The 115,343-nt window shown below is 46.1% G+C and carries 110 protein-coding genes and 2 pseudogenes (2 of these 112 cut by a window edge); 87 read left to right on the forward strand and 25 right to left on the reverse strand.

Annotated elements, in window-relative coordinates:
* The 5 genes from pknB to spoVM form a co-directional block, all read left to right on the forward strand.
* A protein-coding gene (pknB, locus tag PPA03S_RS15755; protein WP_062324262.1) for a Stk1 family PASTA domain-containing Ser/Thr kinase crosses the window boundary here: on the forward strand, positions 1–656 show its end. 1,555 nt of this gene lie to the left of the window's left edge; only the last 656 of its 2,211 coding nucleotides appear in the window; its start codon lies off the left edge, out of view; the stop codon is at positions 654–656.
* A 62-nt stretch (positions 657–718) separates the two neighbouring features.
* Positions 719–1,636, forward strand: coding sequence for a ribosome small subunit-dependent GTPase A (rsgA, locus tag PPA03S_RS15760; protein ID WP_062324263.1), 918 nt, complete (start codon positions 719–721; stop codon positions 1,634–1,636).
* Between the two features lies 1 nt (position 1,637).
* Positions 1,638–2,297, forward strand: coding sequence for a ribulose-phosphate 3-epimerase (gene rpe / locus PPA03S_RS15765; protein WP_062324264.1), 660 nt, complete (start codon positions 1,638–1,640; stop codon positions 2,295–2,297).
* Between the two features lie 2 nt (positions 2,298–2,299).
* Positions 2,300–2,551: a hypothetical protein gene (locus tag PPA03S_RS15770; RefSeq protein ID WP_062324265.1), complete on the forward strand. Its 252-nt coding sequence runs from the start codon at positions 2,300–2,302 to the stop codon at positions 2,549–2,551.
* Positions 2,552–2,718: 167 nt separating this feature from the next.
* Positions 2,719–2,799 (forward strand): stage V sporulation protein SpoVM, encoded by an 81-nt coding sequence (spoVM, locus tag PPA03S_RS15775; protein WP_019424875.1) that lies wholly within the window; start codon positions 2,719–2,721, stop codon positions 2,797–2,799.
* 193 nt (positions 2,800–2,992) lie between these two features.
* Here the strand turns inward: spoVM and rpmB are convergent, their stop codons facing one another.
* A complete protein-coding gene (gene rpmB, locus PPA03S_RS15785) occupies positions 2,993–3,181 on the reverse strand; it encodes a 50S ribosomal protein L28 (RefSeq protein ID WP_024631107.1) in 189 nt (62 codons plus the stop codon).
* A 640-nt stretch (positions 3,182–3,821) separates the two neighbouring features.
* On the opposite strand from rpmB, the gene PPA03S_RS15790 reads away from it, so the two are divergent.
* The 9 genes from PPA03S_RS15790 to glsA all read left to right on the forward strand — a co-directional run bounded on the left by PPA03S_RS15790 (position 3,822) and on the right by glsA (position 15,655).
* Entirely contained in the window at positions 3,822–5,630 is a 1,809-nt protein-coding gene (locus tag PPA03S_RS15790) for a DAK2 domain-containing protein (protein ID WP_062324267.1), read from the forward strand.
* 77 nt (positions 5,631–5,707) lie between these two features.
* A complete protein-coding gene (locus PPA03S_RS15795) occupies positions 5,708–6,571 on the forward strand; it encodes a DegV family protein (RefSeq protein ID WP_062324268.1) in 864 nt (287 codons plus the stop codon).
* A gap of 10 nt (positions 6,572–6,581) precedes the next feature.
* Entirely contained in the window at positions 6,582–8,627 is a 2,046-nt protein-coding gene (gene recG / locus PPA03S_RS15800; RefSeq protein WP_062324269.1) for an ATP-dependent DNA helicase RecG, read from the forward strand.
* Between the two features lie 114 nt (positions 8,628–8,741).
* Positions 8,742–9,029, forward strand: a complete 288-nt coding sequence (locus PPA03S_RS15805; RefSeq protein ID WP_062324270.1) for a stage VI sporulation protein F — start codon at positions 8,742–8,744, stop codon at positions 9,027–9,029.
* A gap of 988 nt (positions 9,030–10,017) precedes the next feature.
* On the forward strand, positions 10,018–11,670 hold the full coding sequence (locus PPA03S_RS15810) for a sensor histidine kinase (RefSeq protein ID WP_062324424.1): 1,653 nt from the start codon (positions 10,018–10,020) through the stop codon (positions 11,668–11,670).
* A gap of 10 nt (positions 11,671–11,680) precedes the next feature.
* Positions 11,681–12,493, forward strand: a complete 813-nt coding sequence (locus tag PPA03S_RS15815) for a LytR/AlgR family response regulator transcription factor (RefSeq protein ID WP_062324271.1) — start codon at positions 11,681–11,683, stop codon at positions 12,491–12,493.
* Between the two features lie 174 nt (positions 12,494–12,667).
* Positions 12,668–13,912 (forward strand): L-lactate MFS transporter, encoded by a 1,245-nt coding sequence (locus PPA03S_RS15820; RefSeq protein ID WP_062324425.1) that lies wholly within the window; start codon positions 12,668–12,670, stop codon positions 13,910–13,912.
* 207 nt (positions 13,913–14,119) lie between these two features.
* Positions 14,120–14,602, forward strand: a complete 483-nt coding sequence (locus tag PPA03S_RS15825; RefSeq protein WP_062324272.1) for a GNAT family N-acetyltransferase — start codon at positions 14,120–14,122, stop codon at positions 14,600–14,602.
* 111 nt (positions 14,603–14,713) lie between these two features.
* Positions 14,714–15,655, forward strand: coding sequence for a glutaminase A (glsA, locus tag PPA03S_RS15830; protein ID WP_062324273.1), 942 nt, complete (start codon positions 14,714–14,716; stop codon positions 15,653–15,655).
* A gap of 344 nt (positions 15,656–15,999) precedes the next feature.
* Here glsA and PPA03S_RS15835 read toward each other — a convergent pair whose 3' ends face one another.
* A complete protein-coding gene (locus PPA03S_RS15835; RefSeq protein WP_062324274.1) occupies positions 16,000–16,341 on the reverse strand; it encodes a YolD-like family protein in 342 nt (113 codons plus the stop codon).
* Positions 16,338–17,582, reverse strand: a complete 1,245-nt coding sequence (locus PPA03S_RS15840; RefSeq protein WP_062324275.1) for a DNA polymerase IV — start codon at positions 17,580–17,582, stop codon at positions 16,338–16,340. The genes PPA03S_RS15835 and PPA03S_RS15840 overlap by 4 nt, the downstream gene beginning before the upstream one ends.
* 859 nt (positions 17,583–18,441) lie before the next feature.
* Here PPA03S_RS15840 and PPA03S_RS15845 point away from each other — a divergent pair.
* The 6 genes from PPA03S_RS15845 (at position 18,442) to PPA03S_RS15870 (ending at position 26,830) form a co-directional block, all read left to right on the forward strand.
* Positions 18,442–20,667, forward strand: a complete 2,226-nt coding sequence (locus PPA03S_RS15845; protein WP_062324276.1) for a hypothetical protein — start codon at positions 18,442–18,444, stop codon at positions 20,665–20,667.
* Positions 20,668–20,693: 26 nt separating this feature from the next.
* Entirely contained in the window at positions 20,694–21,905 is a 1,212-nt protein-coding gene (locus PPA03S_RS15850; protein ID WP_062324277.1) for a HEAT repeat domain-containing protein, read from the forward strand.
* A gap of 22 nt (positions 21,906–21,927) precedes the next feature.
* Positions 21,928–23,325 (forward strand): glycosyltransferase family 2 protein, encoded by a 1,398-nt coding sequence (locus PPA03S_RS15855; protein WP_174532138.1) that lies wholly within the window; start codon positions 21,928–21,930, stop codon positions 23,323–23,325.
* A 257-nt stretch (positions 23,326–23,582) separates the two neighbouring features.
* On the forward strand, positions 23,583–24,386 hold the full coding sequence (locus PPA03S_RS15860) for a response regulator transcription factor (RefSeq protein ID WP_062324278.1): 804 nt from the start codon (positions 23,583–23,585) through the stop codon (positions 24,384–24,386).
* A gap of 141 nt (positions 24,387–24,527) precedes the next feature.
* Positions 24,528–25,895, forward strand: a complete 1,368-nt coding sequence (locus PPA03S_RS15865) for a nucleotide sugar dehydrogenase (protein WP_062324279.1) — start codon at positions 24,528–24,530, stop codon at positions 25,893–25,895.
* Positions 25,896–25,948: 53 nt separating this feature from the next.
* Positions 25,949–26,830: a hypothetical protein gene (locus PPA03S_RS15870; RefSeq protein WP_245683635.1), complete on the forward strand. Its 882-nt coding sequence runs from the start codon at positions 25,949–25,951 to the stop codon at positions 26,828–26,830.
* A 112-nt stretch (positions 26,831–26,942) separates the two neighbouring features.
* On the opposite strand, the gene PPA03S_RS15875 is transcribed toward PPA03S_RS15870, so the two are convergent.
* Entirely contained in the window at positions 26,943–27,815 is an 873-nt protein-coding gene (locus PPA03S_RS15875; protein WP_062324281.1) for a helix-turn-helix transcriptional regulator, read from the reverse strand.
* 465 nt (positions 27,816–28,280) lie between these two features.
* On the opposite strand from PPA03S_RS15875, the gene PPA03S_RS15880 reads away from it, so the two are divergent.
* The 9 genes and pseudogenes from PPA03S_RS15880 to PPA03S_RS34505 form a co-directional block, all read left to right on the forward strand.
* On the forward strand, positions 28,281–29,489 hold the full coding sequence (locus PPA03S_RS15880) for an LLM class flavin-dependent oxidoreductase (RefSeq protein ID WP_062324427.1): 1,209 nt from the start codon (positions 28,281–28,283) through the stop codon (positions 29,487–29,489).
* Positions 29,490–29,697: 208 nt separating this feature from the next.
* Positions 29,698–30,972 (forward strand): ABC transporter substrate-binding protein, encoded by a 1,275-nt coding sequence (locus tag PPA03S_RS15885; RefSeq protein ID WP_062324282.1) that lies wholly within the window; start codon positions 29,698–29,700, stop codon positions 30,970–30,972.
* A gap of 3 nt (positions 30,973–30,975) precedes the next feature.
* Complete coding sequence (locus PPA03S_RS15890; RefSeq protein WP_174532139.1) at positions 30,976–31,848, forward strand: carbohydrate ABC transporter permease; 873 nt, start codon at positions 30,976–30,978, stop codon at positions 31,846–31,848.
* A 63-nt stretch (positions 31,849–31,911) separates the two neighbouring features.
* Entirely contained in the window at positions 31,912–32,727 is an 816-nt protein-coding gene (locus PPA03S_RS15895; protein ID WP_062324283.1) for a carbohydrate ABC transporter permease, read from the forward strand.
* 114 nt (positions 32,728–32,841) lie between these two features.
* On the forward strand, positions 32,842–34,059 hold the full coding sequence (locus PPA03S_RS15900) for an MFS transporter (protein ID WP_062324284.1): 1,218 nt from the start codon (positions 32,842–32,844) through the stop codon (positions 34,057–34,059).
* A gap of 277 nt (positions 34,060–34,336) precedes the next feature.
* Entirely contained in the window at positions 34,337–35,413 is a 1,077-nt protein-coding gene (locus PPA03S_RS15905; protein ID WP_245683636.1) for a cell wall hydrolase, read from the forward strand.
* A gap of 342 nt (positions 35,414–35,755) precedes the next feature.
* Positions 35,756–36,517 (forward strand): DUF2935 domain-containing protein, encoded by a 762-nt coding sequence (locus PPA03S_RS15910; protein ID WP_062324430.1) that lies wholly within the window; start codon positions 35,756–35,758, stop codon positions 36,515–36,517.
* 14 nt (positions 36,518–36,531) lie between these two features.
* Positions 36,532–36,918, forward strand: coding sequence for a YmaF family protein (locus PPA03S_RS15915; protein ID WP_062324285.1), 387 nt, complete (start codon positions 36,532–36,534; stop codon positions 36,916–36,918).
* A gap of 740 nt (positions 36,919–37,658) precedes the next feature.
* Positions 37,659–37,736 (forward strand): annotated as a pseudogene (locus PPA03S_RS34505) (IS200/IS605 family transposase); the annotation flags it as partial.
* 88 nt (positions 37,737–37,824) lie between these two features.
* Here the strand turns inward: PPA03S_RS34505 and PPA03S_RS15925 are convergent.
* From PPA03S_RS15925 to PPA03S_RS15945, 5 genes are all read right to left on the reverse strand, one after another.
* Positions 37,825–40,101, reverse strand: a complete 2,277-nt coding sequence (locus tag PPA03S_RS15925; protein WP_062324287.1) for a preprotein translocase subunit SecA — start codon at positions 40,099–40,101, stop codon at positions 37,825–37,827.
* Positions 40,102–40,146: 45 nt separating this feature from the next.
* The gene (locus tag PPA03S_RS15930) at positions 40,147–40,857 is read right to left on the reverse strand and encodes an ABC transporter permease (protein WP_062324288.1); all 711 of its coding nucleotides are present in this window, start codon (positions 40,855–40,857) and stop codon (positions 40,147–40,149) included.
* The gene (locus PPA03S_RS15935; protein ID WP_062324289.1) at positions 40,854–41,699 is read right to left on the reverse strand and encodes an ABC transporter ATP-binding protein; all 846 of its coding nucleotides are present in this window, start codon (positions 41,697–41,699) and stop codon (positions 40,854–40,856) included. The genes PPA03S_RS15930 and PPA03S_RS15935 overlap by 4 nt, the downstream gene beginning before the upstream one ends.
* Before the next feature lie 137 nt (positions 41,700–41,836).
* A complete protein-coding gene (locus PPA03S_RS15940; protein ID WP_062324290.1) occupies positions 41,837–42,772 on the reverse strand; it encodes a LytTR family transcriptional regulator DNA-binding domain-containing protein in 936 nt (311 codons plus the stop codon).
* A gap of 269 nt (positions 42,773–43,041) precedes the next feature.
* Entirely contained in the window at positions 43,042–43,812 is a 771-nt protein-coding gene (locus PPA03S_RS15945; RefSeq protein ID WP_062324291.1) for a helix-turn-helix domain-containing protein, read from the reverse strand.
* Between the two features lie 393 nt (positions 43,813–44,205).
* Here PPA03S_RS15945 and PPA03S_RS15950 point away from each other — a divergent pair, with 393 nt between their 5' ends.
* The 15 genes and pseudogenes from PPA03S_RS15950 (at position 44,206) to PPA03S_RS16010 (ending at position 52,815) form a co-directional block, all read left to right on the forward strand.
* Positions 44,206–44,577 (forward strand): DUF3139 domain-containing protein, encoded by a 372-nt coding sequence (locus PPA03S_RS15950; protein WP_062324292.1) that lies wholly within the window; start codon positions 44,206–44,208, stop codon positions 44,575–44,577.
* Positions 44,578–44,591: 14 nt separating this feature from the next.
* Positions 44,592–45,257 carry a tetratricopeptide repeat protein gene (locus tag PPA03S_RS15955; RefSeq protein ID WP_062324293.1) on the forward strand — a complete coding sequence of 222 codons (666 nt, stop codon included), beginning with the start codon at positions 44,592–44,594 and terminating at the stop codon, positions 45,255–45,257.
* 219 nt (positions 45,258–45,476) lie between these two features.
* On the forward strand, positions 45,477–46,229 hold the full coding sequence (gene yaaA, locus PPA03S_RS15960; protein ID WP_062324294.1) for a peroxide stress protein YaaA: 753 nt from the start codon (positions 45,477–45,479) through the stop codon (positions 46,227–46,229).
* 212 nt (positions 46,230–46,441) lie between these two features.
* Positions 46,442–46,873, forward strand: a complete 432-nt coding sequence (locus PPA03S_RS15965) for a hypothetical protein (protein ID WP_062324295.1) — start codon at positions 46,442–46,444, stop codon at positions 46,871–46,873.
* 304 nt (positions 46,874–47,177) lie between these two features.
* A pseudogene (locus PPA03S_RS15970) lies at positions 47,178–47,354 on the forward strand (transposase); the annotation flags it as partial.
* Between the two features lie 134 nt (positions 47,355–47,488).
* Positions 47,489–47,872 carry a DUF4279 domain-containing protein gene (locus PPA03S_RS15975; RefSeq protein ID WP_062324296.1) on the forward strand — a complete coding sequence of 128 codons (384 nt, stop codon included), beginning with the start codon at positions 47,489–47,491 and terminating at the stop codon, positions 47,870–47,872.
* Positions 47,873–48,195: 323 nt separating this feature from the next.
* Positions 48,196–48,675: a HEAT repeat domain-containing protein gene (locus PPA03S_RS15980; protein ID WP_062324297.1), complete on the forward strand. Its 480-nt coding sequence runs from the start codon at positions 48,196–48,198 to the stop codon at positions 48,673–48,675.
* A gap of 256 nt (positions 48,676–48,931) precedes the next feature.
* Positions 48,932–49,303, forward strand: a complete 372-nt coding sequence (locus PPA03S_RS15985) for a DUF7674 family protein (protein WP_062324298.1) — start codon at positions 48,932–48,934, stop codon at positions 49,301–49,303.
* Between the two features lie 101 nt (positions 49,304–49,404).
* Positions 49,405–49,536 (forward strand): hypothetical protein, encoded by a 132-nt coding sequence (locus tag PPA03S_RS34265; RefSeq protein ID WP_281189061.1) that lies wholly within the window; start codon positions 49,405–49,407, stop codon positions 49,534–49,536.
* A gap of 420 nt (positions 49,537–49,956) precedes the next feature.
* The gene (locus PPA03S_RS34550; RefSeq protein ID WP_501193428.1) at positions 49,957–50,055 is read left to right on the forward strand and encodes a hypothetical protein; all 99 of its coding nucleotides are present in this window, start codon (positions 49,957–49,959) and stop codon (positions 50,053–50,055) included.
* The gene (locus tag PPA03S_RS15990) at positions 50,033–50,890 is read left to right on the forward strand and encodes a prohibitin family protein (protein ID WP_062324299.1); all 858 of its coding nucleotides are present in this window, start codon (positions 50,033–50,035) and stop codon (positions 50,888–50,890) included. Before PPA03S_RS34550 ends, PPA03S_RS15990 begins: the two co-directional genes overlap by 23 nt.
* Positions 50,891–51,036: 146 nt before the next feature.
* Positions 51,037–51,534 (forward strand): hypothetical protein, encoded by a 498-nt coding sequence (locus PPA03S_RS15995; RefSeq protein ID WP_167666050.1) that lies wholly within the window; start codon positions 51,037–51,039, stop codon positions 51,532–51,534.
* A 161-nt stretch (positions 51,535–51,695) separates the two neighbouring features.
* Positions 51,696–52,112 carry a hypothetical protein gene (locus tag PPA03S_RS16000; RefSeq protein ID WP_062324301.1) on the forward strand — a complete coding sequence of 139 codons (417 nt, stop codon included), beginning with the start codon at positions 51,696–51,698 and terminating at the stop codon, positions 52,110–52,112.
* 139 nt (positions 52,113–52,251) lie between these two features.
* Entirely contained in the window at positions 52,252–52,503 is a 252-nt protein-coding gene (locus tag PPA03S_RS16005; RefSeq protein ID WP_062324302.1) for a hypothetical protein, read from the forward strand.
* Between the two features lie 99 nt (positions 52,504–52,602).
* On the forward strand, positions 52,603–52,815 hold the full coding sequence (locus tag PPA03S_RS16010; RefSeq protein WP_167666051.1) for a hypothetical protein: 213 nt from the start codon (positions 52,603–52,605) through the stop codon (positions 52,813–52,815).
* A 128-nt stretch (positions 52,816–52,943) separates the two neighbouring features.
* Here PPA03S_RS16010 and PPA03S_RS16015 read toward each other — a convergent pair whose 3' ends face one another.
* Positions 52,944–53,291, reverse strand: coding sequence for a DUF3221 domain-containing protein (locus PPA03S_RS16015; RefSeq protein WP_062324304.1), 348 nt, complete (start codon positions 53,289–53,291; stop codon positions 52,944–52,946).
* Positions 53,292–53,392: 101 nt separating this feature from the next.
* On the opposite strand from PPA03S_RS16015, the gene PPA03S_RS16020 reads away from it, so the two are divergent.
* From PPA03S_RS16020 to PPA03S_RS33955, 4 genes are all read left to right on the forward strand, one after another.
* Positions 53,393–53,848 carry a hypothetical protein gene (locus PPA03S_RS16020; RefSeq protein WP_062324305.1) on the forward strand — a complete coding sequence of 152 codons (456 nt, stop codon included), beginning with the start codon at positions 53,393–53,395 and terminating at the stop codon, positions 53,846–53,848.
* 181 nt (positions 53,849–54,029) lie between these two features.
* On the forward strand, positions 54,030–54,506 hold the full coding sequence (locus PPA03S_RS16025) for a pentapeptide repeat-containing protein (RefSeq protein ID WP_062324306.1): 477 nt from the start codon (positions 54,030–54,032) through the stop codon (positions 54,504–54,506).
* A 72-nt stretch (positions 54,507–54,578) separates the two neighbouring features.
* Positions 54,579–54,788, forward strand: a complete 210-nt coding sequence (locus PPA03S_RS16030; protein WP_062324307.1) for a hypothetical protein — start codon at positions 54,579–54,581, stop codon at positions 54,786–54,788.
* Between the two features lie 411 nt (positions 54,789–55,199).
* Complete coding sequence (locus PPA03S_RS33955; protein ID WP_245683637.1) at positions 55,200–55,454, forward strand: ArpU family phage packaging/lysis transcriptional regulator; 255 nt, start codon at positions 55,200–55,202, stop codon at positions 55,452–55,454.
* Between the two features lie 128 nt (positions 55,455–55,582).
* On the opposite strand, the gene PPA03S_RS32915 is transcribed toward PPA03S_RS33955, so the two are convergent.
* Entirely contained in the window at positions 55,583–55,759 is a 177-nt protein-coding gene (locus PPA03S_RS32915; protein WP_157284192.1) for a hypothetical protein, read from the reverse strand.
* Positions 55,760–55,786: 27 nt separating this feature from the next.
* The gene (locus PPA03S_RS16040; protein ID WP_062324308.1) at positions 55,787–56,350 is read right to left on the reverse strand and encodes a hypothetical protein; all 564 of its coding nucleotides are present in this window, start codon (positions 56,348–56,350) and stop codon (positions 55,787–55,789) included.
* Positions 56,351–56,706: 356 nt separating this feature from the next.
* On the opposite strand from PPA03S_RS16040, the gene PPA03S_RS16045 reads away from it, so the two are divergent.
* The 6 genes from PPA03S_RS16045 (at position 56,707) to PPA03S_RS16070 (ending at position 60,348) form a co-directional block, all read left to right on the forward strand.
* Positions 56,707–56,967, forward strand: a complete 261-nt coding sequence (locus PPA03S_RS16045; protein WP_062324309.1) for a hypothetical protein — start codon at positions 56,707–56,709, stop codon at positions 56,965–56,967.
* 450 nt (positions 56,968–57,417) lie between these two features.
* Positions 57,418–57,672: a hypothetical protein gene (locus PPA03S_RS16050; protein WP_062324310.1), complete on the forward strand. Its 255-nt coding sequence runs from the start codon at positions 57,418–57,420 to the stop codon at positions 57,670–57,672.
* A gap of 213 nt (positions 57,673–57,885) precedes the next feature.
* Positions 57,886–58,383 carry a hypothetical protein gene (locus PPA03S_RS16055; RefSeq protein ID WP_062324311.1) on the forward strand — a complete coding sequence of 166 codons (498 nt, stop codon included), beginning with the start codon at positions 57,886–57,888 and terminating at the stop codon, positions 58,381–58,383.
* A 940-nt stretch (positions 58,384–59,323) separates the two neighbouring features.
* Complete coding sequence (locus tag PPA03S_RS33570) at positions 59,324–59,677, forward strand: hypothetical protein (protein WP_174532140.1); 354 nt, start codon at positions 59,324–59,326, stop codon at positions 59,675–59,677.
* Positions 59,678–59,740: 63 nt separating this feature from the next.
* On the forward strand, positions 59,741–59,872 hold the full coding sequence (locus PPA03S_RS34270) for a hypothetical protein (RefSeq protein ID WP_281189062.1): 132 nt from the start codon (positions 59,741–59,743) through the stop codon (positions 59,870–59,872).
* A 194-nt stretch (positions 59,873–60,066) separates the two neighbouring features.
* Positions 60,067–60,348, forward strand: coding sequence for a DUF6809 family protein (locus PPA03S_RS16070; protein ID WP_062324314.1), 282 nt, complete (start codon positions 60,067–60,069; stop codon positions 60,346–60,348).
* A gap of 137 nt (positions 60,349–60,485) precedes the next feature.
* Here PPA03S_RS16070 and PPA03S_RS16075 read toward each other — a convergent pair whose 3' ends face one another.
* Positions 60,486–61,865: a right-handed parallel beta-helix repeat-containing protein gene (locus PPA03S_RS16075; protein WP_157284196.1), complete on the reverse strand. Its 1,380-nt coding sequence runs from the start codon at positions 61,863–61,865 to the stop codon at positions 60,486–60,488.
* Positions 61,866–62,383: 518 nt separating this feature from the next.
* On the opposite strand from PPA03S_RS16075, the gene PPA03S_RS16080 reads away from it, so the two are divergent.
* Complete coding sequence (locus tag PPA03S_RS16080; protein ID WP_062324315.1) at positions 62,384–64,366, forward strand: ATP-dependent DNA helicase; 1,983 nt, start codon at positions 62,384–62,386, stop codon at positions 64,364–64,366.
* 135 nt (positions 64,367–64,501) lie between these two features.
* Here the strand turns inward: PPA03S_RS16080 and cysK are convergent, their stop codons facing one another.
* The 4 genes from cysK to PPA03S_RS16100 all read right to left on the reverse strand — a co-directional run bounded on the left by cysK (position 64,502) and on the right by PPA03S_RS16100 (position 68,015).
* A complete protein-coding gene (gene cysK / locus PPA03S_RS16085) occupies positions 64,502–65,506 on the reverse strand; it encodes a cysteine synthase A (protein WP_245683638.1) in 1,005 nt (334 codons plus the stop codon).
* A gap of 402 nt (positions 65,507–65,908) precedes the next feature.
* Entirely contained in the window at positions 65,909–66,292 is a 384-nt protein-coding gene (locus PPA03S_RS16090) for a YhjD family protein (protein WP_062324316.1), read from the reverse strand.
* 455 nt (positions 66,293–66,747) lie between these two features.
* Complete coding sequence (locus tag PPA03S_RS16095; protein ID WP_062324317.1) at positions 66,748–66,981, reverse strand: hypothetical protein; 234 nt, start codon at positions 66,979–66,981, stop codon at positions 66,748–66,750.
* Positions 66,978–68,015: a nucleotide-binding protein gene (locus tag PPA03S_RS16100; RefSeq protein ID WP_062324318.1), complete on the reverse strand. Its 1,038-nt coding sequence runs from the start codon at positions 68,013–68,015 to the stop codon at positions 66,978–66,980. Before PPA03S_RS16100 ends, PPA03S_RS16095 begins: the two co-directional genes overlap by 4 nt.
* Before the next feature lie 961 nt (positions 68,016–68,976).
* Here PPA03S_RS16100 and PPA03S_RS16110 point away from each other — a divergent pair.
* Positions 68,977–69,699: a YitT family protein gene (locus PPA03S_RS16110; RefSeq protein ID WP_053784366.1), complete on the forward strand. Its 723-nt coding sequence runs from the start codon at positions 68,977–68,979 to the stop codon at positions 69,697–69,699.
* 187 nt (positions 69,700–69,886) lie between these two features.
* On the opposite strand, the gene PPA03S_RS16115 is transcribed toward PPA03S_RS16110, so the two are convergent.
* The gene (locus PPA03S_RS16115) at positions 69,887–70,360 is read right to left on the reverse strand and encodes a DUF2188 domain-containing protein (protein WP_062324320.1); all 474 of its coding nucleotides are present in this window, start codon (positions 70,358–70,360) and stop codon (positions 69,887–69,889) included.
* 223 nt (positions 70,361–70,583) lie between these two features.
* Here PPA03S_RS16115 and PPA03S_RS16120 point away from each other — a divergent pair, with 223 nt between their 5' ends.
* Positions 70,584–71,384, forward strand: coding sequence for a lipid II flippase Amj family protein (locus PPA03S_RS16120; RefSeq protein ID WP_062324321.1), 801 nt, complete (start codon positions 70,584–70,586; stop codon positions 71,382–71,384).
* 222 nt (positions 71,385–71,606) lie between these two features.
* On the opposite strand, the gene msrA is transcribed toward PPA03S_RS16120, so the two are convergent.
* A complete protein-coding gene (msrA, locus tag PPA03S_RS16125; protein ID WP_062324322.1) occupies positions 71,607–72,569 on the reverse strand; it encodes a peptide-methionine (S)-S-oxide reductase MsrA in 963 nt (320 codons plus the stop codon).
* Positions 72,570–72,812: 243 nt separating this feature from the next.
* On the reverse strand, positions 72,813–73,424 hold the full coding sequence (locus PPA03S_RS16130) for a TVP38/TMEM64 family protein (protein WP_062324433.1): 612 nt from the start codon (positions 73,422–73,424) through the stop codon (positions 72,813–72,815).
* A 201-nt stretch (positions 73,425–73,625) separates the two neighbouring features.
* Here PPA03S_RS16130 and PPA03S_RS16135 point away from each other — a divergent pair, with 201 nt between their 5' ends.
* Together PPA03S_RS16135 and yxiS are read left to right on the forward strand one after the other, a co-directional pair.
* Positions 73,626–74,564 carry a Gfo/Idh/MocA family protein gene (locus tag PPA03S_RS16135; RefSeq protein ID WP_062324323.1) on the forward strand — a complete coding sequence of 313 codons (939 nt, stop codon included), beginning with the start codon at positions 73,626–73,628 and terminating at the stop codon, positions 74,562–74,564.
* A 78-nt stretch (positions 74,565–74,642) separates the two neighbouring features.
* The gene (gene yxiS, locus PPA03S_RS16140) at positions 74,643–74,957 is read left to right on the forward strand and encodes a protein YxiS (protein ID WP_062324324.1); all 315 of its coding nucleotides are present in this window, start codon (positions 74,643–74,645) and stop codon (positions 74,955–74,957) included.
* 35 nt (positions 74,958–74,992) lie between these two features.
* Here the strand turns inward: yxiS and PPA03S_RS16145 are convergent, their stop codons facing one another.
* Positions 74,993–75,811, reverse strand: coding sequence for an AraC family transcriptional regulator (locus PPA03S_RS16145; RefSeq protein ID WP_062324325.1), 819 nt, complete (start codon positions 75,809–75,811; stop codon positions 74,993–74,995).
* A 199-nt stretch (positions 75,812–76,010) separates the two neighbouring features.
* Between PPA03S_RS16145 and PPA03S_RS16150 the strand changes: the two genes are divergently transcribed.
* From PPA03S_RS16150 to PPA03S_RS16185, 7 genes are all read left to right on the forward strand, one after another.
* Positions 76,011–77,123: a Gfo/Idh/MocA family protein gene (locus tag PPA03S_RS16150; RefSeq protein WP_062324326.1), complete on the forward strand. Its 1,113-nt coding sequence runs from the start codon at positions 76,011–76,013 to the stop codon at positions 77,121–77,123.
* Between the two features lie 170 nt (positions 77,124–77,293).
* Entirely contained in the window at positions 77,294–78,376 is a 1,083-nt protein-coding gene (locus tag PPA03S_RS16160; protein WP_062324328.1) for a Gfo/Idh/MocA family protein, read from the forward strand.
* A gap of 177 nt (positions 78,377–78,553) precedes the next feature.
* Positions 78,554–79,522: a sugar phosphate isomerase/epimerase family protein gene (locus tag PPA03S_RS16165; RefSeq protein ID WP_062324329.1), complete on the forward strand. Its 969-nt coding sequence runs from the start codon at positions 78,554–78,556 to the stop codon at positions 79,520–79,522.
* A 24-nt stretch (positions 79,523–79,546) separates the two neighbouring features.
* Positions 79,547–80,275, forward strand: coding sequence for a ThuA domain-containing protein (locus PPA03S_RS16170; RefSeq protein WP_062324330.1), 729 nt, complete (start codon positions 79,547–79,549; stop codon positions 80,273–80,275).
* A 323-nt stretch (positions 80,276–80,598) separates the two neighbouring features.
* The gene (locus PPA03S_RS16175; protein ID WP_148565210.1) at positions 80,599–80,895 is read left to right on the forward strand and encodes a winged helix-turn-helix transcriptional regulator; all 297 of its coding nucleotides are present in this window, start codon (positions 80,599–80,601) and stop codon (positions 80,893–80,895) included.
* A 169-nt stretch (positions 80,896–81,064) separates the two neighbouring features.
* Positions 81,065–81,796: a hypothetical protein gene (locus PPA03S_RS16180; protein ID WP_062324331.1), complete on the forward strand. Its 732-nt coding sequence runs from the start codon at positions 81,065–81,067 to the stop codon at positions 81,794–81,796.
* A 196-nt stretch (positions 81,797–81,992) separates the two neighbouring features.
* The gene (locus tag PPA03S_RS16185; protein WP_062324332.1) at positions 81,993–82,706 is read left to right on the forward strand and encodes a hypothetical protein; all 714 of its coding nucleotides are present in this window, start codon (positions 81,993–81,995) and stop codon (positions 82,704–82,706) included.
* 82 nt (positions 82,707–82,788) lie between these two features.
* Here PPA03S_RS16185 and PPA03S_RS16190 read toward each other — a convergent pair whose 3' ends face one another.
* Positions 82,789–83,505 (reverse strand): Crp/Fnr family transcriptional regulator, encoded by a 717-nt coding sequence (locus PPA03S_RS16190; RefSeq protein WP_062324333.1) that lies wholly within the window; start codon positions 83,503–83,505, stop codon positions 82,789–82,791.
* Positions 83,506–83,934: 429 nt separating this feature from the next.
* Here PPA03S_RS16190 and adhE point away from each other — a divergent pair, with 429 nt between their 5' ends.
* The 17 genes from adhE to PPA03S_RS16275 all read left to right on the forward strand — a co-directional run bounded on the left by adhE (position 83,935) and on the right by PPA03S_RS16275 (position 108,960).
* Positions 83,935–86,547 carry a bifunctional acetaldehyde-CoA/alcohol dehydrogenase gene (gene adhE, locus PPA03S_RS16195; RefSeq protein WP_062324334.1) on the forward strand — a complete coding sequence of 871 codons (2,613 nt, stop codon included), beginning with the start codon at positions 83,935–83,937 and terminating at the stop codon, positions 86,545–86,547.
* A 746-nt stretch (positions 86,548–87,293) separates the two neighbouring features.
* Complete coding sequence (pflB, locus tag PPA03S_RS16200; protein WP_062324335.1) at positions 87,294–89,552, forward strand: formate C-acetyltransferase; 2,259 nt, start codon at positions 87,294–87,296, stop codon at positions 89,550–89,552.
* A gap of 102 nt (positions 89,553–89,654) precedes the next feature.
* A complete protein-coding gene (gene pflA, locus PPA03S_RS16205) occupies positions 89,655–90,404 on the forward strand; it encodes a pyruvate formate-lyase-activating protein (RefSeq protein ID WP_062324336.1) in 750 nt (249 codons plus the stop codon).
* 262 nt (positions 90,405–90,666) lie between these two features.
* Positions 90,667–92,031 carry an extracellular solute-binding protein gene (locus tag PPA03S_RS16210; protein WP_062324337.1) on the forward strand — a complete coding sequence of 455 codons (1,365 nt, stop codon included), beginning with the start codon at positions 90,667–90,669 and terminating at the stop codon, positions 92,029–92,031.
* A gap of 174 nt (positions 92,032–92,205) precedes the next feature.
* Positions 92,206–93,090, forward strand: a complete 885-nt coding sequence (locus tag PPA03S_RS16215; protein ID WP_062324338.1) for a carbohydrate ABC transporter permease — start codon at positions 92,206–92,208, stop codon at positions 93,088–93,090.
* Positions 93,090–93,920, forward strand: a complete 831-nt coding sequence (locus PPA03S_RS16220; protein WP_062324339.1) for a carbohydrate ABC transporter permease — start codon at positions 93,090–93,092, stop codon at positions 93,918–93,920. The genes PPA03S_RS16215 and PPA03S_RS16220 overlap by 1 nt, the downstream gene beginning before the upstream one ends.
* A 31-nt stretch (positions 93,921–93,951) precedes the next feature.
* Positions 93,952–95,793, forward strand: coding sequence for a cache domain-containing sensor histidine kinase (locus PPA03S_RS16225; RefSeq protein ID WP_062324340.1), 1,842 nt, complete (start codon positions 93,952–93,954; stop codon positions 95,791–95,793).
* Positions 95,790–97,427: a response regulator transcription factor gene (locus PPA03S_RS16230; protein WP_062324341.1), complete on the forward strand. Its 1,638-nt coding sequence runs from the start codon at positions 95,790–95,792 to the stop codon at positions 97,425–97,427. The genes PPA03S_RS16225 and PPA03S_RS16230 overlap by 4 nt, the downstream gene beginning before the upstream one ends.
* A gap of 13 nt (positions 97,428–97,440) precedes the next feature.
* Positions 97,441–99,111 carry a beta-N-acetylhexosaminidase gene (nagZ, locus tag PPA03S_RS16235; protein ID WP_157284200.1) on the forward strand — a complete coding sequence of 557 codons (1,671 nt, stop codon included), beginning with the start codon at positions 97,441–97,443 and terminating at the stop codon, positions 99,109–99,111.
* Positions 99,112–99,389: 278 nt separating this feature from the next.
* A complete protein-coding gene (locus tag PPA03S_RS16240) occupies positions 99,390–101,663 on the forward strand; it encodes a stalk domain-containing protein (protein ID WP_062324342.1) in 2,274 nt (757 codons plus the stop codon).
* Positions 101,664–102,047: 384 nt separating this feature from the next.
* Positions 102,048–102,512 carry a Fur family transcriptional regulator gene (locus tag PPA03S_RS16245; RefSeq protein WP_062324343.1) on the forward strand — a complete coding sequence of 155 codons (465 nt, stop codon included), beginning with the start codon at positions 102,048–102,050 and terminating at the stop codon, positions 102,510–102,512.
* A 2-nt stretch (positions 102,513–102,514) separates the two neighbouring features.
* On the forward strand, positions 102,515–102,766 hold the full coding sequence (gene yidD, locus PPA03S_RS16250; protein WP_024631022.1) for a membrane protein insertion efficiency factor YidD: 252 nt from the start codon (positions 102,515–102,517) through the stop codon (positions 102,764–102,766).
* A gap of 433 nt (positions 102,767–103,199) precedes the next feature.
* Entirely contained in the window at positions 103,200–105,227 is a 2,028-nt protein-coding gene (gene metG / locus PPA03S_RS16255; protein WP_062324344.1) for a methionine--tRNA ligase, read from the forward strand.
* A 313-nt stretch (positions 105,228–105,540) separates the two neighbouring features.
* The gene (locus tag PPA03S_RS16260; RefSeq protein WP_062324345.1) at positions 105,541–106,530 is read left to right on the forward strand and encodes a metal ABC transporter solute-binding protein, Zn/Mn family; all 990 of its coding nucleotides are present in this window, start codon (positions 105,541–105,543) and stop codon (positions 106,528–106,530) included.
* A 38-nt stretch (positions 106,531–106,568) separates the two neighbouring features.
* Positions 106,569–107,345, forward strand: coding sequence for a metal ABC transporter ATP-binding protein (locus tag PPA03S_RS16265; protein WP_245683639.1), 777 nt, complete (start codon positions 106,569–106,571; stop codon positions 107,343–107,345).
* Positions 107,346–107,395: 50 nt separating this feature from the next.
* Entirely contained in the window at positions 107,396–108,199 is an 804-nt protein-coding gene (locus PPA03S_RS16270; protein ID WP_024631018.1) for a metal ABC transporter permease, read from the forward strand.
* Between the two features lie 47 nt (positions 108,200–108,246).
* Positions 108,247–108,960: a cytochrome c biogenesis CcdA family protein gene (locus PPA03S_RS16275; protein ID WP_062324346.1), complete on the forward strand. Its 714-nt coding sequence runs from the start codon at positions 108,247–108,249 to the stop codon at positions 108,958–108,960.
* A gap of 130 nt (positions 108,961–109,090) precedes the next feature.
* Here PPA03S_RS16275 and splB read toward each other — a convergent pair whose 3' ends face one another.
* The gene (gene splB / locus PPA03S_RS16280; RefSeq protein ID WP_062324347.1) at positions 109,091–110,161 is read right to left on the reverse strand and encodes a spore photoproduct lyase; all 1,071 of its coding nucleotides are present in this window, start codon (positions 110,159–110,161) and stop codon (positions 109,091–109,093) included.
* A gap of 229 nt (positions 110,162–110,390) precedes the next feature.
* On the opposite strand from splB, the gene mntR reads away from it, so the two are divergent.
* From mntR to PPA03S_RS16295, 3 genes are all read left to right on the forward strand, one after another.
* Positions 110,391–110,819, forward strand: a complete 429-nt coding sequence (mntR, locus tag PPA03S_RS16285) for a transcriptional regulator MntR (protein ID WP_062324348.1) — start codon at positions 110,391–110,393, stop codon at positions 110,817–110,819.
* A 209-nt stretch (positions 110,820–111,028) separates the two neighbouring features.
* Entirely contained in the window at positions 111,029–112,627 is a 1,599-nt protein-coding gene (locus PPA03S_RS16290) for a family 10 glycosylhydrolase (RefSeq protein WP_062324349.1), read from the forward strand.
* Between the two features lie 84 nt (positions 112,628–112,711).
* Complete coding sequence (locus tag PPA03S_RS16295; RefSeq protein WP_062324436.1) at positions 112,712–113,713, forward strand: patatin-like phospholipase family protein; 1,002 nt, start codon at positions 112,712–112,714, stop codon at positions 113,711–113,713.
* A 70-nt stretch (positions 113,714–113,783) separates the two neighbouring features.
* Here PPA03S_RS16295 and PPA03S_RS16300 read toward each other — a convergent pair whose 3' ends face one another.
* Together PPA03S_RS16300 and PPA03S_RS16305 are read right to left on the reverse strand one after the other, a co-directional pair.
* Positions 113,784–114,116 carry a hypothetical protein gene (locus PPA03S_RS16300; RefSeq protein WP_062324350.1) on the reverse strand — a complete coding sequence of 111 codons (333 nt, stop codon included), beginning with the start codon at positions 114,114–114,116 and terminating at the stop codon, positions 113,784–113,786.
* Between the two features lie 5 nt (positions 114,117–114,121).
* Positions 114,122–115,114, reverse strand: coding sequence for a DUF1385 domain-containing protein (locus tag PPA03S_RS16305; RefSeq protein WP_062324351.1), 993 nt, complete (start codon positions 115,112–115,114; stop codon positions 114,122–114,124).
* Between the two features lie 214 nt (positions 115,115–115,328).
* Between PPA03S_RS16305 and PPA03S_RS16310 the strand changes: the two genes are divergently transcribed.
* Positions 115,329–115,343, forward strand: partial view of a YqhR family membrane protein gene (locus PPA03S_RS16310; RefSeq protein WP_082704180.1) — the 5' portion only. Its footprint extends 564 nt past the window's final position; the window shows 15 of its 579 coding nt (coding positions 1–15); the start codon lies at positions 115,329–115,331; its stop codon lies off the right edge, out of view.

The raw sequence follows: 115,343 nt of genomic DNA on the forward strand, positions 1-115,343 counted from the left end.
TTCAATCGGCCGGGCTTGTCCTTGCTCAAGTTCAGGAGGAGCCGAGCTACACTATAGATAAAGGTAAAGTTACGCAGCAATGGCCTGTGGAAGCCGGTACAGAGGTGAGTCCGGGTGACAAAATCACCATTTTCATCAGTACTGGATATCCGCCAGAGGCATTGAACTACGCCTATAATATCAACGTTTCGCCAAAAGAAGAAGGAAAGAGCAGCAAAATTCGAATTACGTTCGAGGATGCTCGTGGGAAGAATCAAGAATGGGGAACCCGGACCATCAAGTCTGCCCAATTGCTGACCATTCCGCTTATTTTGGCTCCAAATGTGGATGGTGTGGTTTCGGTCTATCGGGATGGTCAATTCCTGGATACGTATCTGGTTTCCTATAGCGAGGCCAAAAACGGAACGGTTGTGGTGCCTACCATCGAGCCTGAGAAGGGTGCTCAGCAGCCACCGCCTGACGAAACCGACCCAGGCAATGTTGACGAAGAAACCGTTGATCCTGGCCAGGAAGGGGAGCCTGATACGCCTGTGGATGGTGAAGAGGGCAACGAAGAGGGAGATACTTCTGCGATGAATAAGGATCAGGGGCCCTCCAAAGGCAAAGACAAAGATAATAAGAAAAAGGAAGTCGTTAACGCATCAAGCCGTCCGTAAGGACGGCTTATTGCTGACGTTCAGGGCACATGTACTGTAAATTAAAGGAGGGCGACGGAGCTATGCCAGAAGGTATCATCGTTAAAGCGCTAAGCGGTTACTATTATGTCATGCCACTGGAAGACAGCGGGGTGCCTTCGGTTGAAGGCTCCGCCGTTCAATGTCGGGCGAGAGGCATTTTCAGGAAGCGAGGCACCTCACCACTGGTGGGTGACCGCGTCAGCTATATGCTGACAGAAAACGGGGAAGGAACAGTAGATGAGATCCGTAAACGTGAGACGGAGTTAATTCGTCCGCCTGTTGCCAATGTAAGTCTGGCTGTTCTGCTATTTTCTGTTAAGGAACCGGACATGAACCTCAATCTGCTGGACAAATTCCTGGTACATATCGAACAGGCCGGCTTGGATGCACTGATCGTGCTTACAAAGCAGGACCTGGCTAATCCGGAAACGGATGCCCGTGATACAGTGGCTGAAGTAAAGGCATTGTATGAGCAGATCGGATATGAAGTCATCTCCACCAGTTCACGAACCGGAGAAGGCAATGGGCAGCTCAAAGAACGTCTTGCTGGGAAAATTAGCGTATTCTCAGGGCAATCCGGTGTAGGCAAATCTTCCATGCTGAACGCCTTGATGCCAGGTCTGACGCTGGAGACCAGTGCAATCAGTATGCGCTTAGGCCGAGGGAAACACACCACCAGGCACGTAGAGCTTATCCCACTGGATAATGGTGGCTTTGTTGCCGATACGCCGGGATTCAGCCAACTGGACTTTCTGGAGATTGGTGTGGAGGAGCTATCGACCTGTTTCCGGGAGTTCGCTCAGTATGCAGATCAATGCAAGTTCAGAGGTTGTACCCATACACACGAACCAGGTTGCCGGGTGCTTGCGGCCAAGGCGGAGGGAATGATCTCCGAAAGCCGTTATCAGCATTACGAACAATTTCTTACCGAAATGAAAGACAAGAAGCGGAGGTACTAACATGATTAAAATTGCCCCATCTATTTTATCTGCAGATTTTGCCCGTCTTGGCGCGGAAGTGGCGGAAGCCCAAGCGGCTGGCGGAGACTGGATTCATGTGGATGTCATGGACGGACATTTCGTCCCTAATATTACGCTTGGTCCTGCGATTGTTAAAGCGATCGCCCCACATACAAGCCTGCCGCTTGATGTGCATTTGATGATTGAGAATCCGGAGCGTTATGTAGAGGAATTTGCGAAAGCTGGCGCTGCGGTTATTACGGTTCATGCCGAGGCTTGTGTGCATTTGCACCGGGTTATTCATCTGATCAAGGAACAGGGAGTTAAGGCGGGAGTTGCGCTTAATCCGGGGACACCGGCGAGTGCTATTCAGGAAGTGCTGGACGATGTGGATATGGTGCTGGTCATGACCGTAAATCCCGGTTTTGGCGGACAAGCTTTCATCTCGAATACCATGAACAAAATTAAGCAAATTCGCAGCTGGCTGAACGAAAAAGGACGTCATGACGTGCACATTGAAGTAGATGGCGGGATTGCTGCCGACACAGCACCACTGGTAGTGGAAGCTGGAGCAGATGTCCTCGTTGCGGGAAGTGCTGTATTTGGTCGTGAAGACCGTGCTGCCGCAATTGCCGAAATTCGCAGCAGCTACGGAGGCTGAGCATGAACCTCAAGGAGACGCTGTGGACAATGGCTGCGAGTCTCGTTACAGGGCTGGTGCTTGCTATGTTTGCGGTTATTCAATCCCCTTATAATGCGATTACGTCATTAATTGGGGTTGGTGTTGTCATTATGTACTTCCGCAAATTTGAGCGTACGGGGCTTCGGGTTACTTTTGTGATATTCAGCATACTGTATTACTTACTGAGTGTGTTTATGATCGCTGCCTATCAATATATCCCGACCCAAACCTAAATGACCTGATAACCAGGCTCGTCATTGTGGAATAGGGACAGGGCGTTCCGCATAAATATGGTTACATGAGCAGGTTTCTCATGTAGCCTTTTTTGTCGTGTTTAAGGTAAAGAAGGCCTGGAGCATAGGATACGGCGGATGCATGAGCATGATGGGGAGGGTGAAGTATGAAATTTTACACATTCAAACTGCCGAAGTTTTTGGGAGGGTTTGTAAAGGCGATTCTTAATACGTTTCAAAAGAACTGAAATGATTGACAAAGTCCATTGGCGAATACCGCCGCTTTGGCTTCAGGAACATCTGGAATTCGGACCTGCGAAGCGCCATGCGGCGGCCATTCACTTGCTAATGTGTATTCATGTTTTAATTCTGAATACCAAAAAAGCACCTGCAAGGAACAAGGTGCTTTTTGCTTACCCGATTTATAGTAGCTGTGCGTGATTATACGCGAGTCACTTTACCGGCTTTCAGTGCACGGGTGCTTACGTATACACGTTTTGGTTTACCGTTCACGAGAATGCGGACCTTCTGAACGTTTACGCCCCAAGAACGACGGTTACGGTTGTTAGCGTGGGATACGTGGTTACCGGTGCCCGGTTTCTTACCTGTCACATAACATTTGCGAGACATAGATTACACCTCCTATCCTAAAATAACCAGTTGCCCTCAGAAGACATGAATGTCATTCATATGGGCTAAATTGTTCTTCCTGACCGCAATGGTCAGGTTCCAGTAGCTAATGGCGTTGTTCAAGCCGGCATGGCCGGATCATTTCCATTACTAAACCTGCATAAAACAATACTTGAATATAATATCATATTGAAAAAAGCTTCGTCAACTGATCCAAAAACTTTATTTATTTCTCCTGTCTAATATAGTACAATGTTGAATAGTCCATAATACAGCGGTGAACAGGCTGTTGCCGCCGGGAAGCCGGAGAAAAATCGGCCTAAGAGGTCGGTGGTCTGCTTTTTTTTGGCAACGCTGTGAACTGCGGCATTCCATCATTGGCACCAGTCTCCATGCGGCATTCATGCCGGCTCTTGATACCGGTGCATATCCGTATGCCCCGAATTAGGGGTAACAGCGATTGCAGGATATCTGTAGCCCGGCCGCCCAGACCGTTAATCCGGCTGACATTCTGTATTGTATGCCTGTGCCGGACAAGGTATGGACGAAGATTAACGCGATAAGCGTTAGCGCATGAACAGACCAGAACACATCTTGGTGCAAGATGTTCGTGTATCAAGCTAGGAAGGGGAATTCTCACTTGAGTATACGTTCTTTAAATGGAACAGATTTCACCGCAATGGTACTTGCCGGAGCGGAACAACTTGGACAGCATGCAGAGCACGTCAATTCCCTGAATGTTTTCCCTGTGCCGGATGGCGATACGGGAACGAACATGAATTTGACAATGAGTGCAGGGGTGGCAGAGATTAAACGCAGAAGTTCTGCCTCCATCGGAGAAGCTGCCGGTATATTATCGAAAGGCCTGCTAATGGGCGCGCGGGGGAACTCCGGAGTGATTTTGTCACAATTGTTCCGTGGATTCAGTCGTTCAGCTGCTCCTTACGAGGAACTGAATACACTCCAGTTCGCTGCAGCCCTGCAGAACGGTGTGGACGCGGCTTACAAAGCTGTAGTGAAACCCGTTGAAGGGACCATTCTTACCGTAGCCAAGGAAGCGGCGAAACATGCCAGCTACTACGCAAGACGGACGAATGATATTACTGAATTAATGAATGAAGTTTTGTTAAAAGCAAAAGAAGCACTGGCAACGACTCCGGACTTGCTGCCTGTATTGAAACAGGTCGGCGTTGTGGATTCAGGGGGCCAGGGGCTTGTATATATTTACGAGGGCTTTATGGAGGTTCTGCTACAGAGTGACGGAGTGAGTCGGGCATCTTTGCAAAAAGATGTACAACCATCCGCAGCCGCATCTGCTTTGAAACCAGCTGCACCGGCAGAGGTGGTTTCTGCGAAGCCTGCACAGCAGGTCATTGTGCCAGAGATGCCCATGTCTGCCCAGGCGAGACTGGAAACGGAAGATATTGAGTTCCTGTATGACATGGAATTCTTCATTAACCGGGAGCTGGGAGAGAACGCAGGGGTTGCATTCGATGACGAAGCATTCCGGAAAGCGTTGTCAGTTAATGGGGATTCCATCATTATTATTGCTGATGATGAAGTGATCAAGGTGCATGTGCATTCCAAGACACCTGGGGATGTATTAAATCTGGCTCTTCGTTATGGAGAAATCACACAGATTCACATTCTCAACATGCGGGAGCAGCATCGTGATCTGCTGACAGCAGGCATGGACATTGCGCCTTCGCCTGAACTGTTCGCAGAGATCCCGCCTGAAGCGACGCGCAGTCTGGAACAAGCCGAGCCACCCGCAGATGAGATGGCCCCATATGGTTTTATCGCCGTATCTTCCGGCGAGGGGATTGCGGAGATTTTTCAAAGTCTAGGCGTGGATGTGGTTCTGTCTGGTGGACAGACGATGAATCCAAGCACTGAAGATTTTGTGAAAGCGGTGCGTTCAATCGCAGCAGAACAGGTATTTATTTTGCCGAACAACTCCAATATTGTACTTGCTGCGCAGCAGGCTCGGGAATTGCTTGAAGATGAGCGCCGAATTACGGTGATTCCGAGCAAAACGATTCCTCAGGGCATGGCAGCGGCTTTTGCTTTCCAGGAGGATGAGTCTGCGGAAACCAACCGTGACCATATGCTTGAAGCGATTAGCCGGGTACAGTCCGGTCAAGTGACTCATGCGGTCAGAGATACGCAATATGATGAGCTTGATATCAAAGCGGGACACTACATCGGTATCCACAACTCCAAAATTGTAGCAACGGACGAAAGCATGCTGCACGCATGTGAAGGCCTGCTGCAACAGATGATGGAAAGCGGAGATGAAGTGGTGACCATCCTTGAAGGGGATGAGGCTACCCCAGAAATTACTGCTGCGCTTGTAGCATGGCTTGAAGAACAATACCCTGATGCTGAGGTTGAGGTGCATCTTGGAGGACAGCCGGTGTATTATTATCTGTTCTCTGTAGAGTCCTAATAGAGGTTGTTCATAAAGCCCTCAATTGACTTTTTGAGCATACACTAATAGCATTTCAGCAAAGAGGAGGGGATCAGATGAGCCAAAAGGTTGCGATCGTAACCGATAGCACGGCAGATATACCGGAAGAATTGATCCGTAAATACGGGATTCATATTGTTCCGCTGCGTGTTTTGTTCGGGGAAGAAGCTTACGCGGACGGCGTTGATCTGACTTCGGAACAGTTCTATGCAAAATTGGAGAAGGCATCTGTGCTGCCCACAACCTCACAGCCTTCTCCCACCGATTTTATGAGTATCTATAATTCGCTGTTGGATGAGGACCCCGAGCGACCGATTGTATCGATTCATTTGTCTTCCGGCATGAGCGGGACCTATCAATCGGCACTGCTCGGCAAATCATTGCTGGAACGTGAGGGCGATATAACGGTACTGGATTCAAAGTCTGCGTCCTATGGATATGGTTTATTGGTTGTACAGGCTGCCGAGCTTGCCGAACAAGGCAAATCCGCTGCGGAAATCGCTGCGGCTGTAGCTGCCATGCAGCAGAGCCGCAAGCTGTTCTTTCTCGTAGATACATTGGAGTATTTGCAGAAAGGCGGTCGGATTGGCAAGGCTGCGGCCATTTTGGGAACACTGCTGAATATTAAACCGATCCTGTCCATTGATGAGGAAGGCGTTATTTACGCAGTGGAGAAAGTCAGAGGTCACAAAAAAGCCATGGCACGCATTATCGAGCTGTTTCAGCAGGATCTGGCGGGTCAACGTGTCAATCTGGCGGTAGGTCATACCGCAGACCCCGGATCAGCGATCGCTTGTGCAGAGCAATTACGCGAGCATTTTACACTGAATGAAGTGATATATACCAATATTGGAGCCGTTATTGGCAGCCATGTTGGGCCAGGCGTAATTGCCATCTTTATGTGGCCTGTTCCGGAATGAGGGATTAGACATGAAATGGGAAGAAATATCGGTTAAACAAATTAGCGGCGTGAGTGCTCTCAAAGAGGGAGAGCTTCACGCCTTTGGCATCTCTACTGTAAAAGACCTGCTTGAATACTATCCGTTCCGTTACGAGGATTATCGCCTGCGTTCGCTCAGCGAAGTGAAGGATGGGGATAAAATTACGGTGCAGGGCAAAGTAATGGGCATTCCGGTGTTACAGCGTTACGGTAAAAAATCACGTCTTACCTGTAAAATCATGACGGAAGAGTGGATGATTTCAGCCACCTGGTTTAATCGGCATTTTCTGAAGGACCAGCTTACGCCTAACCGGGAGATTGTCATTACCGGGAAATGGGAACAAAAGCGCATGCAGATGACCGTAACGGACTCCGAATTCCCGGATAAAGGGGAAGGGCGTTCGGGCACGCTGCAGCCCGTGTATTCGGTAACCGGGAAGCTTACGCAATCCTGGATGCGCAAAACGATTCATCAGGGCTTAGTTCAATTTGGGGACATGATTCCCGAAATCCTGCCTCAATCACTCATGAAGAAATATGGATTTATGCCTCGCAAACAGGCGATTGCCGGGATTCATCGCCCGCAGGATAACCGGGAAGGCCAGCAAGCCAGGCAGCGGATGGTGTATGAGGAGCTATTTTTGTTTCAACTCAAGATGCAGGCTTATCGTGCTTTGAACCGGGATCGTATGGATGGTGTAGTGCACACAACGGATAATACGACGATTCGCGAGTTTGTTCGCAGCTTGCCATTTGAACTGACGGATGCACAGAAGAAGGTAGAGCTTGAAATTCTGCATGATATGCGTTCACCGTATTCGATGAACCGGCTGCTGCAGGGAGATGTAGGCTCAGGTAAAACGGTTATTGCGGCGATTGCCCTGTATACAACCGTTCGATCCGGTTTTCAGGGGGCTCTGATGGTGCCTACGGAGATTCTGGCAGAACAGCATATGCGCTCACTGCAAAAGCTGTTTGAACCTTTTGGCGTCACTGTGGGGCTGTTAACGGGCAGTGTCAATGGGCGCAAGCGCAAAGATCTGATTGCATCCCTGCAGATGGGCATGATCGATATCGTGGTGGGTACACACGCTTTGATTCAGGAGGATGTATTTTTCCGTGATCTGGGTCTTGTTGTTACGGATGAACAGCATCGCTTCGGTGTGAACCAGCGCAGCATTTTGCGGCGTAAAGGGTATAACCCGGATGTGTTAACGATGACGGCGACGCCCATTCCGCGAACATTGGCCATTACGGCTTTTGGTGATATTGAAGTATCGACCATCTCGGAACGTCCCAAGGGACGGATTCCGATCTCAACGTACTGGGTCAAGCATGACATGATGGACCGGGTACTTGGTTTTATTTCGCGAGAAGTGGACCAGGGGCGTCAGGCCTATCTGATCTGCCCGCTCATTGAAGAGTCGGAGAAGCTGGATGTACAGAATGCGATTGACCTGCATATCCAGATGCAGCAGAACTTTCCGAAGTACCGCGTAGGTCTGCTGCATGGACGGATGACGGCTGCTGAGAAGGAAGAGATGATGCGTGACTTTTACAGCAACGAAATTCAGCTTCTGGTTTCCACAACGGTTGTGGAGGTCGGGGTCGATGTACCCAACGCAACGCTGATGGTCATTATGGATGCGGACCGCTTCGGTCTGTCGCAGCTGCACCAGCTTCGTGGCCGGGTCGGCCGGGGCGCTCATGCCTCCTATTGTGTGCTCATTGCCGACCCCAAGACAGAGGTGGGACAGGAGCGCATGAAGGTCATGACGGAAACGGAAGATGGATTCGAAGTATCGCGTCGAGATCTGGATTTGCGGGGACCGGGAGACTTCTTCGGTACAAAGCAAAGTGGATTACCCGAGTTCCGGCTTGCTGACATGGTGGCGGATTTTGCCGTATTGGAGCAGGCGCACGATGATGTATCCAGTTTGATTGCGGACGCCAGCTTCTGGACGTCGGTTGACTACGCTCCTTTACGTGACTTTTTGCAGCAGCAGCAAGTATTCCAGGGTGATCTGATCGATTAATTGGGGCTGTGGCTGTGTGGTATTCCACATTTTCCGTGGGAAAATGTCAAGTGTACAGGCCCTCCTGTCATATGAATAAGAAGTGAGTTCATTATTCAGGAGGTGCTGTACGTTTTGGGTTACCAACAATATGGAATAAGTCCGCAGCTGGTAGAGCGGATCAAAACAAAGATGAAAAATCCCGCTGTCAAAGAGCGTATCAAAAAGCTGATCGATGGGGTCACCAAATCAGATCTGCAGGATAAGGCCAAAGTGAGAAGGCTGGTCAAGTCATCAGCGGTCATCATGAATGAGAATTTTTCTGCGGCTCAGGAGGAACAATTCGTCGCTTTTGTCCTCGCGCAGAAGATCGATCCGAACAATACGTTTCATTTGATTAAGCTGTGGGGCATGTTTAGGTGAGGGATTCGATGTAATGTTGGGTGGGTTAAAATGAACCACAGGGTGTTACACGTGGCCACTCCGAGTGCAGTACCATCTTCCGATCGCTGTTATCCCCGGATTTTTTTGAATTACCCTTTGAAAGGGTAAAATCCGGTGATAAAGGCGAGCGCTTCGCTTCTCCAGATTGGTTCTGCACTCTCCGTTACTGTGTAACTGGGAGTTCATTTTATAAAAAACCAAATTACATCGAATGTGTATGAAGTAATTTTAGTGGTTGGGCGGTCCATAAGTCATGAATATGACTTATGGACCGCCCTTTTGATTATTTGAGTCAAGAACAAGTATTTAATGATGCTTAAAAAAGTGATTATGCTTTACGAAACGGAGCGATTGCTATTGGTGAAGGTGGAGAATTTTGATGGTTTGTGTTTGGGGAGATCCTCTGGTGTTATCCCATCACTCTTTATTCTTAACAAAAAAAGAGCTGGTAGCTATTAATGATGCTATAAATACTAAAATTAAAATGTTAGAAGGCACGGTTTCGTATATGTAGTTTTCAACGATTAGTACGAGGATCGAAATACTTAAAATCACTCTTAGCACATGAGCAGACGAGCGATTAGGGTTTTTGGTACGTTTCGAGATAAAGTAAATGATGTATCACAAACCACTAAACAATAGAAGTGAACCTACGAGTAGCATTACAAACATTTAAATACACCTTTCTTAAATAAATTATCTTGAACCAATTAGCAGAATGTACCAATTAATTATAACACAGTGGATTTCTGGAAGTCGGATTTTATGTAGATCAACGGTGAGCACAGCTATCGCTGCATATTTGAGCATTTCATTTTCACAAGATCGACTTTGCTTTCCTTCTGGCGGAGCGGTAAACTGTTGCATACGAGCATACATGGATTTCAAGGTGAGAGAAGCGCTGCTTCGATGAGGGCGTTTATTTTTGACGGATGTGGAGGAAGTTAGATTGACGGAGATGTTTACGATGCTGCTGGGGTTGTTTGAACGGGCGGCACTGCTGATTATATTTTTATTTTTTCTTTCAAGGGTACCGCGGTTTAGACAGATTTTGCAAAAGGGAAAATTGAGATGGCAGGAATACATTGCGGTTACGTTGTTATTCTGTGCATTTGCCATCTTTGGTACCTATACCGGTATTAATGTAGAAGGCTCGCTGGTGAACGTACGCATTATAGCGATCTTGTCTGGCGGCATTTTGTTTGGAGCGCCTGTGGGGATCATTACGGGGATTGTTTCCGGGGTGCATCGGTATTTGATCGATATGGATGGGGTTACGGCGATCCCATGTCTAATCACGAGTATCCTTGCAGGTCTGGTGTCCGGGTATATCCATAAGTATACGCCCAAGTCGAAGCGCTGGATGATCGGTATTGCCGCAGGAATGATCTGTGAGGCGCTTACGATGCTGCTTATCCTGCTATATTCCTATCCTGATCCACTGGGGGCTGATATCGTCTCGAAGATTGCGCTGCCGATGATATTGGGTGAAGTGAATATTGGGCTGATCGTGCTGCTGGTACAGAGTGTGGAAGGGGAAAAGGAAATGATTGCAGCGCGTCAGGCCAAGCTGGCGCTGGAGATTGCCAACAAGACCTTGCCTTACTTCCGTTCCATTGATGAGGACTCTCTGCGGACGATCTGCCGAATTATACAGGAGGATATTCAGGCTGATGCGGTTGCAATTACAGATACCCGAAATGTACTGGCTTATGTGGGATTCGGTGAGGAACGATATCACATCGGCAATGAAATTATTAGTGAGATGACGAAGAAGACCATCTCCAGCGGAGAGATTACGATCAGCAATGATGTAATTGATGAAAAGACACCGGATATTCACTCCCTGCTGATCATTCCGCTCAAAGAGCGGGGCGAAGTGACGGGGGCTCTGAAAATCTATTACCGTAAAGCGTACAAGATTACGTATCCGTTGCAAACGATGGCTGTGGGCCTGTCCCAGATTATTTCCACCCAGATGGAAGTATCACGTGTGGAGGAGATCAAGGCTGCGGCCAATAAGGCGGAGCTGCGTGCATTACAAACCACGATTCATCCTCATTTTCTATTCAATGCACTGAACGCGATTGCTTCATCCATTCGCACCAAGCCGGATCGGGCGCGTGAGCTGATTGTGAATCTGTCTGGATATATGCGTTATAACCTGGAGCTGTCGGATGAGCTTATTGATATTCATAAGGAGTTGGAGCAGGTCCGCAATTATGTGGAAATTGAGAAGGCGCGATTCGGCAGCAGGCTCAACGTCATCTATGATATTGATGAGGTGGCTGTGCATATTCCAAGTCTGGTCATCCAGCCGCTGGTGGAAAATGCCATTATCCACGGTATCCTTAAGGTCAAAGGACCCGGGACCGTACGAATTCGGGTACAGGACTATCCTGACTTTGTACGAATTGGGGTCAGTGATACAGGAGCGGGCATTGGAGCCGACATTATTGAACGGGTGTACCATGACCGGATGCCTGGCAACCAAATCGGGTTGTACAATGTGCATCGGCGGGTGAAGCTCATTTATGGACAGGGGCTTACAATTACCCGGCTGGAGCAAGGAACTGATATTTTATTTGATGTACCCAAAGGAGATGCAGTGACAAGGTGATGAACGGTCAATGAGAGCCCTTATTGTTGAAGATGAGATTCCGGCAAGTGAGGAACTGAATTATTTGATACAGGAACATAGCCACATTGAAGTCGTGGATTGTCTGGAAGATGGGCTGGATGTGCTGAAGTTTCTGCAAGAGCAGGAAGTCGACGTTATTTTTCTCGATATTAACATTCCATCGCTGGATGGCATGATGCTGGCGCATCATATTGGGAAGTTTGCGAGCAAGCCATATATCGTATTTACCACTGCGTACAAGGAACATGCAGCGGAGGCCTTTGAGCTTGAGGCGTTTGACTATATTCTGAAGCCCTATGATGAGAAACGAATTGCAGCAATGCTGAATAAACTCGAAACGGCGTTCAAACGGGATCATGAGCAGGTGGAACGTGAACGTGGCAGTGATGATGGACAGGCTCACCATACGGCTCAGGCAAACGATGAATGGTCTGCATCAGGCATGCAGGCACGCGGGTCCAATGACCAGACAGAGCGACGCATCAATTTGCTTCGCAATGACAATATTATTGTGACAGACACTGCCGATATTTATTATGCCGAAGCTCAAGAGAAAGTGACAAAGGTGTATACCAAAAACGGGGAGTTTACGATGCCGGTCAGTATTTCGGATTTTCACGGGCGTTTGCCGCAGGAAACCTTTTTCCGCTGCCATCGTTCTTACGTCGTAAATTTGTCTCAAATTCGTGAAATTGTACCCTGGTTTAACAATACGTACCTGCTTCGATTGCGTGATCTGGAGGCTGAAGTGCCCGTTAGCCGGGGCAAGGTCAAGGAATTTAGGCAGCTCATGCGCATCTAGAGGCATTTCATTCCGCATTTGATGCAACTCATGCTCAAATCGGTGTAATGAATCCCCTTTCATGTATGATTAGCTTGTGAACGCATTCATATATATGACATCGGCAAAGGGGAGATCACGATGAAAGCAGCTATTTCATCCGCTTCATCAACACCTGAATCAACAGTTACATCTATGAAAATGAACCGCTGGCTTATCGTACTGGGTACCATTATTGTACAAATGGGTCTTGGGACCATCTACACCTGGAGCTTATTTAATCAACCGTTGTCTGACCGTTTCGGATGGGACGTCAGCTCGGTCGCGATAACTTTTTCAATTACCAGTTTTGCTTTGGCATTTGCCACACTATTTGCCGGCCGACTGCAAGAACGATGGGGGCTTCGTCGCCTGATTCGGGTAGCCGGTGTGGTGCTTGGTCTGGGACTCGTGCTCAGTTCTCAAGTGAGTTCGTTGACACTGCTCTACATTTTGGCCGGATTTGTGGTTGGATTCGCGGATGGTACGGCGTATATTACTTCACTGTCCAACCTGATCAAATGGTTCCCTGAGCGAAAAGGTCTGATTTCGGGGATTTCGGTCGGTGCTTTTGGTACAGGCAGTCTGTTGTTCAAATATGTGAACTCGGCATTAATCGGTGCCGTGGGTCCTGCTCAAGCCTTTATGTACTGGGGTATTATTGTATTGGTGTTGATTGTGGGTGGCTCGTTCCTGATCCGTGAAGCCGTTGTTCGCGAACAGGCGCCGGCAAGCCGCACCGAGGGTACGAAGAAACAAGAAGTACGTCATGATTATACGGTCAAAGAAATGCTGCGCACGAAAGAAGCTTATATGCTGTTCGTTATTTTCTTCACAGCATGTATGAGTGGGCTGTATCTGATCGGTATTGTGAAAGATATCGGTGTGCAGTTGGCAGGACTCAACGTGGCTACGGCTGCCAATGCGGTGGCGATGGTTGCGATCTTTAACACCGCTGGACGTATCATTCTGGGGGCGCTGTCGGATAAAGTGGGACGGATGAAAGTCATTGCCGGAGCCCTGCTGGTTACAGCTGTTGCCGTAATGACACTTAGTCTGGTGCCTCTGAGCTTTGGCATTTTCTTCGCTTGTGTGGCCGCTATTGCGTTCTGCTTTGGTGGCAACATTACGGTCTTCCCGGCGATTGTTGCGGATTACTTTGGGCTGAAAAATCAGAGCAAAAACTATGGCGTCATCTATCAGGGATTTGGCTTTGGTGCTCTGGCTGGATCGTTTATCAGCGCCCTGCTGGGCGGATTCCATCTTACCTTTATTGTGATCGCTGTACTGTGCGCCGTCTCGCTGCTCCTGGCGTTGATCATTACGCCTCCGGGTCAAGGACGTCGTACACGTCAACGTGAACAGCAGATGAATCTTAACCCTTCATCCCGGGCAAGCTGAGTGTAGCCAGGGACTACGTTTTATTTTATAAAAGCAAGCTGGGCGGTCTCCACGGAGACCGCTTTTTTTGAACCCAATGAATCGGAGAGGTGAAGGCTCGGGTACAGTGAAGCGGCTGTGTGCAATGCATACTTTGCTTCTGGTATACTCTAGGTGAAACAATAAGAGCGAGGTCCCTGTTAGCCATTAAGAGGAGGTAGGTTCGTCATGAATTTCCTGAAATATGCACAACCTGATTTTGCCGATTATTATGCTCTTGTGTCCAATATTGAAGTCATGCAGCAGATTACCGAACGTGCTCTGCCTGAGCATGAAGCTACAGCGGAGTTTGAATCCATGCTGAATTATAATCAGGGAAATGACTGCGGATATTATCGGATATCTGGTGAAGATGGGGCAGGGATGGCTTACGCCAAATTGATCCCGGATGAATCGGATCCGTCCCGGGCGGAAATGGGTTATATGATTTTGCCTGAATACTGGGGGAAAGGACATGGGACTTCTATCGCAGCTCGGCTGATTATTCAGGCACAGGCGGCAGGGATTGCTGTACTTTATGCGGTTATCGACCCATCCAATGCGGCATCCCGTCGAATATTACTTAGACAGAACTTTGTATCTACCTGGGTAGGAGACTATCATGGGCTGCCTGGCGAGATTCTGGAACTGAATCTTCAGGTGAAGCGGTAAAGGATCGGGCTTGTGGGTAATACATACCTATCCCGGCATTTTGCATCATTTTGAATGGCTTCTATTCGGGTGCATGCAGAATGCTCATACAGAGATTTGGAGGAGATGGAGATGAGCAATGCTGCAATGGAACGCCTGAACTTGTTGCTGCCGGAATGGCTGGAGACCAGCCGCCTGCACACGGGACAGGGGAAGGTGGCTTCCTATATACCGGAGCTGGTCAAGGCCTCGCAGGATGAGCTGGGTATACATATCATGGACGCTGAAGGCAATGATGTGTCAGCCGGAGATTGCGGTGTCCCGTTCACGATGCAAAGTATCTCCAAGGTATTTACACTCATTCTCGCCCTGATGGATCATGGGGAGGAAGCGGTCTTTTTTAATGTAGGAAAAGAACCCACCGGGGATGATTACAACTCGATGATCAAGCTTGAACTGGTGGAACCGGGTATTCCGTTTAATCCATTAATCAATGCAGGTGCGATCACAGTATCGTCCCTGATTGCCGGAGATTGCAAGGAGGAGAAATCAAGGCGCATTTTGGAATTTTTCCGCAAGCTGGCGAATAATGATCGGCTGGGCTATAACGAAGCGGTATTTCAATCCGAATCGGATACAGGTCATCTGAACCGCTCGCTTGGTTATTTTCTGAAGCACAATGGCGTGCTCAAGGATGACGTTGAAGATGTGCTTGCCGTCTATTTCCGGCATTGCTCCATCGAGGTGACCTGTGCGGACCTGGCCCGTATGGCACTGGTGCTTGCATATGACGGGACAGATCCCCTCACCGGAAATGAGCTTATTCCTCGTCGTTATGTACAGATCGCCAAGACATTCATGACCACCTGCGGTATGTATAATGCATCAGGCGAATTCGCAATTCAGGTCGGACTGCCTGCCAAGAGTGGCGTGTCGGGCGGAATCCTGACCCTGGTTCCAGGCCAGTTTGGCATCGGTCTTGTAGGTCCGGCTCTGAATCGGAAAGGAAACAGCATTGCGGGCGTGCATCTGCTCGAACGTCTTTCCAAAGAATTCGACTGGAGTTTGTTCTAACGAAGTCACCCATACCCTCCCGAGTAGCCAATGAATCACCAATCCGTCCTTTTGCTTCTTTGGAACGAAATGGTCCGATAGGAATTGACTTGTCAGCGGCTTCCGTCCTGCATCCGATCGCGTAGGAAAAGGGTCCTGCATAGCAAAGGCGATGCTGCATCTATTCCGCTATACCCGCAACGCCGGGTTCAACAGGGGACGCTCCTTTTATATCAAGTTCATTGGTCTCGGGAACGGAATAGGGTGAATCGAAAATAAGCTGCACTCCACAAGATATGGTACATATTGACGAGTCGAACATCCGGAAAAGCAAGTCTGTCTCGCAGCTGGGCCTTTGGCTCGTATCATCCATTCGCGAGTATCACGTCCGTAATGAGATTCATCTGAATATCCCGGGTCCCAGTCTCTGTTAGCAGCTTAAGCGTACGGGAAGAGGAATCCAGCCGAAGCACCTGTCCGGTAAAGCGGATATCATCATGTTCATGGAACAGGGTGATGGTGACTGCATCCCCAAGCAGCATGGAATTGCTAAGCAAACGGGACATTTCTTCCGCTGCCTGGGCATCCAGGGATGGGCGGGGACGGGGAGCGAGCTGCTCCTGATGAATGATGTAGGCTTCCCGGTGTTCGGGCAGCATCATACGCGAGGACTCAAAGATCCCGTTTTGCTGTAATTTTTTACTCATTTATAGTGACCTCCAATTTTATGAGAACGGTCCTGTGCCTGCGCGGACGAGCAGAGTGAGGAGGCCCGCATGATCGCGGTATCTCCGAACTTGCGCTTGATGTCATCCGTGGCACGTTCCAGTTCTCTTTTGCGTTCACGGTCATCGAACCAGGACAGCTGTACTTCGGAATCGGGCACGAGTCCGGTCAATGACACGCTGATGCGGCGAATGGGTAATCCGTCCCAATGGCGCAGGAACAAAGCTGCTGCTGCATCGTATACTTCATCCGTGATGTTGGTCGGTTCATTCACCTTCATCTGGCGGGAGAATCCGGTCGGACGATCGTAATCCTGCCCCCGGCATCCTACAGAGACGACATTGCCCATGAGCGATTTGTCCCGGGAACGCCGGCTGACCAGCTCCGCCAGTTCGAGCAGCACCACCTTGATGTCCGCCCATGATTCATAGTCCCGGGGCAAGGTCATCTGATGTCCAATGCCCTGCTGCTGGTGAGCATATGTCCCGGGTTTTACCGGAGAATCATCGATTCCGCGGGCAATACGCCACAGTACCTCACCATTTACACCCCAACGCTCTCTCAGCCGGGACAATGGAGTCTGCGCCAGATCACCGATCGTATGAATCCCCATCTTATAGAGATGCTGCCCCATCCGGGAACCGACCATAAACATGTCTCGAACAGGCTTTTTCCACAATGTTGTCTGCATGTCTTTGCGGGGCAGCGTATAGATGCCTCCCGGGACTTTTTTGGCATACAGATCACAGGCCATCTTGCTGACAACCTTGGTGTCGCTGATGCCGACGCGGATGTATACGCCAGTCTCTTCCATGACCCTGTCCTGAATGCTGCGGGCAATGGTTTCAGGACTGCCGAACAGGTCCAAACTTCCGGTGACATCGAGAAACTGCTCATCAATGCTATAGGGTTCAACCAGATCGGTATAGGACTGAAGGATGCGGGTAATGTGCAGGGAGACACGAATATATTCAGCCATCCGGGGACGAATGACGACAACATCGGGGCATTTGGCAAGAGCTTCACCCAGTCGTTCTGCTGTAGTAATTCCATAGGATTTTGCGAGTGGGCAGGCTGCCAGGATAATGCCTGAACGGCGCGCAGGATCTCCCGCTACAACAAGCGGCCGGTCTCTGTATTCGGGATGTGCAGACTTCTCCACACTGGCATAGAACGACTGGCAGTCGGCCAGCATAATGACACGTCCGTCTTTGCGGGGCATAGTACTTCTCTCCTTTTATAGATGATCCGGCTGCTTCTGAGCGGAAATGGGATTCATTCCATGAATGTTATTTTACAGTTTATTTACAGTATGGAACAAGTGTTCCTGTTTTATAAGCATATATGACAATGTCAGATGCGGCAACCGGAATTATTTTGCAAATTGGACACAATTATCGAACGGACCTAATAGAGTCAAAATTTAGGAAATAAGATGTAGTTTTTTACATTTCATGTAAGAGATCCGTGACTTCCGGGTGATGACTGGGTGTTCATTCGGCTTTGTGTAAAAGTAATATAAATGGGCACAGTCCTATAGGGGGGGACTGATGTCCTTTTTTCATTTTCTGTACTTTTCAGAAAACCTTGATAGGACGCGGATTTTCGCTGATGCGTTATCGGACTATAGTATCAATTTTGTAATCTTTATGGTTAATACTGTAAAAAGGTCCGCAACTTTAACATTTACCTTGCGTTTAATGGGGTAAGCGTTCAAGCGGAAACAGATCTCGTAATCCGCGTTGCATATAACAATAACGGGTAGAGATGTGCCAGGCTGGAAGAACCTCAAGAGGACGATAAAGTGGCAAATATTCATGTCCATGGAGCATAGAGGCCAAGAGGGCTCATGGATGCTAGTTGATGGTGCTTTTTACGAATTATGGGCAGAATGTTGCAGTTCATGTTTGCTTCCATCAGCCTAGTTACAAATGCAGAGTCTTAGAGCTATAGTGAGAACTACACCGCTGACATCTCTACCCAAAGCGGACATCCGAAGCGGAATTCCCTCAGAACTTCATGTCATTTAAGATTTGCAGGTGAAGCTGGATGCATACTAGAGAGGTGAGCAATTAAGAGCCATGAGCAGACGAAGACGAAGACGCTGGTTGCTAACGATGTTTGCAGGAGCGGCCGTAGTGACAGGCGGAATACTTGCCGGCTGGCACTATATGCAGCCCCAGCTCGTTACGTACACAGCGGACAATGGCACGGAGATGAAATTCAAGACTGATGGAGACCGGTTCATGGAATATGGACCCGATGGTACATGGCGGGAGATGTTCGTGAAAGGTGTGAACCTGGGCGCTACATCACCAGGACATTACCCGGGCGAATTTCCGTTGACCAAAGAGGATTACTTGAAGTGGTTCCAGCAGATTGAGGATCTGGGGGCCAATGTTATCCGGGTGTACACGGTGCATGAGCCGATTTTTTACAGCACATTGGTTGAGTATAACCGTGGCCGGGAGCAACCGTTATATTTTATACAGGGCATATGGTCGCCGGAAGAAGAGTTGATTGAGAAGCAGGATGCCTATGCTGACGATATTGAACAGACGTTCAAGCAAGAGATTGAGAAGGCGGTATCCGCTGTATACGGGGATGCAAACATTCCAGATAAACCTGGAGAGTCGAGCGGGAAATACAAGACGAATGCCGGAAAATACCTGATGGCCTGGCATGTGGGTACCGAGTGGGACCCTTCGATGGTGAACAACACGAATGAGAGCCATCCGGATGTGCCGCAATACAAGGGCGTTCATTTTTCCGGGACACAGGATGCATCACCCTTCGAGAATTGGCTGGCGGAGCTGCTGGACTATACAGCCGTATTGGAGAAGAAGTATGGGTGGGAGCATCCGATGACCTTTACCAATTGGGTAACCACCGATGTGCTGGATCATCCGGGCGAGCCGCTATTTGAAGAGGATTTGGTGAGTGTGGATGCGCGGCATATTCAACCGGAAGAGTGGCAGGGTGGATATTTTGCAGCATACCATGTGTACCCTTATTACCCGGACTTGTTCCATACGGACCAGACACTCCAGAACATCAAGGATGAGAACGGCGAGTACAACACGTACAAAAGTTATCTGCGCAAGCTCAAAGCCGAGTTTTCCGATATGCCTGTAATGGTTACAGAGTACGGTGTGCCGTCTTCGCTTGGGATTTCCCATCTGGGTATGGGAGGCCGGAATCAGGGCGGACATAACGAGGCAGAGCAAGGAGAGATCGACGCATCGCTGACCCAGGATATTTATGACGAAGGGTATGCGGGAGCGATTTTGTTCATGTGGCAGGATGAATGGTTCAAAAAAACCTGGAACACGATGCCGCTGGAAATCCCGGCTGATCGTCGCTCCTACTGGCTGAACGTACTGACGAATGAGAAGATGTTCGGTCTGCTCGCCATGGACCCCGGTAAACAGGAGCAGTTGACCATCGACGGGAAACTGGATGACTGGAATGCGCTGAAGAAGGAAGAGGTCACCGTCTGGCAAGGCAAGGTGGATGGCATCAAGGAAATGAAGATGACCCATGATGAAGCCTACCTGTACATTGGCATGACGCTGGATCAACCTTTTGACCCGGATCAGACGGTGCTGCGCATTGGAACGGATACGCTGGCTGGTGGTAATCAGCCGGGCACGAGACTTCCGGATCGAACGCTAAGTGATGGCCTCGAAACAGTGATTACGTTGGGGCAGGATGATGAATCACAAGTGGAGATCGCCAAGGATTATGACTTTAACCAACGCCTGTATGGCAAGGAAGGTTACGGGATGCTGCCCGAAGAGCAAGAACATGCGGCAGATCCATTCCATCCATGGAATCTGGCTATCAGCCTGCGGATGACTCCACCGGATACCCGGTCCGCCCATCCGTTCATGAATGAGAAGGTGGGTACATTGAAGCGGGGAACGACAGCTCCCGGTCAGTCCGATACGGATTCGTTAACGACCTGGCAATATAACGGAAATCAGGTGGAGATGCGCATTCCGTGGATGCTGCTTGGATTCGGTGATCCGAGTTCACTGCAAGCCATCAAGTATGGTGCGCTAAAGGGTGGACGGGAATTCGAAACGGTTGCGGTTAAGGGCGTAACCCTGGTTCCGTGGCTAATGGATCGTTCTACTGGAAATATCTCTTGGCCTGGTGGTGAACAAAAGACACTGGATGTGAAGACATTGCCTATATACAGCTGGCAGCCCTGGGAGCAGGTACAGTACAGTGAGCGACTGAAACTGAGCTACGAGGAAATGAAGAAACGGTATGAACAAATTCCAAGTTTTCAGACCGAATAAATGAGTATAAAGGAGGACCTTTTCACATGTTTCCGAATTTGGCTTTGGCTTATCTATTTCTATACATCTGTACAGCGCTCGTCGTTGTGGGTGTAATCCTGCTGTTTGCCATGAAAGTGTCCCACAACGGCAAACGGCGCAAAATTGAGTTTTATAAATTAAAGCAGCGCGATTACTTTACGTATGTGCAGACGGCGCTGACCGAGGACAGTCCCCTGAGATTGCCACCTGGGAAGCTGGCCCCGCTTGAGCGTCGGGTCATCCAGAGCAAACTTATTGAATGGATTGATCAGTTCAAGGGAGAATATCGCAACAAATTGATTGTACTCTGCCGTGAAGCGGGATTTGTAGAGCATGATCTGAAGGAACTGGGTCGTATTCGTTACGGACGCCAGATTGATGCGGCTTATCGATTGGGCGGCATGCGTTGCCCCGAGGCGGTTCCGGGTTTGATGGATTTGCTCAAGGATGAGAAGCCTGGCCCAATGGCGATTATGATTGGTCGTTCAATCGCCAGATGCACCACCCGTCAGGGTGAACTGAAAGACATGCTTGCTCTGCTGCTAACCAAAGGAAAATCGATTCATCATCTGGCAGCAGATATTTTGCTCGAAACCAGTTTGGATACCAGCAGAATTTTGATTGAATTGCTGGAAGACCGCAATCCTGACTTTGTCAAAGTAGGACTGGTTGCAATGTGGGGACAGGCTGTGCCTGAAGTCATGCCTGCACTCGACAGGCTCGTTGGCGCAGAACACAAGGATGTACGGGCAGAAGCGGTAAAGCTGTACCTTAGCGCAAGTCCGGCACTTCAGGACGAAACGATTCTGAAGCTCATGCAGGATTCGGACCCGGAGGTACGTGCCGAGGTGGTTCTGGCGCTTGGCTCGAAACATGCAGCAGGCAGCATTCCACTGCTGCGCAAAGCGCTGCGTGACGAAGACTGGGGCGTACGTTATAACAGTGCGGAGAGCCTGAGCAAGCTGGGCGAACCGGGATTCGAAGCCCTGTGTCAGGCCGCCGTAGAGGGTACAGGTGCGGAACGCGAAATTGCAATGCAGCAGATTGAGAGCACGATGCAGCACTCAGGAACAGACCACAAAGCCGTTGACCAGATGATTGCACATAACAAAAAAAGGCTGCTGTATGATCGATACTTCGGTCCCGTACGTGGGAACCGGACAACAAGCAAGAAACGTACAGGTGTGGCTGCGGTAGGAGGGGATTACACTGCTTAGAGATCTACTGTTAATCTACGGCATGGTGGCAATCTATTATGTCGTTGCTGTAAATACGCTCTATTTTTCCATTCTGGCTTTATCATTCCGTAACATTTGGACGATCTTCAGGCGATCGCATTATTCCAAATACAACACATTGTCAGGCTCGGAACTGGTGCCATCGGTTTCTTTGCTGGTGCCCGCGTATAACGAGGAACTGACGATTATTGAAAATGTGAACTGTCTGATGACGCTGAATTATCCAACCTATGAAGTCATCGTGGTGAATGATGGTTCGAGCGATACCACCTTAAAGGTGCTGCTGGAAGAATATCGTCTGAAGCCGGTACCCAACACGAAGATTCGGGGTAAGATTGCCTGTCAGAAAATTCGCGGGATCTACCACAATCCGGAATTCCCGGACCTGTATGTCATCGACAAGGAAAACGGCGGGAAGGCCGATTCCCTTAATGCCGGAATTAACCTGTCCCATTATCCATTGATCTCATCCATTGATGCCGACTCTTTGCTGGAGAAGGATGCCCTGATCCGCATGGCACGCATGTATATGGAGAATCCCGAAGAGACCGTAGCGATTGGCGGGGATGTACGCATAGCGAATGGTTGCAAAATCGAAAACGGGGCAGTGCAGGACGTTTCACTGCCTCGCAAAATTTGGCCTATGTTCCAGTCCATCGAGTATCTCAAAGCCTTTCTGGGCGGACGGATCGGTTGGAGCCACATGAATGGTCTGATCATCGTCTCGGGTGCCTTCGGCATGTTCCGCAAGGATGCAGTTATCGCGGTTGGTGGATACCGGGACGGATATCCGGGTGAAGACATGAACATTATTATCAAGCTTCACCGTTATATGCTGGAAAATAAATTGAAATACCGCGTAGCCTTCTGTCCTGAAGCGGTATGCTGGACACAGGCGCCGGATTCCTACCGGATCTTGTCCAGTCAGCGCAAGCGCTGGGGACGCGGAAATCTGAAGAACATGATCGAGAATCGCGGCATGTTGTTCAACCCGAAATATAAAGTCATGGGCATGCTGACCATGCCATACAATGTCCTTTTTGAAGCGCTGAATCCGTATTTCCGCATTACCGGACTTCTCGCTCTCACGGGATATGTGCTGATGGATATGACCCAGTGGCCGGTACTTCTTCTGTTTGGATTGCTCAACCTTGTAAGTGGTTATCTGCTGAGTGTTGGAGCACTGGTGCTCGAGGAAATTGCATTCAAGCGGTATAACAAGCTGTCCGATCTGGTCAAAATGCTGTTCTACTCCGCACTGAAATTCGTCGGCTATCATCAGCTCGGCGTGCTGTGGAGATTGCAGGGGCATATCCAGTTCATGCAAAACAATAACTCATGGGGTACCATGACACGCCAGAGCTGGTCTGAGGAAGAGAAGACAAGCGACGCGGCCTAAGCACAGCGTAATCAAGGCAATACAGCAGAAACAATATAGATGTTCAACTAAACATTTACACGAGAACGGAGAGGACAGAAATAACCTGAAGAAGCGAAGCGTTCGCCTTTATCCCCGGATTTCCCCTTGTCAAAAAAGGAATCAAAAAAATCTGGGGATAACAGCGATCGGAAGGTTGTTCTGTCATCGGAGTGTCAGTGTAAATACCCATTAGTTGGACTTGTATAGATAACCGAGGGAGAAGGGTGGAAAAGAACATGCCAAGTACGGCGACATTGCAGCGTGAGGCTGCCGTTAATGTGTACCGCAGTGTAGAACAGGGATTGAAGGAAACGGGTGCCGAAACATGCGGCTTAATGTTCATCCATTGTGCAGGGCAGTCTCAGCTGGAGCAGCAGGTCAGGACACATCTGGAGCAGACCAGCGAGTCTGCCTTCCAGGTCTGGGAGGATGGAGCTACACAGGCAATTGCTGTCCTGCTGCCAGGGTTGACACTGGATGAGGTTCATTATGAGGGGCTTCGCATCAAGCATGAATTGCAGGAGATGGTACCTGGTGCCGATCCGCAAATCACGCTGGCAAGTTTCCCGGCAGGTGAACGTCCTTCGAAGGCAACCATTCAACATATGGCTGAGTCCGCCAAGCTGGTAGACCCGTCGGAGATTCATATCTACACGCTGGACCAGACGGCAGACGAGCCGGAACGAATTTTGATTGTGGATAACGATCCGACAGTACGTGAGTTTCTGCAGCTGCGGCTGAAGATGCAGGGGTACGAAACTTATGAAGCGGTGGATGGATTGGCTGCACTGGAACTGATTGAGAAAATCACGCCTGACCTGGTGCTGACTGAATTGAACCTGTATGGCATTGATGGCCTTCCGTTCATTCAACATATCCAGAACCTGGATGTGGAGCAGCCGCCCAAAATCGTCGTATTGACGGAACAGCGTGTAGAACAAACGATCAGTCAATGCTTCCGCAGCGGAGTCGATGACTATATGACCAAACCGTTCTCTCCTGTGGAGCTGGATGCTCGAATCAGGCGCTGCCTGCATTAAGCACCACGAGCAAAGCCAAGAGAAACAATAGTTTTTATCCGTTAATCATTTCGATTAGACAGACAAGTACATCTATAGACAAACATCTATCAAATGGATTCGTCAATCAACCAAACCAATACACTGCCTGGAGGGAATATCATGGAGAATCAACAATTCCACACATTACTGAATGCAATTGAAAATAAAGAAGCGGTGCTCGGCGTGGTCGGGCTCGGTTACGTAGGACTTCCACTTGCCGTGGAAATGGTCAATCAAGGTTTCACGGTAATTGGAATTGATCTGGATGCGTCCAAAGTAGAAAGTATCTATCAAGGAGATTCCTATATTCACGATATTTCGTCTGAGGAATTGAAAAAAGTAATGCAGAGCGGCCGCTTCCAGCCTACAACGGATTACAGCATGCTGCGCGTGATCGACGCGCTGAGCATCTGCGTACCTACACCGCTTAGTGAAAATCAGGACCCGGATACGTCCTATATCGAGACAGTTGTGGATCAGATTAAACTGCACATGAAACCAGGTATGCTGATTACGCTGGAGAGCACTACTTACCCGGGTACAACCGAAGAACTGATTCAGCAAAAGCTGGACAAGATTGGACATGAAGCTGGCAAAGACTACTTCCTGTGCTTCTCGCCTGAACGTGTGGACCCGTCCAACGGACGATTCACTACTTTTAATACACCAAAAGTCATCGGGGGCACAACGGAAGCTTGCCTCAAGCTGGGAACAGCGTTGTACAGCAAATACGTTGAAACGGTTGTACCTGTATCTTCACCAAAAGTGGCTGAAATGTCCAAACTGCTGGAAAATACGTTCCGCAGCGTAAACATTGCCTTTGTGAATGAAATGGCCATGATGTGTGACCGGATGGGCATCGATATCTGGGAGGTTATCGACGCAGCAGCGACGAAACCGTTTGGCTTCATGCCTTTCTATCCAGGTCCTGGCATCGGCGGCCACTGCATCCCGCTGGATCCGATGTACCTGTCCTGGAAGGCCAAAGGATTCCGTTTCTACAGCAAGTTCATTGAGCTGGCCCAGTCCACCAACGACAACATGCCATATTATGTACTGAACAAAACATCAACGATTCTGAACGAGTACGCAAAATCGGTACGTAAATCCAACATACTGTTGCTCGGTATGTCGTACAAGCCGAATATTGCGGATTTGCGTGAATCTCCAGGACTGGAAGTCTATGAACTGTTCAAGGAAGGTGGCGCCAATGTCAGCTATTATGACCCACACGCGGATTCCTTTAAGGACAAGCATGGCGAGACCGTATACAGCGAAGTGTTCAACTTGGAGCAGTTCAAAAAGTACGATTGCATCGTGCTGATCACCAACCACAGCGATTTGCCTTACTTTGATATTGCCGAGATGGGTGTACCGATCCTGGATACACGTAATGCGTTCAAAACGTACACACATTCGCACATTTACAAGATTGGTCACTCGGTACAGCACCCCGTGCTTGAGCCAAGTGAGGCGTTGCTCGTCTGAGGAATATAACGAACAAGTGGGGCAAACTGTCGCTGAAGGCAAAATGGGCCATCTTGGCCCTGCTGTTCTGCCTGCTTCTTTTGCCCTGGCTGCTCAAATGGTTTTCACATGAGGAACACAAGGCGACCTGGCTGTGGGACGCTTCCATTATTGCAGAGCAGATGCCCGAGATCGTCTCCTTTTCCAAAGCGCAGGGCGTGGACACCATTTTCCTGCAAATCCAGGATGAGGTACCCGATGAGACATATCGCAAGTTCATCGCGGCTGCGAGACAGGCGGAGATTGAAGTGCATGCCCTTAACGGTCATGCAGATTGGGCCTACACGGAGAAGCGGGAAGAGGGACTTGCTTTTATTGAAAAAGTAAAAGCCTATAATGCAGCTTCTGCCAAAAATGAACGTTTTGAGGGAGTTCAACTGGATGTGGAGCCGTATCAGCTAAAACGCTGGGAGAACGAGCAGGACAGCGTCATTGCAGAGTGGAGCGAGAACATGAAGGCGTGGACCCAAGCAGGTGGTGACGCCGGATTGTACATGAGCGCTGCGATACCATTCTGGCTGGATGAGCGTGAATCGGCAGAAAGCGAAGGCGGAGGTACATTGAGCCGCTGGGTGATCGACCATTTTGATGCAGTGGCCATTATGGCTTATCGGGATCGTGGTCAGCAGATGTATGATCTGTCCAAGGAAGAGCTGGACGAAGCGGATGAGCTTGGCAAGAAAGTATGGGTTGGAGCCGAGCTGGCGGACACGCATGAAGGTGATCATCTAACCTTTTTTAGTAAATCGATTACCAACATGGACGAAGAAATGAAGAAAGTGTTTGATCTCGGCGCTTCTCATTCCTCTTTTGCCGGCGTGGCAGTGCATCATTATGAAGCGTGGTATGCGAAGGAAAACGGAATCCCTCTGGCTCGAAAGAGCGAGGAGAAGTAGTAGCGGCTGTATGTGGTTACAGAAGAACATTGTAAATTGTAAGCAGGAAGAGGCAAGTCTCCGGTTAAGGAGGCTTGCCTTTTTGCTATTCGTAGCGTGCGGCTGCGACACATCAACTTTTGTTACTTTCGGCTGTTCGATATCGGTTGGGGGGCAGACCGACCTGCTTTTTGAATGCTTTGGAGAAAGAAAACAGGTCAGGGTAGCCCACCGAATGTGCTACTTCAGTTAATGTTAACGGGGTCTGAACAAGCAGCCGTTTGGCCTGATTCATTTTGAGACGTTGAATGTACTGGACAGGAGACAGACCATAGGCTTTGCGAAACTGTTTGGCAAAATGGGTCCGATCCACGCCAGCATGCGAAGATACGCCTTCCACGGTAATACCTCCAGCAAAATGAATATCCATGTACTCCTTGCCCCTTTGCAGCCATGGGGTGGCAGAGTCTGGTTGAAGCACTCGGGTAGCGGGCGATTTGGCAATCCGGTCAAACAATCCGAGAAAACGGGTAAGTCGTCCCAGGTCGCTTGCGCCACCCTGAGGTTTGCGAACCTCTTCCATAAAAGCACGCATGCCACTTGCCGTCTCCGGCGTGAGTACACCTGAACGATGAGGGGCGTCCGGGGTAAGCCCGATTCGTGCCAAAAGTTCAGCTGCATGTGTGCCATCAAAGGCGATGAATATTTTATGCAAAGACTCCTTTGGGTCGGACCAGTACTCATGGGTAACCTGTGGATACAGGCAGAATGCATCGCGGGCACGCAGGGAGTAACGATGTCCATTCTGTATGAAGGTTCCCACGCCCTCCAGAACAAAAATCAAATAATGAAAAGGCGTCGTTCGCGGGCCAATATGATAATTGCTCTTGGCTATATTACGACCGATTCGAATCGGCCAAGCTCCACCGGCTTTCTCGAATTCAGACGGAGTGAAAAAAATAATATCCAAAAACTCGTGGTGGTCCTCCTTCATGCTCTCGGTCATCAGGAACACCTCTTTAATATAAGTATATTTTGTAATCTCTGAACGTTTTCTTTATAACCTATTATACAGGTGGGTTTTGTAAATATTCAAGATCAGGATGACTTATTTCCGTGAATTCACCACAAAATGACAAAAATAAATTGCCGCGAAATGACATTGATCACAGACAAATCAATTGGTATGATGTCCATACCTATTAAACCAAGTTAATTAATCGGCATTTGGGAGTATACGTACTATTAAATTCAACTTTAAGAATTACACGGCAACGTAGGGGACAGAAAAGACCTGAAGAAGCGAAGCGTGCGCCTTTGTCACCGGATTTTCCCTTGAAAAGGGAGTTAAAAGAAATCTGGGGACAAGAGTGATCGAAAGGTTTTCTGTAACCGAAGTGCTTGAGTGAAACTATTCATTAGATTAATTTATGACCAGAAGGGATTGACTTGCGTGAGCGAACAGGAAGAGATGAAGTTTGGCTGGTTTTTGCCTACAGCAGGAGACGGAAAATATGTAGGGGTTGCCCCGGAGCGGGAACCGAGCCTCGATTATTTGGTTCAAGTGGCGCAGACAGCGGAGACGGCAGGTTTCGAATTTGTATTGATTCCGACAGGTGGAGCTTGTCTGGATGCGTGGGTTGTGGGTTCGGCTGTCATGAGTCACACGAAAACACTGCGTCCGCTTGTGGCCATTCGCCCAGGTCTGGTCACGCCTGTATTGGCGGCGCGTATGGGAGCGGCACTGGATCAACTGTCTGGCGGTCGTGCCATGATCAATGTGGTGACAGGAAGTTCGGTTCGGGATTTGGAGGAACTGGGAGATCCGCTGGCTCATGCCCATGATGAGCGTTATGAACGGGCGAGCGAGTACATGGAAGTGATGAAGCGTTCATGGACGCAATCGACTGGACTCAATCTGACTGAATTTGCCGGAAGCGGAAGCGGTGCTGAGGCGAATGGGGAAGCTGCGGCCGATCAACCATCGGAGTTTAATGGTAAGTATTACAATTTCAAAGGTCCGGTAGGCATGCCTGAAACGGTGCAAAAGCCGTATCCGCCGTTCTACCTGGGTGGAAGTTCACCGATTGCGAAGCGAGTTGCAGTAGAACATGCCGACACATTCCTCATGTGGGGGGAGCCGCATGACTGGATCCAGGAACAGATCGAAGAAATTGAAGTCATTCGCGAACAGATCAAAGAGGAAACGGGACAAGATCGTCAGCTCCGTTACGGCATGCGTGCACAGGTACTTATTCGGGATACCGAAGAAGAAGCATGGACGGCAGCTTGGGAGATTATAAGCAAAGTTCCACCTGAAGCGATCGAGAAAGCCAAAGCAGCCTTCGCGGAAACGGATGCAACCAACCAACGCAGACAGAATGAGCTGCGGGAACTGTCCGAGAAGCAGCAGTTCGTCGTAGGTCCTAACCTGTGGACGGGTTTGTCCGTTGTACGTTCCGGCGGAGCAATCCTCATTGTGGGTACAGCGGAACAGGTCGCAGAACGATTGATGGAATATGGGGATCTGGGCGTGACCACCTTCATTCTGTCCGGTTATCCGCATCTGGAAGAAGCCGAAATCTTCGGCCGCACGGTTATGCCCATTATTCGTGAGAAGTGGAAAACAAGACAGAAGAAGCATCAAGTTACTACTAACCAACTAAGTAAGTTTAACTAATCTTTTTATACGAAAACGGAGAGGACAGAAATAACGTGAAGAAGCGAAGCGTTCGCCTTTATCACCGGATTTTTCCTTTTAACAAAGGAATCAAATAAATCTGGGGATAACAGCGATCGGAAGGTTATTCTGTCATCGGAGTGGTCAGTATAAACAATCTTTAGTTGAACTTATAGAATATTAATCATCCTTCAGGAGGTCTTCGTTCATGAGAAAAAAACAAAAATATATCCTGCCCCTTGTAAGTATGTTGGTGATGTCTATCCTGCTGTCTGCCTGCGGCGGCGGGGATAACGCGGCATCAGGAGGGGACGATTCCTCCGGTTCGGGCAAAGTAACAATCAGCTTCATGCACTGGCGTGGAGAGGATGTGGAAGCGCTGAACAAGACGATTGATGCGTTTCAAAAGGAAAATCCGAACATCCATGTGGAGATGCAGACTCTTCCTTCGGACCAATATCAATCGACTGTACAATCCAAAATCAGTGATGGTTCGGTAGGAGATGTATTTGCTTCCTTCCCTGGTGCACAGTTCGAAGCCTTCACCAAAGCCGGATTGTTCACCGATTTGAGCGGATCTTCGTTTCTGTCTGCCTACAATCCCAAGCTGATTGAAGCAGGCCAGCATGATGGCAAGCAATTTGCATTCCCATATCAACTCGTATATAACGATCCAATTTATAATGTGAAGCTGTTTGAAAAATACGGCCTGACGCCGCCGAAGGATTGGGAAGGTTTCCTCGCACTTTGCCAGACGTTGAAAGATAACGGCATCATTCCGATTGCATTGGCCGGAGCGGACATTGGTCCGGGCCAATTCATGAATACAATGGTGATGAACAATGCACCGAGTGACGACATTTTTACCAAAGTGGAAGCCGGAGAGGCCAAACTGACAGATGAGTTTTGGGTGAAAACTCTAACACAGATCAAAGAACTGAACGACAAAGGTTACTTCCAGCAGGACGCACTGGGAACGAAAGACCCGGCAGCGGGAGCACTCTTTATCCAGGAGAAAGCAGCCATACTGGCGAGCGGATCTTATCAGTTGGCACAGAACAAGCTGCAAAATCCGAATCTGGAGCAGAAGCTGCTTGCACCCATTACTGTAAGTGCAGATCAGGCGAAATATGAAGGAGTGCACACCACTACATTCATGCTTGCGGTGAACAGTAAGTCGAAACATCCGGAAGAAGCGAAGAAGTTCATCGAATTCCTGAGTAAACCGGACGTAGCAAGCGATTATGCCAATCAGACCGGACAGAATGTAACGGTGAATAATGTAAAGTACGACACACCTGAACTTCAGGTTGCCGGAGATTGGGCGAGCAAAAAGACCGTGTTCCAGCCACGGTTCACTATCCTGAACGGAGATAATCAGAAAGCAGTGACGAACTCCATTCAGGCTGTACTGAGCGGCACTTCTCCTGAAGAGGCAGCGCAGCAGGCACAGGCGATCATTGATCAGCATATCGGGAAATAAACGATGAAGAATCGTATTCAGCTATCCCTGTTTTTGTTACCCGGGTTGCTGCTGTACGTTGCACTGTTCGTATTTCCTACATTGACGGGGCTGTTCTACTCCTTTACGGATTGGGACGGGGTATCCCCGTCGTATGCATTTGTAGGGCTGGATAATTACAAGGACAGTCTCAGCAGCATCGTATTTCGCAAAGCCTTTGGCAACAATGTGGAGTTCATGTTAACCGTTGTTATTGCACAAACCTTTATTTCACTTGTTCTTGCGCTGCTCCTGGTACGCAATACGAAGACGCGCATTGTGCTCCGAGCGCTGTATTTCCTGCCTGCGATTCTGTCCTCCGTGTCTGTGGGTCTGATCTGGGCGTTTATGTACGACCCTTCGATCGGGCTGATTAACTATGGATTGACCGAGGCAGGTATGGGGAGCATTGCCCACAACTGGATTGGTGATCCGAAGATCGCCATCTACTCGATTGCCGCGGTACAAGTCTGGGCGCATGCCGGGCAGATGATGATCGTGTTTATCGCAGGTCTGCAAGGCATTCCGGCGGAGCTGTATGAAGCAGCACGTATGGATGGTGGCAGCAAATGGCAGGTATTCCGTACCGTGACCTGGCCGCTGCTTGCACCTTCGGCAACGATTGTGGTAGCCTATACGACCATTCAGTCGTTCAAGGCTTTTGATCTTATTTTCACCATGACGGACGGAGGTCCGAACTACGCTACTGAAATTTTGACGACATATATCTATCATACCGCCTTTGGCAGCTACTCCTTTGGCCTCGCTTCCGCGGGTTCGATGATCTTCCTGGTGCTGCTCGCTTTGCTGACGTTATTGCAGTTCAAAGCGCTGCGTGCGGACCGGGTGAGCTATTAATCCATGGGCGGCGAATCGACCTGCTCGTGAGCAGAAGCAGAATTGAGGAAGGAGGGGGTTTATATGGTTTTAAAATGGTTCAATCGACTGATCTTAGCTGTTTACGCGCTGCTGATTCTTGTGCCGTTGTACTTTGTATTTGTGTCATCTTTTAAAACGAGCAGCAATTTCTTCACCAGTCCATTCAGCTGGCCGGACCCGTTTACATGGGGAAATCTCACGGGCATGTTCCGCAATCAGCCGATGTGGCAGTATTTCGGAAACAGTCTGGTCGTGACGCTGGGTACGGTGGCGATGGAGTTGTTGCTCAGCAGCATGATTGCTTACGCCATTGTTCGTTGGGGTGGCAGTGTGGGCAAAATCGTGTTTGCCCTGTTTGTTGCCGGGCTGATCGTTCCTTCCCAGGTGAGCATGCTGCCGATCTATTCCCTGACGCGTACGCTTGGATGGTCGGACAGTCTGACAGGACTCATAGTAGTATCAGCTGCGATGCTGATGCCTGTCTCCGTATTTATGCTGACGGGCTTCATGCGTATGCTGAATGCGGAAATACTCGAAGCGGGCAGTATGGATGGAGCAAGCGAGTGGAGGCTCTACACACGGATTGCCTTACCACTTGCTGCGCCTTCGCTGGCAGCAACGGCTACGTTCCTGCTCGTGATGGTCTGGAATGACTTGCTCATTCCGATGCTGATGCTGAGCAGTAAGTCCAAGCTCACTTTACCACTGGCGCTCATGCAGTTCCGCGGGGAATACGTGACGAACTATCCGATGATGCTCACGGGTGTGCTGGTAACAGCCATTCCGATGATCGTGCTGTTCCTCCTGCTCCAGCGTTATTTTGTGGCAGGTCTGACAGCGGGTTCACTCAAAGGGTAAGAGATGGGAAGAAGATCAACGGATATGCGTATTTTGCATTGATTTCTGGATCATTCTGCATAATAATGGTTTAGTGTCAGAATGACTACATAGAGATCAAGGGAGCTATAAGACATGAGCAAACTGGAAGTATTGCGGAATCCCAAGCAGCGCAAGCTGCTGTTCAGTGCCGGCATGAGCTGGCTGTTTGATGCCATGGAAGTCGGCATGATTTCCTTCATCGTGGCTGCACTTGCCAAGGAATGGAGTCTCAGTCCCGGACAAGTCGGGGTGCTTACGAGTATCAACTCCATCGGTATGGCGCTTGGTGCCTTGCTTGCGGGGGCACTTGCGGACCGATTCGGGCGAAAAGCCATTTTGATGTGGACCCTGCTGGTATTTACGATTGCTAGTGGCCTGTCAGCATTGGCGACCGGATTCGCCGTGTTGTGTGTACTGCGTCTGGTTGCAGGTATCGGCCTCGGCGGAGAGCTGCCCGTGGCATCTACGTTGGTATCGGAGTCGATGCCTACGGCAGAGCGCGGACGTGCAGTCGTACTGCTGGAGAGCTTCTGGGCAGGCGGCTGGATTGTATCAGCACTCATCGCCAACTTTGTTATCCCGGAATATGGCTGGAGAATTGCTTTTGCCATTGGTGCCGTTCCAGCGTTATATGCGCTGTATCTGCGCCGTGCCATTCAGGACCCGCCTCGTTACAAGAACAACACCAAGATTAAGAAAATCACGTTCCGCGAAAAGGTAGCGACGGTCTGGTCGGCACCGCATCGCCGCACAACGTTGATGCTCTGGATCTTGTGGTTTACCGTCATTTTCTCTTATTATGGCATGTTCCTATGGTTGCCGTCGGTTGTCATGGCAAAAGGTTTTACGCTGGTCAAAAGCTTCCAGTACGTGCTAATTATGACGATTGCGCAGCTGCCAGGTTACTTCACAGCGGCGTATTTCATTGAGCGGTTTGGTCGCAAATTTGTACTTGTCGTTTATCTTACATTGACAGCAGTAAGTGCGATAGCTTTTGGATTGGCAACAACAGAAGCGACGATCCTGACCGCAGGGATCTGTCTTTCCTTCTTCAATCTGGGGGCTTGGGGCGGTCTGTACGCGTATAGTCCGGAATTGTACCCCACTTCCGTTCGTTCAACAGGTGTGGGACTTGCCACATCGGTAGGCCGGATTGGGGGCGTACTTGCTCCGTTAATGGTTGGTATGCTGGTTCAGCGTGAAGTGGCAATCAGCCTGATATTCACGATTTTCTTCGTGACCATCCTCATTGGGGCAGCGGCTGTGCTGTTCCTGGGCCGGGAAACCAAGGGTCTGGAACTGGCTGAATAAATGTCAATAAATACAACGCAACTTTTGTGCGGGTCTGCCTGCCTATGCTTATGACGGGTTGGACAAGCGATATAAGGTTGATACAAGAAGGGGCATGACCATGGCGTGACCATGGGCTCATGCCTCTTTTTGCTGTGTTTGGAGTCGATTTCTGCCTGCGTCATCGGTCCGATAGACGTCTCTTTTTCTATATCCTATAATGACACTCGGGATGTCCAACCGTGAGAATTCAGGGGAAGAAGTGGGATCTGGATTCAGAAAAGTGGAGGTTAATGGAATGATGAAGAATAAAATTGAAGTGGATCAAACGAATAAAATGAATGAAGAGAATATGATGAATGAGAAGAATAGAATGAATGAAAAGCATTTGATGAGTGAGCAGCGTAGCATGTGTGAAATGGTCAGTATGAACGAGAATGCCGGGATAGTGGTGTACAGCTACAATGGCGACGTTAAGGTGAATGAGGTAGATCGGGTTTACGGTGAATACGATGTGATTGATCTTACTCCTGTAAAAGAGATGAAAGAAAAGAAACAGATGAATGTGACGAGCTATATCCACAGCTCAGATGAAGAATCTAAGTTAAACAGTAGGGATGAGAAGCTTGATCTGCATGATTTGCATGTTCTGCACACAAATACTGCCCACATGGAGCCGATCACCGTCAGTCGGAAAGTTACCCACCGCAGGGGGAGAAAGACTGGCAAAAGAGCAGGACGAGTAAGTATGCTTCTCGGTGCCTGCGCGATGACGCTGGGACTGACCGTGGCTGCTCCTTCGGCTGGAGCACAAAAGCTGGAGCAAGGTGTTCGCAGTGAGCATGTACTGCAATTGCAGGAGCAATTAAGCGACCTGGGGTATTTTGACGCTGGAATGACGGGGTATTACGGTTCCATCACCAAGAGCGCAGTCCGTAAGTTCCAGCAGGCACAGGGGCTGAGCGCCGATGGCGTGGCAGGCCCGGTAACTCTGAACAGACTGAACAAGAAAGTGAAAGCCGAAGGCAACACGCTGCGCCAATTGGCAAAGCTGATCCATGGGGAAGCACGCGGAGAATCCTTTGAAGGACAGGTTGCTGTAGGCGCGGTCGTGTTGAACCGAGTGCATTCGAATGCATTCCCGTCATCCATTCCGCAGGTGATTTTCCAGAAAGGGCAGTTCACAGCCATAGACGATGGTCAGTTCAATACGAAGCCGACGGCGACCTCTTATAAGGCAGCACGCAAAGCATTAAATGGCGTTGATCCGACGAATGGAGCATTGTATTATTACAATCCGAAGATTGCCACTTCGGTGTGGAGTAAGAGCAGGCCGACACTGCTGACGATTGGGCAGCATGATTTTACGCGTTAAGTTAGGTAGAGGAATTAAGAAAAATAATTGTAAATATTAAATTACCCCCGGCTATGCGCTGCTGAATGCAGACGCGCTGCCGGGGGTTTGTTAGTTTATGAACTATACTTGAGAATTTTCCTGGCTCAGTAGGCCATTTGCTTGAAAGGCATTATAAATTTACTTCATTAATTTTGATTTTTAATTTTTCGATAGCATATTGAAACATGGCATCCCCATATACTTTGCTATCATGGCATATTTAGATGGTCTACTTATTAAGTGTGCTGAAAGGTGGGATAAGGTTTGTCGGATCCTTTTGTTGTCAAATCATTAGACGAAATACGTTTTTGGTCACGCATTATGAAAGAACATTCCTTTTTTCTTCGACTGGGATTTAGGTGTGAAGATACGCAGTTAATTAATGAGGCTAATCAATTCCATGCAATCTTTGAGGATATTGAAAGAAGATCACATTCTTTTCAAGCAGATACGGATCCGCAAACCATTAGACAGTTTAATTTAGAAGTTCACAATGCGGCTGCGCATATATGGGCATTTAAAAGAAAAGTGCTTGGGCTTATACTACGGTGTCAACTTCCGGGGGGAACCAATTTTCCTTTACTTGTGGATCATGTTAGCCGAGAAGCCAATTACTTTAGAAATCGGTTAGAGGAACTCAATAGCGGGAGGCTTGAACCATTACCTGATGCGATTATTGATGAAAATGTCTTTTTCCTCAAAATCATGGCAGACCATGCAAAATTTATAGGTCATCTTCTTGATCCATCCGAGCGAAAATTAGTGGAACAAGCAAGGGAGTTTAGTCAAGATTTTGATACGCTGATGTTCCAAGCCATCGATTTAAGTTCAATGCGTCCACAATCGCAAACCCATCCATTACTAAGTCAATTTGTTGATGAAAACCGCGTTTCGGTCAAATCATTGCGAGATTTTAAGAAGACTGCACGCGACTTAATTGATGAGTGTCGAATCAAAAGTATCATTCACCCCTTATTGGCAGATCACGTTTTTCGTGAAGCCGAACGATTCTTGTTTGTACTTGACATGTTTGATCAATCATTGTCTGGCATGCAGGTAAACAAGAAAGAAATCATGCATTAAAGGAGGCATATTTGATGGAAAAACATATAACGGGATTTGTTTTTCATTCCAATGACCCCGATTCTGGACATTCACATAAACTTTTTCTTACATCTTGGGATGGAAGGCCAGTCAACGTTCATGTTCATCCTTTTCAAGGAGATACATCCTTTGATGTTGGACATTTCCATCATTACGTGGGTATAACTGAACCAGCTCCGAGTGGTGTTCCACACGTCCATAATTATCATGCCCAAACGTCCTTTAATGACCAACACAAGCACATGATAAGGGGAACAACTGGTCCTGCAATTCCCTTGGCAGGCGGTGGGCACTATCATTATTTTGAAGGTTATACCACAGTGGATGGTAGGATTCCACATGCTCATCGATATAATGGAAATACAGGTAATGAACAATAATATAACATCTGTCTTTGTTAGGTGGGTGTTCTTGCATTGTAATGAAATTTGGTGGATTAGTAGAAGATGACTGTAAAGTGATAGTAATCTGACCCTAAGTTGAACACCACATGATGGATTTACCGTGATAGTATGTAACCATAGAAAAAGGCGCGAATGAAACGCACGGCTGCACAATGCGGCATATGAACGGGGCGTTCCTCCTCTCGCCTTTTCTAGTTATATCAGTGCTTTGGGTCACTTCTTCTTTTTTGAAAATAGAAATAAGACTAGCAGAATAACTGCAATAGCTACGATATCGTAAACAATATTGAACATTTCATATGTTGTTCGAGAAATGAAAAAGCCCACAGCTGCAATGCCCAAAATTATTAGACCAAAAATTGTTTTATTTTGCAATCTAAAACCTCCATTTATATATATTTGGATGGATTGTAGGACAATACATCGATTCAGCTGGTGGTTATCCTCCAAATTGTAATACGTAGCGGTGGGAAGCATGTTTGATGGTGATTGGCAATACAGGGGAACGGTAGGGAAGAGCGACATACGATATTTTGGGTCTGAACCCTACTCTTGAAGTGAAAAGTGAAATTATTGAAAAAAAGAGAGCGTGTTGAAGTGTCATGGGAGACTGTAAACGATTATGTAGGCGACGCAGAAGATATTGCTGACAAGATTACAAAAATGGCTGAGACTATTAAATGATCAATCGGATCAAGGCTTTTTCATTAGACAAGCGTAAGTACAAGGGAATGGAAATTTTAGAAGGCTACATGATGCCTGGCCACGTTCATATGTTGGTGGCACCAAAACCCCACCCGCTGGCTTTAAAAACTTATGAGCAGCTGGTTTCGCACAGCGGGAATGTGGTTTCGGTGGGGGAAGAGCTGAAAGAGACTTGCATCAATATTTTGACAGCTTAAATATCGGACTTAAAATCTTGCGCCCCCAATAAGCCAATACGGTCGTTCCGGTCCAAGAGCTGCGCTTATTTTGGGTGTATTGATCGTTGATCATATAAGTTCGAGTGGAGATAGGGCTCTTCAAACCGAACTCTTCCCACTTCGCGGGATCATTCGAACCTCCAAGCTTTACAAGCATATTGGCCGTCTCCGTATCTATTTTATCCGGAATTTGCTCGAAGGCTTCGGTGATTTGCACATGAAATTCGTCGATCGGATTACGGCTGGTAATGCTCTCCAGGTGGATGCCTTCGCGAATGTAAGAAACATATGCCAGGTGGTTCGCCCAGAACTCGTCGATATAAAAAAGCCTTACCCGCTGTTCTGATGGACTCATCGTCTTCTCCCCATTCAATATTCTGAGCCGTTCTTCGTATAGGATTCGCCTCTGATCCTCCACCATATCCGAATAACCGTTCAGTTCCCGCTGAATATCGAAGTTTTGGCCCATAATAACGCGCTGAATATGCTCGATTTTGCTACGGAGCGCTGGATTTTCAAGAGCCTCCTCCTGCCTGGGAACAGAAACTTCTTTATGAATGCCAAAGCGAAGCATCAACTCGTCTTCCAGGCATATATAAAATACGGAAGCTCCCGGGTCGCCCTGGCGGCCCGAACGCCCGCGCAACTGGTCATCAATCCGCACACTTTCATTCACATATGTACCCATTACGTATAATCCGCCCAGCTTGGCGACAACTTCTGCCTGCCCGGGGTTGCCGCCGCCGAGCCGAATGTCAACGCCGCGTCCTGCCATATTCGTAGACACCGTGACGGCGCCGATTTCTCCCGCTTTGGCGATGATTTCGGCTTCTTCTACATCGTTTTTTGCATTCAGAACATGACAAGGTACGCCGGCAACCGCCAGCGCCTCCGCCAGTATGTCAGACTCCTCGACGCTTGATGTACCAATAAGAATGGGGCGTCCCACCCTATGGACGGAAGAGATTTCTTGTACAAGCGCCTTATATTTAGCTTCTTTATGGGTATAAATCCGGTGTGGGTGGTCGATCCGTATGTTTGGCCGGTTCGGCGGAATTTTCACGACCTGCAGCGCATAGATATCTTCGAATTCCATTGCTGAAGCGTGGGCCGTAGCTGTCATTCCGCAAATTCCCGGATACAGGCTAATGAAGTGTTGAATGGTAATCGTCCCGAGAATTTTCCCGCCGGCCTTCCATTGAAGCCCTTCTTTGGCCACAAGCGCAGCTTGAAGACCATCTGGCAAATACCTGTTCTCGGCCACACGGCCGGTATATTCTTCGATTAGCTCAATTTCACCGTCCCGGACGATGTAATCGACGTCTTTTTTTAATAACGATTCCACATGCAGCGCACAATTTAATGAGGTTAGCAAATGACTATTATGGTTATCGTACAAATTGCCACATCCCAACAGCAATTCCGCTTTTGCAGCACCTGCATCATTCAAGTAAACGTTCCGCTGGAACTCGTCGAAGTTGTAATGCTCTGTTTGCTCGAGCTGCCGAGCCGCTTCTGCGAAACGAATGCCATCATCGCTGGAAGAGCCCGACTCGCCGCTGATGACTAGTGGCACCCGCGCTTCGTCGAGTAGCAGTGAATCTGCTTCGTCAACAATGACATAGTGGAAAGGACGATGTACGGTATCAGCTTCATTTAATGCAATGGTGTCGCGCAAATAATCGAAACCCGCTTCTTTAGCCGTAACATAGATTATATCCTTGGCGTACGCTTCCCGTTTCTCGAGCAAACTCATGCCCGCTTGGACCGAGTTTACCGTTAACCCCAGGAAACGATAGACTGGACCCATCCACTCGGCATCCCGCTTTGCCAAATAATCGTTAAAAGTCAGCACATGAACGCCTTCGCCTGTCAGCGCATTTAGGTAAGCAGGCATTACAGCAGAGAGCGTTTTTCCTTCACCGGTCTGCTGCTCGATCAAAAATCTCTCGTGCAGAGCGATAGCAGCCATGATCTGGACATCGTAGGGCTGTAATGCCAACTTTCTCTTCGCTACCTCACAGACTAGTGCATAGGCATCGACAAGCAGCTCATTCAAAGGCGTACCTAATTTTGCTTCCTTTTTAAGCCGGAGAGATTCCGCTTGCAACCGCTGATCGTCCCAAGTTTCCAAACTCCGTTTTTGGATGAGCTCAACTTTGTCTCGATAACCTTTCAGCTTCAGTTGGATTTCGCGTTCTTTAATGTTTTGTATCCATTTGACGATTACATTCATGGGAGTGTGATTCCTCCTTGGTAGAAATAAGACATTCTATAGTGGCTACTCATCCTTTAACCGCCGTTGATACAAAATAACAGACACAAGCGTTAATACAACCGTCCATGCCATAATAATGAGGAGGGGTTTTAATAGGTCTCCTATTGTAAACCCTGTATGGGGGATACCTAGCAAATGTATTAGCTGACTGCTTGGCATGTAATCCAGCACTTTGAAGATTGGATAATCATCCGCTAATAACGCTCCCCCTGTTGCCCCGGAGAATATAGCTGCCACAGGAAGTATAGATAACGATGCTTCAAGCAACGTTTTGGAGAATAAGCCACATATCGTCCCGGCCGCTATGTATAGAATAATCGAAAGAATGATTGCGGCCACAAATGCCCATATATTAGCGGGTTCATAGCCAAATATAAATATAGAAATAGCCAGAACAACAGAAGACATGACAAAGACCAAAGCACTTTTTCCGATCAAAACGTCTATGATCGTAGCCGGAGTCATCATTAATGATCGTAACGTGTTGCGTTCCTTTTCTTCTGCAATCAAGCATGCTTGTGCAAAACATGTTACGAGCACAAGCGAAATATTTAGAAGAAAACCGATGACTTCAGGCATAGACAAGCCCGCACCTCGAAAAAGAACGGCTAAAAGAATCGGAAAAATCAACATGATGGAAATGGCATAATTGCGTGAAAACTCTTTGTAATCCTTCACGAATATCGCTCGCGCACGTTTCAATGAGATACTCATAGTAGCTCACTTCCTGTCATTTTAATGAAGATATCGCCTAGAGTTGGCTCTTTCGTTACTAATCTATCAATCAACCCTAGTTTCATCCAATCAGCGATTTGATCAGCCGTCTCTTCATCCATTGGTAATTCATGTGCTTCGCCATTGATTAAGTCCACACAAACGACGTTTTCCCGATGCTGTTTTTTAAGCGCCTTGGGCGAGCCGATGGCTTGGATTTGCCCTTGATACAAAATCGCTACCCGGGTGCATAGCAGCTCTGCCTCAGCCATATCATGCGTCGTTAAAAAAATCGTTGTCCCTTTCTCATTTAAATAGCGCAAGCCTTTATAAATATGGGCCGAGTTTACCGGATCTAAAGCCGAAGTAGGTTCATCCAAAAATAATAATTCAGGCTCATGGATAATCGCGCATGCCAATAGGACACGCTGACGCATCCCTTTAGATAGAAGGTTGACCTTCTTTTTGTGTTCCCCATATAAGTTTACAAACTGCAGCACCCTATCAATCGAAGATTTGGGTAGATCATATAATTGACGATACAACTCCAGATTTTCAACTATCGTTAATCTCTCATATAAACCACTGTTATCCGTCATAATACCAAAGCGCATCTTCTGTTTAGACTTCTGCATCATCTTCGCTGGTTCGTTAAATACAGTTGCCTGTCCGCTTGTCGGATTTAATTGCGCGGTTAAAAGCTTTATTAATGTTGTTTTTCCTGAACCACTCGGGCCGAGAAAACCAAAAATTTCACCTTTTGGAATGGAAAAAGACACGTCTGCCAACGCATCCTTCTTTTCAAATCTCTTCCGAATATGCTCGACTTGGATCACGTCCACTAACACCACTTCCTTTGAGTTAATGGCACAAGTATATAGAGATTGCACGTTTCCAACCATCAAAACCCCTCGGAATGTAGCTTTTATCACCTGAATGGTACCCTAGATGCCTGATTGGTTCGGCGTTTTCCTGAAAATTAAAGGTTAAGAAGCGTTTTTAATTCAGATAATTTTGAACGGGATAACGGAACCACGGCATCTTTGCCGGTATTTAAACGCAGGCTGTAACTATTTTTCGTCCAGGTAATTATCTCTCTTACTTTTTGCAGATTAACAAGGTAGGAACGATGGCATCTGAAAAATCCGAAATTCGCCAATCTCTGCTCGAGCTCAGTTAACGTTAAAGCACAGTCGTAATGTTCGCCATCTACATGTACCAGAATCGAACCATTTACACTCTCAATAAAATCAATTTCAGGCGGATTAAATAAAATCACTTTGCCATTTTTTTTCGTAGTAATCTTCTGCAAGATTACATTGGGCTGATCACGATCCTGCACATCTTGTTTATTCTCTTCCGCGTCCCGAATATCCAACGGATGCAAGCCGAGCTCATTCAATCGGTAAATGGTATCGCAGGAAATAAGGGCATCCTCAAAATTCGAAGTTAAAATTAAAATCTGCTTTTCTTTCAAAAGATCATCCAAAACCCGTTTAAACTGGCGACGATCTTGTTCTTCCAGATAAAAATAGGGTTCCTCCAGTACCAGTGTAGGCTGATGTGCAAAATAAACGCGCAGCAACGTCACATACATTCTTTTTGATGGGCTTAGATTCTTGATTTTTATCTTCCGTTCTTCTTTCAAAGCGAAATAATCCAACAACATAGTAGCACGATCATTCCGCTCTGTTACGTTGATTAAAAAAGTGATTAATTCTTCCACCGTTAACTGTGCATACTCGTTTTGTTGAGCTCGAAATATGTAATATTGGGAATGATCCAGCAATTGATTCATTAAAATCTGCTTTCGCTTCAAGTCTGTTATAATGCCAATCGATTGGTTACATGCCATATTTAATTCGATTTTCGGTAAGAATATTTCCCCATCATGATACACTGGTTGAAATTGCATGCGGTCCTCCTGATCATCACTGCTTTTGGATAATATGTAACAATTATAATGTTGGAGTTATTTTTTGTCATCTTCAGTTGAGATGGTTTAGATCCTCGATCAGGCATATGAAGAACGAGCCTCCAGCAATCGGTTGGACGTAGCAGCATTGCATACGAAAAGCGATTGGATATCTATGGACATATAAACGAAAAACCACTCCCAAAAATGAATTAGGGTGGTTTTTAGGGTGACAGTTTGTCTTGATGAGCGATGGAGCTAAGTTGGAACTACTCTTGAACTGTAAAAGGAATGCTCAACGAAGTGGGCTCTACAATGGTTTTTCCAGTGTCGTAATCATAGATTTTATTGAACACAAGTTCAATGGATTCCAGCTCATCCGGGTCATCGGTATATACTAAACCATAACCCATATTATCCATGACTACGCCGTCATATTGATGATAAACATAGGGTTTCCTCATGAAATTACGATCTGCTGAGATGGGGCTGCCCGTGTTTGGATAGACGGAATTCAAACCATAAAACCCGATATTTTGATCCGTTGTATTTTCAACACTGTAGAGGATTTTGATAAAAGTGATCTCAGGATCAATATCTTCTTGATTCAGAATAGAAATGTTTTTGCGAGTGTCTTCAGGAAGATCGCTAGCCTCTAATAGTTGAGCATCCATCATATGAATAATTAATGGCCCGAATTCAATACTTTGGTTCAGAGGAACAGCTTTTAACAATTTCAGTTGTCCGCCGTAATCGAATGTTCCTGTATCTCCAGGTTTCGATAGGATCGGTGATGCTGCACTTTCAAAAAGCCTGTCCTGAAGATTGCTGGCGGCCTGCTCGGCTGGATTATAATCTGGTTTAAGTCCTTTGTATGTTAGTTCAGACCGGAAAGGCTTTAAACCAGATTCCAGGACAAGTTCAGAAGAAGCAGGGTAAGGCTGTAACGGATTGACTTCCAGTGGTGTAGATGTGGCATAATTGGAGCTGCCTGAACCGCCCAAAAGTGCGAGAGCGAGCAGTAATTGAACAATAAACATAAGATGAGACACCCTTTCTCTCTAAAATATAAATAAATAAGATCATCAACCCACCTAGTTGTTATCTGAAGATAATATGACCTGATATGGTATTGATGGAATAGATTTACGGTCAAAGTAATAATAATCATAGCAAAATGGAGCATTAAGATAATGAGAATAACGACCTAACTTCAGGTAATAGAAGATTGACGAGTGGATAAAGTAACATAGATATAAGGACCCAGGCGACAATGTAGGAGTTCTGTTCCGTAAGGACCAGGGTCCGTTATGAGTGGATAGATAGAACTATTTTAGGATAAATATCAAATGAATAGAGATTGTACATAGAGAAATATCAGATAAAATTATTAAATCTATATTGATAGAAACTGGTAATGGAGGTGAATAGAGATGAAGTTTCTAAAGGGATCATTGATTGTAATCACATTAATAGTCATAGCTTCAGTCACATGGTATGGCTCCTATAAGAATGATATGAAGGAACTTGAAGATGGTTTAAGAACGTATTTAACCGTTGAAAAGGGTATGGATGAAAATAATATTATTAACATCACAGCTCGTCGCAGTAAAATGCCACAGTATCCTGTAGGCGTCCAATTGAAGGACAATCCTCAGGAATATGTCTACACCTACATAGGAGAGCAATGGGTGCAACTTAATGATGTAACAATTGGTTTTTTTGCCGATAAGAACGGCACCATAATCAATGTAGATGCCTTCATGGGCAAGACTACTCGCATTCTTGGTAACCAAATTAATTAGAAACGAGGACTTTGATGAATGATTTAGCCATTCAGAATATTGTCAATGGGTTAGTGAATCAGTCGACGGGAGAGTCCCTGGAAGAAGCAGAGAAGTTAATTCTTGACTATTTAAATAAGTTTCCTCAGGACGTAGACGCATGGGCAAGAGTAGTCTTATTGCAAACATTACCTCCTTTTGGAGATTATCAAAGAGCTATATCATTGCTAGATTCGGCAATGGAGTACAATGATAATGTTTCATATTTCACAATACTTTCAAGCTTTTTCAGTGAATGGTTTATGGGTGGAATGAATGATTTTCAACTTGAAAATTTAATTCAATTAGAGAAAAACTCCAGTGATACACACACGAAAGCCATTATATTGTATTTGATGGCATGGCATTACGAATCTACAAACAAAAATAAGTTTGTTACTCTTGTTGATCAATCAATTAAAACATGTAATTATCTTGTAATGAACTGGGTTGATTTAGGAAATTACTATTTACAAAATGGAGAAATGGATAAAGGAAAGCTATTAATTCAGAGTGGATTGGCTAATGTTAAACTTATTTATAAGGAAGATACATGTTACGAAGATTATGAATCACTAGATGTAATCAGGTTTATTAATGAACGAATTACTGGTGTCTTTATGACAGAGGGAAGATACAATTCAATTGTTGATTTAATTTAACAACCACCTTCTTATTTAAAGTACAAATAAATTTTGAACTTAAATTTTCAAAATGTAATGAACAAGCCAGCCCATGAGCGGGCTGGTTTGTTCGTGTTTAAATCTTTTCAAAGGAAGCATGACAGGGCGAGTGCGCTTTAACATTGTTGGATTCGCCTGACCAATCCTGTACAATGAATAACGACAAAAACAACGGTAGATTAAGGATGGATCAGCACGATGAGAATTATCATATCACCAGCGAAAAAGATGAAGATTGATACCGATCTTATGGCTATCGCGCAGATGCCGCATTTTATAAACGAGTCAGAACAATTATTGAGTCTGCTTCAAAAGTTAACCTATGACGAACTTAAAATATTGTGGAAGTGCAACGATGCAATCGCCGAACTGAATATGGAGCGGATTCAGAATATGAATTTAAAGAATAATCTGACGCCAGCCATCTATGCCTATGAGGGCATTCAGTATCAATATATGGCGCCGAGTGTTTTTCAAAGTGAAGAACTGGCCTATCTGCAGCAGCATTTACGCATATTATCCGGGTTTTATGGCATGTTGCGACCTTTGGATGGGGTTACCCCTTATCGGTTGGAGATGCAGGGCAAGCTGCAAGGTCCGGGATTCAAGTCCCTCTATCAGTTCTGGGGTAGCAAATTGGCCAATCAGCTTCAGTCGGAAAGCAACTCCATTTTGAATTTGGCTTCCAAAGAATATAGCAAAAACATTACTCCTTTTCTAAGCGAGGAGGTTAAGTTCATTACTTGTGTATTCGGACAAATGGTCGAGGGGAAGGTCATTGAAAAGGCAACCTGGGCCAAGATGGCCAGAGGCGAAATGGTACGTTATATGGCAGAGCATCAGATTACAGATGTAAAGGACATCAGGGGCTTTGATCGGCTGAACTTTGGTTACTCAGAAGAACGATCGGATGAAAGCACATATGTTTTCATACAACCAGAGGGAAAGTAGCCTACATTGTACAACGATGAAGTTTCATGTACATATTGTGAGGATTCTGTGGTCAAGTGCGGTTGGAAGACAACACACGAAGCGCTCTATGACTTCTCAAAAAGTGGTCGTAATTTTGATGGTGGTGTCGGAAATAAATGGTGGGAAGCGAAATTTTAATCAGATAGGGGTTCTAGGCTTGAGATTGCAAAAAGTAATGAGGGGGATTATGCATGTCTGTTTCAGTATCTATTGAAATAAGATTATCAAAGCAAATCTCAAGAATGACTATTCTTCGCAAACTCGAAGATTTCGGTTGGACGTATAACGATCAAGGAAAAGTCACTTATCTACCAATTGGAGACGAGGATGACTTTGATTGGCAGCACAAATCAATTCCTTTAGAGGAGTTACTAAAGATTTTAGTCATAAAGGATAATCAAAGAGAATTAATTGGAGTGGTAATGACTTGGAAAGATACAGATGAAGGGGGAACATTCTTAATTGAAGAGAACGGTACCATAATTATAAGTCCAGATATAAATCGAAAAGTTCTCGATATTGAAAGTTATAATAAGATAACTGACGTAAACTGGTATATTACCAAATTAATACCCGCATTTGGTCAATTGTATGAGTCAATTTCCTTCAATGAACATGTGTAGAATGTACCATTCAATGAGAAAAACTAAATTATTACTCATATAAAAAGGACTTCTCTTCAATATTGACATGTTTGAAGAAGATGATCTTTGTATACTAGGGGCCACTGAAATAGTCCGACATCATCTATAAACAGGATAAAACATGGGAGAGACTACAGGATTCCAACTTCCGTTGGGATGCCAAGCATTATTTTAAATCAAACGTGGGCCCTACATCATTGCCTTTACCCCTCCTCATTTTTATTGAGGAGGGGTATCCTGTTTTCCTGTATAATTAAATGATTAATTTCAGGTGGTGTCTCGGATGATTTCAAACCAACAACCTCTTAACCTTAGTCCACTTATGGACATATACGATATCCTCGTACCTAAAGATAATATGCTTCGTCAAATAATTCATCTCGTAGATTATTCATTTGTTCAGGTAGAATTACAGCATAAATACTGCCTCGACAATGGTCGCAATGCAGTACCTTCCATTTGAATGTTCAAATACCTATTGTTGAAATACATTTTCGATGTTTAATTGGAATAGTTTATAATTGAAATATTTCGTTTGGTTTCTGACATTTGATTAGGAACAATTTGGGAGGGTCGTATGACAAAACGAATATCATGGCTGAATTTATCATTACCGGAGATCATTTCGAACCGAAGTTATTCACAGAACAGATTGGAATCGAGCCATCAGGAACCTATATAAAAGGAGAAAAGATTGATGATAGAGATATGTATCGAAAAGAAACCTGTTGGTTCTTGGATACGGACTATCAGGAATCTTATGATATCAATCAGCAATTGAATTACCTACTCATTCTTTTGGAGCCGCATATTGAAAAGTTGAAAACGTTGAGAATGGAGCATAATTTGAGTTTTTTGTTCAGCTTCTCGATCAGGGTCATGAATAATGAGAGCCCTGCAATTTCTATCGAGCAAAAGGCAATCAGTATAGCCTATGACTTGAAAGCAGAGTTTGATTTTGATTTGTATATTCTATAGCATTGGAAACGAGCCAGTATGAAAATACATGTTGAGAAGAAATAGCAGACCATTAGACTTGGGGATGTTGATGTAGTATTTAGCTTCATGTCCAATTCGTCGGAGCAAGCTCTCAATTTCAGAGATCATTAGATTTGATAGGTATGCCGATTGACTCTTTTAGGGAACCCTTCTCTAACGAAAAACATGATTTCGATTGTAATTCTCATAAAAAAATGAAATTCGCGTTTGAGTGTAATCGCCATGATCTTGGGCGTGGTGAAATAAAATCGATTATAAGTATTCAAATTGGTAAACCTAGATTTAAATAGAGGAGTGATGTAGTGGAAATTCATAAATTAGACGATTTTATTCGTGTGGGCAAGATTGAAGAGGCTATCGAAATAATTAAGTTAATTGGTGAGAATAAGGATGAATCGTATCTTGAGGTACTACTAGAACATCTTAAGGCTACGGATAATAATATCCTTAGGAATGAAATTGCACTTGCCCTATCTGATATTGGCAATGAAAAAGCAGTAGATATTTTGATAGAGTTATTAATTCATCCTAAAACTATAGGAAGTAGAGGAACATTATTGTATGCATTAGAGAACCTTGACTACACTGCCCATATATCAACTGTTGCAGGTTTTATTGGTTCTTCAAGTCTCGAAGTCAGTATGCAAGCCTTTTTGTTGCTTGAATATATAGTAGACGAGCTCTCACATAATCAAAAAGAGCAATGTAAAAGTATTCTTGAATCGAACTTTAAAAATACTGACAATGAAATTCTTGAAGAAGCATTAGAATTGCTAAAATAAATAGGTCTATACATATTTAACGGAGAGAATATCAACGTTTGAAATTGATTGAAGTGCACCTCATTCTCCATTGAATTGAAGAAAGAATTTATTCGTCTCCATATCAAGAGAAATGGACGGATCGTAAATTACATAGCACTAGGAGATTCACGACGCAGAACATGTAAGAAAAGAATGAGGAAGTCATCATAGTTAGCTATTCAAATACTATTTGATACCCAAAAATGATTTTAACAGAATGGAGGAGGCTGGAAAAATGGATAAAGACATTTTAATAAAACAATTCCTAAGACTGTTCCCTGAATTCCACGATCGTTATATAGAACATATGGAATTTAATCAAGAGTTTCTAGGACATGTGTTTTTTGGTGATGAAGTGTCTACTTATGTTGAAGAATTGCTTCGTGAAAATGATAACATAGAACAAATTGAAACGTTCTTCAGTTTTTTTGAATGGATGGCGACTCAAACGAATCTTTATTTTGTACAAGTGTTATCTACTACAATATTGTATAATCTTGGTGGACATACGGATATTTTGCAAAAAGCCCAAAGTTATATGAAGCCGCATACTAAAAAACTCTCTCAAGAAATAGAAGATTTGCATTCAGGAAAATATTTTTCGTGAAATAATCGCCTGGAGTTCGGTTTGAATGCTTGTTTCGTTGAAGATCAGTGCTGCTAATTATAATCTTGGGGATTTTTAAAAATATGAAGGTGGTATCAACCTTGATTTTACAAAAGACAGTGGAACGGCTCCATCAGTTGATCGATCAGGATTGGTCGAAATTTGACCATGAAGAATTAGAAACGATTAATGTTGAACTTATAGGTTACGCGTTCGAAGATGCCATCAAATAATTTGATGGCTCTTTTTTGTATGACAATAAGGCAGCATCGGCCACACGTACGCCACTTTCTGGATAGGAATCACCGGCTACAGAACGTCCCACACTCACCATTTTCTTTGCTACTTTACCTCATAGTAGTTCGATCTTGGGATGCTCACAAGCCGTAAAACAAGCCGGATCGCATATCCCTGTTCGATGTAGAAATTCTAGGGCTGCAAGAAGCGGCGCTGGATATCATTGAAACCGAATCGCAATTTATAAAGTATATATAAAGAAAGATATAAATTATTAGTTATAATTTGGATGAACGGAGAAGTAAACTTTAAAGAGATGTAGATGAAGCCACAGCATTTTACGAAGGAGGACGAATATGCCATTTATTGGGGGAATCATTTTAATCTTTATCCTAGCTTTTATTCTATGGTCATTAATGTCCCCGCTATTCAATAAAATAGGTAGTAGAATTTTGAAAAAATACAATAAATTCAATCAAGAGGAGAATGTAGATGAAAAATTCAAAGACGTTTAGAGTAGGGGCAATTACGGTTGCATTAGTTATTATTGTGGGAGTATTACTGGTGACCTTCTTTGTAACACGAATTCCTAATGGGTATGTTGGGGTCGTGTATTCACCAAATGGAGGCGTAAAAGATAGTACATTGAGTCAAGGATGGAAACTCGTTGGAGCGTTTGATAAAGTGACCAAATATCCTATCCGAATTCAAACGGTTGAATACAAAGATATTCAGATTGCGACTTCTGACGGGAAAAACATCACAATCGATTTTGCTTACAACTATCAAGTAGAACCAAGTAAAGTATCTTCCATTTTCAATACATTTGGGCCAATTAGCATTCAAGAAATTGAGGATACATATCTCAAAACACGTTTCCGTGATGCAGCTCGTAAAGGGATCTCTAAATTTACAGTAATTGATGTTTATGGTGAAAAGTCATCCGAAGCAGGAGTGGACGTCCAACAACGTTTTTCTGATGACGTTAAAGAGTTAGGCTTCATTGTATCAAACGTTACCGTAGGTGTTCCTCAACCTGACGCCAAGACTCAGGAAGCAATCGATAAGCGTGTTGAAGCCTCTCAAGAGCTGGAACGTAAAACGACTGAGCTTGAGATCGCCAAGAAAGAAGCAGATCGTAAGCGCGTAGAAGCACAAGGTAATGCAGACAAACTATTGATCGAAGCAGAAGGTCAAGCTAAAGCAAATAAAGAGCTTCAACAATCCTTATCAAGCCAACTTGTTCAATATGAGACCATCAAGAAATGGGATGGCGCACTCCCGTATGTAAGTGGATCAAACACTCCAATGATTCAATTGCCGACTACAAAAACAGAGCAAGAGAAATAGCGGCGCGGGGAGCGTATCTCCCTAATAGCGGGTTGAACGCCTTGCTTTCCCACCAATTGAATTTTTTGAAGTGTAATGAACAAGTCGGTCCATGAATGGGCTGACTTGTTCACTTTTGAGTCTTTTCAAACTTTTTGATTTTATTATTGAAGATGCAAGCAGTGAATGCTGAAGTGCCAGAGGAAGATATTTATGCGATGCAGATTACAGCCTTGGAAAAGGGAGTCCATCCATACACAGGCGAGCCTGTATCCGATAAGTATGCTCAGATAATGTTGACTTCTCTAAAGTTCAGCCAGCTATTTATGGCATTTCAGATGGTTCGCGGGAGTATGCCGGGTCGCAAAGGGCCGTTTCGGTTGCATTCTTCTCATCCAGCTGTGGCGAAGATTAAAAAGAATTTGGAAGCGGCTGAAACGAGGAAAGCGAATCAAGATTCAGGTGTGAGGGGTGAAATTAAACTGCAACCAAGTGGAACTAAAGGTGAAGGTGACGCTCTAAAACGCACATTCCAAGTAGAAGGAACCAAAGTGGAAATAAACAGTGGACATGGTTATCGTGGGAGTGGACATGGAACAGGCAATGCTCAAGAATTGGCACTATGGATCAGATTGAATCCGTTATACTTAAAGATATGCAGTTAGCCAATAAGGCTAACATTGATTTCCCCAGACCCCCTAAAACCATTGAACGAACGATCCAAGTGAATGGGAAAACGATGGGCTATACCGTAACACAAACGCCAGATGGAACTTTAAGGGTTTCTACCTATTATCCCAAATAAAATATGAAGGGAACATAAACCTTGACTATACAAAAGATAGTAGAACAGCTGCATAAGTTGATTGATCAGGATTGGTCGAAATTTGATCAGGAAGAATTGAAAACGATGAGAGCGACTGTATACTCTTTGTCTAACCAACTCATATCCGAGATAGATCATACGAACGACTCTGATCATTTACTAGAAGCGATTAATTATGAGCTTACACAATTCTTTCTGCCGATCCCCTGTGTGACGAAGATGTATCAAAGATTGATCCTGTTGAATCCAACTAACTCGTCCAACTATGAATGGTTTGCGGATTATCTTTTACAATATGGTCCCGATTGGCAGGAAGAGGCGAATGCTTTAACCAAACTTTACACGAAAGAAGACTTTCAAAATGCTTGTGATTTTGCTCAAAAGATTGAGGGGACCAAAGACTTCGGGAATAAATAAATGCACAGACATCATCTCAACTCGTTACAGTAAAATGATTTAATATCCTTTATTTGTTAAATTCAAGGATGAACCCATAGGGATCGGTATGCTCCTCCTGAGGAGAATAATGAATTTCGATGCCATAGGAGGGAATGTAATGGCTTCATTTGTATTATTGTTGAAAGATTATGAAGATGATGAAAAGGTTATTTATCGTTTTGGTCCAAATGAACATGTCATGGGAAAGATTGAACTAAATAAAAAGAAGGAAACCATTCAAGAAGTGGTGCCAGTAGTAAACGCCAATAACGAGTCGAAGTTTTATTTCGATAGAGCGGCTCAAAGGTTGGCAAGATGTCTCTATCGTGAAAATGGACAATTTCCAGATAAAACAACATTTGAATCGTAAAGCAATGCAGATCGCGGTTGGTTATCTCACTTTCGAGGGTATATTTTTTTGAGGCTCTGACGAATGAACTGTTATGCAAAACAGTTTTCATCCTATCCTATGCCAGAAGAGCAAGAATACACTGGTGATCAGAAAGTGTGTTTTATTGGGAAGCCTCCAGATGATAAACAGGAGATTTATAAATTATTAGATGTGGTGAAAAAAGATTGGATTTACATTCTTAACTCACTGATTGTGAAACATAGATCATTTGCGAAGAACAACGAATGTTCAGAATGTGTTGGCATCATGAAACGAACAGCGGCTTGGTGAACAAAGTGTGTTATTGAGTAAAAAGAACCATGATAATCCCCCTTAGTCTTGGATTTCGGTTTTAAATTATAATGGCTCTTTTTTTTAATTTGTGAAGTTATTGCGGGGGATTTTCTCTAATGAGTAAATTATTCATTGATTTTTTCAATACTCACAACCGTTCTAATGGGTGGCAAGGATTCTTGTTGGTTAAAGTCAGCAGTGATTTTTACGCGTTGCCCTACTTCAATTGCCTCATAATTCTCTTTATCGACAAAATAATACGAAGCTTCCTGGTCTTGTGCTAGTTTTATAAAATCCTCAAGATGTCCATTTTCCAAATTTTCCTTACTTATATGTTGAAGAACAAGAAATTTGTACTTGTCATTTTCATCTGTTTTAAATACTACAGTACCCTCATAAATTGGATAATTCTCTTTCTCGTCCTGGTTAGAACAACCAGGAAGTACAATCATACTAATTAAGATGAAAAGCATTATTTTTTCATAATGAACCTCCTCGTAAATATTATATACCTACATAAAAGATAGGATGAAGTTTTTATCTCTAAAACATTAAGAAGATTGGAGATACGAACATGATTAAATATAGGTATACAATCGAATATAAAGAAGATTTCAACGAAGTTATCGTGGACCTAGGCATCGATTCATCGTTAAAGAATGGTTATCTGATTAGTAATTCTTTGGGATCGGATATATTTGGAGACTTCGCCACGATCCAGGAAGAGATCGGAAACTTAATCGAATTACTGAAAGGGGAAATAACGTTATATGAAGGTGGAGGGAATGTGAACTTAATAAAATCTGACAAGTCTTTTACAACTTTTGAAGATATCTTTGCAGAAGAAGATGAAGAGGACAGTACATGTGAAATTGAGACGTTAGACTATGTAAAGATACTATTGGTATGGGCAAAAGAGAACTTTCAGTATAAAAGCCAGCGAGGTGTTATCTTGAAAGAAGAAGCGGAATTAGCATTAGAGTGGATAAACAAAAAATATATTGAGGTCAGTGAGGTTGAGAGTCAATAATCGCAAAAGATCGTTGACCATGCTGATCGTTTATTAGAAACGATTAATGTTGAGCTTGGAGATTTTTTTCTGTTGCTCTCTTTTCAAAAATTCCAGAAAAATAGAAAGACGTCAGGGTGATTAGATATGGTGCAGTGTAGATGAAATAGACTTTCGTCATATCGATTTATCGGGAGATCCTTTGGATCAGGCTTATTTGACCGAATGTGCTTTTGATGGCATGAACTTAAAACATATGGACATGTCATCATCATTGTTATGTTCGTCCAGCTTTACTGACAGCAACATAGTAAATGCTGATTTCTATAAGGCGGATTTGTCTTATACCAATTTTACAGATGCAGATGCCCAAGGTACAAGGTTTGCCAAAGCGGATCTTTCTGAGGCCGTGTTTACAAATACAAACTTGACAAACGCCATGCTAATTTCCAGTTCTCTGTACCTTACAGATTTTCGCAATGTTAATATGAATTATGCAGATGTCAGTTCAGCATCGTTTAAAGGAACTTTGTTGCTCGGAGCTAACTTAACAGGGCTTAGGGGAATAGAAGAAGCCTTTATAAAAAGCATCAATATCGGCACGCCAGAACAGCCAAATATTCTGGTGGGTGAAGAAGCTATAAAGTGGTTGCAAGATAATAGTTTGAGTAAGGAATAGATTTTATGCTCGAACTTGCATAGAATGTGGTCTCACTAGATAAACTGCACTTCGGAATAGGGAGAAATGAAAATGGGAACTTCAGCGGTTATCCTAACAAAGAAAGATAAATATTCTCCAGAGCAGCTTCTAGCTGATACTATTGTTGCAGCTTTTCATTCGGAGGCAGCTCTCTATTTTTATAACAATAAGACGTATACAAATGAAGGAGAGTTCCTGTATACAACGCTGAATATTAATTATAACCCAATTGACCACAAGAAAATGGTCAATGACCAGTAAGGGGAAAATACTTCTTGAAAGCAAGAAAGACATGAAAAAACCTGGTCTAAAGTCACCCGATAGAGCTGACGCATTTGTTCTCACCTTTGGTGAATATTTGCTGGGAGCACCTCAGGCTATAATGCTTCCGTCTATAGGAAGTGTATCAGTAAAAAGGTAAAATGAAATTAATTGCTTTTACCCAAAGTTAGATGAGGAAGCCAAGAAAAAACAACTCACAAAAACATGCTTTTAACATCTGCCGATTGACGAGAAAGCTACCTGCTGCGCTGTGTAGGAGTATCTGGAGATTGTTCGGCAGTACCGGCAGATCAGTTTCGTGAGATGGGAGGCAGCAATCACGCTGGCATATGTTTACACCGATCTACAAATGCGATCAGCTAGCTAACGGAGAAAATTGCTATATATAATGTGGACAGAGAAGCAGAACTCATTGGGATGGATGAAGTACTTGAAATTGTAATGAACAGACTTTCAAGTTCGCCACGTGAAGTTATTCAGCGTAGTTACCTGGATAATGAGGGGGAGTTCGATTATATTAGCTGCGGAGAGATGGGAATCAGCGAAAGTACGTTTAGAAGAATTAAGCTTGAGGCATTGAGTATACTTGCAACTGCACTGGGCTTAGAAGTCATAAAAGACCAAGCAAAGGAAGTCGTTTGTTGATTCAATTAAAGAAGCAGAGTAGAACTGATGAGTTAACCAGTCTACCCTGCTTTTTTAATAAATTCAAAATATCGCTGCTATGGAAAGTTTATTAGATGTCCTAAGTATTGTTTACCCAGTGTCGATTGTCATTTCTTTTTAGTAGGCATTTTAAATACAAAAAACAATAATGATAACCAAAAGAACATTTGCGAAATTTTAACTAACCAAGTTGTTCCTTCACCGAACTCTTTTATATCAAACAAAATATCAGTCGCTGACACTAAACCTGTAATAATGAGTACAATCAAAGCTAGTAAGTACATGTTCAGTTTCACCTTCTTGATTTGATATTAGAGCAAGAAAAATACAATAGCTTTAGATGCAAAATCAGCCAACCATGCAGGCAGTCCAACTTGTTGTAAACCATAAGATAAACCATCTTCAGCGGTACCTGTAAAGTCTATCATCCAATCCAAAGCTGTCAATAAAGTTTGGTATCCGAGATATAATTTCAGAGTTGCTTTTGCACCATCTGTTACTGGTAATTTATCTACATACTCACTAATCGTTGCATTCCAAGCACGTGAACCAACGTTCTTAAGTTTAGCAGTCAAATCTTTAGCTACTTCTTTAGCAAGTTTTGTTTTCCATCCCTGCGTAGTAACATCGCCTGCAGTTGATTTTATGCCAAGCTCAGCTCCAACAGTTCTGAAAAGAGCATCATAATCTACTTGTCTCAGCTCTAGCTCAACTCTAGCGTCTATGACAATAGGGCCTGTCGGTAGTTCAATTTGTGTACCAGAATTAATTGAACTTTCATTTGCAACTTGAGCGCTTGCGAAAGCAGGGAGCGTGAATGAGGACAATAAGAGTGCGGATAGCGATGCGATACCCAGTTGCTTAACTTTTTTCATAGAATAAGACCTCTTTTCATATAATATGGTTGTTACAGGAATATAATAACATTGATTTCTATGTTTTGTATATATATGTAAATATTGTACTGTAATTATGTACTATTATCTTGTTTGGAAAGGTCTCATTCCAGATCTCGGTTAACCCAATAACGTGACTGTTTATTGAACGATTTATGAACGAATGATGATAGTTCGTTAGACTTTTGAAGTGATATATTTGTATTGTGGAAATCGAGCGAGAATGAAACGCACAGTTGCATGAAGCGGCATATGACTGGGGCGTTCCTCTTCTCGCCTTTTCTATTTGACCTTCTTCCGGTTTGAGATATATTTAAAACAAAGGAGATGGTCACATGACATTAGTGAGTTGGATAATTAATATGGTTGGAATAGTGATTTCCGGGATAGGTTCCTGGTATGCCTACAGGGGAGCACCGAGAGATACGATTGGTTTTGAAAATAATTATTCTTTTCCACACACCCGAGAAGAATCAAATGAAATGTTCGAAAAATACAAAGATCGTCAACAGTCCTCTCAACTTGGATTTAAACTTTTGATTATCGGATTTGCATTACTGGCAGTTGCTCAGCTATTTGTTTTTCCTTCTAACTGAAATTAACGAGTAAAACAGAGGATGAGGAAGAGAATGATAAGGATTGGCGCAGTGAGTTGGAGTTTTGAAGTTGACTGCTCTTTCACATGATCAGTAAAATGGTCTTGTTCTTCCTCTATAGTTACATAGTACATATGCATTTAAAGCAAAGAGCGCAGCGTTTTTGCGGCGACCGTTTCGGGCGATGCTTTTAGGGCGTAACGCTAACATCATACATATCACATTAAAGTCGTTCCTTCATGGATCGGCTTTTTTTATTGGAGGAATTGAAGTGATTAGCAGTATGAGACGAAAATGGAAACGAACTCGACCCAGAAAGCAGCGGGAGAAGTGCAAAAGGTTGTGTGGGGTAGATGGGATGAAGTGAAATCGTTCTGTAGTAGGCCAGTTTGTATAAAAGAGGAAAAACCCTCCTGATGTCGAATGCTGGTGCAGAGGAGGTGGTGAATCATGCCAAGAGTTTTTGTACACACATATAGAGCCCATAATAACGATTGGGAGAATGATTACTATGATTTTAGTCGAGTACCTAATAAGGCAGAGCTTATTGCACTCTCATCCAAGTCGCCTTGGTTTCAAGTGGAATTAGTGGTCCATATACCTTTCGAAGAGGATTTAGCAGCAGAAATTTATGCTGTAGAAGTCGATCGCGAAAAAGTTAAAATGCGGAAGTTGAATATAAAACCAGCGATTGAATTCGAATGAGCACCCATTGTGGTGCGTTTTCTTTTGCTCTTTTATGACAGAATGTGAGCTGATCTAAGCTTGTTTCCATGGATACGTCCGAATCAGGAACCATTCCATATAAGAGTGGAGAACAGCGTCTGAGTGAGTTTGCGCATGCATACATGCTCACCCAAACGTGGGAACCAACCCCAACGGCATTGAGATTCATGCTATACTTAATTCATGTAAGAGATGGGGGAAGTTCGTTGTAAGAGTATTTTCGATGAAGTAAAAACTAAATTCGGAAGAGACTTGGAAAGATTAAATGAAGAAAATGGGAAAATTGATAAAAGTATTAAACTAAAGATTGAAAGACTTCGAGAAATGTCTGAAGAATTATCCGTTAAAGCTTATCCTCTTTCTGAGGAGATAAAGGCTTATCTAGAAGAGGTAGAAAAATTTATAGAGAGTAGTTCACTTCAATTTAATGAAGCAGACTCATTTGCTGTCGAAATAAAAGAAGCGTGTAAAAAAAACGCTGCGAGTGGATGGTGTATGTCAACATATTTTCCAATTGGTACATATAGAAAGATAGCGGATAGTGTAGGTAATTTAAATGAAATAGATAGGCTTTTTGTGAATGAGTTTGAGTCGAATAATTTTGATCTAATATACACAGGAGAGAGACTTCATTATCAACAAGGTTGCTATCGGGAGCGAACTGATAAGCAATGTGAAAACTCTTCTTAATAGTAATGAAGATCCAAAGTCATTTTTGCATGCAATCAGCACTTCTGTTTTAACCTTGTTAAAAAGCAAGATTTTTAAATATAGCGAATTCAGTACGAGTAGACCTCCAATTATTAATAGGAACTGGGTGATGCATGGACGTGATACACCCTCTAATTGGAAAAAAAAGATATTTATAAATTGATCGCTTTAATCTCAGGCTTGAGAATGTTAACTATGCAAGTTCTAAATGAATAGTGGACATTTGAAGGATTAGCCGTCGTGCTGATCCTTTTTTTGTTTACTTCATCTGTTGAACATCTATTGAAGGTAGAGAACATGAACATCAGAATCGCGCCGATCGATCCGATTAATGTAGCAGTCTACAACCCCCGTGTTGGCCTTCAGCCAGGAGATTAGGGGTACGAAAAGCTTCACCGCAGCATAGAGGTGTTTAGTTATGTGGTACCCGTTGATTGGAACCAACGCCATTGTCATTATGAATGATTAAATCCGTAGTATAGTCACAGTAAGTCGATGCTATTATAAATACATAGAAGTATGAAGCACTTTAGAAGGTAAGGAAACTTTTCCTACCTTCTATTTTTATGTTTGGAGGTGAAACTTTGAAATGGTATCATAAAGCCATTTATTCATTTGCGAATTCGGTTCTTCCGGCTACTGTAAAGCGACAGATGATGGGTTTTGGTAGGATGACCTCAGCAAGATCGTCAAACGGATGGGATATATTCAATTGGCTCCCGAAAAAGTACCAGAGTACTCATAATATTGATCTGACCAAACTACAAAATCATACAGCAGAAGATTTGCTTGAGATCCTTGTGTCTGTTCATCCTGACATTTAACATGCACTCTACAACATTCTGCGCATGGGTGACATGCCGCTTACATTTACAGCAAAGAAGCAGAGTGGTACTACGATAAGATTGGGCAGAGGTCTTTGGATGAAATCAAGAATTTACTGGATACTCCACTTCCTTCACCTAGTTATCAGCATGGAAGGTCGCTAAATAAGCTTGATACAATTCAGCGGACGATGATCATGGTGCGTGGAGCTTGTGCTGGCGAAGTGGTTCTGAACGAGCGCTGTAACGATGTGGTTGATATCGTACCTGTTGACCCTGCGACAATTTGGTTCAGGAGAGAAAAGAAACGAATCGACTTGTATCTCGGCAATATGTTAAGAAGTTGTCCTCGTTCTTGTGAAGAATGGTTTGGTCAATATAAAAATATTAGTACGCTAACATTAATCTATAAAGATTTTGATCTTGTGCTTGATGTTTCTTATGGATAAACGCCTATAGCAAATTTGAAAGCTGAATGCATTACAAGGGACTATTTTGGCATTGCTTCCAGCATGAAAGAACTGAGCCGCGGGTTTGTAAAACTCAAGCTGAATCATTTGATGGATATGGTCTTCTTTCATCTGTCCGATTCAAAAGATAATCTGTACTGGTCTGATGATAATCAGCCAGCTTTATCAATATAGCCGTTGGAATGTCCAACTCGCCTCGTTCATCGTTGCTATATATGCGTTGACTACAGCAAGATAAGCTGCATTTAGTGTTTGAGGCATGGTTTAACTTTAACTTCGACTCAATGAAAAAAACACTAGCGGATTTCCCGCTAAATCCCCATGGTACCTCATCCCTTGATGTACAATCTTTCTGAGGTGACCTTACCATGAAGGATAACATATCAAACCTGATCGAGGATTTGTTTCACGGGAACCTGCGGTTGGACGAGTCAATTCATCCTGAGCAAGCTGAGTATCAGGAGATCAATCGCCAGATATCGGACCTGATGCAGGACTACAAAACACAGCTTACCGAGAACGAATACGATGCTCTGGAACAACTGATAGACTTGATCGGACAATTCACGTCCATGTATGTGGAAGCTGCGTTTGAGCAAGGTTTTCGCACAGGCGGCAGACTCATCATTGAGGTTTTAGGCAAAACGTGAGCGTGAGTATCTTTCAACCTAGAAGCCAGCAAACAATACACAGCAATTCAAAAATCCCCTCCTCCATTACCACCGCTTAGGCGGAATGGGGAAGGGGATTTTGCTTTTAATTACTCTTCTATTTTACCATCTTCCACCTACCGTGCCCCAATATTCGTACCCGCTGGTGTACCTGAACCAATCAAATCACTGCCGTTCGCAAGCTTGAGGAAATTGCCCAGGACAGGCGTTCCGTCCGCGCTACGTGTTACCGAAGGCACGAGGGAGACAAAGTCGGCTGCGCTGGCGAGCAGGCCTTTGGCGTTCTCGCTTTTTTTGTTCTTCCACCAGACGTTGGTGCTGCTGACGTCGGTTCCGCTCGTTTTGTCACTGGCGCCGCCTTGGAAGGACAGGTTGTTGGTGAAGATGTGGGTGCCTACATCGAAGGCAAAGTTGCTTTGCCCGTTGTTCCAGGAGGTGTTATTTTTCATCTGGATCGAACCGGGATTGCTGTTGTAGGTGAAGCCATGCTTTTTATTGTTAAAAGCAATACTGTTCTCGACGATATGATTCACCGCAATTTTCTCGCCGCCGAGCTTGAAGCCGTTGCCATCGCTGTCGGAGGTAGAGGTGCCGTCTGATGTTGCACCGTTCGCGTAGGCGATGCTGTTACGGATTGTGACCGCGCCAATGGCGCCTGTGTCCGTTTTGCTATACAGATCCCAGCCATCGTCCACGTTATAGGCCGCAATACAACCGTCGAAGACGTTGCCCGGGCCAACGGTCAGTTTGGCTGCAAAACCGTCAGCATCCTCGCCATTATCCGGGTCATAGTTATCATGGGAATACGAACGAATCACTTCATTATATGCAGGCCATTCACTCTTGGCGGCTGTGGAAGCATAACGTCCCATTTGAATACCCGTATCCCGGTTGTGATGAGCCTCGATCTGCTCCAGGCGGTTGTAGCTGCCCCCGATGAAGATGCCGTTATCACCTGCACCCTTCACCTCAAGCCCTTTGACGAACCAGTAATCTCCGAACATTTGCAGTCCACGATTGGTGGAAGCGAAGGCTTGGGTTGAGAAATCAAAGACCGGTTTTTCCGATCCATACGCCACCAGGTTTTTGCGTTGGCTCGATGTGCCGCTGTTGCCACGTTCAATGGTGATGGTCTGGGAGAAGCTATAAGTACCGCCGCGTAGATAGATCGTCTTGCCCGGTGCGATCTGGGTCAATGCGTTAGCGAGTGACGTAGGGCTGTTGAGTGTTCCCGGATTGCTGGACGAGCCGTTAGGGGCGACATAGAGATCATCCGCAGCAAGTGTCACACTTGAGGAAGCAGATGCTTCTGATGGATTATTTTGCAAGCTACTCTCGATCAGTTCCGCAGCACCAACCGACCCACCACTAATCAATAATAGAGGGAACGCAGCACTCAGACAGATATGGGCCATTTTTGATTTGAGGGAGCTTTCCTTCAGAGAACGCGCAGATCGTGCAGATACATGAGTGGATGTAGATGGGAATAACTTCATTACCTAGACCTCCTTGGTTAATGGGAAATAGAATGCGTGAATTGTTGCTGTATGCCGGACAGGTGAATCCATAGGGTGAGTCATTGCGGTTGGATGGATATCATCTGTACAGCACAGCTTCATGGTAAATGTTGTAAACGTTATCATCAATAATCATTTGCTCAGATCGGTGTACAAGCTGGTGTAGCAGGCTTCTCCGGTTCTAACGCCATGCATTGCACAGGTGGCACATAATCCTGCCATCGGTTCATCGCCCTCATTTAACAATCCATCCTCCCAAATGAATGTAAAAAGGCTCTCTTTTGTCCATAGATGACACCCAAACACACCCTTAATCCACCAAAATCAACCTCGGTATCCTGCGATGAAGGTGGGGAAGAGAGCATTTGTGACTTCAAAAATACGTCCTCCATTCAGGGTGTCAAAAAAATGTTGTCATTCACGTCATGACGTGAGATAATTAACTTTTGCCCTGCGGCCTTTTTTGAACGGAAAATGAAAGAGGACCGCGTCTAAGAATGGAGGCTGACCTAGGATTGTCTACACAACGTTATCCTTTTGCATATGATCCGGCTGAACCTTTTGTATCCCGTCTCGGGGAATGGGTAGCCGATGTTTTTTACGATATTTTGCCAGAGTCCGGCTTCGAGGTACGGGATGAACAGATTTTTATGGCGTACCAGCTCGAACGGGCCTATGGAGATAAAAAGACCATTATGGCGGAGGCTGGTGTCGGAACAGGCAAGACGTTAGTCTATCTGCTCTACGCGGTCTGTTATGCACGTTATACGGGCAAACCGGCGGTGATCGCCTGTGCCGATGAGTCCTTGATTGAACAGCTCGTGAAGCCTGGCGGAGATATTGCGAAGCTGGCTGCACATCTGGATCTGGAAGTGGACGCACGTCTCGGCAAGTCGCCGGATCAATACGTCTGTCTGAACAAATTAAGTGCAGTGCGATTTGCGGACGAGGACGCGCAGGTGATCGAAGAGGTGCATGAGAGCCTGCCAGACTTCGTGAATACACCGGGAACACTTCAGGCTTTCCATCCGTATGGTGACCGCAAACAGTATCCGCACCTGAATGATCGCCAGTGGAACAAAATCAACTGGGACCCGTTCCAGGATTGTTTTGTTTGTCCAAAAAGACAACGCTGCGGCCTGACGCTGTCGCGTGACCATTACCGTCGATCCAAAGACATTATCATCTGTTCCCATGATTACTACATGGAGCATGTCTGGACCTACGATGCGCGCAAACGCGAGGGACAACTGCCCCTGCTGCCAGAGCACAGCTCGGTTGTATTTGATGAAGGACATTTGCTGGAAGAAGCAGCCCTGAACGCACTGAGCTACAAACTGAAACACCGCATCTTCGAGGAACTCGTGACTCGCCTGCTTGAAGGAGAGATTCGTGAATCCCTCGCGGAGCGTGTGGATGAAGCGATTGAGAGCAGTGAACGGTTGTTTGCGCTGCTGGATACGTATACGGTAGCCATTCCCGGATCGGAACGGAAAGAAGTGCGGGTAGAACCGCCGCTGCTGCGTGAGATTGAACGGCTGACCAACGTATTGGATGCGATCGGCGAAGAATTGGTATTTGAGAGTGGATTGTTCTCGCTGGATGGTTATCAGATGCGTGTCGTGGAAGAGCATTTGGACATGATCCAGACTGCACTCGCGCTGTTCCGTAAGGAAGATGGTTACATCTGTTGGGCGGAAGAGAGCGAAGACGAAACGACCTTATCGATCATGCCGCGTACCGTGAAGGAAATGCTGAACGAGCGTGTGTTCAGTACCGGTATTCCAATTGTGTTCTCCTCCGCAACGTTATCTGTGGATAGCTCATTCCGTTATGTGGCGGACAGCCTGGGCATTGACGATTTTGTATCATTCTCGGTGGCTTCTCCATATGATTATGCGGACAAAATGAAGATGAAAATTACAGATGAAGCCATACCGGGTCACCCGGAGAACGAAAATCGCTTGCGTGATGCGGTGTCGTTACTTCAGGAGAGTGGAGGACGTGCACTGATTTTGTTCCGTACAATGGAAGAACTGCGTGCGTTCAAGCAGGATATCGTTCAGGTTCCTGAAGCAGAGGGTTTGCGCTTTATGTATGAGGGAGATCGGGAGATCAGCGACCTGATCGCCGCATTCCAGGAGGATGAGGAAAGTGTGCTGTGTTCCGTCAATCTGTGGGAAGGACTGGACGTTCCAGGACCGTCATTATCCAATGTCATGATCTGGTCACTTCCATATCCACCTCAGGACCCTGTCTTCAATGCAAAACGCAGTGCGTCGGCAGCACCTTACGAAGAGATCGATCTCCCGTATATGCTCTTGCGTGTGAAGCAAGGTCTCGGACGTCTGATTCGGACAAGCACGGATTCCGGTTCTGCGGTCATTCTCGATGAATCGCTGTATACCAAAAAGGAAGCCAAAGACCGCATTGCGGCCCTGCTTCCTGAAGGTGTGGAATGGACAACCCTGACTCACTAGTGCATATTCATATTTAGAATATTTAACTGGCTCCTTTCCAGAGTAAGTACTTGTACGCTGCGGATTCAACGTCCAGCTGTGATCAAGCGCTCATTTTGGAGAGGAGCCTTTGACTTGTGTAAGAGTTTTTCTTTGTTAAAAAATACCCATGCTCAAATACCGTTCCCCGGTATCCGGCGCAATGCAGAGCACCCGGTGCCCCGGCCCCAGTTCCTTCGCGATGCGAAGGGCGGCCCACACCGAAGCCCCAGAGGAAGGGCCAAGCAGCAGCCCTTCCCGGGCAGCAAGCTGCCGCATCGTATCCAGTGCGTCCTCATCGGACACCTGGATGATGGCATCCCATACGTCGGTATTCAGGATGTCCGGAATGAACCCCGGACTTGTACCGACGAGCTTGTGCGGTCCAGGCTCGCCGCCGGACAGCACCGGAGAACCTTTTGGCTCCACCGCATAGATGCGAATATCGGGTAACTGCTTGCGCAATTCTTCCCCGGTTCCGGTAATGGTTCCGCCCGTTCCCGCAGTCGCAATGAAGGCGTCCAGCTTGCCTTCCATCTGCTGCATAATTTCGGGAGCCGTTGTGATCCGGTGAATATCGGGGTTCGCCGGATTCTCGAATTGCTGCGGAATGAAGCTGCCGGGAATGTCGGCCTGAAGCTCTTTCGCTTTGCGAATCGCACCTGGCATCCGCTCCGCAGCAGGGGTGAGCACCACATCTGCGCCGTAGGCTTTCAGAATGTTGATGCGCTCCTTGGACATATTGTCCGGCATGATCAGAATGGCTTTATATCCTTTGGCGGCGGCATTCATCGCAAGACCAATCCCGGTATTGCCGCTCGTTGGTTCGATAATGGTAGCACCAGGGAGCAAGTGTCCCGCAAGTTCAGCCTGAACGATCAGGTTGTACGCTGCGCGGTCCTTGACGCTGCCGCTTGGATTGAAGTACTCCAGCTTGACGTATACATCAGCGGAGTCGCTGCCTGTGAGTCGGTTCAGTCGGACGGCGGGGGTCTGGCCGATCAGTTCGGTGACATCTGCGGCAACGAGTGGATGGCGGGGTGTATCATTTGGTGAATGCGAATTTGAAATTGAATTTACATGTGAATTTTTACTTGAACTTGAATTTGAATTCAGCTCCATGATGTACAACTCCTTGATTGATAAGACATGGAGAGCGGTCCGTTTAAACTCAGGTCCTGCTGAACAAGTCTGTCCGCCGTTAACAGGGGAAGGCTTGTTTTGCTAGCAGGAATGAATTTTAGTTCATATCGGTTGAAATGGTTGGACATCTCTATTCCATCTTAATGAACACAGTCTCCCCGGGTCAACTTGTTTCATTTAAGGCGAAGGGTGTCGATTCAGCCGGTGAAGCGAGGTCAGAGGAGTCAAGATCGTAAGGGGAGCGGAAATCTGAATTGGAGTGAGCCTACTTATAGTCTCCCTACTTTGGAAGCAGGGAGACGGGCAGCAGAATATTTGGAAGTAGGGAGGCAGATTATAATCAGCTCAATCAGGTCTGGAACCAATATGGTCAGGGTTGCATCATGTCTGCGTCAGGTCCATATCCAGATGCCGACTAAGTTCTTTTTTGACTTCATTCCGCGCAAACGTCCACAGCATATAGAATCGCTGCACATATCCTCTGCACAAATACTGCGTTTCAATTCCATCAACTTGTCGTTTCTCCTCCAGAACTTTGACACCACGGGTTCTCATCTGTTTGCGAAGCGTCAGCATTTCCTTGAGTACATTATTTTGAATGCGTGTCAGGGACAGGATGTAGACTTCCGGCATTTTGAGCTGCAGCGTATCCAACGTGCGAATATCCCGTTCAAGCACATCCAGCAGGAGGGTGCGCACCACCATGCTTTTGATCAAACGATGGTCTTCATCCGCAGGGGATGGGGCGGAAGGGGAGGATGACATACTTTCACTTCCTTAACCTTGAATTCAGACATGTTCTTGTTTACAGAACGTATGTTCTTATATTATAATCAATATATGCAATGATGATACACAATACAACCGAGAATTATTGGAAGTACCCCATAACCCTTGTATGCCGAGGTTGAAGGGGATGAAATAGGGACAAGTCTTCTCCAAAATAAGGTATAATTTTTGGGTTTTGCAGGAAACCTAAGGGCATAAAGAAACGACCTCATGGGATGCAAGCTATTACGGAAGTAGTTATGGGAATGAATCGGAAGAAATGTATCACATCAGAAATTACAAAAAAATGAATGAGAAAAGCTTATCGTAGCTCTATGGCCGGGAAGAACAGCTCCTTTTGTAAAAGAGCCACAAAAAAGCCCCTGCCTTGGGCGGCGGGGCCAGATCATCTGCCGAACCAGACGGCAGAGTTGTATATGAGCATAAAGCGGTTAAGCCAGATACTGAGGCTTCTCGTATAGAGCCTCTTTTTCCAGAATCACTTTGTAAGGTTTTTCCTTTCCCTTCAGCGAAGGGCCAATCGTTGTCAGCGGTACGGCCGGTTTGTGGAAACGATCTTCTTCCTTGGGTTCCGGAACCGGTCGTGATGATTCGGGCGCAGAACTGAGGCGTACCTTTTTCTCGCTGCCCCAGCGCTTGCTTATTTTTTTCGTTTCCGGTTTCATTCCGGTTCGCCTCCTAACAAATCGTTGATGGCGTTGAACAGATGACGGTTCTCCAAATCCATCTGCTGAAATATCGCCTCATCCGCTTCAATATGTCCAATAATGTGGACTGTAATGACATACCTCTTGGCTACAGGATAGCATAGCAGATACTCTTTCTCAAGGTAGTCGTCGTAGAGATTGATCTTGATTTTGTTCTCCCGATAAGAATCAATAACCAGAATTCGCTTCGGATCATCAGGCTGTTTGTCGTCGTTGGCGGACAAGTTATATTTTCTTCCCGGTTCCCCCACATTACCACATAATTGTTCAATATGACCACTGTCATCTGTCCGGTATATGGCAGTCCCGCGCACGGCAAATGGGGGGTGAGAGACAAAGGCAGTACGAAGTGCATCGCTCATTCGTTCGAGCATCTTGGCATCTGCTTTGCGGGTGCGCAGCAATTCCCTAAAGAACCGCAGCAACTTGAGCAGTTGCAGCCGCGCTTCTCCTTCAGTCCGTTTATGCGACTCAAGAATTTTTTCCACTTCAGGATCGCTCCAGCGTCCCTGTTCTTCAATGCTGTCTGCGATTTTGGAACAAGCCACCGAAACGGCTGGCGCCCATTTCCCGTCTGAACGAATTTCATAAACGAGTGGATTTAAGCCCAGCAGGTCAGTAGGCATGCGTAAACCTTCGATCTTGGAAGCGTCTTTGATGTCCGTAATATCCTCAGGAAGAATGAAAAAAATACGCTTTCGTCCCAAGCGACCCATAAACAAACCCATTTCCAGCATTGTATTATCGCGGACAGAGGCATAGTACTTCCCGCGAATTTTGGATATATCATCCGGATGGAAAATAAAAATGGCAAAGTCAGTCGTACGTACTTCTGCTTCCAGATCATCCATGGTATAACTGCTTGGATTAAACACTCCGGAGTACCAAGGGGTAACTTCGGCCGAGAAACGCAAGTTTTCGTGTACTGCGGCTGCAATCGGCTTCGCTTCCAGCGAGCAGCCAATAAAGACTCTTGGCTTTAACGTTTTCATCAATCCGCCTCGCTTAAACGGTAGTGGGAATCAATTGTTATATTATACCATAAACAGCAGAGTAAGTCTGGAAACGTTTAGATGGACCAAGATTAAGCCGATTACGTTTGCTATAGTGTATGTGCAAGAGGGAGATGATTCCTTTAAAATCCGCGCAAAAATAAAAAATGGACCCAAATTGTCACAGTTGGGTGACTGGACAGTTATATTTGGAAGCTTCAGTCATAGAATGAAGGAGCAGGTAGCACCATTCGTTAGAGAAGCTTGTCCTGGTGTGGCTGTTTGACGGCTCAAGCAGGCCAGAGTGTGCTTTTTGCGTGTATTTGAAGGGTCTGCTGTTTCGACCCAATCACATCGGTGTTATATAATAGAAGAACAAGCAAGTTAGCTTTGGTGTTTAAGCAGAATGAACGATTACACGTTTTGAATCATGTTGAACTTACATTCACACAGGAACGAAGAGTGCAGAACCCGTCTGTAGAAGCGAAGCGTTCGCCTGAAAGCTTTCTGAAAGAAAGCTACTTCGAAAGCATAAGCTATTCAACGAATTTTCCCATTTGAAATATGGGATCAGAAAAATTCGTGGATAACAGCGATCGAAAGAGAGTACTGCAATCGAAGTGGGTTAAGTGTGATATCAGACGTTCGACTTTGTGCATAGTGTAATATTTCAATTTGTTTAACCAAGCATAGCTAACCACCAACAGACAGAAAGGATCAGGATACCATGAGTTCCCGAAGGATAATCTCCCCAAGGACGATCTGGAAACGTTACGATCTCTCTTACACTTAGCGCCCCTTGTAGAGTACATCACCGTAAAGAATAAAACGGCTGACTCTGCGAAAGAGGGGATTGGAATGAATACTATTCGAAGGACAAATACGATGATTTCTTCCAGGCTTGCCTTTTGCAGGGTACGGTCGGTGCAAACCAACCTTTACAAACTGCGAGGGAACCTGAATGAAGAGAACATCGTTAACCTTACAACAAGTTAAGACAGAGGCGGGAAAGTTCGCCATTATGCTGCTCGGAACCTTTATTTTGGCATTTGCCTACTATCACATTAATTTTCAGAATCATTTATCGGAGGGCGGATTTGTCGGTCTGGCCCTGCTTGGAAAATACGCGACAGGCTTATCACCTGCGATCGGCATGCTGCTGCTGGATATTCCAGTCATGATTCTGGCCTGGTTCATCAAGGGCTGGAAGTTCATGATCCAGGCACTGCTGGGTGTGGCCGCATTCTCATTGTTCTATGACGGGTTTGAACGATACTCTACCCTGGTCATTCCGTTTCACGGCAATCTGTGGATTCCGGCAGTCCTGTCCGGTGTTATCACCGGCGTGGGAGCTGGTATGGTGCTTCGATTCGGAGGAGCGACAGGCGGAGATGACATTCTGGCCGTGCTCATTAGCCGCTGGAAGGGTTGGAAGCTGGGAACGGTTTTCTTTGTCAGCGATGCGTTTGTACTTGGATTGTCGCTTTTCTTTCTACCGGTAAAAGAAACTTTATATACCATTCTGGCCGTATGGATTGCCAGCAAAGTGATTACGTACATGGTCAGTTTCCCGGCTCGCCGGACGGTTACGACCTCAGCTGTGAAGCTGCCCGTATCAACTGCAGCTAAAGTAGTCAGCGGTGCTTCCCAACGAGCTCCGGTGGCTAGAGGCGTATCACATTAAAGTACCAAACCACCTTACTTCTGAATGAACGATCTCAGGTTAGGTGGTTTTGTCTTACAAAAAAGCCCTTTTGCATGCTTGATGGGAATGAGCTCCCATCAGCCACAAAAGGGCTTTTGTCAGATCAGCAGGTTGACGGACAAACAGGGTATGTTCCCTAATCCATCAATCTATAGCACAGATGAACTCAAGGTTTGATGGAAGAGGCAATCTGACCATCTTCATTATGAATGATAGCCCGGATGTTCTGCTTTTCACTCTTTTCCTTGGCCGCATCTACGGCCTCAGCTTTGGTATGGAACGTGGAGAGAGGTTTGGATTTCCCTTCCTCCTTGATGGCCCAGCCGGAGTCCGTAGGGACGACATGAATATTGTCATGGCTTTTGGAAGAAGAGACCGGCTCGGAATGACGGTGCTCCGATGAGGATTTTCCATGCTCCGATCTATGGTCTGATGGAGAATGTTTCGGATCCTGCTTCGAATTTTTCGTTGTGGGATGATTCTCATCCCATTCTTCTGCTTTTGCCGTAGCAATCGCTATGGCGCGCCCTTCCTCGTATCCGTCATCCAGCAGTGCGTTGGCAATATCAATGGCTTTATGTCTGACACGAGGCTCCAGATTTTTCATGGAAACCGGATAATCCTGTTTGTTCCACGGCATCGTAATTCCCTCCTGTAAAGTAGTAAGTTAGTTTTATATTACCCTGTAGAGGGATGGATAAACGTATATTTTGGAAGGGACAAGATGCATAAGTCGTAGCTATCTCACATTTTTTGTTAGAGATGGTTTGACCTTTTCTATACTTTTATATGGACGAGGAGTATAATACTCCCATATCCAAAAAGTACAAAATACGATTAGAGGAAGATAAGGAGATCTACATATGTTTAGTCTGAGTCTGGCCATTCCGATGCTATTTACGATGCTTATTCATGCCGCTGACAGTCTGTCCTATGCGCTGCGCCTTGGGGGATTGCGTACTCGCAGAATAGCGCTGGCTCTGTCTCTATCCGGAATTTTGCTGCTGGTATCCCGTACTTCCAATATGGCGCAAGGACCGATGGTGGGCAATCTGGTGGATACCGCGACGAGTGGAGGGAATCCGCACTTTGCCGCGCAGCTGCACTGGCTTATGGGGGCGGCTACTGTAGGGACAGCTCTAGCTATATTATGTTTCCCAACCATGGTGAAGCTCGCATCGAGAATGGTCGTGCATTTTGAAGCAGCCGGCTCCATTCCGGTGATGGTTCGCGGTATGCTGAAGCGGAGCAAGATTAGGAACGCAGCGTATTACATTACCCCGCCATCATGGAAGATGGCCAAACGATTAGTACAGCACGGAATGCCAAGACGGCTAATGATGCTGAATGTAGCGGTGACAGCAATTTATACAACTGGCGTTCTGTCCAGTCTTTACGCTGCCTATCTTTTTCCGGGGCAGGCTGTTGCAGCATCTCAATCGACTGGATTGATTAACGGAATTGCTACCATTTTGCTGACGATTTTGATTGATCCGCGAATTTCTCTCCTCAGTGACAAATCACTGCGCGGTGAGATCCGATTGGACCGAATGAATCAGATTTATGGCTGTATGCTCGTATCCCGTCTATTCGGGACTCTCTTGGCACAGCTGTTACTAATTCCATTCGCGTACTGGATTGGTTGGATTGTAAGTTCGATGTAAGCCAGTTTCAAACTATATACAAAAAAGCAAAAGAAAAAGGGCTTCCCATATGTCATGAACATGACGGGAAGCCCCTTTTTAGTCTAAATTAATGTCTAACGAACGGAGCACAAGCTAATAGCTCCAATTCCCTCAAGTTTGCATTCCACATGAATTGTCCTTTTAGGGTGCGGTCGATTCGTTAGCATCTCATTAAATTCCGTTGCTTCATTAAACCATTACTTAATTAAACAGTACGGCGTATTCGGCATATCCTTCTTTTTCAAGGTCTTCTTTGGGTACAAAACGAAGGGCCGCGGAGTTGATGCAATAACGCATGCCCCCAGCTTCAGCAGGGCCGTCATTGAACAAGTGACCGAGATGGGAATCCCCTTCCCGGCTTCTCACTTCGGTACGAATCATGAAGTGGCTGAGATCCGTTTTTTCCTTGACGTTGTAGTCACGCAATGGACGGGTGAAGCTTGGCCAGCCGCAGCCGGAATCGTATTTGTCAGTGGAGCTGAACAGCGGCTCACCAGACACGATGTCCACATAGATTCCATCCCCGTGGTGATCCCAGAATTCATTATGAAACGCCGGTTCAGTCGCACTATTCTGTGTCACTTCGTATTGGAGCGGTGTAAGACGCTCTTTCAGATCGCTTTTATCCACTTTGCCTGACCAGTTGCGCTCGATAAAGTCCTGACGACCAGAACCTTTGCTATACCGTTTGTAGTGGGCAGGGTTTTTGCGATGGTAATTTTGGTGATGTTCCTCTGCTTCGTAGAACGGTTTCGCTGGCAAAATCGGTGTGAAGATCGGTTTGTCAAAACGTCCACTTTGCTCCAAAGCTGCCTTGGAAGCTTCCGCAATTTGGCGTTGTTCTTCACTGTGGTAGAAGATGGCTGTCTGGTAAGATGTTCCGCGGTCATGGAATTGTCCGCCTGTATCTGTTGGATCGATTTGCTGCCAGAACAGCTCAACGAGCTTCTCATAAGGGAAGATGGCCGGGTCAAACGTAATTTGAACCGCCTCTACATGTCCTGTCGTTTCCGAGCAGACCTCCTCATAGGTTGGGTTCTCGGTGTGTCCGCCTGTATAACCCGATACAATCTTATGAATGCCGGGCAATTCCTCAAAGGGGGATACCATACACCAGAAGCATCCTCCTGCAAAAGTTGCTTTTTCAATTGCTTGTTGTTCCATGCTATATTCACTCCATTTCTGATGAAGATCCAGCGCGCCTGTTCGAGTTGTTGCTCCTCTTGTTTTGGACATTCGTCCAAAGCTGAAAGTTGCTCCAATTCGATCACTCGCTCCAGCAATCTACGGTTTTATTGAAACTTGTTAACACAAGAATATGGCTTACTCTTCTATTATATCCTGAATTGGCAAGTCAACCAAGCCGGATCGTAAGCGGGAGGACAGAATGGCCTCTGAACCTTCGATTCATATCTTTTTACGCGTACGCAAACGAAACAAGAGCAATATAACTGCCATAAGCAGCAGATATCCGGCAAGGATCAGCAGACTCAGCCAGATGGATGTGTCCGCTTGGGCACCTGCATAGGCAAAAACAAAAATCGCAGGCAATTTGCCAATCGCGGTAGCCAGCATAAAGACCCAAAATGGCGTGTAGGTAATGCCTGCATAGATATTGACCGCCATTTGAGGGACAATCGGCAGCAGACGCAATGACATAACACCCATGAAGGGATGAGTTTCCATCCAGGTCGTGAATCGATTCAAACCTCGGATGTTTTCGAGATAGGATCTGGCCTGAGATCTGAATATCGTTCTTGCTCCCATGTATACCAGCAGTGCAGCAAGCGTGGTTCCAAGCCAGCAGATCCAGGCTGCTGTTACAGTACCATAACTATAGCCAAAGGCAATGATGACGATCTTGTATGGAATGACGGGTACAAGAGCAAACAATGTCGCCATGGCGAGTAAAAGCGGGATGGACTGGTGCAAGTCCGTCCAGGCCAGCAGTTCATATCTGTAAATAAACGTGACTCCGGCAAGTAAAACATATAAGAGGAGCCATAACCATTTTCGCAAAATTCCAAACGCTCCTTTCAGATCAGAAAGGGTCTGACTGCTTCCAATCTGTTTTGCTATTCCTCTAAAGTTTACCACGGTTCCAACCAAGGATGAACAATTCGTTCCGCCCCCACCTGCAATCACTGGCATGTTGCTGTCTGAAGGGTTACACTATAGGACGTAGAAATATAGAACTCATCTGAAGGTGGAATGATCATAATGGAAACAACCAAGCGAACCCGTGCTGCGATCATCGGACTCGGGGATATTGCACGTAAAGTATATTTGCCGCTGTTGACTGCCCACTCGCATGTGGAAATTACGGGGATTATGAACCGTTCTCCTGAGCCGGTGAAGGAAATACAGCATACGTATAGATTGAACAATGGAACAACGGAGATGAAAGAATTGTTGTCTTGGGATCTGGATGCGGTGTTTGTACATACAGCGACAGAAGCTCATTTTGACATCGTTATGCAATGCTTGGAGCGCGGGCTGGCAGTGTACGTGGATAAACCACTGTCCTATACGTTACGTGAGTCGGAGGAGATGACCGCTTTTGCTGAAGCACAAGGTCTGCTGCTGGCGGTAGGTTTTAACCGGAGATTCGCACCGTTGTATCAAAACGCGAAGGAATGGATGCAGGCTGGACAAGGCTTTGAATCGCTGACAGTCACTAAACATCGGACAGGTATCCAGGATCGTCCTGCTGCGGAAACCATCTATGACGATCTGATTCATATTCTTGACCTGATGTTATGGTATTCGGATCACAATGTGCAGCTGCTCCATCAATGGATACGTAAAAATGACTTGGACCGTCTGTTGCATGCAGCTGGATCAGCCAAGCTGGGCAGAACGGCATATGGCAGATTCGATATGGTGCGCCAAGCAGGAGCGGATATGGAGAAGCTTGAGCTGTATGGCGGGGGAAGATCGGTAGAAGTGCTAAACATGGAAATAGCGAAGTATGAGGAACGCGGTGAACAGGAACGCAAGGAAACCTTTGGCAGCTGGGAAAGTATTTGGACCCGAAGAGGATTCACGGGAGCGATTGATCAATTTTTGGCAAATCTCGAAACCCCGGATGACTGTGCCATCAGTGCGAGTCACGTTATGGACAGTCATGATTTGGCTGAACAGATTATCCGCAGTTAATCTGCAGAAGTCCTTGCGGGAGTGTATACGGAGCTTTTCGCACTAATGATCATTAAACAATATTGGAGGAATAATACGATGGATGAGTATGAAAAGGAACGCAGCAAACAGATTGAAGAAGCTGTAATTGAAAGCTATAAACAGGAAGAGGAAATGATGATTCTGGTATTCGCCCAGTGGTGTGTCAATCACGGACTGGACCCGGAAGAGATGTACCGGCAAGCCTACCCGGATCAACTGAGCAACGAGCGTTTGCAGCAGGTGCTGAAGCTGGTTGTGTCCAAGGAGGAAGCCGGTGACATTCCGGACGATACGGTACTGGGTGTCTTGTCCATGTTCGGCAATGAAGATCTTGCCATGGTGGTATCCGAGGCGATCGCCGCGCGCAAATAAGTTTCAATTACGTATAATACGTAAGAATGTAGCGACTACATCTGTTCCCGGTGAATGACCCTGAATTCTTTGGGCGACATGCCAAACCGGGACCGGAATACCCGGTGAAAATACGTATAGTTGTTAAAGCCGGAAGATTCAGCTACATGTTCAAGTGTCATCGGACTGAAAATGATCCGTTCCCTGGCCATGTTCAGCCGTACATCAAGGGTATATTGCATGATACTTTTGCCAAACGCTTCTTTGAAAAGATGTACGCCGCGTGAAACGCTGATTCCAATATGCGCAGCTATATCTTCCAGCTTGAATAGAGAAGAAGCGTTCTCCTCAATATAACTTTTAATCTCATACGCCACATAGTTGGTATTCGTAATGGTCGGATGCTCCGAGAGCAAACGATCCACTTCAAGACATAGAATGCGCATATAATAACTGGCGATTTCCGGGTAGGGATTGGAAATACGGCGCTGCTCCAGTACGAGCTGTCGAAACAGGGTAAGCAGACTTTCGGTCAGCTGCACCTTGATCCGGTTCGGTCTCTTGTGATGGTTCCACCACTCATCCACCCAGTCCCCATTGAAGAAAATGTGGTAATCACCACTCTCCACTAGGCTTTCACCCATGGGATTTTGTTCTTTGTCTACTCTTAGTTCATACGGCTCATCGGGACTAAACAGAAGCAGATCACCCGTATCCACGAGCGACATGACGCCGTCTACACGGGCTCGGCAGCGTCCATCTGTCTGGAGCCTCATCAGGTAATTCTTTACTCCCTCAGGATGCAAGCCTATATAAGGTTTGCGGTGAAACGAAAAGCCTGCTGTGAGAACCTGGCAGGAATAATCAGTCGGCATTGGCATACTCCTTGCAATTTGAAAAATTATGACCAGATAGTTCATGTTTTAATCATATTATTCATTTTAATTGAAGCCGAAACGGAATACCATAGTATTAAATTCAAGCGCAAACATCCAGCACAACCTTTAACCGCAAACCATCCATTACAATTTTGCAAGTACAGTTCTCACCATTCATAAGGAGATGAACATCACCGTGGAGAAAATGAAAGCAGGAATTATTGGTTGCGGTAACATTAGCGCCATTTATTTGGAAAATTTAAAAGATAACCCCCTAATTGAAATTGTGGCGGTTGCGGATTTGATCCGTGAACGGGCACAGGAACGGGCTGATGAATTTAATATCGCAAACGTTTACAATGTAGATGAGTTGCTGCAAAATAATGAAATTGAACTTGTGCTGAACCTTACGGTTCCTGGCAGTCACGCCATGACGGATCTGGCTGTACTTGAAGCAGGCAAACATGTGTATGCCGAGAAGCCGCTCGCGATTTCTCTCGAGGATGGCCGCAAAGTTGTGGAGCTGGCCGAGGAAAAAGGATTGTACATTGGCTCGGCACCGGATACCTTCCTTGGATCAGGCATTCAGACGGCCCGCAAGGCCATTGAAGAAGGACTGCTTGGCAAGCCGATCGCGGCTACTTCATTCTTCATGGGCGGAGGGCCGGAGGCCTGGCATCCAAATCCGGAGTTCTTTTATGTCGCTGGGGGCGGACCCATGTTCGATATGGGGCCGTACTATCTGACAGCCCTGATCACGCTTCTTGGACCGATTCGCAGAATCAGTTCCTCCGCAGGTGTGCAAATCACGGATCGCGTCATTGGCTCCGGACCGAAGGAAGGCACGCCTTTACAAGTGCAAACGCCTACACATTTGGCAGGAACCATTGACTTCGAGGAAGGTGCCATTGCAACGATGATTACCAGCTTCGACATCCGGGGCGCTTCGGATTTGCCGAGAATTGAAATTTACGGTACGGAAGGCACGCTGAGTGTACCGGACCCTAACTTCTTCAATGGGGAAGTCAAGCTGCGCAGATTCGGTCAGGATACATGGGAAACCGTGAAGCCTGCTTTTGAAAGCAGACAGAACGAGCGCGGAATCGGCGTGACGGAGATGGTCGAATCCATTCGTGCTGGGCGCGAACACAAGGCTAGTGGCAAGCTTGCTTATCATGTACTTGAAGCGATGCATGCGTTCCAGCGTTCCTCCCTCGAGGGAAAACACATCCAGTTAGAGAGCACGTATGAAGCCGTAGCAGCAGCCCATACAGATGAAAATCAGTCAGAGGTTGTACAATCACACTAATGGATTTACGGAGAGGGGGTCTGGTTGCAATCCCCCTAAAGCGTCAGAACAAACAGGTGCCGCCCAGGGGCTGGTTGCGGAACAGGATGAGTGTCAGAATCAGCCACTGCAAAGCACCGAAAGCAGTATGAACTGGATTGGAAAATATGCAGCTGATGGAGGATTTGTTCATGTCTAAAATACTTAATATCGCCATTGTGGGTTGTGGCGGGATCGCCAAAGGAAAACATATGCCTAGCCTGTCCAAACAGTCTCAAGGCCGAATGATCGCATTCTGTGACATTGTCAAAGAACGCGCAGAAGAGGCAGCAGCCGAATTTGGGGCCGAGGGTGCCAAAGTATATACGGATTATCACGAGATGCTGAAGGACGAAAGCATTGATGTGGTGCACGTATGTACACCCAACGACTCCCATTCTGTGATCACGGTTGCTTCCCTTGAAGCAGGCAAACATGTGATGTGTGAAAAGCCGATGGCGAAAACCTCTGCACAAGCACAGGCTATGCTGGAAGCAGCACAACGTACAGGCAAAAAGCTGTCCATTGCCTATCAAAACCGCTTCCGTAATGACAGCCAATACCTGAAACAAATGTGTGAAGAAGGCGAGCTTGGTGATATTTACTTCGGCAAGGCGATTGCACTTCGTCGCCGTGCTGTACCAACCTGGGGGGTATTCCTTGACGAGGAAAAACAGGGCGGTGGACCGTTGATTGATATCGGTACACATGCACTTGATCTTACCCTCTGGCTGATGGATAACTATAAACCGAAGAGTGTGATGGGATCAACATTCCACAAGCTGGGTCAGCGTGAAAATGCAGCCAACGCTTTTGGTCCGTGGGACCCGGAACAATTCAAGGTAGAGGATTCTGCATTCGGATTTGTGACGATGGAGAATGGGGCTACAATTATTATTGAATCCAGCTGGGCGCTGAACGTGGCTGAATTCGGGGAAGCCAAAACTTTGCTATGCGGTACAGAAGGCGGAGCGGATATGCAGGATGGTCTGAGGATCAATGGCGAGAAACGCAGCCGTCTGTATGAGACGAAGGTGGATTTGAACGCAGGCGGGGTAGCTTTTTATTCCGGCAGTGCTGAAAATGAAGCTGATCGTGAGGCCAGAATGTGGCTGGAAGCGATTGTGGAAGACAAGGATCCGGTTGTAAAACCCGAGCAAGCCATTGTGGTTACTCAGATCCTTGAAGCCATCTATGAGTCTGCACAGACAGGCAAAGCGGTTTATTTCGAATAAAACAGGATGTCATTTCCAGTGAAATAACCAGTATTCCTGTGTTTCATTTCAGGATAGAAAAGCTCTTGATTTTCCACAATAATGATACAATCATGTGATCCTGAACGGTATTTTTATGCAGTTCATTGTTCATAAAACCAGCAATTATATGATATCTAATCTAGGGAGGAATCGCACTTGAAACTCGGCGTATTTTTGGTATTATTCGGAGGACGTAAATTGGAGGATGCACTGGACTATGTAGCATCCAAAGGCTTAAAAGCAGTAGAAATCGGGACGGGTGGACATCCAGGAAATGCGCATTGCAAACCGGATGAGCTGCTCAGTAACCAGGCGGCATTGAAAAACTTCAAAAATGCAGTTGAATCCCGTGGTTTAACGATCAGCGCATTGAGCTGCCACGGTAACCCGCTCCATCCACAAAAGGATATTGCAAAAGGATTCCATGATGATTTCGTTAAAACGGTCGAATTGGCTGAGAAGCTGGAAGTGCCTGTCGTCAATACATTCTCCGGTTGTCCGGGAGACCATGAGGATGCCAAATATCCGAACTGGCCTGTTGCACCATGGCCGAATGACTTTCAGGAAATCCTGAAGTGGCAATGGGAGAACAAAGTCATCCCTTATTGGACAGAGTGGGGCAAGTTCGCTGCAGATCGCAATGTGAAAGTAGGTCTGGAACTTCACGGCGGATTCTCTGTGCATACACCAGCTACCTTGCTGAGACTGCGTGAAGCAGCAGGCGAAGTCATTGGCGCCAACCTGGACCCAAGCCACATGTGGTGGCAAGGTATTGATCCGGTTCAGGCAATTCACATTCTGGGACGTGAAGGGGCTATCCATCACTTCCATGCCAAGGATACAACCATTGATCCAATTAACGTGAACAAATATGGTGTAACAGATATGCAGGATTATACAAACATGCTTGATCGTGCATGGCAATTCCGCTCGGTCGGTTATGGTCACGATAACAAAACTTGGGCTGATATTATTAGCGCTCTGCGTCTGGTTGGATATGATTATGTCGTAAGTATTGAGCATGAAGACGGTCTGATGTCGGTAGAAGAAGGATTCTCTAAAGCAGTGCAAAATCTACAACAAGTATTGATTGAGGAACCACTGGGAGATATGTGGTGGGTTTAGAGTTACACTAGGGGGAAATTGAATATGATTAACGTCACCATTTGGAATGAATTTGTCCATGAGAAGATTCACGATGAAGTAAGAGAAGTCTACCCGGATGGTCTGCATCGTGCGTTGGCAGACGGACTGGGAGGCGAAGGCTTTGCCATTCGTACCGCAACACTGGATCAGCCTGAGCATGGATTAAGCGATGAGGTGCTGAACTCCACGGATGTGCTCATATGGTGGGGACATATGGCACATGATCGGGTAAGCGACGAGATCTCACAAAAGGTTGCACAGCGCGTTCTGAACGGGATGGGATTGATCGTGCTTCATTCGGGTCACTTCTCCAAACCGTTCAAGGCACTGATGGGCACTAGCTGTGATCTGAAGTGGCGTGTAGCCGATGAGCAGGAGATTGTCTGGTGTGTGAATCCGTCCCATCCGATTGCCGAAGGGATCGAAGGCAAAATCATACTGGAAAAAGAAGAGATGTACGGGGAATTCTTCGACATTCCAGTACCGGATGAGCTGGTATTTGTCAGCAACTTCCAAGGCGGAGAGGTATTCCGCAGCGGATGCACATTCCGCCGTGGGGAAGGCAAAATCTTTTATTTCCGTCCAGGTCATGAAACGTATCCGACATATTACAATCCGGACATATTAAAAGTGATTAGTAATGCAGTGAAGTGGGCTTATCCGGCCCGCAGCTTCAAGCCGGAATTCGGCAGAAGCGAACCTGTAAGACCATTTGGTGGCGTGCTGGTCTAAGCCGCAAATTACTTTTTCTTAAATGGACAAAAACGGTAACCAAAGAACCTAACTCCAAGTCGACAGTGACTGTGGCAGTTGGGTTCTTTTTGGGTAAGATAGATAGTAACAGGGGAGTTATACGATATTTCCCATGGTTCATGAGTTCTGTGTAATGTATACTTGGTTGTACCATCGAAGTTAGGTTATGCGTATAAAGTTTTAACTTTTTTACGGCAGACGTTTTCTTTGAGACCTAAATATGTTATTATGAAATATACTAACTAAACGTAAGTTGAGTGATCTCTAAAGAGGTGATAAATGTGGAAGGCCAAGATCTGCGGATGTGTCCGCGTTTTGAGACGGCGTTTTCTTTTCTGGGCAAGCGCTGGAACGGTCTGATTATTCAAACGTTGATGAGTGGTTCGAAGCGATTCAAGGATATCTCCAATCTGATTCCATCCATGAGTGACAAGATGCTTTCGGAACGGATGAAGGATCTGGAAAGTGAAGGAATACTGATCCGTCATGTCTACCCCGAGACGCCAGTTCGTATCGAATATGAGCTGACCGAGAAGGGCAAGGCGCTGCAGCCGGTCATGAACCAGATTCAAGACTGGGCAGAGCAGTGGGTTGATTAGATTACAGATACCCTGGATCAATCCTTAGGAATGGATGGGACAAAGGCTCTTGATTTCCGACGGAAATCAGGAGTTTTTGTCTTAAGGGTTCTGCACATGTTGTCATGAGTTGTAGTATAATTGTAAAATAAAATGGCCGCAGGCGGCCGGAGCGAGGAGGCCACTTGTCATGAGAGAAGAAAGCTTATCCCGTGAAGTACGCTACGGCAAGCAAGATATTGCAGAACTTGAGAGCGCATCCATACAGGTACATCTAATCTACAAAAAAGCTGCGGAGCTATTTAAACGAACTGCAAATACCCATTCGACTAAGGATGATCTTGCAGAGGAAAAGACCCACTCGTCGAATCGCAATGGTCAGGGACCGACTCCGGCAGTACTGCAAAAGTGGATTCAGACAGCAAGAGGCTGGAAATGTATCGGATGTGAAATGAGACAACCCGATTCCATTGGCATTCAGGGTGATGCCGCCTTTCATGAAGAGCGTCTGTTTTTGAATGTAGGCGAAGGCCGCTTTGTTCAGACAGAGATGCTGATTCAGGCCATTGTATGGTCGCAGTATGAGAAAATTCGCATGCTCGCGCCGTGGCTCGGCGAGGACACCTTTTACACGGTTCAGGAGCTGGATGTCATTGCCCGTTACATCGTACCTACCTATTTCTCTGAACGTCCGCTGCACGAGCAAGGAAAGGTATCCAAGGTACACCATCCATTCGGTCAGATTCCACTGTATCAGGAGTATGTGGATGCACCTTCATTCTGCGTGCAGGTGGATGGGACACTGCTTGAAGGCCGTTTGTTAACAGGTGTATATGTGTCAGAGGAACAGTTTTTCGGACTTAATCCCTATCTCAAGGATGGAGATGGAGGACGTACCTACATGCAGGCTTACGTTCAGTAACCGCGAGACATTTGATCAGAAGCATTGTGCCAAAATAAGGGAGCCTGCTTGCAGGCTCTTTGTTTTTTATAAACCAGCTGTAGACCCCACTGGAAGAAAAGTAACGGCATTGACACTTTTTTTGCCTGAATTTTGTGTCATAATAGAGGTTATGGACAACAGGGTGAATGATTTTACGCAGGGTGGTGTTACCTACATGAAGAAGAGAATCCCCGGTTACATAGGTATATGTCTGCTCATTCTGGTTATATTAGCCGGGTGTAGTGAGACGCAGCCTTCCGAACAGCCAATCGTCAAAGAGACCGAATCACCGAATACCATTACAGTGGCTGTGGACGGCAGTACGTTTCTGCCTGATGCAACGAAGTCCATTAAGAGAGATTTTAGTGAAGGTCTGACGCTCAAGAAAGCACTGCTGAACAGTGGACTTGTCGATTTTACGGCAGATGGCAAGCGGATTCAATCCGTTGGGGAAGTTTCGCTCGATTCTTCACTCAGCTGGGCTGTCAAACTGAATGGCAAGGATATTGACCCGGAAAAATGGGACATGGAGCTTCATGCCAAAGATGAAGTGATCATATATGTAAAAGCCGCTGACAGTGGAGGCGATGATGTTGTTTACCAAACCACATTGCTCAAAGTGAGCGGCGGCAATATCATGCCGAATCTTAATCGACAGTATGCCGGGGTGTATGTTCAGGAATGTACTGTGCGTGACGTATTGAAGTCCAGTGGAATTGTGAGAATGTCGGAGAACAACAAATTTGTCGTTTCAGTCGAAAATGTGGTTCCCCGAATGAATCAACGCTGGATGATCATGGTGAATGACAAGGAATTAATGGAAAACGGTTTGGATATGAAGTTGAATCCACGTGATGCAGTAAAGCTTGAATTGACCACTGTATCCTGAGCATAATAGAAGCCCAATCTTCTTGATCGAAGATGGGCTTTTTTCATTTGAATATTCAATGGCCTACAGGATGGGGCAAGCTTCAGATCCGGCAAATTTCGTTAGGGCATAATTCGCAGTGACAGATGCCTTGCAGCATGCTTAGATCCTTGATGACAATCATGCCGTTGTCATATTCTATCGCATCTTTTTTGCGCAGATCACTTAACATGCGATTAACACTTTCACGGGTTGCTCCAATCATATTGGACAGATCCGTGTGAGTTATTTTTTTATGAATCATGACATGCTCTCCATGTGGCTCCCCATAGGAATTGGACAACCGAATCAGCGTGGAACAGAGTGCGCCCGGTTTGCCATATAACATCAGGTCACGGAATTTCGTCTGGGTTAACCGGTGATGGATGCCCATCCATTTCATAAAATCGATGGCAAAGTCACAATGTTGGCAGATCAGCATCTCAAGGTCTTTGTGCTCCAATACTCCGATCTCACTATCTTCCAGCACTTCCGCCGAAAAGCTGTGTTTGGACCCGAAGAACGGGTCGGCTTGACCAATCATATCACCGGATTGATACATGTACATGATCAGCTCCTTGCCTTCATCCGTAGATTTGGTGATCTGGGCACGGCCCCGTTTCATATAATAAAGTTTGTCAGAGACATCTCCTTCCCAATACAGATGGGTTCCTTCCGGATAGGTTCTGTCCTTCATCGTTACGAGCAGATGGTTAAAATTCGCTTCCGAGAAACAGTTGGTATTGCCGCGTTTTTCCAGTACACTCAGTTGTTCTCTCATAAGTCTATCTCCCCTTTGTGTCCATCGGACGACCTTCTGCAGCTTGGACTGGCCTCCGTGGTTCGCCGCAAACCGTTGCCGTCCTGATCAGGGTCATCTCGGCCGGGAAGGACGGTACAAATTGCGGTGGTTCAATTTTTAAGTTCAGTATATACCTAATCTTGCCGTTTGAGGGGCGTGGATAGGGAGCAAAAATGGCGAAATTCCAAACATTGTGATTAAATTCACTTTCAAAAGGGGAGAATGAATTGGACAGCCCTATAGTTTAAATAGGAAGTGTAAATGGAGAAGTGAGGGACATTAAAAAACTTAAATTAAATTTGTTATACTTTGTGAAAAAAATCACATAATTAACCCTTACCCCATGGTACGATGTGAATGTAAAGAAGAGAGACAAACCAATACGAAACCTTTAGGAGGATGAGGGAGATGGCTGTAAAGAACGAAGTCGCCCCAGTAAAAGAACCGACAGCAGGTCAGTATATTCAAACGTTAATTGACAAAGCGAATAAAGCACACGCAGCATTCATGTCCATGGATCAGAAACAGATTGACCGTATCGTGCAAGCGATGGCGCTGGCAGGTCTCGACAAACATATGATGCTCGCCAAAATGGCTGTGGAAGAAACAGGGCGGGGTGTGTATGAGGATAAAATCACCAAAAATATATTTGCTACAGAATATGTGTATCATAGCATTAAATATGACAAAACGGTAGGTGTAATTGAAGATAACGAGTACGAAAGCTTCCAGAAAATTGCGGAGCCTGTCGGTATTATCATGGGGATTACCCCGGTAACGAATCCGACATCCACCACCATGTTTAAAGCATTAATTTCCATCAAAACGCGTAACCCGATCATCTTCGGTTTCCACCCATCTGCACAGAATTGCAGCCGCGAAGCTGCCAAAATCCTGCGCGATGCAGCAGTGAAGCATGGTGCTCCGGCGGATTGTATCCAGTGGATTGACGATCCTTCCATGGATCGCACAAACGCGCTGATGAATCATAACGATGTGGCGCTCATTCTGGCAACAGGCGGATCAGGCATGGTACGGGCGGCATACAGCTGTGGTAAACCGGCACTGGGCGTAGGGCCAGGGAATGTACCTTGCTTTATTGAGAAAAGTGCAGATATCAACCAGGCGGTAACGGATTTGATTTTGTCCAAATCGTTCGATAACGGCATGATCTGTGCTTCCGAGCAAGCCGTCATCATCGAAGAACCGATCTTCGATCAGGTGAAAAAGAAAATGATCGCGAACGGCTGTTACTTCGTCAACAAGGATGAGGCAGCGAAACTGACAGCAGGTGCGATTAATGCTGAGAAATGTGCGGTGAACCCGGCGATTGTTGGTCAATCTGCAGTTAGCATTGCGCAAATGTGTGGTATCGAAGTCCCTGCTGGCACTAAAATTCTCGTGGCCGAGATTGAAGGGGTAGGCACAAAATTTCCGTTATCCGCTGAGAAACTAAGCCCGGTACTGGCTTGTTACAAAGTTAAGACAGCAGCTGAGGGTATCGAGCGTGCAGCAGAAGTCGTTGCCTTTGGCGGCATGGGCCACTCCTCGGTTATTCATTCGAACAACGAAGAAGTAATCAGCAAGTTCGCAGATCGTCTGCAAACGGGACGGATTATCGTGAATTCACCATCCACACACGGTGCCATCGGTGATATCTACAACACCAACATGCCGTCACTGACACTGGGCTGCGGATCGTATGGACGTAACTCGACTTCTTCCAACGTAACCGCTGTGAACTTAATCAACGTGAAAAGGGTGGCTCGTCGTACCGTGAATATGCAGTGGTTCAAAGTGCCGAACAAAGTCTACTTCGAAAAAGGTGCAACACAGTATCTTGCCAAAATGCCGGATATCACTCGTGTAGCGATTATTACGGATGCCATGATGGTCAAACTCGGTTATGTCGAAAAAGTGGAGCACTATCTGCGTCAACGTCAAATGCCGGTAGCCATTGAAGTGTTCTCCGACGTAGAACCCGATCCATCCACAACTACGGTAGATCGCGGTACGGAAATGATGCGCCGCTTCCAGCCAGACTGCATTATCGCACTTGGCGGTGGATCACCGATGGATGCTGCCAAAGCGATGTGGTTGTTTTACGAATATCCAGACACCGACTTCAACGACTTGAAACAAAAATTCATGGATATCCGCAAACGGATCTACAAATATCCACGTCTCGGTGTAAAAGCGAAATTCGTAGCGATCCCGACAACTTCAGGTACAGGTTCGGAGGTCACATCATTCGCAGTTATTACAGATAAAAATCAAGGTAACACCAAATATCCGCTTGCAGACTACGAGCTGACACCAGACGTGGCAATTGTCGACCCTGAGTTTGTATACACGCTGCCGAAAACCGCTGTTGCAGACACAGGTATGGACGTACTGACGCATGCGATCGAAGCGTATGTATCCGTCATGGCGAATGATTACACGGATGGTCTGGCAATCAAAGCGATCCAGCTGGTGTTCCAGTATCTCGAACAATCGGCACTGCAAGGTGACAAACTGGCACGTGAGAAAATGCATAATGCTTCGACGATCGCCGGTATGGCTTTTGCCAACGCCTTCCTGGGTATTAACCACAGCTTGGCACACAAATGGGGCGGTCAGTACCATACCGCACATGGACGTACCAATGCGATCCTGATGCCGCACGTTATTCGCTACAATGCGAAAAAACCGACGAAATTTGCATCATTCCCGAAATATTCGCACTTTGTGGCAGATGAGCGTTATGCCGAAATTGCCCGCATTCTCGGATTGCCTGCACGTACGACAGAAGAAGGGGTTACCAGCCTGATCAATGCCATTCGCAAACTGAACAAAACATTGGGGATTGAAGAATCGTTCCAGGAAATCGGATTCGATGCCAAAGATTTTGAGGCACATGTGGATTATTTGGCAGATCGGGCATTCGAGGACCAATGTACAACAGCCAATCCAAAATTGCCGCTGGTAACTGAACTGGCAGATGTATACCGCAACGCTTTCTACGGCAAGTTTGAATAAAAACTAAAGCAGCAGCAGGATTGAGGCAGATATAGTCAGGGGTCCCCGTGAGGGGAGCCCCGATTGCCGTCTTTTTTGTAAAAAAAGGTATAACGGAATCCTTGCGGTATCCGTTTGAACCAGGTATTCACACCATAACGGAAAGGATAGAAAAATTGGAGTAGCGAAGCATCCACGTTTTAAGTGTTATTTCATTTTCGCATTAAAAGTGTTACTCCATTTCGTTAAAGCTAGGTTCGATAGGTTCAGGGTTCAACCAGATGGAAAGACCCAGTAGCCTTTTTTAAAAGAGGTTACACGGAATCCGTGTGGTATCCGTTTGAACCAGGCATTCACACCATAACGGAGAGGGCAGAAAAAACTGAAGAAGCGAAGCGCTCGCCTTTATCCACGTATTTTACCCTTTGAAAAATAGAATCAAAAAAATCCGGGGATAACAGCGATCGGAAGTTGTTCTGCCCGCGTAGTGGCTAAGTGTGAATTTACAGCGTTCAACATGATACAGCATAGGTGAAGTGAGGATGGTCACGGACTTTGTGATATAAATCACAGATGGTGAAAGAACGAAGACGTATACTGAAATTGTAAGAAAAACATTCATTCCGCGGTTCCGGTTCCCAAGTAGAGAGAACGTGTTCCGGTTTATATGTGAAAATTATCACATTAAATCGCGGCTCTGGGCACAGATGAGACGAGTGAAGTATCCTGTCATGTGTCCGGAAATCCAAATTAGTGGAGGGATTACGATGTCGGTGATTGAAAAAGATGTCAAACAACAAACAGGCTGGAGAAACTTTACCAAAGGAACATGGACCAAATCCGTCGATGTGAATGATTTTCTGACTCACAACCTGTCACCTTATTATGGTGACGAAGCATTCCTTGCAGGGGCAACTCAGAATACCAAAGAATTATGGGATATCGTATCTGATCTGACCAAAAAAGAACGTGATAACGGCGGCGTCCTTGACGTTGATGTGAACACACCAGCTACAATCGTTTCCCACCAACCAGGTTATCTGGATCAATCCAAAGAGCAGATTGTCGGTGTACAAACGGATGCTCCATTCAAACGTTCCATTCAGCCATTCGGCGGAATCCGCATGATGATTGATGCATGTGAGGCTTACGGCTTCGAAATGCCTCAAAGCGTCATTGATATATTTACCAATATTCGTAAAACGCATAACCAGGGTGTCTTCGATGCCTATACATCCGAGATGCGTGCAGCTCGTAAAGCTGGAATCATTACAGGGCTGCCAGATGCTTACGGCCGTGGACGGATCATCGGTGACTATCGCCGGGTAGCTCTCTATGGTGTAGACTTCCTGATTCGGAATAAAAAAGGCGAACTAAATGCCCTTGAAGTTGATGTGATAGATGAAGATGTCATTCGTCTACGTGAAGAACTGTCCGAACAGATTCGTGCATTGCAGGAATTGAAACAACTGGGCGAAATGCACGGTTTCGATATTTCCCTGCCAGCTGCAACCGCAAAAGAAGCGTTCCAATGGCTCTACTTCGGTTATCTGGCTGCGATCAAAGAGCAAAACGGTGCGGCGATGTCGCTCGGACGTGTCTCTTCTTTCCTGGATATCTACATCGAACGAGATTTGCAAGAAGGCTTGCTAACTGAAGAACAGGCTCAAGAACTGGTTGACCATTTTGTTATGAAACTGCGGATCGTCAAGTTCCTGCGCACGCCGGATTATAACGAATTGTTCAGTGGAGATCCAACGTGGGTAACCGAATCCATTGGAGGCATGTCCGTTAACGGAGAAACCCGTGTGACCAAAAACAGCTTCCGTTTCCTGCACACCCTGAACAATCTTGGTCCTGCACCGGAGCCGAATTTGACTGTACTTTGGTCCAACAAGCTTCCGGAAGCGTTCAAACAATACTGTACGAAGGTATCCATTGAAACAAGCTCGATCCAGTATGAAAATGATGATCTGATGCGTCCGATCTATGGAGACGATTATGGTATTGCCTGCTGCGTATCTGCCATGAAGATCGGGAAACAAATGCAGTTCTTCGGCGCTCGTGCCAACCTGGCAAAAGCATTGCTGTATGCGATCAACGGCGGTCGTGACGAGAAATCAGGCGCTCAAGTAGGACCTGAATATCCAGCAATTACAAGCGAAGTACTGGATTACAATGAAGTGATGACACGCTTCAAACCGATGATGGAATGGCTTGCCAAACTGTACATGAATTCACTCAACGTCATTCACTATATGCATGACAAATACAGCTACGAGCGTATTGAAATGGCCCTGCATGACCGGGACATCATTCGTACAATGGCTTGCGGTATTGCCGGCCTCTCGGTTGCAGCAGATTCCCTGAGTGCAATCAAGTATGCCAAAGTTAAACCGATCCGCAACGAACAAGGCATCGCAATTGATTTTGAAATTGAAGGTGAATTCCCTTGTTACGGCAACAATGAAGACAGTGTGGACAGCATCGCGGTTGAACTGGTGGAAAGCTTTATGGGCATGATTCGCAAACACAAAGCATATCGTAATGCGATTCCAACACAGTCTGTACTGACGATCACGTCGAACGTAGTGTACGGTAAGAAAACAGGTACAACACCGGATGGCCGTAAAGCAGGCGAACCATTTGCACCAGGGGCGAACCCAATGCATGGTCGGGACAAAAAAGGTGCACTGGCGTCCCTTGGCTCTGTAGCCAAATTGCCGTACGAACACAGCCTTGACGGGATCTCTAACACATTCTCCATCGTGCCTAAAGCACTCGGAAAAGAGTCAGACACACGCAAATCCAATCTGGTTGCCATGATGGACGGTTACTTTGGTCAAGGGGCACACCATCTGAACGTGAACGTATTTGATCGTCAGCAGTTGATTGACGCGATGGATCATCCGGAAAACTATCCGCAGTTGACAGTACGGGTATCCGGTTACGCAGTTAACTTCATCAAGCTGACACGTGAGCAACAACTTGATGTCATCAACCGGACCTTCCATGGTTCCATGTAGTCATTGATGCGGTGTAGCCTTAGCTGAGAAGAATGCTCGAAAGGACAGACTGAACACATATTAAACGCACAGCGGATGCGGATACAGAAAGGAAGAGGCAGCATGGTTAACGGACATATACATTCACTCGAAACTTTCGGGACGGTTGACGGCCCAGGCATCCGCTTCGTGCTTTTTATGCAGGGATGTCTACTCAAATGCCAATATTGTCACAACCCAGATACGTGGGCTTTGGACGGTGGGAAGGAAATGAGCGTGGAGGAGGTACTGGCTGAGATTGAGCCATACCTGTCCTACTATCGCAGCTCCGGCGGAGGACTTACCGTATCTGGTGGGGAGCCCACATTGCAGGCTCATTTTGTAGCCGAGGTCTTCAAGGAAGCGAAACGGCGCTGGGGACTGCACACAACGCTGGACAGCAATGGGTTCAATGAGCCGGATCGGATTCATGATCTGTTGGATCACACGGACTTGGTTCTGCTGGATCTGAAGCATATTGATGATGAAAAACATATCAAGCTGACAGGCAAATCCAACGAAAGAACGTTGAAGACTGCACGATGGTTATCGGATCAGGGACGTAAAATGTGGATTCGCCACGTGTATGTGCCAGGGATTCACAATGAGGAAGAAGATTTGCTTAATCTGGGTCGGTTTATCGGAACGCTCGATGGAGTTGAGAAGTTCGAAATCCTGCCTTATCATCAGATGGGCATCTACAAATGGCAGGCGCTGGGGAAAGTGTATCCGCTCGACGGCGTTCCTTCTCCAAGTGAAGAGGAAGTGGAGCGGGCATATCGCCTGATTGAACAAGGTCGCTCCGAAACAGCGGGTGTCACTTGCTCTAATTAATTAATTATTTATACAGCTCTGTCATCGGAGTGGCAAGTGTAAATTATTTTTTGTTCAACTTAAATCCAACCAAGCAGTCTTTGCGAACATGTTTCGCAGGGGCTGTTTTTTTGTTGTTATCCATTGTAAATGCAAGGATGTTTTGTCCAGTGAAGGATTTTATCCCTCCATTGATGAATTGTCATCCTTACGATGTAAGCTCCGGCTTTTTATAATCAGAGTGTAAAGCCAAATGCTCAATATCTTGAGGAGGGTCAACCAGATGAAAAAAGGAATGACATTACTGCTTTCATTATTACTTATCACATCATTAACATTGGCGGGTTGTTCAAGCTCAAGCAATGAACCACAGCAGGGAGCAGGCAAAGAGCCTGCAGAGACGAGCAAGGAACCGGTGGAGATGCTTCTCCGTCACACCCAAGTGGGCGCCGATAAACAAAAAAGGCTGGCCATTCTGCAGGACGTCGTGGGCAAAGTAGAGAGTGAGGTACCTAACCTGACCTTCACGCTGGACGGAGTTGAATCGGATGTAAACCGTAAGGAGAAACTTCGCGGGGAGATGGCAGCAGGCAATCCGCCGGATATCTTCGAATTGTTCGGTAGTCCGGATTCCAAAGTGTATGCCAAAGAAGGCATGTTGTTGGATCTCACGCCGATTCTGCAAGAGTTGGGTATTCAGGATCAATTTTCATCTCTTGAGCCATTCACCTATGAAGGCAAAGTATATGGACTTCCAATTGGAGGTTCCGGTGAAGGATTCTTCTACAATAAAGAGTATTTTACGCAAAAAGGTTGGAAAGCGCCTTCAACCATGGCTGAGCTGGATAATATGCTCGCTGAGATCAAGGCTGATGGCAAGGTTCCACTTGCTTCTGCTTCCAAAGCAGGCTGGGTTCCACTCATGTTAACGAACCATCTGTGGTCCCGTTACGCTGGACCTGATATTACGGCGAAGTTTGCGACAGGCGAAGCCAAGTGGACTGATCCGGGCGTTGTTGCAGGGTTTGCGAAGCATAAAGAATGGGTGGATAAAGGCTATTTCAAAAAAGGCGAGCTTGGTTTTGAATATGCGGAGTACACGACTCAATTCACGAGCGGTGAAGCCATTCTGATGTATGACGGAACTTGGAAATCTTCTGTCTTCAAGGAAGGGCAAAGCGGAGAATCGCTGATTGGCAAGGTTGGTTTCTTCAATATGCCTCCAGTAGAGAACGGTGCGGGGGATCAAACAGCCTTGATGCGTGACGTAAATAATGGATACGGTTTCTCCGCAGCAGTTGCGGATGACCCACAGAAACTTGCGGCAGTTAAGGCGTTTATCAAGAACTTCTACAACGAAGATATGCAAGTGCGCGGGCTCGTAGAAGATGGTGTGTTACCAGCCATGAAGCTGGATGAAAAAGTGCTGACAGACAGTATTACCGACGATTTAATGAAAGAAATCGTAGCTGTACTGAATGCGTCCCAGACTTCGTTCCCGGCATTTGATGCCCTCGTGCAAGCGGATGTAACAACAGAGATCAGCAACCTGCAAATTCAGAAGCTGGTTGGTGGACAGACCACTCCTGAGAAAATGGCGGAAGAATTGCAAAAAGTACAGGAAGAGGCAAATGCTTCAGTCGAATAATCCGAGCGATCTAGCAGAGGTAAGAATGTCTTGAGTTCCTGATTACGATGCTGGCTTACCCCGGTTTGAATTACTGCCGGGGTACAGCCTTTGGTTTAATGAAACAATTGCACTGCTGAGGAATCTGTATGATTCATGAGCATAAGAAGTTGAAGTCACTGAAGGAGGTTGATCATGAACACTTCACTCCGAAGCCCACTGATCTATACGTTGTTTGTGTTGCCGGCTTTGATCCTGTTTGTTATGTTTTTCCTGTATCCTATCGGCAGTTCACTTTATTATAGTCTGACCAGTTGGAACGGGGTATCTGCAGAGCCGCGTTTTGTAGGGCTTTCGAATTATGCAAAGGCACTGACAGATGAACGGTTTTGGATTTCCACGCGCAATAACGGTTTCTTTATCGCATTTTCCGTTTTGATTCAGGTACCGATCATTGTGCTTTTTTCACTGCTTATTGCGAACGTGAAGAAACTGAAGGGATTGTACAAGACAGCCGTCTTTTTACCCTCCATTATGTCAACAGCGGTCATCGGTATTTTGTGGGGATTCATCTACGAGCCCAACATTGGCCTGCTGAATCAGTTGCTTGAAGTCGTGGGTATCTCTCCGGTGTATTGGTTGTCCGATAACCGGTTCGCAATGATATCCATTCTCGTAACTAACGCTTGGCAGTGGACGGGATTCTATATTGTCATGGTTTTGGCGGCCATTCTGGCTATTCCCAAGGATCTGGATGAAGCGGCCGCTATTGATGGAGCGACTGCGGTACAGCGAGCGTTTAAAATTACGTTGCCATTAATCAAACCGATCATTTCCGTTGTGGTTATGCTGTCCATTGCAGGAGCGATGAAGGCGGCTGATATCGTGCTGGTTATGACCAAAGGCGGGCCCGCCGGATCTACCGAGGTGCTTGCCACATATATGATCAAGTATGCGATTACCAATTTTAAATACGGTTATGGCAACACGATTGCGGTTCTGATCTTTGCTCTGACGCTTGTGCTCACCGCGGTGTATCAGTTGCTGGTGGCGAGACGCAACGAAAGGGTGGAATATTGATGGCAAAAAGCATAAAAGGCAGTATACCTCATGTGTTGTTGATGCTTTATTTAATTGCAATTCTGTTTCCCTTTTTATTTGTAATCTTCTCTTCATTCAAACAGGATAACAACGAGATTGCACTGAATCCGTTCGGTCTGCCTTCAACCTGGGTGTTTAACAATTACGTAGAGGCTTGGGTGAATGCCAAGATTGGAACGTATTTCTGGAACAGTATGTATATATCGGTCTTGTCTTCTGCCGGGACCATTGTGCTGGGAGCCATGTTTGCTTTTGCCATCACCCGAATGAGACACCGCAAATGGAGTATGTTTCTGTACAGTCTGATTCTCGCGGGTATGCTGATTCCAAACAATGCACTCATGCTGCCGATCTATTTGCTGGTCCGTAAGCTGGGCATCCTGGATACGCATCTGGCGTTGATCATTCCTTATGTTGCGAATGCGATTCCGTTTACGATTATTATTCTGGCAGCCTTTATGCGATCACTTCCTGGAGAAATTGAGGAGGCGGCGGTCATGGATGGGTTGAGAGCTCCGGGTATCTTTGCTAGAATAGTGATACCCCTTACAGTTCCGGCCATCGTTACGGTATTTATCGTGAATTTCCTCGGCAACTGGAACGAATTTTTACTCGCCAACTATTTCTTATCTACTGACAAACTGCGTACTCTGCCTGTCGGCATGGTCCAGTTTCGTGATCAGTATCAAATGAATTATGCCCAGATGTCAGCAGGTATTGTATACAGTGTTGTACCGGTAATTGTGATTTACGCTGTTCTTCAGGAGAAGATTATTGAAGGTGTAACGGCGGGCAGCGTCAAAGGGTAATTAACGATTCGCTATATAGGGAGAACGGGAAATGAACTTGCGGATGAAGCTGGCCATGGCATTTCTGCTGCTCATCATTGTACCGATGTGCACGCTTGGAATCGGCATGTTTTTGGTCACATCACATACGATTGAGAAAAAATACAATCAGCAGTCGGAATATGCACTCCAGGCGATTAGCTACAATATCGAGAATGTTTTTCAGCAGATCAACAATGTTACGGACAATGGCATTGCCACATCGGTTTTCCAAATGGCATTGAACGCCAAAGATCCAACCAAACAGGATCTTGGAACCGGTAACCAATTATCACTGAATGCCAGCCAGCGTAATTTCCGTTCCCTGTTATACAATTATCCATTCATCAGTTATGCCTTTTTGTATGATTTGCGTTCACGTTCATCCGAGGATAATCAGATTGTCTCTATTTTTACGAAAGAAAATTTTCAGGCTCTTCCTTTTCAACAATTCAAGGTTCATCCACTTTTTAAAGAAATTCAGGCACTCAACGGTGTACCCAAATGGCTGGCCCCTTTGGAATATCCTGAGCTGACCGGCGTGGAGCCCGTGTTTACCCAGATCCGATTGGTCAAGGAACTTAGTTATTTTCAGAATATCGGAGTTCTGGTCGTTCAGATCAAAAAAGGGGAGATGGACCGCATCTTCCGCCATTTGAAAATAAGTGATCCTGCACAGGATACTTCGTTCCTTCTGATTAATGAGGAAGGGCTGATCGTATACGATCCCTCCGGTCGTTACAGCGGAGAGAACATGGAGAGCCTGGGCGTACGTTCCGGAAGTTACGGGCCGGGATTCAGCAGCAACAGAGCCGTGTTTGACGGCAGTGAAAGCATCATTTCACAATATCATCTCAAAAACTATAACTGGAGTCTGGTCAGCGTCACTTCATGGGAAGCACTATCTGCAGAGACGAATGTATTTGCAGGCTGGTCCATCATTATCATCCTGCTGTGTTTGCTTGCTGCAATGGGCTTCAATGTGTTCTTCATGAACCGAATTACGGGCAACATTGCTGTGCTTGTTCGATTCATGAGGCGGGTGGATGATGGAGACTTTAATGCTCGGGTTGAAGGAAAAGGTTTTGACGAAATGCAGCTGCTTGCCCAAGGCTTCAATGAATTACTGGATCGAATCGGCGGTCTGTTCCGGCGTGTGCGTGCGGAGCAGCAACAGAAGGCCAAGGCGGAACTGCGAGTGCTTCAAGCCCAGATCAAACCTCATTTTCTGTTCAATACACTGGAATCTATTAACGGTTTAGCGTTGAGGGGAGAAGGACGTAAAGTAAGTGAGATGGTGACACGGCTTGGTAATATGCTGCGCATCAGCATTCAGGATCAGGAGGAAATATCGCTCGGTGAGGAGCTTAGGCACTTGCAGAGTTATCTGGAGATTCAACATTACAGATTCAGTGATTTGTTTCGGTACGAGCTCGATATTCCAACTCATCTGTACACATCGTCCATGCTCAAACTGACCCTCCAGCCTCTTGTAGAGAATAGTATCCAGCACGGGTTTGAGGGAATTGAATATCAGGGCGTACTTCGAATCAGCGCGTTTGTGGCACAACATAATCTGGTGCTGCGAGTTGAAGATAATGGGATCGGTATTCCCCAGGAAATGTTGGCACGATTTGAATATATGGCAGAAGACCCGCCTGAATACATCATGGCAGAGGGAATGAAGCCTATATCTACCATGGCAGAGCGCAGAGGGCTGGGATTAAGAAGTGTAGCAGATCGGATACGGATTCAATATGGAGCCGGATACGGGGTGTTTATATGTTCATCTCCGGGGGATGGCACAATCATTCAATGTATTATTCCACAATATGAGCAGGGGGAAGATGAATGAATCTAACCGCGTTGCTGGTTGACGATGAGCTGCCGATTTTGGAGAACCTGAGTTTTATTTTGCCTTGGGAAGAGATGGGCATTGAAGTTGTGGGCACGGCCAGAAGTGGGGCTGAAGCGCTCGATAAAGTTGCAGAATATCATCCTGATATTATGTTGTGTGACATTCGTATGCCCTCCATGGATGGTCTGGAGTTGATTCAAACGCTGCGGGAACAGGGTGAAACATGTGAAATTATATTGCTGACTGGATATCAGCAGTTTGAATATGCCCGTACAGCTATTCGTTACAATGTCCATGAATACATATGCAAGCCAATCGATTACCTGGATCTGGAACATAAATTGCGTGAGCTTGCCGGGCAGATTCAGAAGAAGCGGATCGAGTTGGAGGCGGAAACCCATCGTAAATCGGAGATGGAAGCCTGGGTCAGGCACAAACATATCATTGACCTGATGCGAAGAGAAGAGGATTCGGCGTTGTTTCCTTACCCAACGTCTGTCCCGCAACCCCAGGTAACTTCATTAAAATATATCTTGCTGCTAATTGATGTATCCGGTTATTTTAAGCATTCCATCGGATGGTCCGTATCCCGTCATCAAAGCTGGCACGGGATGATCCGTTCCAGGCTTAAGGAGCTTACTGACGGTATCAGTATGGGCACCTTGCTGATTTCGGCCCGTAAGGGAGAATGGTGCATGTTGGTGGAGGCCTCCGCTGAATGGAGACACCAGGCTGATGAATGGGCTCGGCAGATCACATTGGAGCTGGATGCGACATTTGAGCCCGGTTCAGGCATGAAGACACGGGTTATACAGGATGACATACCAGTGAAGTTGGATGACCAGATTGCTGAGCGGTACCGCCACTGTCAGAGACTGCTGATCATGAGTGACTCGGACCCATGCAGTATTAAGTTAAAACAGGGAATCTCTGAACCTTCCTTGGAGATATCGAAGGAACCTTCCGGAAGGGCAATGATGTGGGTTGCAAAAGAAGATCTGGACTTCATCACTCGCTGGATCAGGCAGGGAAATAAGCAGGGCTTGATTGAATTGTTAACCACGCTCAAACACCGGATGAGTGAACATAAGAGTGCGCTGGATGGTGTCGCTGAAAATAGTCTGCGTTTCTTGCTTGTACATATGCTGCGTGAATTGCGCGAAGTACATGTGATGGCTGAGCAAGACGAAATTCACTTCTGGAGCGCATTGCATTCCGCGACCTCAATCAAAGAATTAATCGAACTGGCTGAGGCGCTCGCTCATGTTTGTTATGACAAGAAAAGCGTGCCACGTCCTTCAGTATCGGAGCTAATGACGTCTGCATGCGAGTATATGAACGCCAGACTGGAATGTGATCTGGGCATAGATGAAGTAGCAGATTGGCTGGGAATCAGTCCGGGTTACTTTTGCCAGCTGTTCAAAAATCATATGGGTGTTACCTTTGTTGAATATATGACCCAGAAACGGATGGAGAGCGCAGCTTTATTATTAAGCACAACGGAATGGAGTATAACAGCCATTGGAGAAGCGACGGGATTCAAGGAGCGGCGATATTTCTCCAAAGTATTCCATAAACATTTTCATATGAAACCATCGGAATTCAGGTCTAACCAAAGAGCAGGTTCATAATGGGGAGTGAAGCATGCGTATGATATCTATCGGTCAGCTTTCGTTGGAACAACGGGTAGGTCAGATGTTTATGTGTGGATTCCACGGACAACACGCGGATGAACAGATCCATACGCTGATCCGTGATTATCATGTGGGCGGTGTCATTTATTTCAGGCGAAATGTCGGAAGCGTGGACCAGTTAACCCGTCTGTCTGCCGACCTGCAAGCGATTGCGGCGCAGTCCGGGGAATTGCCTCTGATGATCTCTGTGGATCAGGAGGGGGGTATGGTGGCTCGGATTGATAAAGAGGGAGTGACCCAGGTACCTGGCAATATGGCGCTTGGAGCAACAGGGAAGCCCGACTATACCCTTGAATGTGCCCAAATTTTAGGTCGGGAATTGAAAAGCATCGGTATCGACATGAACCTCGCTCCTGTCGTGGACGTGAATAACAATGTTCTTAATCCGGTCATCGGCGTGCGTTCCTATGGCGAGAATGCGGAAAGTGTAGCTCTCCATGGGGCAGCAGCTATCAAAGGGTACCAGTCCCAGGGCATTGCTGCAACAGCCAAACATTTTCCCGGACATGGGGATACAGCTGTGGATTCTCATCTCGGCATGGTGACTGTACCCCATGATCGGGACAGGCTGGAGCAGATTGAATTGCTGCCATTCCGTCGGGCTATTGAGGCTGGAGTGGATGCCATCATGACAGCCCACGTCATCTTTCCAACCATTGAACCGGAGCCGATGCCAGCGACATTGTCACGTAAAGTGCTGACAGGCCTGTTGCGCGAAGAAATGGGATTTGACGGTATTATTATTACAGATTGTCTGGAAATGCATGCGATATCCAAGCCCTATGGTGTAGCCGAGGCTGCCATTCGTGCTGTGGAGGCAGGAGCTGATCTGGTTCTGGTCAGTCATACTCTGCAAGATCAGATCTCTGCCGTGGAAGCAGTTGTTGAAGCTGTTCAAACTGGGCGTATTGCAGAAGCAACCGTTAACCGGGCACTGGAACGTATCATTGCATGGAAGGCAGCACGTTGTGGTCAGTGGGGGAACTATCTCGTTTCCCTAGAAGCAGATGATGCAGTAGCTGCTGTACCAGATAGAACTGATGTGGGTGAGCTTTTTTTTACATTACAAGATAAGGATGAATCACCAAGATCGTTGGCCTCCATCGAATCCACACTGAATGAGATCGCCTCCAATAGCATTACAGTGGTTCATGATGATGGGTTGCTTCCGCTGAATCCAGAACAGGACGTGTATGTGATCTGGCCGGAAGTCGTGCAGCGGACCGAAGTGGATGAACCATGGTCCCACACGGATTCGCTTGGTGTGGCGCTCGCGCAGCGGAGGAGCGGGGTTCGAGAGCACAAAATAACCACCCAGCCATCCTATGATGAAGCGGATCGGATATTGAAAGATGTGTCGGATGCAGATCAAATCATCGTATGTACATATACTTCCGCTGGACATCTTCCGAAAGGGCAACAGCGTTTGGTTGAAAAACTTAGTGAGAAGTATTCCCTGATTGTGGTTGCTCTGCGTAATCCGTATGATCTATTGGAGATCCCGAAACCGGGAAGTTATGTGTGTACGTACGAGAACACGCCTGCAGTGGTTCGTACCTTGTCCCTCGTGTTAACAGGTGAATTGCAGTCAACCGGAAGTCTGCCTGTCAGTTTGCGTTAGCACGTTCGAAATCTCTTAAATCTCTCTGTGACGTGGTGCTATCCTACCATGTCCTGGAGAGATTTTTTGTTGGAATCTGCAGCAGGATTTAATACAGATTTTTCACTCCAAATCGAAAGTGTAATAGATAACTATTTTCATAGTATTTATGCTCTATTAAAAGTTTACAATTCTTATCAAATATTTTTAGCAACTTTTCCCGGTTACAAGCGTCTAATAGTATGACTTTTTGAGGGGGATATTTATAAAATGGGAGCAGAAGGAGCCAAAGACAAAGAATGAATCTGAAGAAGAAATTATCTATACTTACCGCTTTAGCTGTATTTCAAGCGTTTGCATCGATTCCCGCGAATGCACTGGCAGCCGATCAAAGTGATACAACAACAGCAAATACAGCCACCGTTAAATCCGTAGAGGTTGTGAAGAAAGAACAAACGATCGCCGAATCAGAAGTGAAGTCCGGATCGGGTACAACTCAAACGGATAATGGAACTGTAGAAGGCACAAAAGAAGGCACAAATCCGGTGACAACTGAACCAACAGGTACAGATGTTACTCCGGTTGAACCAGTTACAGACCCTGCTGATGAAGAAGGTACGGAAGAAGAAACAACAGTACCTACGACTCCAGTTGAGGTTGAGCAGCCATCTACAAGCGGTCAATCTGTTGCCGGAACTAAAGGCGGAGATCTGACACTGTACATGAACAGCAATAAAATGATGCAGGACGGTAAAACATATCTTGCCGGACAGCCAATGGCAGTCAAAAATGGAGTATCCTATGTAGCGATCCGCGCACTGGTGGACCGGGTTGGTTATGAAGTGAAATATGACAATACAACCAAGGAAACCATTATTATTAGTGGCGAAGATGAGCTTCGCTTCAAAACGAACAGTACCATTTATACCGTTAACGGTGAATCCAGAACGATGAAAGGCCCTGCCTATCAACAAAAAAATACGTTCATGGTGCCATTGACGTCGATTACTCAGGCACTCAACATTACTTATAAAGTAAATCAGTCTGCGAAGACGGTTGTACTGAATCTGAATACCAAACCGGTAGCCAGCTTCACGGTACAAAAAGAGATTTTTGCAGGAGATACGGTAACATACAACACCAATTCCAGCTCTCCCAAAGGACTGGAAATTGTAGACGAACGCTGGACTGGCCGTCAGGATTCATTTGACCAACCAGGTACATATACGGTAACGTATGCTGTCCAGGATTCGAGTGGACAATGGAGTGATCCGTACGCTGTAACGATTCAGGTTCAGAAGCCAAATCTTCCTCCGGTAGCGATGTTTACAACAGACAAGGAAGAGTACAAGATGGGTGAAAAAATCACCTATATTGATCAAAGCACCGATGATGAAAATGCCATTGATAATGATAAAACCGTATGGGAAAACAATGCGCTGGCATTTTTTGTTCCGGGACCAAAGACTGTAACGTTAACCGTTACGGATAAACATGGTGCAAGCAACAGCTATACCAAGACGGTTAACATCACAAGTGAAACGCTGTACACCATGTCTGATTTTAATCAGTTGTTTACACCGGTAGGGGATAAATTTATCTTCAACGGGACTGAAGTGCCTGCCATGGAGAAAATACCTTTCACGTATTATGACGAGCAAAGTTTGCTGATTCGCAGTAACAGCCCGGAAACCGTTAATTCGGAAGGGATTGTGTACAAAGAGTCTTCCATTGGTCAGACTCGATTCATGATTCACCACGTAAACAATACAGGCAAAAGAGTGAAAATGTATGTTGTTGCAACAAATAACAACGCATATACAGCCGTATTCGAACAACAAAATATGGGCTTCGCGGGACCTACTCCGTTTGCTACCGTAGCCGGGAAATTGTCTATTGATAAATGGTTCAAGTCGATTCAGACCGGAGCCGATCAAAAGAAGGTATATATTCAACCTGGAGAAAGCAAGTTGATTTTGACCGAACTAAATAAACTTCCGATGAAAGAAGGACAAGTTATCTCCCTCTACTCGGATGCTTTTAGTGATTATAGACTGGACTATAACATTATTATGATCGAAGAAAATAAAGATCCGATGACGGTATGGTCCACGCTGCCTGTTCTGGATCGTGACGGTGTGCATAACCGTGGAACCTATCCGAATGCAACGCGTGTCATTACGTACGAACAGGAAATAGGTTCGAAGCCTGCACGTCTTCCGCTTGGAGACAATGCAAGTGACCCAAATCTCGTCGGCACAGACCCTATGGCGTACACAGATGCTTCCAACGCAGGTAACTTCGGCGTGTTGTACAAAATTACACTGAACAATGTGGCTCCTCGCACATTGATCTCGTTCAACCCTCGTGGAGGCAAATATTCAGGAGTAGCACTTGTGAATGGTGAGGTTGTTCAGCTTTCGAATGGCAAAACCTTGAGTGCGCCAAATGAACAAGGTGTACTCTATCGTACGGGTTCATATGGCGAGAGTGTAACCATTCTGTTCTCGGCTGCACCAGGAAGCAATCTTCCTGTCAACTTGCTGTTCACGCCACTTCCGGCTGAGAAGTAATCAACCATTTCCATAGGAACGGACGGTTTGGTGTGAAATGAAATGATTATCCTGTCACCCCAAAAGTCGCCCGAAGGATGAAACATCTGAACCGTCAGAGGAAAGAGCTGTCCCCAAGTCATGCCATTGACCCGGGGCAGCTCTTTTTTTGGCTCAGCTTGTAATTAGCGGTATTCGAGCGCTCTCGTTGACTATGAACTTCATTTAAGGCATTATTAGTAGTATATAAATTAAGCATAAGTATCAGCATTTTGCATAATTTGATTCCACACGTAACGGGTATATTCCCTAGGAAAAAGAGAACCCTTTCGATCCAGGATTGCTGGATGAAGTCGCTCTTAGGATTTATGCAGAATGCTCGTATGACAGGAGGTGCTTTTGGTCATGCTGTCGACAGAACAGATTATTACGACGATGTCCTCTCAAGGGCTCCGCATTACGGATCAGCGGAAGACACTGGCCCGGTTATTTGCCGAATCCCCGGGGTATTTGACTCCCAAGGACGTATATGAATATATGGGTAAGACCTATAGCGGCCTGAGTTTTGACACGGTGTACCGGAATTTGCGTGTCATGCAGGAATTGGGTGTACTGGAGCAGGTCATCTTTGAAGATGGGGTGAAGTTCAGAGCACATTGTAGCGAGGATCACCATCACCACCATATGATTTGTTTGAAATGCCAGAAGACATATCCGATCATTTTTTGCCCGATGCAGCTTGCAGATGCGCCTGAGCAATTTCAAGTCGTCGATCATAAATTTGAAGTTTTCGGGTACTGTAAGGACTGTGCCGAACATGTGCCTGCCAAAGTATCCTCAGGACATCAGCACACGCACGGGAAGCATTGACCATGAAATTATCCCGCAGACTCGTTCAGGCCCCCATTCGGGTGTATCGCAGCTATATCTCTCCATTGAAGCCGCCGACGTGTCGCTTCTATCCAACTTGCTCGGCTTACGCGATGGAGGCCATTGAGGTGCACGGTGCGTTCAAAGGATCACTGCTTGCGGCAAAGCGCATTGCAAAGTGCCATCCGTTTCATCCAGGAGGGGTGGATCTGGTGCCACCGAAGGCAGAAAAGTCTGTGATGGTATCGGATTAACGATCCAACGCTCGTTTTTGCAGGTTTGAGTCGAGTTAAGAATGCGGTCCACTTGACAAAAGGGTCAGCATTTCAGTATATTTTTCGTATAATGATTTCCAGTGAAGGGATAAGTACAGACACACCCCCAGTGCAGAGAGCCGGAGAAGCTGAGAACCGGTCTGGGAGGAGGATGGAATATGGTCCCGGAGGAACCTCTTCCGAGCGTGCAGTCGTTGATTAGGACGGTCTGTCGTAAGGCTGAGGCGTGATCCAGCGTTAATGGGCGGTCGAAGGACCGGCAGAGCCTGTGGTTTGTGAAAAGCACAGGGAATTTGGGTGGTAACACGTGAGAGCAACTCTCGTCCCATACAGGGACGGGAGTTTTTTGTGTTCTTTTTTAGACCAAGCAGCGTTTCAAAAGCAGGAACATCTGAAGGAGGAGAAGTCATTAATGGCTGATCAAAAAACATTTTATTTAACAACACCAATCTATTATCCAAGTGACAAACTGCACATTGGGCACGCCTACACAACGGTGGCGGGTGATGCCATGGTTCGTTACAAACGTCTGCGCGGTTATGCGGTTCGTTATTTGACAGGAACCGATGAACACGGCCAGAAGATTGAGCGCAAGGCACAGGAGAAAGGACAGTCACCGCAAGCTTTTGTAGACGACATCGTTGTGGGTATCAAGGAACTGTGGAACAAACTGGATATTTCCAATGACGACTTCATTCGTACGACGGAGGAGCGTCACAAAACAGTGGTTCAGGATATCTTTGACCGTTTGCTGAAACAAGGGGATATCTACAAGGGTGAGTATGAAGGATGGTACAGTATCCCGGATGAGACCTATTACACCGAAACCCAACTGGTTGATGTGGAGAAGAATGACAAAGGCGAGATTATTTCGGCCAAAAGCCCGGATAGCGGACATCCAGTGGAGCTGGTAAAAGAGGAATCCTACTTCTTCCGGATGAGCAAGTATGCCGATCGTTTGCTGAAATATTATGAAGAAAATCCAGGCTTTATTCAGCCAGAGTCTCGCAAGAACGAAATGATTAACAACTTCATCAAGCCGGGTCTTGAAGACTTGGCTGTATCCCGTACAACTTTCGAATGGGGTGTCAAAGTTAAAGGCGATCCGAAACATGTTGTATACGTCTGGATTGATGCGTTGTCCAACTATATTACAGCTCTGGGCTATGGATCATCTGATGCATCTCTCTATAACAAGTTCTGGCCAGCGGATGTGCATCTGGTCGGGAAGGAAATTGTTCGTTTCCATACGATCTACTGGCCGATCATGCTGATGGCGCTGGACCTGCCGCTGCCGAAAAAAGTATTTGCCCACGGCTGGCTGTTGATGAAAGACGGCAAAATGTCCAAATCCAAAGGCAATGTCGTTGATCCGGTAACCTTGATTGACCGTTATGGTCTGGATGCACTGCGTTATTACCTGCTGCGTGAAGTTCCATTTGGTTCCGATGGTACATTCACTCCGGAAAGTTTTGTAGAACGTGTGAACTCCGACCTGGCCAATGATCTCGGAAACCTGTTGAATCGTACGGTTGCGATGGTGGACAAATATTTCGAAGGTAAGACTCCTGAGTTTACTTCCGGTGTGACAGAGTTTGATGCATCGCTTGAAGAAGCGGGTCGTGCTGCTGTGGAAAAAGTGGAGCAGGCCATGGAAAATCTGCAATTTTCCGTAGCATTGACGGCAATCAGTCAGTTTGTCAGCCGCAGCAACAAATACATTGACGAGACTCAGCCTTGGGCTCTGGCTCGTGATGAAGCGAAACGGAACGAACTGGCATCGGTAATGTCACATCTGATTGAAAGCTTGCGCATCGCTTCTATCCTGTTGCAGCCGTTCCTGACACGTGCTCCGCGCAAAATCTGGGAACAGCTTGGCATTCAGGAAGGTGAACTGACGGCTTGGGATTCAGCGAAGCAATGGGGTGTCATTCCAGCGGGCAACGCCTTGCAGAAAGGTGACCCAATCTTCCCGCGTCTGGACGCTGAACAGGAGATTGCATATATTGCTGAAGCGATGACTGGGGGCAAAAAAGCTGAAGCACAGCCTGAGTCAACACAAGCTGATGCTGGAGCTTCGGCAGCTATTGAACCCATCACAGCACCCGAAGGCAAAGAAGAAATCGGCATTGATGATTTCGCCAAAGTGGAGCTGCGCGTGGCTCAAGTTATTGCCTGTGAACCGGTCAAGAAAGCCGATAAATTGCTGAAGTTGCAGCTTGATCTGGGCTATGAGCAACGTCAAGTTGTATCGGGAATCGCAAAGTTTTATTCACCTGAAGATATGGTTGGACGCAAAGTCATCTGTGTGACGAACCTCAAGCCTGTGAAATTACGCGGTGAACTGTCTCAGGGCATGATCCTGGCCGCATCCCACGGCGATCAGCTTACACTTGCTACGGTACCAGACAACATGCCTAATGGGGCACAAGTGAAATAGGACTTTAACCATGTAGGCAAGGATATGGTTTGTATTGCTATAAAACAGGGTGGCCCGACGAGAATCGGGTCACTTTTTATTTTGGGATCACATCGGATCTGCTGCGATGAAAACAAGCATATACTGTTATGAACTCCGTGCTCAAGGAAAGAATGAATAGGACAGAGCGGCTTGACAAGTTCGTGCAGGTTACCTATAATTCTATCAGTAATGTTTACGATTAAGAGATGCGGAGTGAATACGAGTGAAATTTTATAATGGAAGAAATCTAGATCAGGACAGCCGAGCACTGGAGACAGGTAGAAGAAGGCATATGAAATGGTTGCTCAGCGGTCTGCTTGTTCTTAGTTTGCTTATTTTGTCGGCATGCGGTCAGAATAATTCGGAGAGTGCCAAGCTGGTGGAAGGTAAAGTGAATGTGATCACGAGCTTCTATCCTGTCTATGCATTTACGGCGACAATTGGCGGGGAAGATGCGAATGTCATTAATTTACTGCCAACAGGTGTAGAACCACATGACTGGACGCCGAAGAGCCAAGACATTGTGAATACATCCAAAGCCCAGTTGTTCCTATACAATGGTGCAGGTCTGGAAGGATGGGTTCCCAACTTCCTAAAGTCACTGAATAGCGATACCCAAGTGAAGTCAGTTGCTGTAAGTGAAGGGGTTACTCTATTGACTGCTGAAGGTGATGATGGACATGGTCATGGTGAAGAAGAGGTCGATGATCATAGTGATGAACATGCAGATGAAGCCAATGCAGGAGATATAGCAGACCATCATGTGGACCCCCATACATGGGTAAGTCCGAAATCGGCAATGGTGATGGCTGAGAATATCAAGAACAGCCTGGTTGAAGTAGACCCTGCACATAAAGAAGGATATGAACAACGCTACAAAGAGCTGCGGGGCAAGCTGGAAACACTGGATCAGCACTTTACAGACGAATTGTCGAGCTTACCCAATAAGGAAATTGTCGTATCACACCAAGCGTTTGGATACCTTGCACGTGATTATGGATTGACTCAGCATGCCATTATGGGGCTTTCTCCAGATGCGGAGCCCACAGGTCAAGATATTGTGAACTTGGCCAAGTTGGTGAAGGATGAAGGGATTAAATACATTTTCTTCGAAGAGCTGGTATCTGACAAACTGGCAAAAACCCTTGCGAATGAAGCGGGTGTAGAGACAATGGTTCTGAATCCGGTAGAAGGTTTAACCAAAGAACAGGCTGCCAACGGGGATGATTATTTCACCCTGATGGAGAAAAATTTGCAAAATCTGCTGATCGCATTAAAATAAGATAGACCGAAGGATTCGCCATGCAATCCTTATATATAATGAAGGGCGGCTTTGCCATGCAGCAAATCATGCCATTGTGTCATGATCCAATTATAGAGATCGAGAAACTATCCTTTTCCTACGGTGACCAGCGGGTGATTGAAAATCTTGATTTTATGGTTCAGGAAAGGGATTTTGTCGGGATTATCGGTTCAAACGGAGCAGGCAAAACGACATTACTGCGGATGCTGGTTGGACTGTTGCCTCCAGCCGAGGGAGATATCAAGCTATTCGGACAGTCGATCCGTCGATTCAAGGATTGGGAACGGATTGGTTATGTTCCGCAAAAGAACGCTTTTAACCCATTATTCCCTGCGACGGTACGGGAAGTCGTGATGTCCGGCTTGTACAATAACAAAAATATGTTTCGCCGAATGTCCCGTAAATGTCAGCAGCAGTGCACCGATGCCCTGCAAGTGATGCGGATTGAGGATCTGGCGAACAAACGGATCGGACAACTGTCCGGCGGACAGCAGCAGCGTGTGTTTTTGGCACGGGCGCTTATTAATCATCCTGATCTGCTGATTCTGGACGAACCGACGGTGGGCATTGATGCCGAATCCCAGGCAAGCTTTTTTGAACTGATTACCCATATGCATGAACATCATCGGATGACATTCCTGATGGTATCACATGATATGGACCGGATGGAGAGTTACCTTGGTGCCAAAGCAGCAGTGACGAACGGGAAAATTCATTTCCATGTCCGTCATTCCCATGAGGTGGAGGATTGTGCTGAGACGAATTTGCAGCATACCACCACCCAGGTGCGTTAGACGAGAGTGCGCAACCAGATTAGAGCAAGGCCGAAGGAGTCGTGTGTGTTTTGGAAATTTTAATGAGTGATTTTTTTCAGCGGGCGCTGGCAGGGGGATTGCTAATCGGCATCACCGCACCCCTGATCGGATTGTTTCTGGTGCTGCGACGTTTATCCATGATCGGGGACACCCTGTCTCATGTGACGATTGCCGGAGTTGCCCTCGGATTCCTGATTGAAGTATATCCGATTGCGGTGGGGCTTATTTTTGCCGTGCTCGCTTCATTTGCCATCGAGAAACTTCGTAAGGCGTATAAAAGTTACGCCGAATTATCGATTGCCATCATCATGTCCGGTGGAGTTGCGTTGGCTTCGTTGTTCTTTACGCTGGGCAAAGGATATAATACAGATGTTATGAGTTACCTGTTTGGCAGTATTTACACACTAGACTCCACGGATTTGAAGCTGGTTGGTGTGGTCACGCTGATCGTGGTCATCGTCGTAGCGCTGTTACATAAAGAGTTTTTCCTGCTCAGCTTTGAGGAAGATGCCGCAGCGGTTACCGGATTGCCTGTTAAACTGCTGAATATGCTGATTACCGTAATGACAGCACTTGTCATTAGTACGGCGATTAAAATTGTGGGTGCATTGCTGGTATCGGCATTGCTGACCATTCCGGTAGCTGTAAGCTTGCTCATGGCACGGAGTTTCAAATCGGCAATTATATTGTCCGTGGTTATTGGGGAAATCGCAGTGGTCATTGGACTGGTTGTGGCCGGGATCTGGAACCTTGCACCGGGAGCGACGATTGTACTTTTGCTTATCATGATGCTGATTCTTACGATGATTGGAAAAAAAGGGTTCCGAGCCTGAGTCTGAACATGAGCAAGTGAGCCCCAGGGAAGGGAGATATCCGCTTCATGCCTGATGTTAATGTATGGCTGGCTTTTGTAGCAGGATTAGCTTCGTTTATATCGCCATGCTGTCTTCCGTTGTATCCTTCGTACCTCTCTTACATTACAGGCATGACGGTACAACGGTTGAAGGATGAACGCAATCAGCGTGAAGTTCGTTTCAAGACATTGACTCATACGCTGGCGTTTATTTTGGGCTTCTCGGCTGTGTTTTATTCGCTGGGCCTGGGAGCCGGGTTGTTTGGTCAATTTTTTAATGATAACCGTGATCTCATTCGTCAATTATCCGCGATCCTGATTATGTTAATGGGTTTATTCTTGCTTGGTTTGTTCAAACCGCAGTTTCTGATGAAAGAGCGCAAGATGGATATGAAATGGAAGCCAGCGGGTTACTTGGGCTCGTTTATATTTGGCATTGGTTTCTCAGCAGGCTGGTCACCCTGTATTGGACCCATCCTGACCGCTATTATCGCGATGGCTGCGAGTGAGCCGACGACCTGGTTGGCATTGATTACGGGCTACACGGCCGGATTTGCATTACCTTTTTTCATACTGGCCTTTTTCATCGGATCTACACGATGGATTTTGAGATACTCCAATATCATGATGAAGGTTGGGGGCGCATTAATGCTGTTCCTCGGTGTACTGTTATTTACGGATCAGATGACCAAAATTACGATCTGGCTGCAGCAAATTACCCCTGATTGGATGATTATCTAAACTGGGAATTTTCATCCCTCATCTAAATAAGTAAAAAGCAGGCTGCATGCCCCAGACCATTCTGGCTCATGTAACCTGCTTTTTTAATCAGACCCTGTTTGGCAGTCCATATGTTCTATGCATTTATGTTTTAAGTGAAGTAATCAATGTTGGCCAGTGGGAAATGCTCGAAAATCCGTTCGGTAATGAATTCCCGCAAGGCATCCTGCTGGTCATCCTTATACACATATTTATACTGGCCCCAGCGGCCCCATTTCATTTTGCGCTTTTCGATATCCATCTCAAGCTTGGTTTTGGGGTAACGTTTCTCAATGGTGGCTTTTGCTGTTTTGGTAAAACGATGCTGGATCATCTCAAAGGTTAAATCCTTGGTGGCTTCTTCAGGAAGTGTATCGGCAAGCTTTTGTAAAAGCTCGCTATATCCTTCTTCCCACCCGTCGTACCACATAATTGGGGCAATAATGAATCCGAGCGGATAACCGGCATGAGCTATTTTGCCTGCGGCTTCTATACGTTCTTCAAACCGTGAGGTGGCTGGCTCAAAATTTTTGATCACATAATCGGAATTCACACTGAAACGGATACGCGTGTGTCCGTTATGCTTGATGTTTAATAAAGGCTCTACATGATGATATTTGGTTACAAAACGAAGTCGCCCGTGTTCCTCTTCCGCCATAAAACGAATCAGGTCACCAAGGTTTCCCGTAATATGCTCCAGGCCTACCGGATCGGATGTACACGCCGCTTCGAAACGAGTGAGTTCAGGTGCACGTTCCTCGATGTATCCTTTGGCTGCCTGAATGATCTCTTCCGTGTTCACATAGACACGGACATAAGGTTTGGCCCCGAGCGTCGTTTGCAGATAACAATAATGACAGTGGCCCATACAGCCTGTGGAGATGGGAATCGCGTATTCGGCTGATGGCTTCGATTGGTCAAACTTGAGTGTTTTACGTACACCAACGACAAGGGTTCGTTTGGCCATCCGGTACTTTTCCTGTTCCGTTTCACCGGGGAGATTGGTAATTCGATTATGAGATGTTGTCATTTGATATGGAATATCCCTCGAGGTAACCCATTCCATAATCCGTTTGCCTTTCTCATATTCCAGCGCTCCGGGTTCAAAGTACACCAAATCGGGAATAAAGGGTTTAGTGCCTTTTGTTTTGCGAACGGGTGGATGCGCTACACTTGTACTCACGAAATCACTCCTTTCATTACGGAACATTGCTTAGTTTGCCTCGTTTGCAGATAAGTCAGCCTTGCCAATACTTGCGTTAAGGAATGCCTGCTAAATAATGAGTAGTGCTTGATACAGTAAAAGGTGAAGGAACGGTGCAGGACTTGCCAATGCATATTGATAACATGTATCATTATAAGATAGGGACCAGGCAAGAATATTGTCGGTCAGAGAGAAGAGAGGGAAGCAGATGCCAACGCCCAGTATGGAAGATTATTTGGAGCGTATATACAAATTAATTGATGAAAAGGGCTATGCTCGTGTGTCTGATATAGCTGAAGGTTTGGAAGTGCATCCTTCATCAGTGACGAAGATGATCCAAAAGCTGGACAAAGACGAGTACCTGATCTATGAAAAGTACCGCGGGCTGGTGCTTACGCCAAAAGGCAAAAAGATGGGCAAACGTTTGATGGAGCGCCATCATCTGCTTGAACAATTTTTGACGACAATTGGTGTTCAGGAGGAAAATATTTACCAGGATGTTGAAGGGATTGAACACCATCTCAGTTGGGATTCCATTACCTGTATCGAGTCTTTGGTTGAATACTTCCGCCAGGATGAAAGTCGATTACGCGATCTGAAAAGTATTCAGGATGTCATGAGCAATACGGAATCCTAGACTGATAAGCCAGATCCTGCTTTGAAAATTGAAATGCTATTTATCCAAAATCAGAAGATGTTTCTCGCCATGAAAAGGGCAGGGAAGCATCTTTTTGCTTTTTTTGTCCAAAATTTGGTGATAAATTCGCAACTAAACAAACCGTTGAAGCGTCTATTAAACTAGCAGAATTTGCCGCGAATTTATAATTATTTTGGAGGATTGTACTGATGAAGTTTCGTAAAGGATTAATGCTGCTGCTTATTTTTGTTTTAGGTTTACAATCAGCAGGTCTGACGGCACAAGCAGCCAGTCAAAAGGAAATTGTCATTTATCTGGATGGTCAACGTTTGGAATCGGATGTATCACCTTACATTTTATCGAAAGTCAATGTAACCATGGTGCCCCTTCGGGTCATTAGCGAAGGACTGGGGGCGTCTGTCCTATGGTCTCAAGCTACGCGCACCGTTACCATCAAGAAATCCGATTCAACCATTACGATGACGAATGGACGCCAGCAGGCAACGGTGGATCGTGCGGTAGTGGATCTTGATGCTTCAGTGGAGTTAAAGCAGGGCCGTGTCATGGTGCCGATTCGATTTGTCAGTGAAAATCTTGGAATTCAGGTGACCTGGAACCAGTCTGCGCAGACGATAGATCTGACAACAGGGAATGAGCCTAATCCTACTCCTGTTACCCCCGCAGAACCTGGAGGCACAGGAAATACACCGAATACAGATGAGATGCGAGGAGCCTGGATCTCAACCGTAAACGGAGACTGGCCTTCGTCCGGTGCCAAAGGAAATATAGAGAAACAAAAGCTCGAGTACATTCAGCAGCTTGACACGTTAAAAGACATGGGGATTAACGCTGTATTTGTTCAAGTCCGAGCCAATGGGGATGCAATCTATCCATCAAGTCTGGTACCATGGAACAGTGTTCTTACGGGAACACAGGGGAAAGATCCAGGGTATGATCCACTTGCATTCATGATCGAGGAAGCTCACCAACGTGGCCTTGAATTTCATGCGTGGTTCAACCCATTCCGCGCAACCAATTCGGCAAGTACTACCGGACTTGCCTCCAATCATGTATCCAAACTCCACCCGGACTGGATCGTGAACGCATCCGGCAAGTTGTATATTAATCCAGGTATTCCGGAAGCGAGACAGCATATCATTGATTCCATCATGGAAGTGGTTAATCAGTATAATGTTGATGGTGTTCATCTGGATGACTATTTCTATCCGTCCAATGTCACATTCAATGATGACGCTGCGTTCAATGCGTACAACACATTGAATACAAAAGATCGTGCAGAATGGCGCCGTGATAATATCAACCAATTCGTCAAGCAGCTCGGAGAGAGCATTCATAACGTGAAATCGGGCGTTGAATATGGAATTAGTCCCTTTGGAGTATGGCGTAACAAATCGGTTGATTTGACAGGTTCCGATACGAAAGCAGGAGTAACCGCTTATGATAGCATGAATGCAGATGTACGGACGTGGATTAAGCAGGAATGGATCGACTATGTTGCCCCACAAGTGTACTGGAGCTTGACACTTAGTGCAGCACGATACGACAAGGTGGTTGACTGGTGGGCCAATGAAGTGGCAAATACGAATGTGAAATTGTATATCGGTCACTCGCCCTACAAGCTGGGTACACCGGAAATTGGTTGGCAAACATCACAGGAAATTGTGGATCAACTCATATACAATGAAAAATATGATACGGTGAAGGGGGATATCTTCTTCAGTTCACAATACCTGACGAAAAATCCGCTCGGTTTGATCGGCAAACTAAAAGCCTATTATGGACTCTAAAACAATTTAACGTAATAAGACCAACCCCTATTCTCATACAGTGGCAGTAGTAGCATGGACTGCCTGGAGAACGGGGGTTTTATTGTGTTAGTTAACGGGGTATTTGAAGGTGGTGGCGTAAAAGGAATTTCGCTCGCAGGTGCAGTGAAAAGTGCTGAGGATCATGGAGTTGAATTCAATCGGGTGGCAGGTACTTCATCCGGCTCCATCGTAGCGACATTGCTCGCAGCGGGATATTCGGCTGAAGAGATGAAGGGGATTATTGAGAATACCCCGTTTGCCTCGTTGCTGCGGCGTTCTCACCTATTTGATATAAGGTGGATCGGACCGGCTGCAAGATTATTTTTGAAGAAAGGACTGTACTCCGGGGAAGCACTGGAATCGTGGATTCGCGATATGCTGAAAAAAAAAGGGGTGCGGACATTTGCTGATCTGCCTCCAGGCAAGTTGTCAATCATCGCATCAGACATTTCCAATGGCACTATATTAATATTGCCTGACGATATCAAGCGCTTTGGTATTGAGCCAGCGAAGCTGGAGGTTGCCAAGGCGGTACGAATGAGCTGCAGTATCCCCTATTTCTTCGATCCGGTAGCGATTCGCAGATCCCCCCTCCTGTCCAAAGGTTTACGTTTTGCAGACCAGTTTGTCTATATCGTCGATGGGGCCTTATTGAGTAATTTCCCACTCTGGCTGTTCGACGGAGAGCGTACAGAACGTGGTGGAGACATTATCCCAGTTGTCGGTTTCAAGATGGTTGGGAAAACGGAGGGAGAGCCAGCACGAATCAAGGGGCCCCTCAGTATGCTTCAGGCACTGGTGGAAACGATGCTTACTGCCCATGACGAGCGGTATATCGAACAGATTAATCGTTTTCGAACTGTGAAAATCCCCACCCTTGGTATTAAACCTACGGAATTTAATCTTTCCGTGCAGGACAGCACCGCTTTATATCAATCCGGGGTTACCGCTGGTAATGAATTTTTTAGGGGTTGGAATACCAAGATCTATGGTGAACAGCTGGACAAACAACGACGAGAGCTAAGAGAGAAACCAGCGGAGAGACCGCCCCTGACCCCTGTATAAAAAATAAAAAAAAGCAATTCTCCACTTGTCGGGAGAATTGCTTTTTTGTGCGTTCAGCTGAAATTCGTATTTAGTGATACTTGGGTACGTCTTCATCGCTTTTACCCTTTTGCCCTTGAATGACTTGGAAAGGATAATCTTTACGTTTTTTGGAAGAACTGCTGCTTTTTCTGGCACTGGACTGTGCATTAACCTTAGCCATGGTTCGAGCCGATGGCTTGATCTTCGGTGATGATGTCTTGCGCGCCCAGCGGCGAGGCGGATATTTATATAGCAGGAAAACAACTCCGAACACGATCAGAGGTATCACCAATTGGGATACACCTTTACTCCACAGACTAGTCAAGATTCCAACAGCAGCCAGTGCGATGAACGTCCAAAATAGGATGGCCTGCTTTTTCATATCATTCACCCTTTCACAGGATCAAATGTTGCAACAGGAACTTCCGAAGTGGCAGATACGTTTGCAAGCTTGGCATCCAATTCACGCATACGGTTAAACGAAGCAATGGATACTTCCACCTGTTCATTCGTTGGTTCTTTGGTTGTCAGCAATTGCAGCCACAGCCCCGGGTAACCGAGATAACGAAGGACAGGGACGTCACGTAGTGAGTTGGTCAACTTCAACAATTCGAACGAAATACCGAGCACTATTGGCAATAACAACAGCCGCTGCCCCATACGTTCCCATAGGTTATCGTATGTGAAGAGCGAGTACAAGAATACTCCAATAATGACAGTCAGCATAATAAAACTGCTTCCGCAACGGTAATGCAGACGGCTGTATTTCTGTACATTATCCGGGGTGAGCTCTTCTCCTGCTTCGTGAGCACTAATGACTTTATGCTCTGCTCCGTGGTATTGGAACAGACGTTTGATCATCGGGGTCTGAGAAATCAACCACAGATAGGCAAGCAACAGAATCAGCTTAATTCCGCCTTCCAGTAAATTATGCAAAAACTGATTGTCGAATGCATTTTTGAACAGAAAATTCTCAATGACAACGGGCAATAACGTAAGCACAATTTTACCGAAGAGGAAAGAAAGAATAGCTACAGCGGTGACGCCAATAATCATGCTAAGGCTCCAACCTGAGCCTTCTTTTTCTTTTTGCTTTGCTTTATCTTCGGGTTCAAGTTCATCATCAGCGTAAGCGTCAGCAGAATAATTGAGATGTTTACTGCCTTTGACACTCGAATCTATAATGCTGACAATCCCGCGCAGTAGTGGAATCCGCCGCAATTTCATGACCCAGGACTTGTCTTGCTTTGGGACTTCCAGATACGTAATTTCGCCGTCTTTTCTTCGAACAGCAGTAACGTTGACATGTTTACCGCCGAACATTACGCCCTCAATGACAGCTTGCCCCCCGTAGCTGACAGGCTTGGATTGTTGAGGCAAATTATTCACCTTCCTATTCTGTTCTGGCCTTCAAGGTCGAAGACTGTTTAATAACCCTATTGTATCGAATTTTGAAGGCAATTTCTAGTTTACGAGACAATCCAGAGGTGATGTTGTTAAGTTTGCCCTGATTTGTACATACTACCCGGTAGAGTTAGGACAAAAATTCGGTTATAACCCCAATGACGCGAACTGAACGTGAAGGAGAATATCAATGACAGAACATAAG

This window comes from Paenibacillus pabuli NBRC 13638 (genome assembly GCF_001514495.1).
GTDB classification, from domain to species: Bacteria; Bacillota; Bacilli; order Paenibacillales; family Paenibacillaceae; genus Paenibacillus; species Paenibacillus pabuli.

What these genes read in the sequence shown, in the direction of transcription:
- rsgA (WP_062324263.1), top strand. Translation starts at nt 719, where the DNA reads ATGCCAGAAGGTATCATCGTTAAAGCGCTAAGCGGTTACTATTATGTC.
- rpe (WP_062324264.1), top strand. Translation starts at nt 1,638, where the DNA reads ATGATTAAAATTGCCCCATCTATTTTATCTGCAGATTTTGCCCGTCTT.
- PPA03S_RS15770 (WP_062324265.1), top strand. Translation starts at nt 2,300, where the DNA reads ATGAACCTCAAGGAGACGCTGTGGACAATGGCTGCGAGTCTCGTTACA.
- spoVM (WP_019424875.1), top strand. Translation starts at nt 2,719, where the DNA reads ATGAAATTTTACACATTCAAACTGCCGAAGTTTTTGGGAGGGTTTGTA.
- rpmB (WP_024631107.1), bottom strand. Translation starts at nt 3,181, where the DNA reads ATGTCTCGCAAATGTTATGTGACAGGTAAGAAACCGGGCACCGGTAAC.
- PPA03S_RS15795 (WP_062324268.1), top strand. Translation starts at nt 5,708, where the DNA reads ATGAGCCAAAAGGTTGCGATCGTAACCGATAGCACGGCAGATATACCG.
- recG (WP_062324269.1), top strand. Translation starts at nt 6,582, where the DNA reads ATGAAATGGGAAGAAATATCGGTTAAACAAATTAGCGGCGTGAGTGCT.
- PPA03S_RS15810 (WP_062324424.1), top strand. Translation starts at nt 10,018, where the DNA reads ATGCTGCTGGGGTTGTTTGAACGGGCGGCACTGCTGATTATATTTTTA.
- PPA03S_RS15815 (WP_062324271.1), top strand. Translation starts at nt 11,681, where the DNA reads ATGAGAGCCCTTATTGTTGAAGATGAGATTCCGGCAAGTGAGGAACTG.
- PPA03S_RS15820 (WP_062324425.1), top strand. Translation starts at nt 12,668, where the DNA reads ATGAAAATGAACCGCTGGCTTATCGTACTGGGTACCATTATTGTACAA.
- PPA03S_RS15825 (WP_062324272.1), top strand. Translation starts at nt 14,120, where the DNA reads ATGAATTTCCTGAAATATGCACAACCTGATTTTGCCGATTATTATGCT.
- glsA (WP_062324273.1), top strand. Translation starts at nt 14,714, where the DNA reads ATGAGCAATGCTGCAATGGAACGCCTGAACTTGTTGCTGCCGGAATGG.
- PPA03S_RS15835 (WP_062324274.1), bottom strand. Translation starts at nt 16,341, where the DNA reads ATGAGTAAAAAATTACAGCAAAACGGGATCTTTGAGTCCTCGCGTATG.
- PPA03S_RS15840 (WP_062324275.1), bottom strand. Translation starts at nt 17,582, where the DNA reads ATGCCCCGCAAAGACGGACGTGTCATTATGCTGGCCGACTGCCAGTCG.
- PPA03S_RS15845 (WP_062324276.1), top strand. Translation starts at nt 18,442, where the DNA reads ATGAGCAGACGAAGACGAAGACGCTGGTTGCTAACGATGTTTGCAGGA.
- PPA03S_RS15850 (WP_062324277.1), top strand. Translation starts at nt 20,694, where the DNA reads ATGTTTCCGAATTTGGCTTTGGCTTATCTATTTCTATACATCTGTACA.
- PPA03S_RS15855 (WP_174532138.1), top strand. Translation starts at nt 21,928, where the DNA reads ATGGTGGCAATCTATTATGTCGTTGCTGTAAATACGCTCTATTTTTCC.
- PPA03S_RS15860 (WP_062324278.1), top strand. Translation starts at nt 23,583, where the DNA reads ATGCCAAGTACGGCGACATTGCAGCGTGAGGCTGCCGTTAATGTGTAC.
- PPA03S_RS15865 (WP_062324279.1), top strand. Translation starts at nt 24,528, where the DNA reads ATGGAGAATCAACAATTCCACACATTACTGAATGCAATTGAAAATAAA.
- PPA03S_RS15875 (WP_062324281.1), bottom strand. Translation starts at nt 27,815, where the DNA reads ATGACCGAGAGCATGAAGGAGGACCACCACGAGTTTTTGGATATTATT.
- PPA03S_RS15880 (WP_062324427.1), top strand. Translation starts at nt 28,281, where the DNA reads ATGAAGTTTGGCTGGTTTTTGCCTACAGCAGGAGACGGAAAATATGTA.
- PPA03S_RS15885 (WP_062324282.1), top strand. Translation starts at nt 29,698, where the DNA reads ATGAGAAAAAAACAAAAATATATCCTGCCCCTTGTAAGTATGTTGGTG.
- PPA03S_RS15890 (WP_174532139.1), top strand. Translation starts at nt 30,976, where the DNA reads ATGAAGAATCGTATTCAGCTATCCCTGTTTTTGTTACCCGGGTTGCTG.
- PPA03S_RS15895 (WP_062324283.1), top strand. Translation starts at nt 31,912, where the DNA reads ATGGTTTTAAAATGGTTCAATCGACTGATCTTAGCTGTTTACGCGCTG.
- PPA03S_RS15900 (WP_062324284.1), top strand. Translation starts at nt 32,842, where the DNA reads ATGAGCAAACTGGAAGTATTGCGGAATCCCAAGCAGCGCAAGCTGCTG.
- PPA03S_RS15905 (WP_245683636.1), top strand. Translation starts at nt 34,337, where the DNA reads ATGATGAAGAATAAAATTGAAGTGGATCAAACGAATAAAATGAATGAA.
- PPA03S_RS15910 (WP_062324430.1), top strand. Translation starts at nt 35,756, where the DNA reads ATGAAAGAACATTCCTTTTTTCTTCGACTGGGATTTAGGTGTGAAGAT.
- PPA03S_RS15915 (WP_062324285.1), top strand. Translation starts at nt 36,532, where the DNA reads ATGGAAAAACATATAACGGGATTTGTTTTTCATTCCAATGACCCCGAT.
- PPA03S_RS15925 (WP_062324287.1), bottom strand. Translation starts at nt 40,101, where the DNA reads ATGAATGTAATCGTCAAATGGATACAAAACATTAAAGAACGCGAAATC.
- PPA03S_RS15930 (WP_062324288.1), bottom strand. Translation starts at nt 40,857, where the DNA reads ATGAGTATCTCATTGAAACGTGCGCGAGCGATATTCGTGAAGGATTAC.
- PPA03S_RS15940 (WP_062324290.1), bottom strand. Translation starts at nt 42,772, where the DNA reads ATGCAATTTCAACCAGTGTATCATGATGGGGAAATATTCTTACCGAAA.
- PPA03S_RS15945 (WP_062324291.1), bottom strand. Translation starts at nt 43,812, where the DNA reads ATGTTTATTGTTCAATTACTGCTCGCTCTCGCACTTTTGGGCGGTTCA.
- PPA03S_RS15950 (WP_062324292.1), top strand. Translation starts at nt 44,206, where the DNA reads ATGAAGTTTCTAAAGGGATCATTGATTGTAATCACATTAATAGTCATA.
- PPA03S_RS15955 (WP_062324293.1), top strand. Translation starts at nt 44,592, where the DNA reads ATGAATGATTTAGCCATTCAGAATATTGTCAATGGGTTAGTGAATCAG.
- yaaA (WP_062324294.1), top strand. Translation starts at nt 45,477, where the DNA reads ATGAGAATTATCATATCACCAGCGAAAAAGATGAAGATTGATACCGAT.
- PPA03S_RS15965 (WP_062324295.1), top strand. Translation starts at nt 46,442, where the DNA reads ATGTCTGTTTCAGTATCTATTGAAATAAGATTATCAAAGCAAATCTCA.
- PPA03S_RS15975 (WP_062324296.1), top strand. Translation starts at nt 47,489, where the DNA reads ATGGCTGAATTTATCATTACCGGAGATCATTTCGAACCGAAGTTATTC.
- PPA03S_RS15985 (WP_062324298.1), top strand. Translation starts at nt 48,932, where the DNA reads ATGGATAAAGACATTTTAATAAAACAATTCCTAAGACTGTTCCCTGAA.
- PPA03S_RS34550 (WP_501193428.1), top strand. Translation starts at nt 49,957, where the DNA reads ATGTCCCCGCTATTCAATAAAATAGGTAGTAGAATTTTGAAAAAATAC.
- PPA03S_RS15990 (WP_062324299.1), top strand. Translation starts at nt 50,033, where the DNA reads ATGAAAAATTCAAAGACGTTTAGAGTAGGGGCAATTACGGTTGCATTA.
- PPA03S_RS16005 (WP_062324302.1), top strand. Translation starts at nt 52,252, where the DNA reads ATGGCTTCATTTGTATTATTGTTGAAAGATTATGAAGATGATGAAAAG.
- PPA03S_RS16010 (WP_167666051.1), top strand. Translation starts at nt 52,603, where the DNA reads ATGCCAGAAGAGCAAGAATACACTGGTGATCAGAAAGTGTGTTTTATT.
- PPA03S_RS16015 (WP_062324304.1), bottom strand. Translation starts at nt 53,291, where the DNA reads ATGCTTTTCATCTTAATTAGTATGATTGTACTTCCTGGTTGTTCTAAC.
- PPA03S_RS16020 (WP_062324305.1), top strand. Translation starts at nt 53,393, where the DNA reads ATGATTAAATATAGGTATACAATCGAATATAAAGAAGATTTCAACGAA.
- PPA03S_RS16030 (WP_062324307.1), top strand. Translation starts at nt 54,579, where the DNA reads ATGGGAACTTCAGCGGTTATCCTAACAAAGAAAGATAAATATTCTCCA.
- PPA03S_RS32915 (WP_157284192.1), bottom strand. Translation starts at nt 55,759, where the DNA reads ATGTACTTACTAGCTTTGATTGTACTCATTATTACAGGTTTAGTGTCA.
- PPA03S_RS16040 (WP_062324308.1), bottom strand. Translation starts at nt 56,350, where the DNA reads ATGAAAAAAGTTAAGCAACTGGGTATCGCATCGCTATCCGCACTCTTA.
- PPA03S_RS16045 (WP_062324309.1), top strand. Translation starts at nt 56,707, where the DNA reads ATGACATTAGTGAGTTGGATAATTAATATGGTTGGAATAGTGATTTCC.
- PPA03S_RS16050 (WP_062324310.1), top strand. Translation starts at nt 57,418, where the DNA reads ATGCCAAGAGTTTTTGTACACACATATAGAGCCCATAATAACGATTGG.
- PPA03S_RS16055 (WP_062324311.1), top strand. Translation starts at nt 57,886, where the DNA reads ATGGGGGAAGTTCGTTGTAAGAGTATTTTCGATGAAGTAAAAACTAAA.
- PPA03S_RS34270 (WP_281189062.1), top strand. Translation starts at nt 59,741, where the DNA reads ATGAAAGAACTGAGCCGCGGGTTTGTAAAACTCAAGCTGAATCATTTG.
- PPA03S_RS16070 (WP_062324314.1), top strand. Translation starts at nt 60,067, where the DNA reads ATGAAGGATAACATATCAAACCTGATCGAGGATTTGTTTCACGGGAAC.
- PPA03S_RS16075 (WP_157284196.1), bottom strand. Translation starts at nt 61,865, where the DNA reads ATGAAGTTATTCCCATCTACATCCACTCATGTATCTGCACGATCTGCG.
- PPA03S_RS16080 (WP_062324315.1), top strand. Translation starts at nt 62,384, where the DNA reads ATGGAGGCTGACCTAGGATTGTCTACACAACGTTATCCTTTTGCATAT.
- cysK (WP_245683638.1), bottom strand. Translation starts at nt 65,506, where the DNA reads ATGGAGCTGAATTCAAATTCAAGTTCAAGTAAAAATTCACATGTAAAT.
- PPA03S_RS16090 (WP_062324316.1), bottom strand. Translation starts at nt 66,292, where the DNA reads ATGTCATCCTCCCCTTCCGCCCCATCCCCTGCGGATGAAGACCATCGT.
- PPA03S_RS16095 (WP_062324317.1), bottom strand. Translation starts at nt 66,981, where the DNA reads ATGAAACCGGAAACGAAAAAAATAAGCAAGCGCTGGGGCAGCGAGAAA.
- PPA03S_RS16100 (WP_062324318.1), bottom strand. Translation starts at nt 68,015, where the DNA reads ATGAAAACGTTAAAGCCAAGAGTCTTTATTGGCTGCTCGCTGGAAGCG.
- PPA03S_RS16110 (WP_053784366.1), top strand. Translation starts at nt 68,977, where the DNA reads ATGAAGAGAACATCGTTAACCTTACAACAAGTTAAGACAGAGGCGGGA.
- PPA03S_RS16115 (WP_062324320.1), bottom strand. Translation starts at nt 70,360, where the DNA reads ATGCCGTGGAACAAACAGGATTATCCGGTTTCCATGAAAAATCTGGAG.
- PPA03S_RS16120 (WP_062324321.1), top strand. Translation starts at nt 70,584, where the DNA reads ATGTTTAGTCTGAGTCTGGCCATTCCGATGCTATTTACGATGCTTATT.
- msrA (WP_062324322.1), bottom strand. Translation starts at nt 72,569, where the DNA reads ATGGAACAACAAGCAATTGAAAAAGCAACTTTTGCAGGAGGATGCTTC.
- PPA03S_RS16135 (WP_062324323.1), top strand. Translation starts at nt 73,626, where the DNA reads ATGGAAACAACCAAGCGAACCCGTGCTGCGATCATCGGACTCGGGGAT.
- yxiS (WP_062324324.1), top strand. Translation starts at nt 74,643, where the DNA reads ATGGATGAGTATGAAAAGGAACGCAGCAAACAGATTGAAGAAGCTGTA.
- PPA03S_RS16145 (WP_062324325.1), bottom strand. Translation starts at nt 75,811, where the DNA reads ATGCCGACTGATTATTCCTGCCAGGTTCTCACAGCAGGCTTTTCGTTT.
- PPA03S_RS16160 (WP_062324328.1), top strand. Translation starts at nt 77,294, where the DNA reads ATGTCTAAAATACTTAATATCGCCATTGTGGGTTGTGGCGGGATCGCC.
- PPA03S_RS16170 (WP_062324330.1), top strand. Translation starts at nt 79,547, where the DNA reads ATGATTAACGTCACCATTTGGAATGAATTTGTCCATGAGAAGATTCAC.
- PPA03S_RS16175 (WP_148565210.1), top strand. Translation starts at nt 80,599, where the DNA reads ATGTGTCCGCGTTTTGAGACGGCGTTTTCTTTTCTGGGCAAGCGCTGG.
- PPA03S_RS16180 (WP_062324331.1), top strand. Translation starts at nt 81,065, where the DNA reads ATGAGAGAAGAAAGCTTATCCCGTGAAGTACGCTACGGCAAGCAAGAT.
- PPA03S_RS16185 (WP_062324332.1), top strand. Translation starts at nt 81,993, where the DNA reads ATGAAGAAGAGAATCCCCGGTTACATAGGTATATGTCTGCTCATTCTG.
- PPA03S_RS16190 (WP_062324333.1), bottom strand. Translation starts at nt 83,505, where the DNA reads ATGAGAGAACAACTGAGTGTACTGGAAAAACGCGGCAATACCAACTGT.
- adhE (WP_062324334.1), top strand. Translation starts at nt 83,935, where the DNA reads ATGGCTGTAAAGAACGAAGTCGCCCCAGTAAAAGAACCGACAGCAGGT.
- pflB (WP_062324335.1), top strand. Translation starts at nt 87,294, where the DNA reads ATGTCGGTGATTGAAAAAGATGTCAAACAACAAACAGGCTGGAGAAAC.
- pflA (WP_062324336.1), top strand. Translation starts at nt 89,655, where the DNA reads ATGGTTAACGGACATATACATTCACTCGAAACTTTCGGGACGGTTGAC.
- PPA03S_RS16210 (WP_062324337.1), top strand. Translation starts at nt 90,667, where the DNA reads ATGAAAAAAGGAATGACATTACTGCTTTCATTATTACTTATCACATCA.
- PPA03S_RS16215 (WP_062324338.1), top strand. Translation starts at nt 92,206, where the DNA reads ATGAACACTTCACTCCGAAGCCCACTGATCTATACGTTGTTTGTGTTG.
- PPA03S_RS16220 (WP_062324339.1), top strand. Translation starts at nt 93,090, where the DNA reads ATGGCAAAAAGCATAAAAGGCAGTATACCTCATGTGTTGTTGATGCTT.
- PPA03S_RS16225 (WP_062324340.1), top strand. Translation starts at nt 93,952, where the DNA reads ATGAACTTGCGGATGAAGCTGGCCATGGCATTTCTGCTGCTCATCATT.
- PPA03S_RS16230 (WP_062324341.1), top strand. Translation starts at nt 95,790, where the DNA reads ATGAATCTAACCGCGTTGCTGGTTGACGATGAGCTGCCGATTTTGGAG.
- nagZ (WP_157284200.1), top strand. Translation starts at nt 97,441, where the DNA reads ATGCGTATGATATCTATCGGTCAGCTTTCGTTGGAACAACGGGTAGGT.
- PPA03S_RS16240 (WP_062324342.1), top strand. Translation starts at nt 99,390, where the DNA reads ATGAATCTGAAGAAGAAATTATCTATACTTACCGCTTTAGCTGTATTT.
- PPA03S_RS16245 (WP_062324343.1), top strand. Translation starts at nt 102,048, where the DNA reads ATGCTGTCGACAGAACAGATTATTACGACGATGTCCTCTCAAGGGCTC.
- yidD (WP_024631022.1), top strand. Translation starts at nt 102,515, where the DNA reads ATGAAATTATCCCGCAGACTCGTTCAGGCCCCCATTCGGGTGTATCGC.
- metG (WP_062324344.1), top strand. Translation starts at nt 103,200, where the DNA reads ATGGCTGATCAAAAAACATTTTATTTAACAACACCAATCTATTATCCA.
- PPA03S_RS16260 (WP_062324345.1), top strand. Translation starts at nt 105,541, where the DNA reads ATGAAATGGTTGCTCAGCGGTCTGCTTGTTCTTAGTTTGCTTATTTTG.
- PPA03S_RS16265 (WP_245683639.1), top strand. Translation starts at nt 106,569, where the DNA reads ATGAAGGGCGGCTTTGCCATGCAGCAAATCATGCCATTGTGTCATGAT.
- PPA03S_RS16275 (WP_062324346.1), top strand. Translation starts at nt 108,247, where the DNA reads ATGCCTGATGTTAATGTATGGCTGGCTTTTGTAGCAGGATTAGCTTCG.
- mntR (WP_062324348.1), top strand. Translation starts at nt 110,391, where the DNA reads ATGCCAACGCCCAGTATGGAAGATTATTTGGAGCGTATATACAAATTA.
- PPA03S_RS16290 (WP_062324349.1), top strand. Translation starts at nt 111,029, where the DNA reads ATGAAGTTTCGTAAAGGATTAATGCTGCTGCTTATTTTTGTTTTAGGT.
- PPA03S_RS16300 (WP_062324350.1), bottom strand. Translation starts at nt 114,116, where the DNA reads ATGAAAAAGCAGGCCATCCTATTTTGGACGTTCATCGCACTGGCTGCT.